Below are 115343 nucleotides of genomic sequence, written 5' to 3' on the forward strand. Positions count from 1 at the left end.
GTGACGAACTCTGGCTGGTTGTCGATGAACATCACCACGCGCTCGCCGCGCTGCAGCCCATGCGCTGCAAAACCAGCAGCCAGCCTGGTCACGTCGGCGTCGAGCTGGGCATAGGTCCAGCGCCGGTCGCCGGCCACCAGGGCCTCGGCCTGCGGTGCGCGGGCCAGGCTGGCAGCGAACATCGCCCACACGCTGGGCGGCCGGTCGATGAAGCAGCGCACCAGGCGGTCGCCGTGCAGCGCCTCGTGGCGCATGGCCGGCACCGGCGTGTCTGCCCAGGGGGCGGCGCGCAGGTCTGCGCCGTTTTCTGTGGTCGCCATCGTCAGGCCGGCTGCGCCAGCACGTTGGCGCCGCGCTCGATGACGAACTCGCTGTCGACCAGCTTGCGCGAGTGGTTCAGGTCACTTTGCGCGATCAGCACCGACACCGCCGTGCCCTTGAGCCCGGCGATCACCTCGCCCAGGCGCTTGCTGAGCGCCGGCGCCACGCCCTCGAAGGGCTCGTCGAGCAGCAGCAGCCGTGTGCCCACGGCCAGCGCGCGCGCCAGCGCCACCAGCTTCTGCTGCCCGCCCGAGAGCAGCAGCGCGCGGCGGTCCTTCATCTCCTTCAGCTCGGGCAGCACGCGCCACACCAGGGCCAGGCGCTCGTCGGCGTTCAGGCCCTGGTTCACCCACACCGGCACCAGGATGTTCTCTTCCACGGTGAGCTCGGGCACCAGGCCGCGGTCCTCGGGCATGTAGCCGATGCCGCGCGCGGCGCGGTCGTGCCGGGGCAGCGTGGCCAGGTCCTGCCCGTCGAACGTGATGCGGCCCTGGCTGGGTGTCAGGTGGCCCATCACCGCACGCAGCGTGGTGGTCTTGCCGGCGCCGTTGCGGCCGATCAGGCCCACCATCTGCCCATCGCCCACGGTGAGCGACAGCCCGCGCAACGCCACCACGCCCTGGATGGCGACGTGGATGCCTTCGATCTTCAGCATGTGTGATGCCTCCGGCTCATTCGTTGACCAGTTCGCCGGTGACGTAGCGGCGCACGTCGTCGGTGGCCAGGGCCTTGGCCGGCACGTCGTCGGCGATGATGCGGCCGGCGTAGAACGCGATCACGCGGCTGGCGTGCTGCGCCACGATGTCCATGTCGTGCTCGACGAACAGCACCGTGGTGGCCTTCTCCTGCCCCAGCGCGGCCATGATGGTGTCCATCATCGGGAACTTCTCCTCGGCCGAGACGCCGCTGGTGGGCTCATCGAGCAGCAGCAGCTGGGGCGCGGTGGTCAGTGCCATCGCGATGTCGAGCAGCTTGCGCACGCCGCCCGGCAGCTCGGCCACGCGGCGGTGGCGGTGCTCGTGCAGGCCGAAGCGTTCCAGCAGCAGCTCGGCGCGGTCGATCGCCTCGCGGCGGCGCGCGGGCTGGAAGAAGCTCAGGCGCTGGTCATGGCAGGCATTGGCCACCAGCATGTTGTCGAGCGCGGTGAGGTCGCCGAACAGCTGCGGGATCTGGAACGAGCGCGCCACGCCCAGGCGCGTGATGGCGCGCGGGTCCAGCGGCGTGATGTCGCGACCGCCCAGCGTGATGCGGCCGCTGTCGGGCTTCAGGTAGCCGGTGATCATGTTGACGAAGGTGGTCTTGCCCGCGCCATTGCTGCCGATCAGGCTGACACGCTCGCCGGCCGTGATCTGCACATTGATCGCCGACGCGGCGACCACGGCGCCGAAGCGCTTCTCGAGGCCGGCGGCCTCCAACATCACCCTGGCGCTCATTTGCCCGATCCCTTCATCCACAGCGATCCGATGCCGCGCGGCAGGAAGCGGATCACGAACAGCAGGAACAGCCCCAGCGCCAGCTGCCAGGTGTTGGGGAAGTAGGCGCTGGAGAAGCTGCGCACCACCTCCAGCACCGTGCTGGCCACGAACACCGCGGCCACGCTTTGCCAGCCGGCCAGGATGGCCACGAAGACGAACTCGCCCGAGGTCGTCCAGAAGCTGAAGGTGGGCTCCACATGGCCCAGCGACATGACCACCAGCGCGCCGCCCAGCCCGCCGCAGAAGGCCGCGAAGATGAAGTTGATGCTCATGGCCTGGCGCACCGAGCCGCCCAGGTATTCCACGCGCAACTCGTTCTCGCGCACGGCCAGCGTCACCAGGCCGCGGGTGGAGTCGAAGTACACGCGCGCCACCAGGGCCATCACGGTGGCGAAGCCGGTGGTCACCAGGTACATCACGTAGCCGGTGCTGGCATCGGGCAGCTTCATGCCCAGCAACGTGGGCCGGCCGAGGTTGAAGCCGTCGCTGCCACCCAGCGATTCCATCTTCATCAGCAGGCCGTAGGTCACCATCGACAACGCGAGGGTGAGCATGGCGAAGAAGATGCCGCGGTAGCGCGACAGCAGCGGCGCGAAGGGCGCGGCCACCGCCGCGGCCAGCACACCGCCGGTGAGCGCCAGGCCGATGGCGTCGGTGAAGCCGGCCTTGTTGAACAGCAAGGCTGCGCTGTAGCCGCCGATGGCGAACACCATGCCCTGGCCGAAGGGCACCACGCCGCCGCGCATCAGCGCCACGATGCCCAGCGACACCAGGCCGTTGCCGGCCGCCATCGTGACCAGGAAGGTCAGCCACTTGGGTGCCGCAAAGCCCGCGGCGGCCAGCAGCGCGAAGGCGCCGAAGGCCAGCGCCACCGTGCGGCCGTGGCGCACGCCGGGCAGCACGGTGCCCGAGGTGGTGATGCCCTGCGGCATCTTGGAGGAAGGGTTCATGACTGCCGACATGGGGCGTCCTCAGATCTTGCGCGCCTGGATGCGCTGGAACAGCCCCTCGGGCCGGAACATCAGCACGATGGCCATCACGATGTAGATCGAGAACAGCTCGGCCACCGGCGCGGTGTGCACGGCGATGGACCGTGCCAGGCCGACGATCAGCGCGCCCACGGCGGCGCCCTCGATGCTGCCCAGGCCACCGATGATGACCACGGCGAACGAGACGATGATCACGCCCACCGACACGCCCGGCTGCACCGAGATCATCGGCGCGGTGAAGGCGCCGCCGATGGCCGCCAGGAAGATGCCCACCGCGAACGCGCCCATGTAGACGCGCGACACGTTGATGCCCATGCTGGCCGCGATCTCCGACGAGTGGATGACCACCGTGACGATCTTGCCGATGCGGGTGCGGTTCAGGCCCCACCACACGGCAGAGCCCACCACGGCGGCCAGGCCCACCAGCGCGAAGTCGTAGCCCACGTAGCTCTGCTTGCCCACGTCCACATTGCCGAACAGGCTGTAGGGCTCGCTGACGTAGTAGGGGTTGGCGCCCCAGACCAGCTTGGTGACGTCTTCCATGATCAGGAACATGGCGTAGGTCACCAGCACCAGCAGCACCTCGTCACGGCCGTAGAAGAAGCGCAGCAGCCCGCGCTCGGTGAGCGGGGCCACCAGCGCGGCCACCGCCACCGCAGCCAGCAGCATGGCCACCAGGCTGAGGCCCGGTGCCCACTTCATGCTGGCCGCCCAACCCACGAAGCTGGCCGCCGCATAGGCCCCCAGCGCATAGAAGCTGCCATGCGCGATGTTCAGGATCTTGAGCACGCCGAACACCAGCGTGAGACCCAGCGCGACGATGAACAGCCACGAGGCGTAGGTGATCCCGTCAATGAGGATGGTGATGAGTCCGGCCATGAGGGGCACTCCAAAGAAGGGCTGAAGTCAGGCAGCAAGATGCCTGGCGTCAGGGGCAGCCCTTGGCGCCGGGGAACCCCGCCTTGATCCACTCCTCGGCCTTCATGTTGGGCGGCGGGTTCACGCAGTCGGCCGGGAAACGCATGATGTCGTCGAGCATCACCATCTTCTTGGCCGCGTCGTAGCGGGTCTTGCCGATGGCCGTCTCCTGCACGGCCTGGTGGCCGCCGCCGTTGGCCATGCGGATGCGCCCGGCCGGGGAATCCCATTCGCTGTTGCGCAGCGCGGCGGCCAGCTGCTCGGGGCTGGGCTTCTTGCCGCCGTTGGCGGCGATGGCCTTCTCGGCCGCCAGCTTCAGGCCCAGCAGGCTTTGCGCCATGCGGTACGGGGCCTGCACCGGATACACGTTGTAGGCCTTGCTGTACAGGTCCCACCACCAGTCGTTCAGTGCGCTCTTGGGCGACATCAGGCCGTAGGCGCCGCGCGCGCCCAGGATGGTGCCGTCGGGCATCTTCTCGCCCAGGCCGGGCAGCACATGGTCGGCGGCTGACAGCACCACCTGGGTCTTCTTGAACAGGCCGCGCGGGCCGGCCTGCAGGATGAAGGCCTGCAGGTCACCGCCCCACAGGCTGCTGTGGGTGATGTCGGCGGGCTTGTTCATCAGCGCCGAGATCTCGGTGCCGTACTGGCCGGCGCCGAACTTGGGCAGCTGGTCCTCGCCGGGCTTGGCAGCGGGGAACAGCTTCTCCATGCTCCAGACGAAATCCTTCTTGCTGTCGTGGCCCCAGGCGTAGTCCTGGTTGATCAGGTTGAAGGTGTCGGCCTTGATGCCCTTGGCCTTCAGGTAGCGGGCGAGCGCCACGTTGTCCATCGCGCCGTGGCTGGCGGTGCGGAACACGTAGTTGAACTTGTTCTCCTCGAAGATGCGCGGCGTGCCGCAGTCGTAGAGGATCAGGAACTTCTTCATCTCCTCGGCGGCCGGCGCCACGGCCAGGCAGTCGCCCGAGCTGACATAGCCCACCACCACGTCGACCTTCTCGCGGTCGTACAGGTTCTTCAGTTCCTGCACCTGCTTGGTGGCGCCGCCGTTTTCGTCGACATAGACGGCTTCGATCTTCATGCCGCCGAAGCCGGGCTTGTTGTAGGGCGCGGGTGCCGCGCCCTTGTTGAAGGCGTCGACCAGGATCTTGGCGCCATTGACCGCTGGGATGCCGAAGCTCTCGGCCGCCTGGCCCGACAGGAAGCTGACGATGCCGACCTTGAAGGTCTCCTGCGCCTGGGCGCCGGCAGCGACGCACAGGGCGGCCGTGGCGGCCAGCAGGCGCAGCCTGTTCGGCTTGCGGCAGGCCGGGGTGCGGTTGAGGTGTCTTGCCATCGGAAGTCTCCTGCTGGGGGTCGTGGTGATGTCGCCCGGAATGGGCCTTAGGTGGGCTGGGCGATCGGCGTGCCCATGTCGAGCCCGGCGAGCGCGAAGCCGCGTTGAAAATCCGTCATGTGCTTGCGCATCCAGCGTTCGGCGCTGGCGGGATCGTGGTTGGCGAGTGCGTCGACGATCTGCCGATGCGCTTGCAGGTTGCGCGCGGCCGCCTGCGGCAGATGCCCGAAGATCTGCTGCAGCGTGGGGTCGTAGAGCAGGCCCACGGGCTCGCGTGCCAGCATCAGCGCGTGGTTGTGGCTGGCGCGGCCCACCAGCGCATGGAAGGCCATGTCCAGCTTGACCAGTGCGGGATGTTGCGCCGTGGCCAGGCCCAGCGCCTCGGTGGCCGCCAGGTTGTCGCGCAGCAGCGCCAGATCGTGGTCGTCGGCGCGGCCGGCGGCCAGGCGGGCGGTCAGCGGCTCGATCGAGTCGGCCAGCTCCCACAGTTCGCGGAAGGTGGTCTGTTGCAGCAGCAGCAGGCGCGTGGCGCGCGACGCCAGGTCATGGGCACCGGGCAGGCAGACGAACAGCCGGCGGCCTTCACCGCGCTGCAGCAGGCCCTCGCGCTCGACCTGGCGGATGGCTTCGCGCACGGTGGAACGGTGCACGCCGAAGCGTTCGGACAGCGCCTGCTCGGTGGGCAGGGCGGCACCGGGGGGCAGCGCGCCGTCGACGATGGCGCGCTCGATGGCGGCCGAGACCGCCTTGTATGCCGGCTCGACCACCACACGCTGGAACACCGCAGCCGGCCCTTGGGCACCCATGTCGGATCCGCTCCTGGCCGGCGTTGGGAGCCGGCGCGTGCGCATCTTTGTCCGACAAGCGGATCACCGGAACGAGACAAACCCGCAAAGGACGTGTCCACTGCGCGACAAGACTGCGAACTTGCCGGCAGCCTGTGCGTGGCTGCGCCAGAAACGAAAAAGCCACCCGAAGGTGGCTCAGACCGTGTCGCCGGGGGCGAGGCGAATCAATGGCGGAAGTGGCGCGTGCCGGTGAACACCATCACGATGCCGCGCTCGTTGGCGGCGGCGATCACCTCGGCGTCGCGCATCGAGCCGCCGGGCTGGATGACGCAGCTGGCGCCGGCATCCACCACCACGTCCAGGCCGTCGCGGAACGGGAAGAAGGCGTCGCTGGCCACGGCCGTGCCGGCCAGGCTGAGGCCGGCGTGGCCGGCCTTGATGCTGGCGATGCGGGCCGAATCCAGGCGGCTCATCTGGCCGGCGCCAACGCCCATGGTCATGCCGTTGGCGCAGAACACGATGGCGTTGCTCTTGACGTACTTGGCCACCTTCCAGGCGAACAGCAGGTCGTCCATCTGCTGCGGCGTGGGCTGCTTGTCGGTCACCACCTTCAGCTCGCCGGCGGCCACGTTCTTGTCGTCGGCCGATTGCAGCAGCATGCCGCCGCCGATGCGCTTGAAGTCGAGTGCGTTGCCCAGCTGGCCACCCTGTCCATAGCCCTGTGGCAGCGGCACTTCCAGCAGGCGCAGGTTGGGCTTGGCGGCCAGCATCGCGCGGGCCTCGGGCGTCACCGACGGGGCGATGGCCACCTCGACGAACTGCTTGGCGGCGTTGATGGCCTCGACCACGGCCGCATCGAGCGGCACGTTCAGCGCCAGGATGCCGCCGAAGGCGCTGGTCGGGTCGGCCTTCAGGGCCTTGGTGTAGGCCTCCACCGCGCTGGCGCCGATGGCCACGCCGCAGGGGTTGGCGTGCTTGACGATCACGCAGGCCGGCACGTCGAAGGTCTTCACGCATTCCCACGCGGCGTCGGCGTCGGCGATGTTGTTGAAGCTCAGCTCCTTGCCCTGCAGCTGCGTCCAGTGCGCCAGCGTGCCGGCGGCGGGCTTCAGCTCGCGGTAGAACGCGGCGCTCTGGTGCGGGTTCTCGCCATAGCGCATGTCCTGCGTCTTGACCAGCTGCAGCGTGTAGGTCTCGGGGTAGGGCGCGCGGGCCGGCACGGCGGCGGGCTTGTCTTCGGCGCCGGCTTCCAGCGCGCTGAGGTAGTTGGTGATCATGCCGTCGTAGGCGGCGGTGTGGGCGTACACCTTGCGCGCCAGGCCGAACTTCGTCTTGCGGGTCAGGCCGCCGGCGTCGATCTCGCCCAGCACCTGGGCGTAGTCGGTGGGGTCGATCACCACCGCCACGTCCTGCCAGTTCTTGGCCGCGGCGCGCAGCATGGCCGGGCCGCCGATGTCGATGTTCTCGATGGCGTCTTCCAGCGTGCAGTCGGGGCGCGCGGTGGCCTGGGCGAAGGGGTACAGGTTGATCACCAGCAGGTCGATGGTGCCGATGCCATGCTCGGCCAGCGCGGCCATGTGCGCCGGCACGTCTCGGCGGGCCAGCAGGCCGCCGTGGATGCGCGGGTGCAGCGTCTTCACGCGGCCGTCCAGCATCTCGGGGAAGCCGGTCACTTCGCTCACCTCGGTGACGGGCAGGCCGGCGTCGGCCAGCAGGCGGGCGGTGCCGCCGGTGGACAGCAGCTTGACGCCGCGCTGGTGCAGGGCCTGGGCGAATTCGACGATGCCGGTCTTGTCGGACACGGACAGCAGGGCGGTGGTCATGGGATGAAGGTCCTGGAACGGGTTGAATCGAAAGGCGATGCGCGGGATCGGGCGGCGTCGCAGGTGCGGCCGGCCGCCGGCCGCGGCATCACGAAATCAGCTTGTGCTCGAGCAGCTTGCGGCGCAGCGTGTTGCGGTTGATGCCCAGCCACTCGGCGGCCTTGCTCTGGTTGCCGTCGGCGTGCTTCATCACCACCTCGAGCAGCGGTTTCTCGACGGTGTGCACGATCATGTCGTGCACGGAATGGGGCTCGGTGCCGTGCAGGTCCCGGAAATACTGTTCCAGGCTGTCGCGGATGCACTCCTCGATCTTCTTCTTGCTCATGCGGATGGGGTGGGGGACATTCAGGCGCTGGCGGCCAGGAGCGCGTCGTTGGCGGCCGGCAGCAGGTGGTGGTGTTCGGCCAGCTGGTCGAAGAAGGTGCCCACCGCCGCCACCTGGGCCGCGGTGGAGTCCAGCGTGTTCATCACGGCGCGGAAGGCCTCGCCGCCCGGCAGGGCGCGCACGGCCCAGCCGATGTGCTTGCGCGCGCTGCGCACGCCGGCGTCCTCGCCGTACAGCGCGTAGTGCTCGTGCAGGTGTTCCACCAGCCAGGTGCGCACCTCGGCCACGGCCGGGGCCGGCAGGTGCTGGCCGGTGCTCAGGTAGTGGTTCACCTCGCGGAAGATCCAGGGCCGGCCCTGCGCGGCGCGGCCGATCATCAGCGCGTCGGCGCCGGTGGCGCGCAGCACGGCAGCGGCCTTCTCGGGCGAATCGATGTCGCCGTTGGCCACCACCGGGATGCGCAGAGCCGCCTTCACCGCGGCGATGGTCTCGTATTCGGCAGCGCCCTTGTAGCCCTGCTCGCGGGTGCGGCCGTGCACGGTCAGCAGCGCGATGCCGGCCGATTCGGCCGCACGGGCCAGCGTGAGGGCGTTGCGCTCGGTGTCGCACCAGCCGGTGCGCATCTTCAATGTGACGGGCACGCCGCGCGGCGCGCAGGCGGCGACCACGGCTTCCACGATGGCGATGGCCAGGGGCTCGTTGCGCATCAGCGCCGAGCCGGCCCAGGTGTTGCACACCTTCTTGGCCGGGCAGCCCATGTTGATGTCGATGATCTGCGCGCCGCGGTCGATGTTGTAGGCCGCGGCCTCGGCCATCATGGCCGGCTCGGTGCCGGCGATCTGCACGGCGATCGGGCCCGGCTCGCCGTCGTGGTTGGCGCGGCGGCTGGTCTTCAGCGTGTGCCACAGCTCGCGGCGCGAGGTGATCATCTCGCTGACCGCATGGCCCGCCCCCAGGCGCCGGCACAGTTGGCGGAACGGGCGGTCGGTCACCCCGGCCATCGGGGCGACGAACAGCCGGTTCGGCAGCTGGTACGGGCCGATGTGCATGGGGTGGGGGGGAGGGGAGGTGCTGAAAAAGGAGGCAGGAGTATAGCCGCGCGGTCCGGCCCCGCCGGGGGCCGGCGTCCTGCGCCAGACCCTGCGCTCGCCGTGCCTATGATGGGCGCCGATGGAAGCCTGGATCGAGTCCCACCTGAGCCTGCTGCTGGCCGCGCTGGCGATGCCGAAGTTCGGCCTCAGCACGGTGTTCGTGGTGTCCTTCGTCTCGGCCACGCTGCTGCCGCTGGGCTCGGAGCCGGCGGTGTTCGGCCTGGTGCAGCTGAACCCGGCGCTGTTCTGGCCGGCCATCGCGGTGGCCACCGTGGGCAACACGCTGGGCGGTGCGGTCACCTGGTGGATGGGCTATGGCGCCGAGCGCGCCTACGAGCGCACGACGCACCGCAGTGCCCAGCTCCGGGCGCTGCAGTGGTTGCGACGATTCGGGCCGCGGGCCTGCGTGCTGGCCTGGCTGCCGGGGGTGGGCGATCCGCTGTGCGCGGTGGCCGGCTGGCTGAAGCTGCCGTTCTGGCCTTGCGTGGCCTGGATGGCGCTGGGCAAGTTCCTGCGCTACGTGACGATGACCGCCGCGCTGATGTGGGTGTTTCCGCAGCTGGCGGGGCACTGACGCTGCAGCGGCTGGCGCCGCAGGCCCCCCGTCATCCCACCGAAAGGGGGGAGGAGGGCTGCCCGGCACGCACCGACAATGGCGCATCGCCGCACTGGCCGCTCATCCTGCCTGCATCTTGCGGGCTCGCCCATGACCCTCGCCTCGACCACGCCGTCCTACGACGGCCTGACCCAGCTGTTCACCCGCCTGCACCACCTGGCCCATGTGCAGTCCATCGCCTACTGGGACCAGGCGGCCAACATGCCGCCGGGGGGCGCGGCGGCACGTGCCGGTGCGCTGGCCGAGGTGGCGGCCATCAGCCACCGGCTGCGCACCGACCCGGCGCTGCGCAGCGCGCTCGAGCAGGCGCAGGAAGAAGCGCTGGACGAGCACCAGCGTGCCAACCTGCGCGAGATGTGCCGCGAATGGCGCAGTGCCAACGCGCTGCCCGAGGCCCTGGTGCAGCGCAAGCAGCTGGCCACCGCGCGCTGCGAACATGCCTGGCGCCGCCAGCGCCCGGCCAATGACTGGGCCGGCTTCCTGGACAACTTCCGCGAGGTGGTGTCCGTGGCGCGCGAGGAGGCGCAGCTGCTGTCGCAGACCACCGGTCTGGCGCCCTACGACGCGCTGATGGACCAGTACGAGCCCGGCATGGGCTGCGCCCAGCTCGACCGCCTGTTCGGCGACCTGCGCCAGTGGCTGCCGGGCCTGATCCGCCAGGTGCGCGAGCACCAGGCACGGCAACCGGCGCTGCGGCCGGTGGGGCCGTTCCCGGTGGCGGCGCAGCGCGCGCTGTGCGAGCGCGTGATGCGCTGGCTGGGCTTCGACTTCGACGCCGGCCGGCTGGATGTCAGCACCCACCCGTTCGCCGGTGGCGTGCCCGAGGACGTGCGCCTGACCACGCGCTTTTCCGAGCAGGAGTTCCTCACCAGCCTGTACGGCGCCATCCACGAGACCGGCCATGGCCGCTACGAGCAGAACCGGCCGCGCGAGTGGCTGGGCCAGCCGGTGTCGCTGGCGCGCTCGATGGGCATCCACGAAAGCCAGAGCCTGGCCTTCGAGATGCAGCTGGGTCACCACCCCGGCTTCGTTGCCCGGCTGGCACCGATGATTGCCGAGGCCTTCGGCGACCAGCCGGCCTTCGCGCCCGACAACCTGCTGCGCCTGATCAACCAGGTGGAGCCGGGCTACATCCGCGTGGATGCCGACGAGCTGACCTACCCGGCGCACGTGATGCTGCGCTACGGCATCGAGCGGCGGCTGATCGAGCGCGAGATCGAGCCCGAGGACATCCCGGCGCTGTGGGATGCCGGCATGGCCGAACTGCTGGGCCTGGACACGCGCGGCAACTTCAAGGACGGCCCGCTGCAGGACGTGCACTGGCCCGAGGGCATGTTCGGCTACTTCCCCTGCTACACGCTGGGGGCGATGTATGCGGCGCAGTGGTTCGCCGCGATGCGCCGTGATGTGCCCGATCTGGATGCGCAGATCAGCGCCGGCCACCTGGCCCCGGTGGCCGACTGGCTGCGCCAGCACATCTGGCAGCCGGCCAGCCGCTGGAGCACCGATGAGCTGGCGCGCCGCGCCAGCGGCGAGGCGCTGAACCCGGCGCACTTCCGCGCGCACCTGGAGGCGCGCTACTTGGCCTGACCGGGCTGTGCGGCGGCGCGCGTCAGGCGGCCGCGAGCCGGTCGGCGTCGAGCAGGCGCTCCAGCGTCTGCTCGGCCACGCCGTAGAAGGCCTTCAGCTCGGCCACCTGGGCGCGCAGCGCCTGCTGCTGGGCGGCGGGCAGCGGCTGGCGGCGGCGCACGGCCAGCACCATCTTGTTCTTGGCCGTGTGCTCGGGCGAGATGAACTCGAACACCTGGGTGTCGTAGCCCACCGACTGCAGCAGCAGCGCGCGCAGCGTGTCGGTGAGCATCTCGGCCTGCTCGGTCATGTGGATGCCGTGGCGCAGCATGGGCTGCAGCAGCGCCGGCGCATGCATCTGCGGCCGCAGCTCCTTGTGGCAGCAGGGCGAGCACACGATGATGGCCGCGCCACCGGTCACGCCGCGGTGCATGGCCACGTCGGTGGCGATGTCGCAGGCATGCAGCGCGATCATGATGTCGATGGGGCCGGCGGCATGGCTGCGCACGTCGCCGGCATCGAAGCGCAGGCCGGCCAGGCCCAGGTGCCGGGCCACGCCATTGCACTGGGCCACCAGGTCCTCGCGCAGTTCCACGCCCACGATGTCGGGCGTGCGGCCGGCGGCCACCAGGCGCTGCTGCACCGCGAAGGTGAGGTAGCCACGGCCGGCGCCGAAATCGAGCACGCGCACCGGTTCGGCAGCATCGCGCCCGGCCAGCGGCGACTGCGCAATCGCGTGGTCCAGCACCTCGACGAACTTGTTGATCTGCCGCCACTTGCGCGCCATCGCCGGGATCAGGCGGTGCTGCGCATCGGTGACGCCCAGCTCGGTGAGGAAGGGCTCGGTGAGCGACAGCGCATGCTGGCGCTGGCGGTCGTGCGCGGCGGCGGGTGCGGCCGCGGCGTTCGCGGTGTTCACGCCTTCGGCCGGCGCGTTGGCGGCCACGGTCGCGCCCGGCAGCTTGCCCACGCGCAGGCCCCACTGGCCGCGCTTGCCCATGGCCAGCTGCACATCGTGCGTGCGGGTCACCAGGTGGGCGTGGTGGAACTGGCTGGCCAGCAGCGCGGCCAGCTGGTCCACGGCCTCGGCCAGCGGCAGGTTTTTGGTGATGTCCTTGCTGCGGTGGCGCCACACCATCGACAGGTGGTCTTCGCCGCGCAGGGCCACGCGGCGGGCCAGCAGCTTCTCCAGCGTGGGCTCGGTGTCGTGCGGGCGGCCCAGCGCCAGCCGCTGGAAGCTGCCGTCGCCCAGGCTGGCGCGCAGGCGGGCGATGAACTTGTCGATGTCGGTGCCGACGGGGGTGGCGGGGGCCTGGGTCATCGCGCGATTGTCGCGCGCCATGCCGGCCTCGCCCGGCTCAGGCGGGAAACTGCACCAGCTGCAGCTCGTTGCCGTCGGGGTCGACCAGGGTGGCCAGCCAGCCGCCCCAGAACTGCTTCTCGGGCGCGCCGGTGAAGGGCACGCCGGCCGCGCTCAGCGCCGCGTGGGTGGCCACCAGGTCGTCGACGCCGAAGGACAGGCCGGTGAAGCGGCCCACCGTGGCCTGGTCTTCGGGGGATTCGTCGGGCGTCACCAGCTCGATCACCAGCTGCACCTGCCCGGTGTCGAAGCGGCAGAAGCCCTCGTCGGTGCCGTCATGCCCCAGGTCGAGGCCCAGGCGCTTCTCGTAGAAATCGCGCGCGGCGGCGATGTCGCGCACGAAGACACGCGCGGCGGCAAGTTGCATGGTGTTCCTCCCGATGCAGCGATGGTGAGCGGCATCTTGCCACCACCATCGCCGCCCGGGCACGTCCCCCCGGGTTGACACCGGGTCAGTGGCGCGCCTTGGCCTTGCCCTGGCCTGCGGCGCCGGCCGCCTTCTTGGCGCCGGCCCCGGACTTGCCCGCCTTGGCGGCCGCTGGCTTGCCCCCTCGGCCGCCACCGGTCTTGGCCGATTTGCCGGCCTTGCCACCGGCCACCGCCTTGGCGGCCTTGCCCGTCTTGGCCGTCTTGGCCGTCTTGCCGTTGGCGGCGGCCACGCGCTCGGTGCCGCTGCCCTGCAGCCAGCCCTGGCAGGCCGGCTGACCGGCCGCCTGCGCCACCGGACGGAAGCTGGCCGGGGCCGCGTCGCGCTGGAAGCACGGGCCCAGCGCCGTGGGCGGGAACTCGAACGGCGCGCCGTCCTCGATGTGGTGGGCCAGTTCGCGCAGCGGCACGTCACCCAGGTCGCGGCGCAGCGCCGCGATCAGGCGGTGGGTGGCCAGCGGCGTACTCAGCGGGCCTTCGCGCCGTGCCTGGGCGGCCGGCACCATCAGGCCGCGCAGCGTGGCCTCCAGGCCCGGGCGGCCGGCCTCGCGCAGTGCGGCGTTCCAGTGCAGGGCCAGCCACTCACCGCGGGCGGCGGGCAGTTCGGCCAGCGCCTGGGCGCCGGCACCACCGGTGGCCAGGCGCAGGTTGTCGGCGGCGCGCTCGGGCTGCGCCTGGTAGCGCGCGATCTTGCGGTTCAGCGCGGCGGCATAGTCCTCGGGCGTCCACAGCCCTTCCTTGAGCAGCAGGCGGTGCGCCAGGTAGTCGGCAAAGCCTTCGGTGAACCAGGCGCGCAGCGGGCCGTCGCCGCGACCGGCATGGGCCAGCGGGCCGAAGCGCTCGGGCATCCAGCGGCGCAGCAGCTGGCCGGCGATCAGTTCGTCGGCCTGCGGGCCGGGCAGGGCCAGGTCGGGCGGGGCCTGCAGGGCCAGCGCCCGGCCCAGCGTCATGCCACCGGCCACCGGGCCGGGCAGGGCCAGCACCGGGATCGGGGTGCGCTCGTCGTCGCGCCAGTCGCGGCGCAGGGCCGTCTGCAAGCGGGCGGCCCGCTCGGCCAGGGCGGCCGCATCGAAGGCCAGCGCGGCGCCGGCGGGCACCACGGCGGTGAGGGTCTGGCCGGCGGCGTCGGCATCGCGCCACTGCAGCGCGCCGCCGGCATACAGCGCCTGCTGCACCTGGCCGGCGGTGGCGGCAGGCCAGGACCAGCGCGCGGCCGACCCTTCGGCGCGGCCGAAATTGCTGATCCAGCGCACGGTGTCGCCGGCTTCCACGCGCAGGCAGGCCGGCAGGGTCTGGGTGCCGGGTTCCTCGGGCCAGGCCAGCACCGCGGCGCCGGTGAAGGCCGACCAGTCCGGCGTGAGCCGCAGCCCGGCCGTGCCGCCGGTGTCGGTGCCGGGCACCAGGCGCCACTGCAGCAGCACGCGCGCCTGCGCCGCATGCTGCACCTGGCGCAGCTGGGCGTCGCCGGCCACCGGCAACAGCCGCGGCGCATCCGGGTTGAGCTCGCGCAGCGCGTCCCAGCCGGCCGGCAGGCGCAGCCGGGTGCTGGTGCGCGTGCCGGCATCGAAGCCCAGGGTCACGTCCAGGGCCGGCACGGCGCGGCCGGCGGGCCGCTCGGCATCGGGCAGCGTGGCGGTGGTCAGGCGCACCTGCCACTCGAGGGCGCAGGCGGCGGCGTCGGTGGCGGCACGCAACGGCGCACCCCAGGGCAGGGTCAGCACCAGCGCCAGGGCCGGGCCGGCCAGGCGGGCGGTCAGAAGAGGCATCGGTCGGGGCCAGGGCGCGCCATGGTGACGCGGGGCGGCGAGCATAGCCCAGCCGGGACGACCACCCGGCCCGGCCATGCGGCGGTGGATCAGCCGGCGGCCTGGATGGCGCCGCGCGCGATCACCGTCACCGGGGCCGTGGCCGACAGCCGCGCCCGGGCGCCTTCGAACACCTCGCGCGCGCAGTCGTGGCAGCAGCCGCAGCACGACGAAACGCCGGTGCGGTCCTGCAGCACCTCGAAATTGTCGACGCCGGACTGCACCGCGGCAGTGATGTCACGGTCGGAAACACGGCGGCACAGGCAGACGATCATGGCGGCATCCGAAGTCGATGCCGGGATTCTGCAAGTAATGCGAATGATTCGCAATACCCAGAGTGATCCCAGGGTCGATGCACCAGCATGCCGCCACATGCCGTCACATGCCGCCACATGCCGCCGCAGGCCGGGGCTCAGCTGCCGACGTCGCCCATCTGGCTTTGCAGCCAGTTCTGCTCGCCCACCTGGGCCACCAGGCCGATCTGCGTTTCGAGGTGGTCGATGTGCTCCTCGGTGTCGTCGAGGATCTCGGTCAGCAGGTCGCGCGAGACATAGTCGCGCACCGCCTCGCAGTGCGCGATGGCCTCCTTGAGCAGGCCGTGTGAGCCCTGCTCGATCTTCAGGTCGCAGTGCAGCACCTCGACCGCGCTCTCGCCGATCATCAGCTTGCCCAGGTCCTGCAGATTGGGCAGGCCGTCGAGCATCAGGATGCGGTCCATCAGCTTGTCGGCGTGCTTCATCTCCTCGATCGACTCCTGGTACTCGTGCTTGGCGAGCTTGGTGAAGCCCCAGTTCTTCAGCATGCGGTAGTGCAGGAAGTACTGGTTGATCGCGGTGAGTTCGTTCTTCAGCTGCGCGTTCAGGTAGCGCAGCACGTCGGGATCGCCTTGCATGGCTGGGTCCTCTCAGGGTCGTGGGCGAAGGGGTGGTCGGCCGGCAGCCAAACGCGTGCCAGCCTTGCGGCATCAGCCGAGCTGGCGGCCGAGGAAGGCGAAGCTGCGGTCCCAGGCCAGCTGGGCCCAGGCCGCGTCGTACTGGGTGATGGCGATGCGGTTGCGTCCTTGGGCGGTCTCGTTGGCGAAGGCGTGGTGCGCCAGGTAGCGGTGCCCGGTGTAGGCGGTGCCGGCGGCCTTGAGTTTTTCTTCCAGCGCGTCGACGCTGGCGATCGGGAAGGCGCCGTCCTGCGTGGCCCAGTGCGCGATCAGCGGCACCTTGATCTGCGTGGCATCGATGTACTCCAGCGGCGGCAGGCCGTACCAGACCACGCCGGCATCGGCCTCGGGCACGTTGGCCAGGGCCAGCAGTGTCAGCGCGCCGCCCATGCAGAAGCCGGTGACGCCCACCTTGCCGCCGCGCGCCTTGAGGTGCTGCACCGCGCCGCGCACGTCCTGCGTGGCGGCGTCGCCGAAGTTCAGGCCGGTCATCAGGTGGTGGGCCTCCTCGGCCTCCACCGTGCTCTTGCCGCGGTACAGGTCGGGCACCAGGGCGGTGAAGCCGGCGGCGGCCAGGCGGTCGGCCACGCCGCGGATCTGGTCGTTCAGGCCCCACCATTCCTGGATCACCACCACGCCGGGGGTGCCGGCGCCGGCGTCGGCCAGGTAGCCGTTCACCGATTGCCCGTCGGGGCGCTGGAACTGGATCGTCGAACCCATGGCTGCGTGCTCCTCGTGTGTCAGTGCATCACAGGGCGGGCGGCGGCCGGGCTGGCGCCGCTCGCGCCCTAGGAACACAGCGTAACGGTTCGCGGCCACCCTTGTGTGAAGCCGGGGTGGCGGCGGGGCCGCGCCGGGGTCAGGCCAGCTTCTGCAGCATCTCGCCCATCTTCTGGTGCACCAGGTGGATCGCCTTGAGCGGCCGCACCATGACCTTGAAGTCGACGATCAGGCCCTGGTCGTCCCAGCGGATCAGGTCGATGCCGTTGACCTGGATGCCGTCCAGCTCGGTGGCGAATTCCAGCATCGCGTCATGCTCGCCGACCAGCTCGCGCAGGTAGTGGAAGGCCTCGGTGTTGAGCACCTGCATGGCGCCCATCAGGTACTTCAGCGTGATGGCCTTGCCGCGCTGCGGCGTGTGCACCACCGGCGAGTGGAAGACCACATCGTCGTGCAGCAGGCGGGCCAGCGCCTGCGGATCGCGGCTGCGCACCACCGCGTGCCACTGTTGCAGGACGGGCGGTAGCGGGCTGGGATGGGCATTCATGTCAGACGGGCCGTGGCGCTGCGGGCGCGCGGGCTTCGGGGATGGCGGGGCGGCCAGTCTGCCGTGGCCGCGCGCCGCGGCGCGTCACCTGCGCGCCAGCCGAAAGGCGGGTCGGTTGCACGCTGTTGCAGGTCCGGGCTTCAGAGTCGGCACGAGCTGGCCGAAAACCCCGTCATGTCGTGGGTCCGTGCGCACATCCGCCACCGGCGTGGCTTCACGCTGGTCGAGCTCGCCATCGTCCTGGCGGTGATCGCGCTGCTCGCGGCGGTGGCCTGGCCGAGCTACAACGCCAGCGTGCGCAAGTCGCGCCGCGTCGACGCCTACGAGGCCGTGCTGCGCATCCAGCAGGCGCAGGAACGCTGGCGCGGGCTGCAGCCCAGCTACACCGCCGCGCTGTCAGACCTGTCGCAATCGGCCAACTCGCCGGCAGGCTATTACACGCTGGCGCTGTCGGCGGCCAGCGAGACCGCCTACACCATCACCGCCACCGCGGTCAGCGGGCGCAGCCAGGCGTCCGACACCGGCTGCACCGCGCTCACCGTCACGGTCACGCGGGGCCAGGCCGTGAACGGCCAGCCGGACTGCTGGAGCCGCTGATGCCCACGCGCCGCGCCCAGACCGGCCTGACCCTCGTCGAACTGATGATGGTGGTGGTGATCGCCAGCCTGCTGCTGGCCGTCACCGCGCCGTCGATGCGCGGCCTGATCCTGCGCAACCGGCTCGAGGGCTCGGTCAACGAGCTGGGCATGGACCTGTACTACGCCCGCAGCGAGGCCCTGCGCCGGCGTGCCACGGTCAGCCTGGTGACCAACAGCACCGGCACGGCCTACACGCTGGGCACCAGCACGCTGGCGCTGAAGTCGGTGAGTCTGCCCACCGGGGTCACGCTCAGCCGCAACGTCACGGTGGCCTTCGATGGCATGCGTGGCGCCACGCAGGGGGATTCGTCGCTGGATGCGTCGGTGTCCGGCCTCACCGAGCTGGCGCTGCGCGCCTCCGTCACCGCGGTGGGGCGGGTGAGCGTGTGCACCGTCACCGGCTCGCTGCCGGGGATGCCGCGATGTTGAGGCATCCGCGCCGCCGCGGCGTCACCATCGTCGAGCTGATGGTGGGCGTGGCCGTGGGCCTGCTGGTGGTGGCCGGCGCGCTGTCGCTGTTCGTCACCCACACGGTCAACTCGGGCGTGATGCTGGGCAAGGCCCGCATGGCGCAGGACCTGCGTGCCGCGGCCGACCTGGTGGCCCGCGACCTGCGCCGTGCCGCCTACTGGGGCCATGCCATCGACGGCACGCACGCCGTGGGCGCCGGCAGCGCCGCGCCGCGCAACCCCTATGCCGCGGTCAGCGGCAGCACCAGCGACGGGCTGCGCTATGCCTTCACCCGCGACGCCAGCGAGAACGACACGCTGGACGACGCCGAGCAGTTCGGCTTTCGCGTCTACGAAGGCGTGCTGCAGATGCGCACCAGCGCCAGCACCTGGCAGGACGTGACCGACCGCCGTGCCGTGCGCATCGCCGACGACGGCCTGCGCATCACTGCCACCGCCACCACGCTGCCGCTGGGCCACCTGTGCGCGCGCACCTGCAGCGCCGGCACGCCCAACTGCCCGACCACCACGGTGCGGCGCTTCGACATCACGCTCACCGGCCAGTCCATCGCCGACACCAGCGCCACGCGCAGCGTGACCGCCACGGTGCGCCTGCGCAACGACGCGCTGGCGGGCCAGTGTCCGGCCTGAGCCCGGACCGAACCCGGCACACCCCGTCCGCCATGAACCGCTGCGCTCCCATCCGCACCCGAGCCGCCCGGCCGCATCCGCCGCGCGGCGTGGCGGCGCTGACCGTGGTGCTGGTGCTGGTGATGGCCATGATGCTGGGCACGCTGTACCTGGGGCGCAGCCTGATCTTCGGCCAGCGCAGCGCCGCCAACCAGGTGCAGGGCGTGATGGCCCGCGAGGTGGCCGAGGCCGGCATCGAGTGGGCCACCGGCATGCTCAACTCGCCCTTCGACATTGGCGGCAACTGCAGCTTCCTGACCACCACCAACACCTCGTTCCGCAAGCGCTACGTGCTCACGCGCTTCGCCGACGCCAGCAACCCCAGCACCGACGTGGTGCCGGCCACCACCACCTACCCCGGCTGCAAGATCACCGCCAACGGGCTGAGCTGCAGCTGCCCCTCGGTGCCGGCCAGCGGCAGCGCGGTGGCCGATCTGGGCAGCAGCGTGGCGCCCAGCTTCACCGTGGCCTTCGCCGCCGTGGCCGGCGACCCGGAGGCGGTGCAGGTCACCGCCTGGGGCTGCAACGCCCGCGCGGCCAGCTGCGCCCCCAGCACGGCCGCCGACGCCGAAGGCCATGCGCGCATCGCCGTGATCCTGAAGCTGCGGCCGCTGATGCGCGCCGTGCCCTCGGCACCGCTGACCTGCGGCACCACCTGCACGCTCAGCGGCTCGTACAACGTGGTCAACCGCGACATCGCCACCAACGGCATCCTGGTCAACGCCGGCAGTGCCATCAGCAGCGGCAACGGCATCTCGCTGACCTCGCTGCAGGGCCAGCCCACGGCCAACGCGCTGGTGGGCAACGATTCGTCGCTGGCGGCGCTGTCTTCCAGCGACACCACCTGCAGCAACTCGGCGATGTTCAACGCGTACTTCGGCTCGACCATCGAGCAGTACCGCAATGCGCCGTCGACCAAGGTGCTGTCGTGCACCAGCGCGTCGGACTGCCGCAGCCAGATCAACACCGCCTATGCCGACGGCTGGCGCGCGTTCTACTTCGCGTCCGACCTGCACCTGAGCGGCAACAACACCTACGGCAGCGTGACCGATCCGATCACCATCGTCACGCCCAACGCCATCGACATCAACGGCAACAACGAGTTCTGGGGCCTGATCTTCTCCAACGATGCGGCGTGGAACGACCTGGGCACCGGCTCGGCCATCATCCATGGCGCGCAGGTGTCCTGCGCGGCCTACCGCAACAACGGCAACGGCACGCTCGACTATTCGCCCGACGCGCTGAAGAACGTGCGCCGGCTGTCGGGCGTGATGGTGCGGGTGCCGGGCAGCTGGCGTGACTTCCGTGTCGACACCGACACCTTGCCCTGAGGCCCGCACGATGCCCGCCACCCTGCAACACCCCTGGCGCGGCGCCGGTGCCGGCCGCGGCTTCACGCTGCTGGAAGCGCTGGTGGCGCTGGCGCTGGTGGCCATCAGCCTGATGGGGCTGATGCGGCTGTACTCCACGCTGTCGCGCGGCGAGGACGATGCGCGCCAGCGCGGCGAGGCCGTGCTGCTGGCGCAGGACCGCCTGGAGCAGTTGCGCAGCTACACCAGCATCGATGGCGCCAGCAACAGCTGGAACACGCTGGCCAGCGGCAGCGACACCGCCAGCAGCAACACCAGCTTCACCCGGCGCTGGACGCTGGGCGGCGCCAGCACCGATCCGATGCGCGCGGTGTCGGTGCAGATGAGCTGGACCGACCGCGCCGGCGGCACGCAGCAGTTCTCGCTGGACAGCGTGATCTCGCGCACCGATCCGGCCGACGTGGGCCTGCTGGGCTTTCCGCTGCCGGCCAACACCACGCTCAAGCGGCCCAAGAACCGCAACCTCAACATCCCGGTGCCGGCCTCCGACCTGGGCAACGGCGAGAGCGCGTTCCGCCTGCCCAACACCAACTACGCGGTGGTGTTCTCCAACGAGTCGGGCTATGTGGTCAAGACCTGCAGCCTGACCACCAGCAGCAGCACCATCACGCTGGCCGACCTGAGCGGCTGCGCCACGGCCTATGCCTACATCGTGGCCGGCTACATCTCGCTGGACGGCGTCTCGAGCTTTCCGTCCGGACTGGCGGTCAACACCGCCAGCCTGACCGGCACCTCCAGCGTGACCTGCTCGGTGTCGAACGCGGTCGACCAGAGCACCGGCACGGCGATCAGCGGCTACCAGTACTACCTGTGCGTGGTGGCCGTGCCCAGCGCCGGCGCGCCCTGGTCGGGCACGGTGCGGCTGGCGGCCGGGACGCTCAACGCCGGCTCGGGCGGCAGCAGCGACCGGCTGGTCTGCCGCTTCCAGTTCCCCGCGGCGGCCGGCATCACCAACAACATGCGCAACGTGCAGCCCTACAGCGCGGTGACCGAATCGCTCGACAGCCAGAACTACGTGATCACCAACGCCAACAGCTGCCCGACGGTCAGCGGCCTGGCCACCACGCTGCACCAGGACTGCCGCAACAGCAACGCGCAGCGCGGCACCGCCTGCCCGGCCAGCTGAGGCCGGCCAGCGGAGTCCGGCCCGCCCGCGCGGGGCTCAGGCCGCCAGCCCGAGCGAGGGGCAGCCGGCCAGCAGCACGCGGTTGCGGCCGGCCGATTTGGCGCGCAGCAGGGCCTGGTCGGCAGCCTGCAGCAAGGCCTCGACACCGGCGCCCTCGGCGCGCGACTCACCCGCACCGGCACAGCCCGGCGCGGCACTGTCGGCCACGCCGGCAGAGAAGCTCAGCCTCTGCAGCGGGTGGCCGTCCACCGCCAGCGTCGCCTGGCGCCAGCGGCGCAGCAAGGCCTGCGCCTTGCGCTGGGCCGATGCAGCGGTCGAGCGCGGCAGCAGCAGGCAGAACTCCTCGCCCCCGTAGCGGCAGGCCAGGTCGCTGCGCCGCAGGCTGCTGCCCAGCAGGCGGCCGAATTGCGCCAGCAGCGCATCGCCCACCTGGTGGCCATGGCGGTCGTTGACCTGCTTGAAATGGTCGAGGTCGATGATCACCACCGCCAGCGGCACGCTGGCGCGCTGCGCCGCCGCCAGCATGGCCGGCAGCACCTCGTTGAGGTGGCGTCGGTTGTACAGGCCGGTCAGCGCGTCGACGATGGCCTGCTGGCGCAGCGCCTCCTGCAGCTGCTGCACCTCGGCGATGCGCTGGGCCAGCTGCTCGTTGATCTCGGCCAGCTTGGCGCGCGAGCGCTCGGTGAGGCGGCGCTTGGCCTGGCTGTCCTGCAGCCGGTGGGTCAGGCGCAGCATCTCGGTCTGCAGCACGGCCGAGCGGTAGTGCGCGCGGTGCGCCTGCTCGTCCTGGCGCTGGTGCAGCACCTGCCAGCGGCGCAGGTCGGCCAGCGCGGCCGCGGTGTCGCCGCACTCGGCATGCAGCGACGAGGCCTTCTGGAAGTACTGGCAGCGGATGCGCAGGCTCAGGCCTTCGACCGTGTCATCGTCGGCCAGCGCGCGCAGCCCGGCCAGGTGCTCGCGTGCCTGGTTCAGCCGGCCCTGCATCCAGGCCAGCATGGCCAGCGCCACGCCGCGCTCCAGCCGCTCGTCGGGCAGGAGCGGCGCCGGCTCGGCCAGCATGCGCTGCACCAGCCGGGCGCCCAGGTCGTGGTCGCCGGCCGACAGCGCGGCGATGGCCAGCGGCTCGAAGTGCAGCGCATTGCGGCCGCGGCCGGTGGCGTCGGTGGGCATGGCCAGCACCGCGGCGATGTCGGGCAGCGCCTCGGTCGGCCGGCCCATGTCGGTGAGGATGATGATGCGGTTGATCAGCAGGGCGCAGCGCACGAAGGGGTTGCGCATGCCCTCGCAGCGCAGCAGGCCCTGGTTGGCATGGCGCAGCGCCTGGTCGCAATCGCCCAGCTGGGTCAGCTCGTTGGCCAGGTTGCAGTGCAGCACGGCATCGAAGCCGTTGCCGCTGCGCGGGCTGGCGTCGCGCAGGGCCTCGTGCATGTAGGCGATGGCCTGCTCGCTCTGGCCCAGCGAGGCATAGCAGCCGCCGATGGTGTTCAGCAGCACGGCGCGGTCATGGTGGCGCAGCAGCTGCAGGCCCTCGTCGCGCACCGGCAGCACCAGGTCGATGGCGGCGCGGAACTGGCCGGCGCGCCACAGCGTGCGCGCCAGGCCGGCGGTGGCCAGGATCACGCCCGGCCGTTCGGCCAGCGCGGCGAAGGCGTCCACGGCCTGGCGCAGCTCGTGCTCGGAGTCGGCCAGCGTGCCGTAGTAGTGCAGGTGCAGGCCGCGGGTCAGACGGGCCCAGGCCTCGGCACGGCGGTCGCCGTCCTGGCTGGCGCGGTCGAGGGCGCGGTTGGCCGCCGCGAAGGCGCGTGCCGAGTCGCCCAGCAGCATCGACCACGCGCGCCGGGCCTGGCGCAGGGTGGCAGAGGGGTGGGCCGTCGACGGCAAAGGCGGCATCCGCCCATTATCAGGTCGGTGTGCCCTGCGCCGGCAAGCCCCGGCTTCCCCCAGGCGGTTGCGGCGGCTGCGGCAGCTGCGGCTGCGGCGGCGGCCGGGTGCGGTCAGTCGGTCCAGCCTTCGCGCCAGGCCATGCGCGCCAGCTCGAAGTCGCTGCTGGTGCCGAACTTGGCCTTCACCTGGTAGTGCAGGTTGTGCACCGTCTTGACGCTCAGGTGCAGGGCCTCGGCGATCTGCTGCGCGCTGGTGCCCGCCAGCAGCAGGCGCAGCACCTCCAGCTCGCGCGGGGTCAGGCCCTGGGCGGCGCCGCCGGCCTCGTCCAGCAGGCGGGCCGCCACCTCGCCGGCCAGGTCGGGGCTGATGATGCGGCGCTGCGCCGCCACCTCGCGCACCGCGTGCACCAGCAGCGCGGGGTCGCTGCTCTTGGTGACATAGCCCAGCGCGCCGGCCTTCAGCGCCTGCGTGGCCCACAGCGGATCGCGGTGCATGCTGAAGGCCAGGCAGCGGCACTGCGGGTCGCGCTGGCGCAGCCGGGTGATCAGCTCCAGCCCGCCCATGCCGGGCAGGGCCAGGTCGATGACCATCACCTGGGGCTTGAGCTGGCGCCACAGGTTCAGCGCCTCGGTGGCGTCGGCGGCCTCGGCCACCACGCGCAGGTCGTCCTCGGTCTGCAGCATGCGGCGGTAGCCTTCGCGCACCACGGCATGGTCGTCGACCAGCATCACTTCGATCATGCGTTGCTCCTTTCGTCGGGGGTGGGGCGCGGGGGCGCGGTGGCCGGCAGCGGCAGGCGCACGGCCAGGCGCATGCCGCCGGCGGCCGGCAGATCCAGGGCTAGCGCGCCGGCCAGGGCCTGCACCCGCTCGTGCATGCCCAGCAGGCCGTGGCCGGGCGTGGGACCGGCCGGACCGGGGCCGCGGCCGTCGTCCACCACCTCGATCAGCAGCACCGGCAAGCCGTCCGGCGGCCCGGCAGGCCGCACCTGCAGACTGACCTGGGCGCGCTGGGCCTGGCCGTGGCGTGCGGCATTGGTCAGGCCTTCCTGCACGATGCGGTAGACATGCACGGCCATCGCGGCGGGCACGGCGGCCAGCGGGTCGGCGGCGGCTGCCGCCTCGGGCAGCGCCAGCGTGCAGCGCAGCGGCAGGCCATCGGTGCGGCGCCGCGGCTGGGCCACCAGCCCCTGCAGCGCGGCGGCCAGGCCGAAGCGGTCCAGCGCCGTGGGCCGCAGCGCCTGCAGCACGCCTTGCAGGCCGTCGAGCAGTTGCGCGCCCAGTTCGGCGATGCGCGCGGCGCCGTCCTTCAGGCCGTTGGCCTGGGCGCGGCCGGCCAGCATGCCCACCACCGCCGCCTCGGCGCGCAGGGCGGTGAGGCTCTGGCCCATCTCGTCATGCAGCTCGCGGGCGAGGTTGCGGCGCTCTTCCTCGCGCGTGTCGAGCAGGCGCGCGGCCAGGCGGCGCTGCTCGGCCAGCACCGATTGCCAGCGCTCGGCCAGGCGGTTGAAACGCTCGGCGATGTCGCGCAGCTCGCGCAGGCGTGGCACCGGCAGGCGCACCGCCAGATCACCCGCCTCCAGCTGCGCCAGCGCGGCCAGGATGCGGCGCGTGGGCTTGAGCGCGCGCTCGACCGGCAGCACCACGGCCGCCACCAGCGCCGCCAGCACCGCACCCAGGCCCAGCCAGGTGACGATGCGCTGCAGCCAGGCCTCGCCCACGCTGGCCCAGTACACCCCCACCTCGAGCACCCCGACGCGGATGCCGTCGGGCAGCAGCAGCGACATCTCCAGCCGCGCGCGCGCCAAGTCGTGTGGCTGCAGCAGCGCGCCCAGGCGCTGGCCCAGCGGCGACGGCGGGCTGGCGGCGCCGCAGCGCTGCGGCTGGGCACGGCGCTGCAGGTCGATCACCTGCACGCACAGCGGCACACGCTGCTCCAGCTCGGCCAGGCCGTCCAGGCTGACGGCGGGCAGCGGCTCGCGGTCGAAGGGGTTGGTGCTGCGCGACAGCGTGTGGAGCACCAGGCGCGTGGCCAGGCGGGCGGTGGCGGGCAGGGTGTCCAGCGCGTCGCGGCGCAGGCGCCAGCCTTCCCAGCCGGCCAGCAGCAGCACCAGCACGGCCACCAACAGCAGCCAGCGGCGCAGCAGCGTGCGGGGCAGGTTCAGCGCCGGGGCCACCGCAGCCGCGGTGGCGGGACTTGCGGCGGGCTCTGGCGGGGGCGGGTCGGAGGCCAGCGGATCGGTCATCGGGGCGTGGCGGGCAGGGCGCCGGCATCTTGCCCCATGCCGCGCCGATGCCGCAGTCCGCCGCGCCCCGCGCCACGCGGCCGGGCAAGCTGCCCGTGCGGCGGCATCGGGCGCGGCGCCGGTGCCCCGGCCGGGCCGTGGCTCAGGCGATCACGGCGCCGTACAGGCCGGTGACCTTCTCCATCACGGTCAGCAGGTTCTCGCTGGTGACGAACACGTCCGACGACGCACGGGCATCGGGCTTGCCAGGCTCCAGCCGGGCCAGCGCGCGGTCGAAGTACAGCCACTGCGCGTCGGCCAGCTGCAGCTCGTCGTGGATGCGGCGGGTGGATTCGGGCGCGGCGCGCAGTTCCTTCATCGCGGCGATGAATTCGGTGCGTGCCTGTTGCAGCTCGGTGGGCGCGGCGCCGGTGGCGATGCCCAGGCCGGCGGCCAGGTACAGCTTGGCCATGCGCTGGCTGAGCATGCGCTGGCGGCCCGACACGTTGATCAGCCGGCCCAGCGGCTTGCCCGACACCTGCTGCGCCTGCACGGTGCACTGGTGCGCGAGCTGCAGCACCCGGGCATCGCGCGCCACCACCTGGCCGGCACCGGCCACCGAGGGCGCGGCGGCGGTCAGGGCCTGGCGGTAGTCGGCCCAGGCGGCGTCCAGGCCGCGGAAGGTCTCGGCGAACTCGGGCGCCGGGAAGAAGCCACGCAGCTCATCGAGTTGGCGCACGAACAGTGCCTGCGAACGCTCCAGTGCGCGGCGGGCCGAATCGACCTCCACGCCCTGGGCCAGCGCCAGGTAGGCCTTGCTCATGCGCTGCGACAGCATGCGCTGGCGGCCGGCCTTGTTGATGGCCTCGTTGACATCCAGGCCCTGGGCCCGCGCCAGGGGCGTGCAGCCCAGGCCGGCCAGCAGCACGCCACGCCGATCGATGCTCACGATCACACTCCATGTGACAAATGTCGCAGGTTTAGCAAGCGACGTGCCCGCGCGGCCGATGGCGCGGCCGCGCGGGGTGGTTCACAAGGGTTGTCGGCGTCTGTCCGTGATGCTTGAGTGTTATGTCGGCGCGCCGCCGGCCATCACATGCTGCGGCGGTACTGCCCGCCCACCTCGAACAGCGCGTTGGTGATCTGGCCCAGGCTGCAGCAGCGCACGGCCTCCATCAGCACGTTGAACACGTTGCCGTTGTCGATCACCGCCTGCTGCAGGCGCTGCAGCATGGCCGGTGCCTCGGCGGCGTGGCGGGCATGGAAGTCGGCCAGACGGGTGAGCTGGCTTTGCTTTTCTTCCTCGGTGCTGCGGGCCAGCTCGATGCTCTCGGGCACCGGGTCGCCATGCGGGTTGCGGAAGGTGTTGACGCCGATGATGGGGTACTCGCCGGTGTGCTTGAGCATCTCGTAGTGCATGCTCTCTTCCTGGATCTTGCTGCGCTGGTAGCCGGTCTCCATCGCGCCCAGCACGCCGCCACGCTCGGCGATCTTCTCGAATTCGGCCAGCACGGCCTCTTCCACCAGCTCGGTGAGTTCGTCGATGACGAAGGCGCCCTGGCTGGGGTTCTCGTTCTTGGCCAGGCCCCACTCGCGGTTGATGATCAGCTGGATGGCCATGGCGCGGCGCACGCTGTCTTCGGTGGGCGTGGTGATGGCCTCGTCGAAGGCGTTGGTGTGCAGGCTGTTGCAGTTGTCGTAGATCGCGATCAGCGCCTGCAGCGTGGTGCGGATGTCGTTGAACTGGATCTCCTGGGCATGCAGGCTGCGGCCGCTGGTCTGGATGTGGTACTTCAGCTTCTGGCTGCGTTCGTTGGCGCCATAGCGGTCGCGCATGGCCACGGCCCAGATGCGGCGCGCCACGCGGCCCAGCACGGTGTACTCGGGGTCCATGCCGTTGCTGAAGAAGAAGCTGAGGTTGGGCGCGAAGTCATCGATGTGCATGCCGCGCGCCAGGTACGCCTCCACGAAGGTGAAGCCGTTGGAGAGCGTGAAGGCCAGCTGCGAGATCGGATTGGCCCCGGCCTCGGCAATGTGGTAGCCCGAGATGCTCACCGAGTAGAAGTTGCGCACGTTGTGGTGCACGAAGTACTCGGCGATGTCGCCCATCACCTTCAGGCTGAACTCGGTGCTGAAGATGCAGGTGTTCTGGCCCTGGTCTTCCTTCAGGATGTCGGCCTGCACCGTGCCGCGCACATTGGCCAGCGCCCATTCGCGGATCTTCTCGATCTCGGTGTCGGTGGGCGCGCGGCCGTTGTCGGCGCTGAACTTCTCGATCTGCTGGTCGATCGCCGCGTTCATGAACATCGCCAGGATGCTGGGCGCCGGGCCGTTGATCGTCATGCTGACGCTGGTGGCCGGGTGGCACAGGTCGAAGCCCGAGTACAGCACCTTCAAATCATCCAGCGTGGCGATGCTGACGCCCGAGTTGCCCACCTTGCCGTAGATGTCGGGCCGGCGGTCGGGGTCGTTGCCGTACAGCGTGACCGAATCGAAGGCGGTGGACAGGCGCTTGGCCGGCATGCCCTCGCTCACCAGCTTGAAGCGCCGGTTGGTGCGGAAGGCGTCGCCCTCGCCGGCGAACATGCGGGTCGGGTCCTCGTTCTCGCGCTTGAACGCGAACACGCCGGCCGTGTACGGGAAGCTGCCCGGCACGTTGTCCAGCATCAGCCACTTCAGCAGCTCGCCGTGGTCTTCGTAGGGCGGCAGGTAGACCTTGCGCACCTTGTTGCCGCTGAGCGTGGTGTGGACCAGGCCGGTGCGGATCTCCTTGTCGCGGATCTTCACCACGTACTCGTCGCCGCCGTAGGCCTTGACCATCTCGGGCCACTGCGCCAGCAGCTTGGCCGCATCGGGCGCCAAGCGGGTGGCGCGCGCGTCGGCCAGGCGCAGCACGGTGTTCTTGGCGCCGTCGCGCGTGGGATCGTCGGCGTGCAGCATGTCGGCGGTGGCGCGCAGCTGCTGGATCTCGCGGGCGAGGGTGGCCTGCTGGCGCGCGCGGGCCTTGTAGCCGCGCACGGTGTCGGCGATGTCGGCCAGGTAGCGCACCCGCGCGGCCGGCACCACGGGGGTCTGGTGCGTGCTGTGGCGCGTGGCCACGCGCGGCAGGCGGCCCTCGGGCACGGGCAGCTGCAGGCCCTTGGCCACCAGGCGGTCGCGCAGCGCCTGGTACAGCGCGGTGACACCGTCGTCGTTGAAGCGGCTGGCCATGGTGCCGTAGACCGGCATCTGCTCGGCCGGCACGGTGAAGGCCTCGCGGTTGCGCTGCACCTGCTTGGCCACGTCGCGCAGCGCATCGGCCGCACCCTTGCGGTCGAACTTGTTGATGGCCACGAACTCGGCGAAGTCCAGCATGTCGATCTTCTCGAGCTGGCTGGCGGCGCCGAACTCGGGCGTCATCACGTACATCGGCACGTCCACCAGCGGCACGATGGCGGCGTCGCCCTGGCCGATGCCCGAGGTCTCGACGATCACCAGGTCGAAGCCCGCCACCTTGGCCGCGGCGATCACGTCGGGCAGCGACTTGCTCACCTCGCTACCGGTGTCGCGCGTGGCGAGTGAGCGCATGTAGATGCGGGCGCCGTCGCGCCACGGCGAGATCGCGTTCATGCGGATGCGGTCGCCCAGCAGCGCGCCGCCGCTCTTGCGCCGGCTCGGGTCGATGCTGATCACGGCCACGCGCAGCGCATCGTTCTGGTCCAGGCGCAGCCGGCGGATCAGCTCGTCGGTCAGGCTGCTCTTGCCGGCGCCGCCGGTGCCGGTGATGCCCAGCACCGGTGCGGTGCGGGTCTTGGCCTGGGCGTGCAACTCGGCCACCAGCGCCGGATCGGCATCGCCGTTCTCCAGTGCGGTGATCAGCTGGGCCAGCGCGCGCCAGTGGGCCTCGGTGTGGCCCTGGATGGCCGCCAGCGTCGTGGGCGCGTGGCTGGACAGGCTCTTGTCGCAGCGCATCACCATCTCGCCGATCATGCCGGCCAGGCCCATGCGCTGGCCGTCCTCGGGGCTGTAGATGCGCACGCCGCGCTCGGCCAGCGCGCGGATCTCGGCCGGCACGATCACGCCGCCGCCGCCGCCGAAGACCTGGATGTGCTCACCGCCGCGCGCGCGCAGCAGGTCGACCATGTAGGCGAAGTACTCGTTGTGGCCGCCCTGGTAGCTGCTGACCGCGATGCCCTGCACGTCCTCCTGCAGCGCGGCGGTGACCACCTCGTCCACCGAGCGGTTGTGGCCCAGGTGGATGACCTCGGCGCCCATGCCCTGCAGTATGCGCCGCATGATGTTGATGGCCGCGTCGTGGCCGTCGAACAGGCTGGCGGCGGTGACGAAGCGCACCTTGTGCGCCGGGCGGTAGTTGGCCAGCGACTGGTACTCGGCGGACAGGTCGGTCATGCGGGTCTCCTGGAATCGTCGGTGTGTGAGGGCAGGGCACCGCCCGACGGCGAGTCTAGGGCGGGGCGCCCGGCGCCGCGATGGCGGCAATGATCACGGTCCTGACGCGTTTTGCCACAATGCAGCCCGTCATGGCTGCCGCCGCACCTGCCACCAACACCACCGTGTCGATCGCCTTCGTGCGGGGCGCGGTGCAGCGCCTGGCCCCGGCCGTGGCGGCCGCCGCTTTGCAGGAGGCGCAGATCGACCCCGCACTGCTGGCCCGGCCCGACGGCCGCGTGCCGGCGGCCGCCTTCGCCCGGCTGTGGATGGCCATCGCCCGGCAGATCGACGACGAGTACTTCGGCCTCGACGCCCGGCGCATGAAGGTGGGCGCTTTTGCCATGCTGTGCCACGCGCTGGCGGGCCAGGCCACGCTGGACCGTGCACTGCGCATGGCGCTGCGCGGCTTCAACCTGTTTTTCGACGACATCGCCGCCACGCTGCGCGTGTCGGGCGGCCAGGCCACGGTGCTGATCGACAACCGCATCCAGCCGCCCGAGGCGCGCCTGTTCGCCGAGGAGACGCTGCTGGTGATGCTGCACGGCCTGGTGTGCTGGCTGGCCGGCCGGCGCGTGCCGCTGTCGCGCCTGGACTGGGCCCATCCCAGGCCGGCCCACGCCGACGAGTACCGCCGCATGTTCTCGCCGCTGCTGCACTTTGACGCGCTGTCCACGGCGATGAGCTTCGATGCGCGTGCCCTGCAGGCGGTGGTGCAGGTGGATGCCACGGCGCTGAAGGCCTTCTTGCGCGATGCGCCGCAGAGCGTGTTCCTGAAGCAGGTGGCCGCCAGCGGCTGGAGCGACCGCGTACGCCGCCAGTGCCGCGAGGCCCTGGCCCGCGCCGAGCCGGCGCCCACGCTGGACACGCTGGCTGGCAGCCTGGGCCTGAGCCCGGCCACGCTGCGCCGCCGCCTGGCCGACGAAGGCGCCACCTGGCAGCAGTTGAAGGACGCCGTGCGCCGGGAGCTGGCGCTGCAGCACCTGGCCGAGGGCCGGCTGACGGTGGACGAGATCGCCGCGCGCCTGGGCTTCGAGGACGCCAGCACCTTCTACCGCGCCTTCCGCAAGTGGACTGGCCAGGCGCCGGGCGCGTGGCGGGCCGCCGCGGGCACGGGTGAGGCCGCCGTGGGTAGCATGCCGGCATGAGCAAGGCCTTCACCAAGGAGCCCGCGGGCGACGACGACGAGGACGGCGAGGGCGGTGGCCTGCCGCCGCTGCCCCCCGGCACCAAGAACTACATGACGCCGCAGGGCTACCAGCGCCTGCGCGCCGAACTGCTGCACCTGATCGACGACGAGCGGCCCAAGATGGTGGAAACCGTGTCGTGGGCGGCCAAGAACGGCGACCGCAGCGAGAACGGCGACTACCTGTACGGCAAGAAGCGCCTGCGCGAGATCGACCGCCGCATCCGCTTCCTGACCAAGCGGCTGGACATCGCCGAGGTGGCCGACCCCAGCGCCCACCACGGCAGCGACCAGGTGTTCTTCGGCGCCACCGTCACCTACGCCAACAGCCGCGGCGACGAGCGCACGATCACCATCAAGGGCATCGACGAGGCCGATGCACTGGCCGGCGAGGTGAGCTGGATCGCGCCGATTGCCCGCGCGTTGATCAAGAGCCGCGAGGGCGACGAAGTGAGGCTGCAGACGCCCGGCGGCGTGGAGACGCTGGAGGTGATCGCCGTGGTCTATCCGGCGCCTGGCGACCGCGCCTGAGCACAGCATGGGCCGTCACCCGGCCCCAGAAACCACGCGGCGCCCGACTGCGGGTGCAGTGCGGGCGCCGCTGGCGCTGTTTCCCTGAGCAGATGCCGTGTGAACGGTCTGACGTCAATGTAGGGAAAGCTGGACGTCCTGTCTTCCTCCAGATTGGCGAGTCGGCCGGGTAATAAATCACCAAACTTCGGCTGCGATCTGTGCCTCGCGGCCCCGGCCTTAACGCGCTTTCAGGATTTGAGCCGGCTGGCGCGCAGCACCGGCGGCGCGCGCTTGAGCGTGCGCAGCACATCGGCCAGGTGCTGGCGGTCGCGCACGGCCAGCAGCAGGCGCAGCTCCACCGCCTCGGACTGCGGCTCGTTGTCCATGTCGATGTGGCTGATGTCGGCCTCGGCGCTGCTGATGGCTTGCGCCACCTGGGCCAGCGCGCCCTTGCCATTGCGCAGCAGCAGCTTGACCGAGGTCTCGAAGTTCTTCACCGGCTGCTCGGCCCATTCCACGGCCATCCAGCGCTCGGGGTCGCGTTCGGCCAGGCGCTTGCCCACCGAGCACTCGGCGGTGTGCACCACCAGGCCCTCGCCGCGGCCCAGGTAGCCGCGGATCTCGTCGCCGGGGATCGGCCGGCAGCAGGCCGCCAGCTGCACCGAGGCGCCCTCGCTGCCGTCGATCACCACGCCGTGCAGTGCCGGCACGGCTTCTTCCGCGGCGCGGAAGCGGTTCATCGTCAGCGTCACGGCATCCGGGCGCCGGCCCTGCTCGGTCATCAGCTGCGCCAGACGCTTGGCCACGATGGTGGCGATCTTCTTGCCCAGGCCGATGTCCACCAGCAGGTCGGCGCGGCCGCGGTTGCCGCTCCAGCGTGCCAGCTGCGCCCACAGGGCCTGTGCCGTCATGTCGTCGAGCTCGCCCGAGGGCAGCACCATGCCCTCGCCACGCAGCGCCTGGGCCAGCAGTTTCTCGCCCAGCGCGCGCGACTCCTCCTGCTCCATGGTCTTCAGGAAGTGGCGGATCTTGGAGCGCGCCCGCCCGGTGCGCACGAAGTTCAGCCAGCTGGGGTTGGGCCGGGCGCCGGGCGCGGTGATGACCTCGACCACGTCGCCGCTCTTCAACTCGGTGCGCAGCGCCACCGGCTCGCCGTTGACCTTGGCCGCCACCGTGTGGTCGCCCACGTCGGAGTGGATGGCGTAGGCGAAGTCGACGGCCGAGGCGCCGCGCGGCAGCGCCAGGATCTTGCTCTTGGGCGTGAACACGTAGACCGCGTCGGGCACCAGGTCGATCTTCACGTGCTCGAGGAACTCGCTGGCGTCGCGCGTCTCGTCCTGGATGTCGAGCAGGCTCTTGAGCCACATGGCGCCCAGGCGCTGGGCGTCGGCCGGGCTGCCGGCGCCGCCCTTGTCCTTCTGCTTGTACAGCCAGTGCGCGGCGATGCCGCTCTCGGCCACCGCGTGCATCTGCTCGGTGCGGATCTGGAACTCCACCGCCGTACCCAGCGGGCTGACGAGCGTGGTGTGCAGGCTCTGGTAGCCGTTGGCCTTGGGGATGGCGATGTAGTCCTTGAAGCGCCCCGGCACCGGTTTGTACAGCTGGTGCAGCGTGCCGAGTGCCAGGTAGCAGTCCATCGTCTGCGGCACGACGATGCGAAAGCCGAAGATGTCGCTGACTTGGGCGAAGCCGGCATGCTTCTCGCGCATCTTGCGGTAGATGCTGTAGACCGTCTTCTCGCGGCCAGACACCTGCACCTTGAGCTTGGCCGCGCCGAAGGACTTCTCCACCTCGCCGCGCACGCGCTCGACGATGTCGCGCCGGTGGCCGCGCGCGCGCTGCAGCGCCTTGGCCAGCGCGGCGTGGCGCCAGGGGTGCAGGAACTCGAACGAGCGCTCCTGCAGCTCGCGGTAGATCATGTTCAGGCCCAGCCGGTGGGCGATGGGCGCGTAGATGTCCAGCGTCTCCTGCGCGATGCGCATGCGCTTGGCCGGCGCCATGGCCGCCATGGTGCGCATGTTGTGCAGGCGGTCGGCCAGCTTGATCAGGATGACGCGCACGTCGCGTGCCATCGCCAGCAGCATCTTGCGGAAGCTTTCGGCCTGGCTTTCCTCGCGCGTGGAGAACTGCAGCTTGTCGAGCTTGGTCAGGCCGTCCACCAGTTCGGCGGTGGGTGCGCCGAAGCGCTGGATCAGCTCGATCTTGGTGACGCCGCAGTCCTCCATGGCGTCGTGCATCAGCGCGGCCATCACCGCCTGGGCATCGAGCCGCCAGTCGGCCACCAGGCCGGCCACCGCGATCGGGTGCGTGATGTAGGGCTCGCCCGAGGCGCGGAACTGGCCCAGGTGCGCCTCGTCGGCGAACTTGTAGGCCTCGCGGATCTGCTTGACCTCGGCCTTGCCCAGGTAGTGCAGGTGATCGGACAGCGCGGCGAACGAGGCCGGATCGACCTTGGGTTCCTGGCCTGCGGCCGCCGGCGTCTTGGCGCGCGGCTGCAGCGAGGCCGGCAGCAACAGTTCGGCGGCGAAGGATCGGATGCCCATGGCCCGAATTTAGCCTGCTTTGCGCAGCGGCAAGCGCGCGAAAACCGATGGCCACGGTGGCGGCATGCGGCCACCAACGAAAAGGGCGCCCGAAGGCGCCCTGACAGTCGCGGTGCGGCGCTGGCTTACAGCGGCACGCGGCGCAGCATCTCGGTGCCCACCTCGCCGGCGGCCACTTCGCGCAGCGCGGTCACGCTGGGCTTGTTCTTGCTGTCGATCTTGGGGGCGTGGCCCTGGCTCAGCATGCGCGCACGGTAGGTGGCGGTCAGCACGAGCTGGAAGCGGTTGGGCACTTTTTGCAGGCAGTCTTCGACGGTGATGCGGGCCATGGGAAGTCTGGTTGCCTTGGAAGGGGTTGATTGGGCGCGGTGCCGGTGGTTCAGACCAGACCGAGCGCGGAAAACACGGCGGACTTGTTGCGCAACTGGGCCGCGTAGCGCAGCCGCTGCGAGTGGACAACGGTTTTCAGGTCGAAAAGCGCCGTCTCGAACAAACCGTTGATTATAACGAAGTCGAAATGCCGGGCCTGGTCCACCTCGTGGCGGGCGTTTTCCATGCGCTGGACGATGACATCGGGCTGGTCCTCGCCGCGGCGGTGCAGGCGCTGGCGCAGTTCTTCCCAGCTGGGCGGCAGGATGAAGATCAGCACCGCATGGGCGAACAGCTTCTTGATCTGCAGCGCGCCCTGGTAGTCGATCTCCAGCACCACGTCCTCGCCCTGGGCCAGGCGGGCCTCGACGGCGCGGCGCGAGGTGCCGTAGCAGTTGCCGTGCACCTCGGCCCATTCGATGAAGTCCCCGTCGTCCACCATGCGGCGGAATTCGGCCATCTCGACGAACCAGTACTCGCGGCCGTTCTGCTCCTGGCCACGCGGCTTGCGCGTGGTGTGCGAGACCGAGACCGCCAGGTGCGAATCGAGCTCGAGCAGGGCCTTGACGAGGCTGGACTTGCCGGCGCCGCTGGGCGCGGCGACGACGAACAGGTTTCCGGGGGCGTCAGCGTGCATCGGCGGATTTTCGCTCACTCGATGTTCTGCACCTGCTCGCGCATCTGCTCGATGGCCACCTTCATCTCCACCGAGATGTTCGACAGCTCCAGCGCCGCCGACTTCGAACCCAGCGTGTTGGCCTCGCGGTGCAGTTCCTGGATCAGGAAGTCCAGGCGCTTGCCGAGTTCGCCGCCGGCCTTCAGCAGGCGGCTGATCTCGTCGAGGTGGGCGTTCAGGCGCGACAGTTCCTCGGCCACGTCGATGCGGATGGCGAAGGCGGCGGCCTCGTTCAGCGCGCGCTCCTGCAGCGCCTCAGCGGTGAGGCTGCTGCCGGCGCCGGCGGTGGACAGGGCCTCGTTCCAGCGCTCCAGAAAGCGCTGCTGCTGGCGCTGCACCACGGCCGGCACCAGCGGCGCGGCCTGGTTGGCCAGTTCGCGCAGCCGGGCGATGCGCTCGGCCAGGATGGCCACCAGGCGATCGCCCTCGCGGGCCCGCGCCTCGCGCAGGCCGGCGATGGCGGTGCGGGCCGCCGCCAGCGCGGCCTCGTCCAGGCGTTCGGTGTTGCCGCCCTGGCGGCACCAGTTCAAGGCCTCGTTGACGCTGAGCGGCCGAGCCTGTGGCAGCCAGGCGGTGACGCTGGCCTCCAGCCGCGCCAGGCGGTTGAGCTGGTCGTGCTGGGGCTGGGGCCAGGCGCCTTCGGTGTCACGCCCGGTGGCCACGCGCACCTCGATCTTGCCGCGGCGGAAGGCCGCGCCGATGGCCTCGCGCAGTGCCGGCTCCAGGCCGCGCAACTCGTCCGGCATGCGGAACGCAAGGTCCAGGAAGCGGCTGTTGACCGAGCGCAGTTCCACCGTCACGTTGCCACCCGGCGCACCGGCATTCGCGCCCTCGGTGCCCGCACCCGGCGAGGCGCTGGCAAAACCGGTCATGCTGTAGACTGCCATCGCCGTCCGTTCCCTGGAAAAACCGCGATTATGTCGAAGCCGAAACCCGCCCCGTTGCCCCAAGGCACCGTGGTCGGCGGCTACACGATCGTCAAGAAGCTGGCGGCCGGTGGTTTCGGTGTGGTCTACCTGGCCGAAGACGCCGAGCGCCGCCCGGTGGCGGTGAAGGAATACCTGCCGGCCTCGCTGGCCGAGCGCGCCGCCGGCGAACTGACACCGCGGGTCAAGCCCGAGAAGCAGCCGCTGTACCGCCTTGGCCTGAAGAGCTTCTTCGAGGAAGGCCGCAGCCTCGCGCAGATCAGCCACCCGAGCGTGGTCTCGGTGCTGAACTTCTTCCGCGAGAACGAGACCGTCTACATGGTGATGAACTACCTGCAGGGCGACACGCTGCAGGATTTCATCGTCACCGCACGCGACTTGAAGCGTGACAAGGTGTTTCGCGAGAGCACCATCCGCAGCCTGTTCGACGAGATCCTGCGCGGCCTGCGCATCGTGCACCAGCACAAGATGCTGCACTTGGACATCAAGCCGGCCAACATCTTCATCACCAACGACAACAAGGCGGTGATGCTGGACTTCGGCGCCGCGCGCGAGGTGCTCAGCAAAGAGGGCAACTTCATCCGGCCGATGTACACGCCGGGCTTCGCTGCGCCCGAGATGTACCGCCGCGATGGCAGCCTGGGCCCGTGGACCGACATCTATGCGATCGGTGCCTGCATCTACGCCTGCATGCAGGGCTACCCGCCGAATGACGCGCCGCAGCGCATCGAGAAGGACCGCCTGGCGCTGAGCCTTTCGCGTTTGCGCAACGTGTACTCCGACAACCTGATCGAGGTGACCGAGTGGTGCATGTCGCTCGACCCCTTGAGCCGGCCGCAAAGCGTGTTCGCGCTGCAAAAGGAGCTGGCGCGCGAGACCGAGCGCCGCTACACCAAGCTGAGCTTCAGTGAGCGGCTGAAGCTGCAGATCGAGAGCCTCAAGACAGGAGCCAAGCCGTGAGGTTCTCGGTCTACCAGGTCAGCCGCAAGGGCGGCCGCGCCAAGAACGAAGACCGCATGGGCTACTGCTACACGCGGCATGCGGGGCTGTTCGCCCTGGCCGACGGCATGGGCGGCCACCCCGAGGGCGAGGTGGCTTCGCAACTGGCGCTGCAGACGCTGTCGGCCATGTTCCAGCGCGATGCCAAGCCCACGCTGAAGGATCCGCTACGCTTCCTGCACGACGCCATCCTGGCCGGTCACCATGCGCTGCTGCGCTACGCCACCGACCGCGGCCTGCTCGACACGCCGCGCAGCACCATCGTGGCCTGCGTGCTGCAGGGCCAGGCCGCCTACTGGGCGCATTGCGGCGATTCGCGCCTGTACCTGGTGCGCGGCGACAAGCTGGTGGCGCGCACCCGCGACCACAGCTACACCGAACTGCAGGAAGCCATGACCCAGGCCGGCGCCCAGGCCGGCGTGGTGCCCAATCCGCACCAATTCAACCGCAACGTGCTGTTCACCTGCCTGGGCAGCCCCGGCAAGCCGGTGGTCGACACCGCCGGCCCGCTGCTGCTGCAGCCGGGTGACAAGCTGATGCTGTGCAGCGACGGGCTGTGGAGCAGCGTCAGCGACCCAATGATCACCGAGGTGCTGGGCGAGCGGCCCATCTCGGATGCCGTGCCCGAACTGGCCGAGCGCGCGCTGCGCAAGGCCGGCGCCCGCAGCGACAACGTCACCGTGCTGGCGGTCGACTGGGAAGGCGCCGAGGACACCGCCACCACCGCGGCCGTGTCCACCCGCGCACTCGGCGAGGAGGTGTTCGCCTCCACCATCCAAGCCAGCCTGGCTCCCGGCGAGGTGCCGGCCGAGATGGACGAGGCCGAGATCGACCGCTCGATCCGCGAGATCAACGAGGCCATCCGGCGCTCGTCCCTGAAACGTTCCTGACCCCGAGGGGATTCCCGATGACCGATTTCCAGCGCGCCGACGGCCGCGCGGCCGATGCCTTGCGCCCGGTGCGCATCCAGCGCCAGTTCACCTGCCATGCCGAGGGTTCGGTGCTGGTCAGCTTCGGCCTCACCCAGGTGCTGTGCACCGCCTCGGTGGAAGAGAAGGTGCCGCCGCACAAGCGTGGCAGCGGCGAAGGCTGGGTGACCGCCGAGTACGGCATGCTGCCGCGCGCCACCCACACCCGCGGCGACCGCGAAGCGGCCAAGGGCAAGCAGAGCGGCCGCACGCAGGAGATCCAGCGCCTGATCGGCCGCAGCCTGCGCGCGGTGTTCGACCTGAAGACGCTGGGTGAGCGCAGCATCCTGATCGACTGCGACGTGCTGCAGGCCGATGGCGGCACGCGCACGGCGGCCATCACCGGCGCCTGGGTGGCTGCGCACGACGCGGTGAGCTGGCTGCTGGCCCAGGGCAAGATTGCGCAAAGCCCGATCAAGGACGCGGTGGCCGCCATCAGCGTGGGCATCGTGCAGGGCCTGCCGGTGCTCGATCTGCCGTACGAAGAAGACTCGGCCTGCGACACCGACATGAACGTGGTGATGACCGGCTCGGGCGGCTTCGTCGAGGTGCAGGGCACGGCCGAAGGCGCGCCGTTCACCCGCGCCGAGATGGACCGTCTGCTGGCGCTGGCGGCCGGCGGCATCGGCGAGCTGGTGCAACTGCAGCGCACGGCGCTCGGCCTCTGAGCGTCGGCAGGAGAGCGTGATGCGCCTGGTGCTGGCCTCCAACAACGCGAAGAAGCTGTCCGAGCTGCGTGCGCTGCTCGGCGGCCTGCCACTGAGCATCGTGGCCCAGGGCGAGCTGGGCATCGCCGAGGCCGAGGAGCCGCACCACACCTTCATCGAGAACGCGCTGGCCAAGGCGCGGCACGCCGCGCGCGCATCCGGCGGTGCGGCCATCGCCGACGACTCGGGCCTGTGCGTGGGCGCGCTGGGTGGCGCGCCCGGCGTGATCTCGGCGCACTACGGCGGCGAGGTGGCGGTGATCGACGGCGAGGACCGTGAGGCGCGCCGCCGCCGCCAGGATGCGGTGAACAACGCCGCGCTGCTGGCGGCGCTGGACGGTGCGGCCGACCGCCGCGGCCACTTCATCAGCACGCTGGTGGCTGTGCGCCATGCCGACGACCCCGAGCCGCTGGTGGCCGTGGGCCGCTGGCCCGGCGAGGTGCTGGTCGCGCCGCGTGGCAGCCAAGGTTTCGGCTACGACCCGCTGATGTTCATCCCGGCGCTGAATGTCACGGTGGCCGAACTGGACGCCGACACCAAGAACGCGCACAGCCACCGCGCGCGCTCCGCGGCCCTGCTGCGCGAGATGCTGGTGAACGTGTGGCACCTGAGCTGACGTGACCACCCCCGACATCGTCTCGCGCTACCTGCGTCCCGGCACGCTGCGCCTGGAGGGCTCGCCGCCGCTGTCGCTGTACGTGCATCTGCCCTGGTGCATCGCCAAGTGTCCGTACTGCGACTTCAACAGCCATGCCCGGCCCGAGATCGCCGACGGCGGCCTGCCCGAGCAGCGCTACCTGGATGCGCTGGTGGCCGACCTGGAAGCCGCGCTGCCGCAGGTCTGGGGCCGGCCGGTGATCAGCGTGTTCATCGGCGGCGGCACACCCAGCCTGTTCTCGCCCGACGGCATCGCCCGGCTGCTGGCCGACATCCGCGCGCGCCTGCCGCTGGAGCCGGGCTGCGAGATCACGCTGGAGGCCAACCCCGGCAGTTTCGAGCGTGAGCGCTTCAAGGCCTTTCGCGCCGCAGGTGTCACGCGCCTGTCGATCGGCGTGCAGAGCTTCGACGACGGCATGTTGAAGCAGCTGGGCCGCGTGCACGATGGCGCCCAGGCCCGCGCTGCGGTGGCCGAGGCGGCCGCCGCCTTCGACACCTTCAACCTCGACCTGATGTATGCGCTGCCGGGCCAGACGCTGACGCAGCTGCAGGCGGATCTCGACACCGCGCTGGCCTTCCAGCCGCCGCACCTGTCGGTCTACCACCTCACCATCGAGCCCAACACGCGCTTTGCCAACCAGCCGCCCACGGGCCTGCCCGACGACGACCTGGCCAGCGAGATGCTGGACCTGATCGTTGCGCGCACCGGTGCCGCGGGCCTGGGTCGTTATGAGGTCAGCGCCTTCGCGCGCGAGCGCCACCGCTGCCGCCACAACCTGAACTACTGGCAGTTCGGTGACTACCTCGGCATCGGCGCCGGCGCGCACGGCAAGCTGAGCTACCCGCACCGCGTGATCCGCCAGGTGCGCTGGCGCGAGCCGCGCGCCTACATGGACCACGCGCTGGCTGGCCAGGCCATGAGCAACGACGAGGAAGTGGCACGCGCCCAGCTGCCCTTCGAGTTCATGCTCAACGCGCTGCGGCTGAAGGACGGTTTCGCGATGGCCGACTTCCTGGCCCGCACCGGGCTGCCGCCCAGCGCCATTGCCAAGCCGCTGGCCGAGGCCGAGGCCAAGGGCCTGGTGGAGCGCCTGGTGGAAGAGGGCGCCGAGCGCGTGCGCCCCACGGCGCGGGGCTTCGACTTCCTGTCGGACCTGCAGGAGCTCTTCCTGGCGGCATGAGGCCCGGGCCTCGCGGTCACGCGAGGCCGGTGGCGCTCGCTAGATCAAGCCCTGGAAGGGCAGCACGTCGACGGCATCGCCTGCGGCCACGTTGCCCTGCGCGTGGTGCAGCACCACCATGCCATTGGCCTCGCTCATGCTGCGCAGGATGCCCGAGCCCTGGCTGCCGGTGATGCGCACGGTGAGGCGGCCGTCGGCGCCCACGCTGACGATGCCGCGCTGGTACTCGGTGCGGCCGGGCTTCTTGCGCAGCGGCGTCTCGCACTGGGCGCGCAGCATCGGCAGCGGGGCCGGCGTGGCGCCGCTCATCGCCAGCAGCGCATCGCGCACGAAGGCGTAGAACGTGACCATCACGGCCACCGGGTTGCCGGGCAGGCCGAACAGGATGGCTTCATGGCCGGGCTCACCGATCCGACCGATCGCCATCGGCCGCCCGGGCCGCATCGCGATCTTCCAGAACAGCACTTCGCCCAGCTGCCGCATGATCTGCTTGGTGTAGTCGGCCTCGCCGACGCTGACGCCGCCCGAGGTGATCACCGCATCGGCGCTGGCCGCGGCCTGGCGGAACGCGGCCTCCAGCGCGGCGGGCTCGTCGCGCACCACGCCCAGATCGAGCACCTCCACGCCCAGGCGCTGCAGCATGCCGTAGATCGTGTAGCGGTTGCTGTCGTAGACACAGCCTTCGTCCAGCGGCTCGCCGATCGAGCGCAGTTCGTCGCCGGTGGAGAAGAAGGCCACGCGCAGGCGGCGCAGCACGGGCACCTCGGCTTGGCCGAGTGAAGCCAGCAGGCCCAGATCGGCCGGGCTGAGGATGCGGCCGGCCGCCAGCGCCGGCGTGCCGCGCTGCAGATCCTCGCCACGCAGGCGGCGGTTGTCGCCGGTCTTCACCACGCCAGCCGGCACGCGGATGCGGCCATCGGCCTCGGTGCGGGTGAACTCCTGCGGCACGACCGTGTCGAGGCCGGCGGGCATCACCGCGCCGGTCATGATGCGCACGCAGTGGCCGGCGGGCACGGCGCCGTCGAACTGCGCGCCGGCCAGGCCGGTGCCCGCCACGGTGAACAGGCCGTCCGCATCTGCCGCCAGTTCGCTGCCGCGCAGCGCAAAGCCGTCCATCGCCGAGTTGTCGTGCGCCGGCACGTCGATCGGCGACACGATGTCGCGCGCCAGCACACGGCCCAGCGCGGCGCGGATGGCCAGGCTCTCCACGGCCTGCACGCGCGGCACCAGGCGGCGGATGAAGTCCTGCGCCTGCGCCACCGGCAGGGCATTGGGGTCGTAGCCCGAGACGCAGGAGGCGATCTCGGCCAGGGAAGGGGTGTGGGCGCTCATGGACGGCGAAGTCAGGATGGAATACGGGACGCTTAACCGCCGATGTAGCTCATCTCGACGCGGCGGCCACCGGGTGCGGCCGGCGCATCGGCCGGCAGGCCAGCGCGCAGCTCGCTGTAGCGGTCGCTGCGGCCGGCCCACACGGCGGCCAGCGCACTGGTGATGTCGGCATCGCTGGCGCCGCTGCGCAGCAGCGTGCGCAGGTCATGGCCCTGGGTGGCGAACAGGCACAGGAACAGCTTGCCCTCGGTGGACAGGCGGGCGCGGTTGCAGTCGCGGCAGAAGGCCTGCGTGACGCTGGAGATCAGGCCGATCTCGCCGCGGCCATCGGCATAACGCCAGCGCTCGGCGGTCTCGCCGGTGACGGTGGGATCCAGCGGCTCCATGGCCCAGTGCTCGCGCAGCCGTTCCAACACCTGGGCCGAGGGCAGCACCTCGTCCATGCGCCAGCCGTTGCTGGCGCCGACATCCATGTACTCGATGAAGCGCAGCACCACCTGGCCGTCGTAGCGGTCGCGGAAGTAGCGGGCCATCGGCACGATCTCGTGCTCGTTGGTGCCGCGCTTGACGACCATGTTGACCTTGATCGGCGCCAGGCCGGCGGCCACCGCGGCGTCGATGCCGCCCAGCACGTCGGCGACCGGGAAGTCCACGTCGTTCATGCGCCGGAAGATGGCGTCGTCCAGGCCGTCGAGGCTGACGGTCACGCGCTTCAGGCCGGCGGCGGCCAGGGCCCGGGCCTTCTTCGCCAGCACCGAGCCATTGGTGGTCAGCGTGATGTCCAGCGGCGCACCCTCGGGCGTGCGGATCTCGGCCAGCTGTGCGATCAGCGCCTCGAGGTGGCGGCGCAGCAGCGGCTCGCCACCGGTCAGGCGGATCTTCTGCACGCCGTGCGCCACGAAGATGCGCGCCAGCCGCGTGATCTCCTCGAAGCTGAGCAGCGAGCTCTGCGGCAGGAACACGTAGTCGCGGTCGAACACTTCCTTGGGCATGCAGTAGCTGCAGCGGAAGTTGCACCGGTCGGTCACCGAGATGCGCAGGTCGCGCAGCGGCCGGCCCAGCGCATCGGCCAGCAGGCCGGTGGCGGCGATCGGCTGTGCGGGGATGGCCGGCACCGGCGCGGCGTAGCGCAGGTCGGCCAGAGGAATGACGGTTTCGCCCATGGGCCCGATTGTGCCCAGCCCAGGCCGGGGTCAGCGCGCCAGGGGCGTTGGCGTGGCGCCGGCGGCGGCCAGGTCGGCGCGGCGGGCGCCGGTGAAGCGGCGCGCCCAGTACGACTCGCGCATGTCCTCGATGCGCACCTCGGCGCCGGCACGCGGCGCGTGGATGAACTTGTCGTCACCCACGTAGATGCCCACGTGCGAGAAGGTGCGCTTCATGGTGTTGAAGAACACCAGGTCGCCGGGCTTCAGGTCGCTGCGGCTGATCGGCAGCAGGCCGGCCGTGGTGGCCTGCTCGTCGGCACGGCGCGGCAGCACCAGGCCGATGCTGTTCTCGAAGATGTGGCGGGTGAAGCCCGAGCAGTCGAAGCCCGAATCGGCCGTGTTGCCGCCGCGGCGGTAGGGCACGCCGAGGAAGTTCATCGCCGTCATGACCAGGTCGGAGGCGGTGTCGCGCACCGATTCGCGCAGCGACTGCACCATGGCCACCGGGGCGCCCAGCGGCCCCAGCGGCTTGAGCAGGCCGCGCTCGCCCAGCAGCTTCATGATGGCGTCGTCGGCCGGCGTGTTGCCCTGGCTGGCCTGGGCGCCGGCCTCGGCACCTGCCGGCGCGGCCTGGGCCGCTGGCAGCGTCAGCGCGGCCGCCAGTGCCAGCGTGGCCGGCAGCAGGGCCAGACGGCGCGCGGCAGGCAGCGGGTGCGGGCGGACGGGACGGTGCAGCTTCAGCATCTTCAACCGCCAAGGATACCACCCCGACCCGGCGCACCCCCTCGGGGGTGCCCGGCGCCAGGGTTAACGCGGATCAACCCATGGCGATACAGGCCGACCGCGCGCAGGGCGGGGCCGTGCCAGAGTCAGTGTGCTGTCAGTGCCGGGCCGTGCAATGCGACGCCTGTCCAGGCCCTGCATCCAGCACCGGGCCATCGCTTTCGAATCCGCGTGGAGGAGACACACACCATGACGAGCTACGCCGAATTCCACCGCCGTTCGATCGACGACCGTGACGGCTTCTGGCGCGAGCAGGCCGGGCTGATCGACTGGGAAACGCCGTTCAGCCAGGTCTGCGACTACAGCAACCCGCCGTTCGCCAAGTGGTTCGCCGGTGGGCGCACCAACCTGTGCCACAACGCGGTGGACCGCCATGCCAAGACCCACCCGGACCGCAATGCGCTGATCTGGGTGTCGACCGAGGTCGACAAGGAGGTGGTCTACACCTTCGCGCAGTTGCAGGCCGAGGTGCAGCGCATGGCCGCCATCCTGCTGGCCCAGGGCGTGAAGCCGGGCGACCGCGTGCTGGTCTACATGCCGATGATTCCCGAGGCCGCCTTCGCGATGCTGGCCTGTGCGCGCATCGGCGCGCTGCACTCGGTGGTGTTCGGCGGCTTCGCCAGCGTCAGCTTGGCCAGCCGCATCGACGACGCGCAGCCCACCGTGATCGTCAGCGCCGACGCCGGCAGCCGCGGCGGCAAGGTGGTGCCGTACAAGGGCCTGCTCGATGAAGCCATCCGCCTGGCCCAGCACAAACCCACGGCGGTGCTGATGGTCGACCGGGGCCTGAGCCCCTTCGAGCGCGTGCCCGGTCGCGACCACGATTACGCCACGCTGCGTGAGCAGCACATGCACGCCGAGGTGCCCTGCACCTGGGTGGATAGCACCCACCCCAGCTACACGCTTTACACCAGCGGTACCACCGGCAAACCCAAGGGTGTGCAGCGCGACACCGGCGGCTATGCCGTGGCCCTGGCCGCGAGCATGAAGCACATCTACTGCGGCAACCCCGGCGAGACCTACTTCAGCACCTCCGACATCGGCTGGGTGGTGGGCCACAGCTACATCATCTACGGCCCGCTGATCGCCGGCATGGCCACCATCATGTACGAGGGCCTGCCGATCCGCCCCGACGCCGGCATCTGGTGGCAGCTGGTCGAGAAGTACAAGGTGACGGTGATGTTCAGCGCCCCCACCGCGGCGCGGGTGCTTAAAAAACAGGACCCGGCCTACCTGAAGAAGTACGACCTGAGCAGCCTGCGTGCGCTGTTCCTGGCCGGCGAGCCGCTGGACGAGCCCACCGCCACCTGGATCGCCGGCGAGCTGAACAAGCCCATCATCGACAACTACTGGCAGACCGAGACCGGCTGGCCCATCCTGGCCATCTGCAACGGCGTGGAGAGGGCGCCCACCAAGTTCGGCTCGCCGGGCAAGGCGGTGTACGGCTACGACGTGCGCCTGATCGACGAGACCACGGCCGAGGAGATCACCGAGCCGGGCAAGAAGGGCGTGATCGCCGTGGAAGGCCCGCTGCCCCCGGGCTGCCTGCAGACCGTGTGGCGCGACGACGAGCGCTACGTCAAGACCTACTGGTCCAGCATCCACAACCGGGTGATGTACAGCACCTTCGACTGGGGCGTGAAGGACGAGGACGGCTACTTCTTCATCCTGGGCCGCACCGACGACGTGATCAACGTGGCCGGCCACCGCCTGGGCACGCGCGAGATCGAGGAGAGCATCTCCAGCCACCCCAATGTGGCCGAGGTGGCCGTGGTGGGCGTGGCCGACCAGCTGAAGGGTCAGGTGGCGATGGCCTTCGCGGTGCTGAAGGATCCCAGCCAGGCCGACACGCCCGAGGCGGCGCTGAAGTTGGAAGGCGCGATCATGAAGGTGGTGGACGACCAGCTGGGTGCCGTGGCGCGTCCGGCGCGGGTGCGCTTCGTCACCGGCCTGCCCAAGACGCGCTCGGGCAAGCTGCTGCGCCGCGCCATCCAGGCGGTGTGCGAAGCGCGCGACCCCGGCGACCTGACGACCATCGAGGACCCGACCGCGCTGCTGCAGATCAAGGACCTGTTCACCCCGTCCTGAGCCGGGCCACACCCGCCATCCGGCCGTCCGTCGCATCGGGGCGGCGGCTGGTCGAGCATCGCGTGCAGAATCGCCGGCGCCGTTCACAAGGCGGCGTCAACCCACTTCTGCCCACGATGCAACGATCCATCACCGCCTTGCTGCTGGCCCTGGCCAGCGGCGCCACGCTGGCCGCCCCCACCACCGGGGCCGCGCGCATCGCCACGCCACGCGACATCGGCGTCGATTTCCCGCAGTACGCCAGCGCCCAGGCGCTGAAGGCGGCCTGTGACCAGGGCCTGGCCGCCACCCGGCGCGATCTGGCGCGCATCGAGAAGCGCCCGGTCGACAAGGGTTGGCTGGCCGCGTACGACGCGTTCACCGCGGCGATCGAGGACCGTGCCAACCCGATCACCTTCGTGTCGGCGGTGCACCCGGACAAGTCGGTGCGCGAGGCGTCCGAGGCCTGCGAGTTGCGCTGGAACGACTTCTTCTCCTCGCTGGGTCAGAACGAGAAGCTCTACCGCGCCGTGAAGTCGCTGACCGGCGCCGACGAGACCGACCGCCAGCTGCTCAAGAAGATGCGCGAGGACTTCGAGGATGCCGGCGTCGGCCTGCCGCCCGATCAGCGTGCCCGCGCCAAGGCGCTGAACGACAAGATCGCCGAACTGGGCCAGACCTTCGACCGCCACATCCGCGACGCCAACATCAAGGTGGCCTTCACCGAGGCCGAGCTGGCCGGCGTGCCCGAGGGCGTGTGGAAGAAGGCCCCGCGCGACGCCGAGGGCCGCGTGCTGCTGGGCCTGTCGTACCCCGAGTACCTGCCGCTGATGCAGAACGGCGACAACGCCGCCGCGCGCGAGCGCATGTGGCGCGCCAAGCAGAACGAGGGTGGCGAGGCCAACCTGAAGCTGCTGGACGAGATCGTCAAGCTGCGCAAGGAGTACGCCGGCATGTTCGGCGCCGGCAGCTGGGCCGAGTTCCAGATCCGCCGGCGCATGGCCGAGTCGCCGCAGCGCGTGCAGGCCTTCCTGGCCGACGTGAAGGGCGCCGTCGAGGCGCGCGAGCGCCGTGAGGTCGACGAGCTGCGCCGCGCCAAGGCCGAGCACCTGGGCCAGCCGGTGGAGGCCACGCGCTTCGAGCGCTGGGACCTGAGCTATTACACCGAGCGCGTGCGCAAGGCGCGCTTCGCGGTCGACCAGGAGGCCTTCCGCCCCTACTTCCCGCCGCAGGAGAGCCTGCAGTTCACGCTGCGCCTGATCGAGAAGCTGATGGGCGTGCGCTACCAGCGTGTGGAAGGCGCCAAGGCCTGGCACCCCGAGGTGCAGACCTATGCCGTGAGCGACGCGGCCAGCGGCAAGCCGCTGGGCCTGCTGCGCGTGGACCTGTACCCGCGCGAGGGCAAGTACAACCACGCCGCGGTGTGGCCGGTGCGCGGCGCCAGCACGCAATTGAAGCGCAGCACCCAGGCCCACCTGGTGGTCAACTTCGACCGCAAGGGCCTGACGCTGGACGAACTGGAAACCCTGCTGCATGAGCTGGGCCACGCGGTGCACACCAACCTGTCGGCCACCCGCTGGGTGCAGCAGGCCGGCACCAGCGTGCAGCGCGACTTCGTCGAGGCGCCGTCGCAGATGCTGGAGGACTGGGTGTTCGAGCCCGAGGTGCTCAAGCTGTTCACCGAGGTCTGCCCCAGCTGCCAGCCGCTGCCCGAGGCCATGCGCGCCAAGGCCGACACCGCACGCCACTACGGCAAGGGCGTGCAGATCTCGCGTCAGCACCTGTATGCCGGCTATGACCTGTCGCTGTACGGCCCCGAGCCGCGCGACGCCATGGCGCTGTGGTCGCAGATGGAAGGCGCCACGCCGCTGGGCCATGTGAAGGGCACGATGTTCCCGGCCGGCTTCAGCCACATCGCCACCGGCTACAGCGCCGGCTACTACGGCTACCTGTGGAGCCTGGTGGTGGCCGAGGACATGCGCACCGCCTTTGCCGGCCACCGGCTCGATCCCGCGGTGGGCCAGCGTTACCGCAGCAGCGTGCTGGCCAACGGCAGCGCGCGCCCGCCGCAGCAGCTGGTGCGCGAGTTCCTGGGCCGTGACTTCAACGCCAACGCCTTCTTCGAGGACCTGAAGAAATGAGCCGCGCGCACCCCACCCAGGCCCTGGGCCGCATCGCTGCCGCCGTGGCCCTGGCCTGTGCGCTGGCGGGCGGCGCCTCGGCCGTGCAGGCCCAGGCGACCAAGCCGCGCATCGAGAAGGCGGCCGATCTGCCGCGCTTCACCTACCCGGTGCAGGGCAAGCTCGAGGACATCGTGCGCTCGGCCGAGCGCTTCGCGCCGCTGGCCGCCGCGTTGCGCCGCGACACCGAATCGGTGCTGGCCGGCTACGACATCCCCGACCGCGCCACGCAGCGTGACCTGCTGGGCCTGCTGGCCGCACTCGACTACCTGGACGGCCGCTTCGACAGCGTGCTGGCCCGCGCCGAGCAGATCCGTGCGCTGCAGGACAAGCCGGCCGACAAGCTGCTGTCGGGCCTGCGCCTGCGCGCCATGGCCACGGCCGCCAAGACCCAGCCCTCGGGCAGCGAGGCCTGGCGCCAGGCCGTGGCGGCCGGCATCGCCCGTGAACTGGACGGCCTGCCGTATGCCGTGGTCGAGAACGACGTCAAGGGCTACAAGGCCAGCGCCGAGCTGATCGGCGAGGGCCTGATCCTGGGCGGTGTGCGCGAACGCCTGCAGCCGGTGGCCGACGCGGCCGGCAGCCTCAGCAGCGACCTGGCGCCGGGGCTGGTCAGCGCGCGTTTCGCGCTGCTGCATGTGCTGCCGCTCAAGCGCGAGCTGATGGCCACCTATGGCAGCTACCTGGCCAGGCACCAGGTCACCAAGGCCGACATATGGGCCGCGCGCGATGTGGCCCTGCCGGCGCAAGGGCCCTACACACCGGTGACGCTGGCGGTGTGGGACAGCGGCGTCGACACGGCGCTGTTCGGCACCCAGGTGCAGCGCGGTGCCGATGGCCAACCGGCCGTGATCGCCTTCGACAAGTACGCCCGCCCGGCCACCGGCGCACTGATGGCCATTCCGGCCGAGCTGCAGAGCAAGCTGCCGCAGATGGTGGCGCGCACCAAGGGCCTGTCGGACCTTCAGTCGGGCATCGACAGCGCCGAGGCCAGCCAGGTCAAGCAACTGCTGTCGGGCCTGGCGCCGGCCGAGTACAAGGCCGTGGTCGAGGAACTCGGCCTGGCCGGCAACTACGAGCACGGCACCCATGTGGCCGGCATCGCGATGGCCGGCAACCCGCATGCGCGTCTGGTGGTCTCGCGCATCGAGTTCGGCCACACGCTGCGGCCCGATCCGTGCCCGTCGCTGGAACTGGCCAAACGCGACGCGGCCAACTACCCGGCGGTGACGGCCTTCTTCAAGGCGCAGAAGGTGCGCGTGGTGAACATGAGCTGGGGCGGCAGCGTCAACGACACCGAGCGCGAGCTGGAGCAGTGCGGCACCGGCGCCACCCCCGAGGCGCGCAAGGCCCTGGCGCGCGAGATCTTCGACATCGGCAAGAAGGCGCTGACCCAGGCCATGGCCGAGGCACCGGACATCCTGTTCGTGGCCGCCGCCGGCAACAGCAACAGCGACGCCAGCTTCACCGAAAGCATGCCGGCCGACATCGTGCTGCCCAACCTGCTGACCGTCGGTGCGGTGGACCGCGCCGGCGACGAGGCGCCATTCACCAGCTACGGCCCCACGGTGAAGGTGCATGCCAACGGCTACCAGGTGGAGAGCTATCTGCCGGGCGGCACGCGGGTGGCGCTGTCGGGCACCTCGATGGCGGCGCCGCAGGTCGCCAACCTGGCGGCCAAGCTGCTGGCGGCCAGGCCCGGCCTGACGCCGGTGCAGCTGATCCAGGCCATCACCGGCACGGTGGACCGCTCGGCCGATGGCCGGCGCCTGCTGATGAACCCGAAGGCCGCGCTGGCGGCCGTGCAATCGGGGCGCTGAACGGGCCTCCCCCGCCTGGGGGTGCCGCGGGCGGCCGGTGGGCCGACTTCCGGGCGATGGTGCGCGGGCGTGGGGGCCGACAGACTGGCGGTGTCCAGCCCTCGGAGCCCGCCATGTCTGCCAGCGCCATCGCCCGTTGTCCGTCCTGCGGCCTGTCTTCCGGCTTGCCGATCGGCCGCCGCCGCTTCGCCTTGGGCCTGGCGCTGATGCCGCTGGCCGTGTCGTGCGGGGCCGAGGCGCGGGCGGCGCGTGACGGCCAACTGGCCGGCCCGCTGGCCATCGAGGCTGCGCCGGACATCGATCCCGCCGGCCACCTGGTGAGCGAGAAGTACGACGGCGTGCGCGCGATCTGGGACGGCCGCACGCTGCGCTTTCGCAGCGGCCTGCCCGTGCCGGCGCCGGCCTGGTGGCTGGCGCGCCTGCCGGCCACGCCGCTGGATGGCGAACTGTGGCTGGGCCGCGGCCGCTTCGAGGCGCTGTCAGGCGCCGTGCGGCGCCAGCATCCCGACGATGCCGAATGGCGCGCGTTGCGCTACATGGTCTTCGAGCAGCCGCAAGGCGAGGGCGGCTTCGCCCAGCGCGCCGCCCGGCTGGCGGCCATCGTCCGCCAGGCCGATTGGCCGGCGCTGGCGGCCGCACCCCAGCGCGTGGTGCCTGACCGTGCCGGCCTGCAGCGCTGGCTGGCCGAGGTGGTGGCCGGCGGTGGCGAAGGCCTGGTGCTGCACCGCGCCGATGCGCCGTGGCAGGCCGGGCGCACCGCAGCATTGCAGAAGCTCAAGCCCGTGCACGACGCCGAGGCCGTGGTGCTGGCGCACGAGCCCGGCCGCGGCCGCCTGGCCGGCACTTTGGGTGCGCTGCGCGTGCGTGACGAGGCCGGCGCCGAGTTCCTGATCGGATCAGGTTTCAGCGATGCGCAGCGCGCCGCGCCGCCTGCGGTGGGCAGCGTGGTGACGTTCGCCTACCGCGGCCGCACGGCCGGCGGCGTGCCGCGCTTCGCGACCTTTGTGCGCGAGCGGCCGGCGGGCACCTGAGCGCCCGGCCGGCGCCACCGTCGCTTACAGCACCTCGCTGGCGAAATCAGCCAAGCGCGAGCGCTCGCCGCGGGCCAGCGTGACATGGCCGCTGTGCGGCCAGCCCTTGAAGCGGTCGACCGCATAGGTCAGGCCGCTCGAGCCTTCGGTGAGGTAGGGCGTGTCGATCTGCGCCAGGTTGCCCAGGCAGACGATCTTGGTGCCCGGGCCGGCGCGGGTGATCAGCGTCTTCATCTGCTTGGGCGTCAGGTTCTGCGCCTCGTCGATGATGACGAACTTGTTCAGGAAGGTGCGCCCGCGCATGAAGTTCAGGCTCTTGATCTTGATCTTGCTGCGCACCAGGTCGTTGGTGGCGGCGCGGCCCCATTCGCCGGCCGAGCCGTCGCCACGCGCCAGCACTTCCAGGTTGTCGTCCAGTGCGCCCATCCACGGGCCCATCTTCTCTTCCTCGGTGCCGGGCAGGAAGCCGATGTCCTCGCCCACCGGCACCGTCACGCGGGTGACGATGATCTCGGTGTAGCGGCGGTCGTCCAGCACCTGGGCCAGGCCCGAGGCCAGGGTCATCAGCGTCTTGCCGGTGCCGGCGGTGCCGGTGAGGCTGACGAAGTCGCAGTCGGGGTCGTTCAGCAGGTTCAGTGCGAAGTTCTGCTCGCGGTTGCGCGAGGTCACGCCCCACACCGCGTTCTTGGCGTGGCTGTAGTCCTTCAGCGTCTTGAGCACCGCGGTCTTGCCGGTGATCTCGGCCACACGGGCGTACAGCGGCGCGGCGCCGGGCTGCTCCAGGTAGACGAACTGGTTGACCAGCAGCGCCGGCACCAGCGGACCGCTGATGCGGTAGAAGGTGTGGCCGCCCTGGGTCCAGCTTTCCATGGTCTTGCCATGGCGCTCCCAGAAGTCGGCCGGCAGCGGCAGCACGCCGGTGTAGAGCAGGTCGGCGTCTTCCAGCGTCTTGTCGTTGAGGTAGTCCTCGGCGGCCAGGCCCAGCGCACGGGCCTTGACGCGCATGTTGATGTCCTTCGACACCAGCACCACCTCGCGGCCCGGATGCTGCTCGCGCAGCGCGCGCACCACGCCCAGGATCTGGTTGTCGGCCTTGCCCTGCGGCAGGCCCTCGGGCAGCTTGATCTCGACCAGCGTGGTCTGGAAGAACAGCTTGCCCAGCGCATCCTTGTGGCCGGTCTTGGCCAGCGGGATGCCTTCCTTCGGGTCGAGGCTGCCTTCGGTGGCCAGGGCGTCCAACTCGCGGCTGACCTGGCGGGCGTTGCGCGCCACCTCGCTCATGCCCTTTTTGTGGCCGTCGAGTTCTTCCAGCGTGATCATCGGCAGGAAGACGTCGTGTTCCTCGAAGCGGAACAGGCTCATCGGGTCGTGCATCAGCACGTTGGTGTCGAGCACGAACAGCTTGGCCGGGCCGGCGTCGCGGGCCTTGCGGCGTGTGCGTGGTGTGCTTTGGGCGACCGGTGCGACCGGTGCAGCGGCTGGCGGCGTCACCGCTGCCGCCGGCGCCTTGGCGCTGACCGGGGCCTCGACCTGCACGGGAGCCGGCGTGGCCGGTGCGCGGGCCGGCGCCGGCGCGGGATCGGCCTTGGCCCTGGCCTTGGGCGCCAGCTTGGGCGCAGGCACGGCGGTGGCGCCGTCGAACAGGTCCAGCGAGGCGGCCTCCGGCTGCTCGGCGCGCGTCTTCACGCGCTGTTTGCGGTCGGTGCGGGGGGCGGCCTGTGCCTCGAAATCGACGGGGGAAAGAACGGCGGCTTTGGTGGCAGGCGGCTTGGGCAGGGGCATCGGTGGGTCCGGTCTCGTGCAAACAAAAAAGCCGCACAGACAGGGGCTGTGCGGCTTTCGGCCATCAGGGGGAGAGGTCTCGGCGACGGGTGTCGCAACTCAGGGGCATGAACCCATTATGCACAGGCCGTGCCTGCCATCCGCGACAGCCGCGTGACGCCAGGCACGCGCCGCCGTGGCGGCCCGGCGCGGGTGTCAGGCGGCCTTCTTCAGGTCTTGCACGGCCTTGAGCACCTCGTCGACATGGCCGGCCACCTTGATGCCGCGCCACTCGGCACGCAGCACGCCGCCGCCGTCGATCAGGAAGGTGCTGCGCTCGATGCCCTTGACCTTCTTGCCGTACATGATCTTGTTCTTGACCACGCCGAACATGTGGCAGAGCTTCTCTTCGGTGTCGGCGATCAGCTCGAAGGGCAGTTCGAGGTTCTGGCGGAACTTCTCATGGCTGGCCATGTTGTCGCGCGAAACCCCGAACACCACGGCGCCGGCCTTCAGGAATTCCTTGTGCTTGTCGCGGAATTGCAGTGCCTCGGTGGTGCAACCGGGTGTATGGTCCTTGGGGTAGAAATACAGCACGATCGCCTGCCCCGCGAATGCCTGGGGCGTGAACTTCACGCCGCTGGTGGCTTGGGCTTCGAAATCGGGCAGGTGCTTGTTGAGGACAGGCGTCATGAGCTGGCGGGGTGTTCAGACGGTAGGGGCCTGGGTGCCGCTCAGGCGCTGCAGAGGCGCTGAGCGACAGGGGACGACATGAGGCGCAATCGCCGATTATAAAGTTACGCCCCCGCGATCGCCGGCCTGCCGCGCTAGCGGTATCCCGCAAGCGGCGCCAGCAGCAAGGCCGCCACGGCCGAGCGGCCTTCGGACACCAGCACGTTGTAGGTGCGGCAGGCAGCGGCGGTGTCCATCGTCTCCACGCCGATGCGGCGGTCGATCAGCGCGCGCATCAGTGCCGGCTTGATGAACTGCAGCCGTGGCCCGCTGCCGAAGATCACCACCTCCGGGGCCAGCGCCAGCACGGCCTCGAAGTGCGCCTCGGTCAGGTCGGCCGGCGCCTGGGGTGGCCAGGCCAGCACCTCGCCGCGCCAGGGCACCAGCAGGCTGTGGGTGAAGCGGGTGTTGCCCACCCACAGCGCATCGGCATCGTGGCGGGTGACGACATTGGTGCCGGGAAGGGTGTCGGGCTGGAATTTCACGGGGGGCTCGCGGTGCCTGGCGGTGCGGATGCACCAGGGTGGGGCGCCCGGGGCGCAGGCAGGTGCCGGCGCTGGGGCGGAAGCTGGGTGCCCAGGCCCTAAAATTATAGGTTTTGCGGTGCAGCAGCCTGCGCTGTCACCGCATCCGCCCGGCCGACCGGGCCGCCCAGGAGTGCCGTCTTGAAACCGATCGCCAAGTCCAGCAAGCTCGACAACGTCTGCTACGACATCCGCGGGCCCGTGCTCGACAAGGCCAAGCAGATGGAGGACGAGGGCCACAAGATCATCCGCCTGAACATCGGCAACGTGGCGGCCTTCGGCCTGGAGCCGCCCGACGAGATCGTGCAGGACATGATCCGCAACCTGCCCACCCAGGTGGCCGCGGGCTACACCGACAGCAAGGGCCTGTTCGCGCCGCGCAAGGCGGTGGTGCACTACACGCAGGAAAAGCGCATCCAGGGCGTGACCGTGGACGACGTGTACCTGGGCAACGGCGCCTCCGAGCTCATCACGATGAGCATGAACGCGCTGCTGAATGCCGGCGACGAGATCCTGGTGCCGGCGCCCGACTACCCGCTGTGGACGGCCAGCGTGGCGCTCTCGGGCGGCACGCCGGTGCACTACCTGTGCGACGAGGGCGCCGAGTGGTACCCCGACCTGGACGACATCCGCCGCAAGATCACGCCCAACACGCGCGGCATCGTGATCATCAACCCCAACAACCCGACCGGCGCGCTGTACTCCGACGCGCTGCTGAAGGACCTGGTGGAGATCGCGCGCCAGCACGGCCTGATCATCTTCGCCGACGAGATCTACGACAAGACGCTGTACGACGGCAACACGCACACCAGCATCGCGTCGCTGGCCGGTGACGTGCTGTGCCTGACCTTCAACGGCCTGAGCAAGAACTACCGCTCCTGCGGCTACCGCGCTGGCTGGATGGTGGTGTCGGGCGACAAGCGCCAGGCCCGGAGCTACATCGAGGGCCTGAACATGCTGGCTTCGATGCGCCTGTGCGCCAACACGCCGGGCCAGTTGGCAATCCAGACCGCGCTGGGTGGCTACCAGAGCATCAAGGACCTGGTGGCGCCGGGCGGACGACTGGCGCGCCAGCGCGACCTGGCCTACAACCTGCTGACCCAGATTCCCGGCGTCAGCGTGGTCAAGCCCAAGGGCGCGCTGTACATGTTCCCGCGGCTGGACCCGAAGATGTACCCGATCACCGACGACCAGCAGTTCGCCTACGAACTGCTGGCCGAGGAGAAGCTGCTGATCGTGCAGGGCACCGGCTTCAACTGGCCCAACCCCGACCACTTCCGCCTGGTCTTCCTGCCCAACAGCGACGACCTCACCGAGGCCGTCGGCCGCATCGATCGCTTCCTGGCGCACTACCGCAAACGCCACGCCGTCTGATCGGCGCCGGCATCGCTTTTTCCGTTTTTTCCCGTCGCCTGCTGGCGCATTCCTCGAGAGTCAATGTCATGAAACCCATCCAGGTCGGCCTGCTCGGCATCGGCACCGTCGGCTCCGGCACCTTCAAGGTGCTGCAGCGCAACCAGCAGGAGATCCGGCGCCGCGCCGGCCGCGGCATCGAGATCGCGATGGTGGCGGACCTGGACGTGGAACGCGCCAAGGGCATCGTCGGTGAGGGTGTGCAAGTCGTCAACGACGGCCGCCAGGTCATCGCCAACCCGGCCATCGACATCGTGGTCGAGCTGATCGGCGGCTACGGCATCGCCAAGACCCTGGTGCTGGAGGCCATTGCCGCCGGCAAGCATGTGGTCACCGCCAACAAGGCGCTGCTGGCCGTGCATGGCACCGAGATCTTCGCCGCCGCGCGCGCCAAGGGCGTGGTGGTGGCCTTCGAGGCCGCGGTGGCCGGTGGCATCCCGATCATCAAGGCGCTGCGCGAAGGCCTGACCGCCAACCGCATCGAGTGGATCGCCGGCATCATCAACGGCACCACCAACTTCATCCTGTCGGAGATGCGTGACAAGGGCCTGGACTTCGGCACCGTGCTGAAGGAGGCCCAGCGCCTGGGTTACGCGGAAGCCGATCCCACCTTCGACATCGAAGGCGTGGACGCCGCGCACAAGGCCACGATCATGAGCGCCATCGCCTTCGGCACGCCGGTGCGCTTCGACAAGGCGCATGTGGAAGGCATCACCAAGCTGGCCGCGGCCGACATCCGCTATGCCGAGCAGTTGGGCTACCGCATCAAGCTGCTGGGCATCACCAAGCGCCGCGACGACGTGGCCGGCGGTGGCATCGAGCTGCGCGTGCACCCGACGCTGGTGCCGGCCAAGCGACTGATCGCCAATGTGGAAGGCGCGATGAACGCCGTGGTGGTGCAGGGCGATGCCGTGGGCACCACGCTGTACTACGGCAAGGGCGCGGGCAGCGAGCCCACCGCCAGCGCTGTGGTGGCCGACCTGGTCGACATCACCCGCCTGGCCACCGCCGACCCCGACCACCGCGTGCCGCACCTGGCCTTCCAGCACGACGCGCTGGCCGACACGCCCATCCTGCCGATCGAGCAGGTGGTCACCTCGTTCTACCTGCGCCTGCAGGTGGCCGACCAGACCGGTGTGCTGAGCAAGATCACCACCATCCTGGCCGAGCACGACATCTCGATCGACGCCGTGCTGCAGCGCGAAAGCGCCGAGGGCGAGACCAAGACCGACCTGATCATCCTGACCCACGACACCGTGGAAGGCCGCATGCGCGAAGCGCTGGCCCGGATGCAGGCCCTGCCCACCGTGCTGCAGCCCATCGTGGCGCTGCGCAAGGAAGAGCTGAGCTGAGGACGCCATGAAGTACATCAGCACCCGCGGCGACCAGACCGAACGCGGCTTCTCCGAGATCCTGCTGGAAGGCCTGGCGCCCGATGGCGGCCTGTACCTGCCCACGCACTACCCGCAGGTGGACGCGGCCACGCTGGCGCGCTGGCGCGACCTGTACGGCAACGGCCAGGCGGGCGGCTATGCGGCGCTGGCCTACGAGATCCTGTCGCTGTACATCACCGACATTCCGGCGGCCGACCTGAAGCGCCTGGTCGACAAGACCTACACCAAGGCCGTGTACGGCACCGATGCCATCGTGCCGGTGCGCCGCCTGAAGGACGGCCTGCTGATCGAAGCCCTGTCCAACGGCCCCACGCTGGCCTTCAAGGACATGGCCATGCAACTGCTGGGCAACCTGTTCGAGTACGAACTGGCCCGGCGTGGCGAGCAACTCAACATCCTGGGTGCCACCTCGGGCGACACCGGCAGCGCGGCCGAGTACGCGATGCGCGGCAAGCAGGGCGTCAACGTGTTCATGCTCTCGCCCTACGGCCGCATGAGCCCGTTCCAGCAGGCGCAGATGTTCAGCCTGCAGGACGCCAACATCCACAACCTCAGCGTCGAGGGCGTGTTCGACGACTGCCAGGACATCGTCAAGGCGGTGTCCAACGACCTGGCCTTCAAGCGCCAGTGGAAGATCGGCACGGTCAACTCGATCAACTGGGCGCGCCTGCTGGCCCAGGTGGTGTACTACTTCGCCGGCTACTTCCAGGTCACGAAGGCCGATTCCGAGAAGGTCAGCTTCAGCGTGCCCTCGGGCAACTTCGGCAATGTGTGCGCCGGCCATGTGGCGCGCATGATGGGCCTGCCGATCGCCCAGCTGGTGGTGGCCACCAACGAGAACGACGTGCTCGACGAGTTCTTCCGCACCGGCCGCTACCGCGTGCGCGGCAGTGCCGAGACCTTCGAGACCTCCAGCCCCAGCATGGACATCAGCAAGGCCAGCAACTTCGAGCGCTTCGTGTTCGACCTGCTGGGCCGCGATGCCGCGCGCACGGCCCAGCTGTTCGGCCCGGCCATCGCGAAGGAGGGCGGCTTCCAGCTCACCGCCGACGAGACCGCGCGCATCGCGCAGTACGGCTTCGTGTCGGGCAAGAGCACGCATGCCGACCGCCTGGCCACCATCAAGGCCACCTGGGATGCGCACCAGGACATGATCGACACCCACACGGCCGACGGCCTGAAGGTGGCCGCCGAGCACCTGCAGCCCGGCGTGCCGATGATCGTGCTGGAGACGGCCCTGCCGGCCAAGTTCGCCGCCACGATCCAGGAAGCCCTGGGCCGTGACCCGATCCGCCCGGCCGCACTCGAAGGCATCGAGGCCCTGCCCAAGCGCTTCACCGTGATGAAGGTGGACGCGGGCGCGGTGAAGGCCTACATCGAGCAGCACGCCAAGTGAGCGACAGCGCCGGCATGCCGCCGCGGCGGGTGGTGGGCTTCTGCGGCCCGTCGGGCGTGGGCAAGACCACGCTGGTGGAGCAGCTGGTGGCCCTGCTGAAGGCGCGCGGCCTGCGCGTCAGCGTGATCAAGCATGCGCACAAGCGCTTCGACATCGACCACCCGGGCAAGGACAGCCACCGCCACCGCGAGGCCGGCGCGACCGAGGTGCTGATCGCCTCGGCCCACCGCCTGGCGCTGCTGCGCGAGTTCGACCAGGAAGGCATGCCCACGGTGCACGAACTGCTGGCCGAACTGTCGCCCTGCGACTGGGTGCTGGTGGAAGGCTACAAGCACGCCGCGCTGCCCAAGGTGGAGGTGTGGCGTGGCGCGCTGAACCAGGCACCGCTGTACCCCGACGATCCGCATGTGGTGGCCGTGGCCACCGACGCGCCGGCCGGCTTGCCGCAGGCCACCGCGCGCCCGGTGTTCGACCTGGCCACACCCGAGGCACTGGCTTCGTGGCTGATGGACACTGCCGATCGCTTCACCTACCACCCCGAGATCCATGGCTGAACCTGCTGCCCCGGCGCCCGCCAACCCGCCGCGCCCGACGATGCTGACGCTGGACGAGGCGCTGCAGCGCCTGCTGGCCGTGGCGCAGGACCGCGTCATCGCCGAGACCGAGAAGGTCGGCACCTTCGATGCGCTGGGCCGGGTGCTGGCGCGGCCGGTGGTCTCGGCGCTGGACGTGCCGCCGGCCGACAACACCTCGATGGACGGCTATGTGATGCGCGCGGCCGATGTGCCGGCCGCCGGCACGGTGCTGCCGGTCAGCCAGCGCATCCCGGCCGGCCATGTGGGCCAGCCGCTGCAGCCCGGCACCGCGGCGCGCATCTTCACCGGCGGGCAGATCCCGGCCGGCGGCGATGCGGTGGTGATGCAGGAGCAGTGCGAGGCCATTCCGGATGACAGCGGTGCCAAGGGTTCAGAACTGGGCAGCGTGCGCGTGGACGTGCCGCCGCGCGCCGGCCAGTGGGTCCGGCGCCGTGGCGAGGACGTGATGCTGGGTGCCGAGGTGCTGCACGCCGGCCAGCGGCTCACGCCGCAGGCACTGGGCTTGGCTGCATCGGTGGGTGCGTCCAACCTGCATGTGCGGCGCCGCCCGCGCGTGGCGCTGTTCTCCACCGGTGATGAGCTGGTGATGCCCGGTGAGCCGCTGAAGCCCGGCGCCATCTACAACAGCAACCGCTTCACGCTGCGTGGCCTGCTGCAGGCGGCCGGCTGCGAGGTCGATGACCTGGGCATCGTGCCCGACAACCTGGCCGCCACGCGCGAGGCGTTGCGCCGCGCCGCCCAGGGCAATGACCTGATCCTCACCAGCGGCGGCGTGTCGGTGGGCGAGGAAGACCACATCAAGCCCGCCGTCAAGGCCGAGGGCTGGCTGGAGGCCTGGCAGGTGGCGATGAAGCCGGGCAAGCCGCTGGTCTTCGGCGGTGTGCGCCGCGGTGATGACGCGGGCAGCGAGGCCTTGTTCATGGGCCTGCCCGGCAACCCGGTCAGCAGCTTCGTCACCTGCCTGCTGGCGGTGGCGCCGGTGCTGCGCGCCATCCAGGGCTGTCCGGCGGCCCTGCCGACGGCCGTGCAGGCGCGCGCCGACTTCGACTGGCCCCAGCCTGACAAGCGCCGCGAGTTCCTGCGCGCGCGCTTCAACGCCGACGGCGGGCTGGAACTGTTTCCCAACCAGAGCTCGGGCGTGCTCACCTCGGCCGTGTGGGCCGATGGCCTGGTGGACCTGCCGGCCAACCAGGTGGTGCAGCGTGGCGACCGCGTGCGCGTGCTGCTGCTCGCCAGCCTGATCGGCGCTTGAACATGCCTTCCCTCACCGTGCACATCACCGTCCGCTACTTCGCCTCGCTGCGCGAGGCCCTGGGCCCCAGCGAGTCCGTCGAGATCGCCGAGGGCAGCACGCTGGGCGCGCTGCGCGATGCGCTGATCGCCCGCGGCGGCGCCCATGCCGAGGTGCTGGCCCGCGGCCGCGCGCTGCGCTGTGCCCTGAACCAGCTGATGGCCGACGAGGCCACCGCCGTGCCGGCGGGCGCCGAGGTGGCGTTCTTCCCGCCCGTCACCGGCGGTTGACGGCGGCTCACGGCGGCTGACGGCGCCTGGCCGAGCCCGGCCGGTCCGCACCGGACCGGGCCGGGCTGAGCCGTATGTCCGGCGTTTGCGGCGTACACCGGCAGCGGCGCCGCAGCGGGGCCGCGCTGCCGCGCCCCTTGGCCGTCCGGGCCGTGGCAGTCCAGCCAGGACGGCCGAGCGGCGCCCGCCGGGGCGTCCGGGGAGCGTTGTTCATGGTTCCGAACCGTCGGCGGGTGTGTGCCCTGCTGTCCGCCATCGCCTGTGTCATCAGCGGCGCCAGCGCCTGGGCGCAGCCCGCGCCGGCCACCTACACGCTCGAGCCCGCGATGGTGGCGCTGGACAACCCGCGCCTGCTGGGCGAGGTCAAGCGCGTGGCCATCACCCAGCTGGTGGTGCAGTTCATCGACCGGCAGGACGGATCGGCCGTGTCGGGCGGCTTCTACGGTGGGGCCTCGGCCAAGTCGTCGGTGCGGCTGGCTGGGCCGGGCGTGGCGCAGTTCCAGCGCATCACCGATGCGCTGTACGACGAGGTGCTGGCTGTGGTGCAGGCGGCCGGCCTGGAGGTGGTGCCGCATGCCGAACTGGCTGCCCAGCCCGACTGGGCCAAGCTGAAGGAGGCCGGCAAGCCCTCGCCGGTGGAGGACGAGAAGTTCACCGGCTATGGCGGCTGGGCCTTCAGCCCGCGCGACCTGCCGGTGCTGTTCGACAGCGATGACGAGGAAAGCTTCATGCAGTCCAACCGCGACCCCGACCCGCGCGGCGAGCAATACCGCTCGATGGGCAGCCTGCTGGGCGGCAACAGCACCGGCGCGCGCTGGGCCGAGTGGAACCTGGCCAAGGCGCTGGACGCCCACTTGCTGAAGGTGCGGGTCACGGTGCCGCTGGCCATCGTCAAGACCTCGGGCGGCCTGCTGTCGGGCGGCGCCTCGGTGAAGGTGGAGCCTCTGCCGCGGATCGCGCGCGACGTCACCCGCTTCACCTTCCGCCGCGAGCGTGCCGCCGCCCGCGTGCGGCTGGACCGCCACCTGCTGCTGCCGGCCGACCTGCTGACGGTGGAGACGGTGAGCAAGCAGGCCGACAACACCGGCGGCCTGAACCGTGCGCTGGGCCTGCTGAGCAGCAACTCCGCCGTCGGCGAGTACCGCCTGAACGCCGACCCGCAGCGCTACGAGGCCGAGGTGCTGGCGGCCACGCGCGCCACTTTCGCGCGCTTCGGCGCCCAGTTGCAGGCGGCGCGCAAGCCGTCCTGAGCCGCAGCGCCGGCCAGGGGCAGGGGCCGGATGAGACAATCCGGGCCCATGAGTTCCCCGGCCCGCGTGCGCATCCAGACCGACGATTTCGACCTGTCCACCGAGGTGGCCGCCCTGCGTGCCGGCGACGGGGGCGTGGGCGCCGTGACCAGCTTCGTGGGCACCGTGCGCGACCGCAACAGCGGCACGCCGGGCGAGGTGAGCGCGATGGAGCTCGAGCACTACCCCGGCATGACCGAGCGCGCCATCGAGGCCATGATCGACGAGGCGCTCCGGCGCTTCGACATCCGTGACGCCCGCGTCATCCACCGCGTCGGGCCGCTGCAGCCCGGCGACCAGATCGTGTTGGTGGTGGTGAGCTCGGCGCACCGCGGCAGCAGCTTCCAGGCCTGCGAGTTCCTGATGGACTACCTGAAGACCCAGGCGCCGTTCTGGAAGAAGGAAACCACGCCCGAAGGCGCCCGCTGGGTGGACGCCCGCGTGACCGACGACGAGGCACTGGCCCGCTGGGGCATCGCGGCCGGCAACAGCCAGGCCGCCGTGCCGGGCGCGCCGGTGTGAGCCCGGTCGTCGCTGCGCCCACGGCGCAGGCGCTGCGCCAGGCCCTGGGCCGCTACGCCACCGGCGTGGCCATCCTCACCTGCCGCGACGCCGCCGGTGCACCGCTGGGCCTGACGGTGAATTCGTTCGCCGCGCTGTCGCTCGACCCGCCGCTGGTGCTGTGGAGCCTGCGCCGCGCCAGCGCGCTGCTGCCGGCCTTCGAGGCCGCGTCGCACTGGGCGGTCAACGTGCTGGGCCAGGCGCAGCTGCCGCTGTCGCGGCGCTTCGCGTCGCCCGAGCCCGACAAGTTCGCGCAGGGCGACTGGGCCGACGGCCTGGGCCTGGCGCCGGTGCTGGCCGATGCCGCGGCGGTGTTCGAATGCGCCACCGAGGTGGTGCACGATGGCGGCGACCACCGGCTGTTCATCGGCCGCGTGCTGCGGCTGGATTCACGCGCCGAGGCCGAGCCGCTGGTCTACCACGGCAGCCACTACCACGGCCTGAGCGGCACGCTGTAGGTGCCAGGTCAGCCCGGCGGCGCTCAGTTCAGGCTGGACGGTGCCGGCCCGGCCACGGGGGGCGGCTCCACGGCCACCGGTGCGGTGACCAGGCCCCATTCCGAGGCCTGCACGGCCTTGTCCAGCAGGCGCATCAGCGCGGTGGACAGGTCGTCGTTCAGGCGCAGTTCAAGGCTGCGGCCGGCGGCCTCGCGCAGGCGGATGGCCAGGCCCTTGCCGTGGTCGCCCGAGCCCAGGTCGATGGAGGTCGGCAGCAGCGGCTCGGCGCCCAGCGGCTCGGCCGCCGGTTCGGCGCTGAACGGGGTCTTGAAGTCGGCCATGGGCAGCGGGCGCTCGCGCGCGGCCTGGGCCAGCATCTCGCGTGCCTCGGGGTGCACCACGGTGGTGGGCGCCACCTGGGTGGCCAGCTCCATGCGCGTCACCAGCTGCTGGAACGGTGGCCACAGCCGCTGCACCATGCGGCGGGTGAGCCACACCGAGAACAACTCGCCGCCACGGGTGCGCACCTGCCAGCTGATGCGATCGGCGTTCGGGTCGTACCGAACCTGCATTTGATGGATGTCCACCGGCGCATTGTGTCGGAAAGCGCTGCCGCCGGCTTTGCTTTGGCCCGGTGTGCAGCGCTTGACCCTGACGCCGCGTGAGGGTGCAAGATGGCCACCGGGACGGCGTGGGCCGTCCGCCAACGGATCAGGGAGCCGGCGCAACATGACCTTGAAGGTGGGCGAACTGGCGCAGCGCAGCGGCCTGACGGTGCGCGCGCTGCACCACTACGACCAGATCGGCCTGCTGGCGCCATCGGCGCGCTCGGAGGCCGGCTACCGGCTCTACACCGCTGCCGATGTGGCGCGGCTGCACGCCATCCAGGCGCTGCGCGGCCTGGGCGTGCCGCTGGGCGAGATCGGCACGCTGCTGGCCAGCGATGGGTCGGATCTTCCGGCCATCGTGGCACGCCAGACCCGCGCGCTGGACCAGCAGATCGCCCAGGCCACGGCGCTGCGTGAGCGGCTCGCGCTGCTGGGCGAGGTGCTGGCCGAAGGCAAGCAACCCGATGTGGACGACTGGCTGGGCACGCTGGGGCTGATGAGCACCTATGCGCGCTATTTCAGCCCCGACGAGATCCGCCGCATCGTGAACGGCTGGCCGCGCGTGGCCGATGAATGGCAGACGGTGGTGCCGGCCATGCAGCGCGCGATGGACGAAGGCCGCCCGCCCGAGGATCCCGAGGTGCAGGTGCTGGTGCAGCGCTGGATGGGCCTGATGCACCGCTGGATGGGCGGTGATTTCGACCTGATGAGCCGCTGGGGCGAGGTGTACGCCAAGGAGCCGCAGACGCACCGGCGCGACGGACCCGGCTTGCCGCTGGTGCGCTTTGTGGAACAGGCCAGCGCACAGCGCATGGCGCTGTGGGAGCAGCACTTCACCCGGGCGGAGCTGTCGCACTTCCGCATGCCCGCGCTGGCGCAGGTGCAGCCGCTGCAGCAGGCGGTGGATGGCGCGCTGGCGGCCGGCGTGCCGGCCCATGGCCCGGCGGCGGCGGCGCTGGTCTCGCAATGGCTGGAGGTGCTGCGCCAGGCCGCTGGCGGCGACGGCGACCGCGCCAGACGCCTGCTGCGCGCCTATGTGCAGGTGCCCGCCATGCGCGCGGGCGTGCGGCTGTCGCACGAGGCGATGGACTTCCTGGTGGCCGCCGCCGAGGCCGCCGGCGTGTGCGCCGAAGAAGCCCCACCCGGCGCCGGCCAAGGGGCTTGACCCTCACGCCACGTCAGGCCCGAGAGTGCGACCCCATGGCCCCGGCACCGTGCCGCGGGGCCCATGCACAGGGAGCGCACACATGTCCACCACCTCGTCCCCAGCCGTGCCCGAGGGCGCGGCGCCGTCAGCGAAGCTTGGATCTCCACCGGCTTCGCCTGGCCGCGTGTTGCTGGCCGATCCGAACTTCCGCTGGCTGATGGCCGGCTCATGGATCACGCTGCTGGGTGACCAGTTCACGCTGGTGGCGCTGCCGTGGGCGGTGATGCGCCTGACCGGCGACACCGCCGTGCTGGGCGCGGTGATGGCCGCCATCGGCCTGCCGCGCGCGCTGCTGATCCTGCTGGGTGGCGCGGTGGTGGATCGCCACTCGCCGCAGCGCGTGCTGATGTGGAGCAAGCACGCCAGCACCGTGCTGCTGGCGGCCCTGGCCGTGCTGGCCTGGCAGGGCGCGCTCACTGCGCCGCTGATCGGCGTGCTGGCGCTGGGCATCGGCGTGGCCACCGCGTTTGGCATTCCGTCGGCCACGGCCATGCTGCCGCAGGTGCTGGCGCCGGCGCTGCTGCAGCCGGCCAACGGGCTGATGATGGCGCTGCGGCAGCTGAGCTTCTTTGTCGGCCCGCTGCTGGCGGGCGGGCTGATCGCCTGGTTGGGTGACACGCCCGCCCACACCGGGCCGGCACCCGGCCTGGCGCTGGCCTTTGCGCTGGATGCGGCCAGCTTTGCGTTGTCGGCCTTCACGCTGTCGCGCGTGGTGTGCCGGCCGCGGCCTGCCGCCGTGCTGCCGCACCCGCCGGTGTGGGCCGCCGTGGGTGAAGGCCTGCGCGCCTTCTGGGCCGATGCGGCGCTGCGCTGCTGCCTGCTTTACTGGGCCGCCGTGGCGGTGCTGATCATGGGGCCGGCGCATGTGGCCATGCCGGTGCTGGCGGCCAGCCGGCCGCACTGGGGCGCGGCGGCCTTTGGTGCGCTGCTGGGTGCACATGGCCTGGGCGCCTTGCTGGGCATGCTGCTGTCTGGCGCGCGGCCGCGCCTGCGCTGGGGCACGCTGGGCCGCACCATCCTGCTGATCGACCTGGTCGTGGGCGCGCTGTTCATGCCGCTGGGCCATGTGGCGGCGCTGTGGCAGGCCCAGGCGCTGATGCTGGCCATCGGCGTGCTGGGCGGCTACATGCAGGTGGCGGTGTTCAGCTGGATCCAGCAGCGCGTGCCGCGCGCACTGCTGGGCCGGGCGATGAGCGTGTTCATGTTCATCTTCATGGGCCTGGTGCCGCTGGCGGGTGCCGTCACCGGCGCGCTGATGCGCCTGGCCACACCGGCCCAGGTGTTCACCGTGGGGGGCGGCGCGCTGGTGGTGCTGGCGCTGGGGGCCTGGGTGGCCACGCCGATGCGCGAGGTGCGCGACGGTGCACCGCCGCCCGCGGCGCCCGCCGCCTCCTGAAGATTTGATCCGGCGCAAGGCGTCACGCCGCGCGCCGGCCTCCGATCGGGGTGCAGGCTTGAAAGGCCCGCTGCGGGCCCCATGTCCCACCGCAATCGGAGGATTCATCCCATGCGTGTCGACAAACTCACCACCGCGTTCCAGCAAGCGCTGCAGGAGGCCCAGAGCCTGGCCGTGGCGCGCGACAACCCCTACATCGAGCCCAGCCACCTGCTGGCCGCCATGCTGGCTCAGCCCGACGGCCCCAAGGCCCTGCTGGACCGCAGCGGCGCCAACACCGCCGCGCTGAAGACGGCCATGGACACCGCGCTCAACGCCCTGCCCAGCGTGCAGGGCGGCTCGGGCGTGCAGGTGGGCCGTGACCTGGTGCAACTGCTGCAGGCCGCCGAGAAAGAGGCCGGCCAGCGCGGCGACCAGTTCATCGCCAGCGAGATGTTCCTGCTGGCCCTGGCCGACAGCAAGACCGACCTGGGCGGCATCGTGCGTGGCCACGGCCTGACGCGCAAGGCGCTGGAGGCCGCCATCACCGCGGTGCGCGGTGGCCAGACCGTGGATTCGGCCGAGGCCGAGGGCCAGCGCGAGGCACTGAAGAAGTACACGCTGGACCTGACCGAGCGCGCCCGCTCGGGCAAGCTGGATCCGGTGATCGGCCGCGACGACGAGATCCGCCGCGCCATCCAGGTGCTGCAGCGCCGCAGCAAGAACAACCCGGTGCTGATCGGCGAGCCGGGCGTGGGCAAGACCGCCATCGTCGAGGGCCTGGCCCAGCGCATCGTGGCCGGCGAGGTGCCCGACACGCTGCGCGACAAGAAGGTGTTGTCACTCGACATGGCGGGCCTCTTGGCCGGCGCCAAGTACCGCGGCGAGTTCGAGGAACGGCTGAAGGCCGTGCTGAAGGAGGTGTCGGCCGACGAGGGCCGCATCATCCTGTTCATCGACGAGCTGCACACCATGGTGGGCGCCGGCAAGGCCGAGGGCGCGATGGATGCCGGCAACATGCTCAAGCCCGCGCTGGCGCGTGGCGAGTTGCACTGCATCGGCGCCACCACGCTGGACGAATACCGCAAGTACATCGAGAAGGACGCCGCGCTGGAGCGCCGCTTCCAGAAGGTGCTGGTCGATGAGCCCAGCGTCGAGGCCACCATCGCCATCCTGCGCGGCCTGCAGGAGAAGTACGAGGTGCACCACGGCGTGGAGATCACCGACCCGGCCATCGTGGCCGCGGCCGAGCTGAGCCACCGCTACATCACCGACCGCTTCCTGCCCGACAAGGCCATCGACCTGATCGACGAGGCCGCGGCCAAGATCAAGATCGAGATCGACTCCAAGCCCGAGGTGATGGACAAGCTGGATCGCCGCATGATCCAGCTGAAGATCGAGCGCGAGGCGATGAAGAAGGAGCACGACGAGGGCTCGCAGAAGCGCCTGGCGCTGATCGAGGAAGAGATCGCCAAGCTGCAGCGCGAGTACGCCGACCTCGAAGAGATCTGGAAGGCCGAGAAGGCCACGGCCCAGGGCTCGGCCCAGATCAAGGAAGAGATCGACCGCCTGCGCTTCCAGATGGAAGAGTTGAAGCGCAAGGGCGACTTCAACAAGGTGGCCGAGCTGCAGTACGGCCGGCTGCCCGAGCTGGAAAAGCGCCTGAAGGAAGCGCAAGCCAAGGAAGCCGGCAAGAAGGCCGGCGGCCAGGGCCCGCAGCTGCTGCGCACGATGGTGGGCGCCGAGGAGATCGCCGAGGTGGTGTCACGCGCCACCGGCATCCCTGTCAGTAAGCTGATGCAGGGCGAGCGCGACAAGCTGCTGCAGATGGAAGACAAGCTGCACCAGCGCGTGGTGGGGCAGGACGAGGCCATCGTGGCCGTGTCGGACGCCATCCGCCGCAGCCGCGCCGGCCTGAGCGACCCGAACCGGCCGCTCGGCTCGTTCCTGTTCCTCGGCCCCACCGGCGTGGGCAAGACCGAGCTGTGCAAGGCGCTGGCCGGCTTCCTGTTCGACAGCGACGACCACATGGTGCGCATCGACATGAGCGAGTTCATGGAGAAGCATTCGGTGAGCCGCCTGATCGGCGCGCCCCCCGGCTATGTGGGCTATGAGGAAGGCGGCACGCTGACCGAGGCCGTGCGCCGCAAGCCCTACAGCGTGATCCTGCTCGACGAGGTGGAGAAGGCCCACCCGGATGTGTTCAACGTGCTGCTGCAGGTGCTGGACGATGGCCGCCTGACCGACGGGCAGGGCCGCACCGTGGACTTCAAGAACGCGGTGATCGTGATGACCAGCAACCTGGGCTCGCACCTGATCATGTCGATGGCCGGCGAGCCGTCACCGGTGATCAAGGACGCGGTGTGGGCCGAGGTCAAGCAGCACTTCCGCCCCGAGTTCCTGAACCGCATCGACGAGACCGTGGTGTTCCACGCGCTCGATCAGCAGCACATTCAGAGCATCGCCAAGATCCAGTTGCAGGCGCTGGAAGCGCGGCTGGCGCGCATGGAGATCAAGCTCGATGTCTCGCCCGAGGCGCTGAGCGAGATCGCCAAGGTCGGCTTCGACCCGGTGTTCGGTGCCCGGCCGCTCAAGCGCGCCATCCAGGCGCGCATCGAGAACCCGCTGGCCAAGCTGATCCTGCAGGGCCGCTTCGGTCCGAAGGACACCGTGCCGGTGACGGTGGAAGGCGGCGAGTTCAGCTTCGGCCGGACGGTGCACTGAGCGTCAGAGGGGCGCGCGGCTCAGCGCCGCGCGGCCATCGCGTGGCGGGCCTGCACGTAGCCGAAGGCGAAATCCACCGACTCGTGGATGTCGCGCGCCGTGGCCTCGCGCTCCTTCACGGTGGTGAAGAAGGCCAGGTCAGCGGCGTGGCGGATGTAGCGCGGCTGCATGCGGTTGAGCGCCACGCAGGCCACGTCGGCCAGCAGGTCGGCGTTGTCGGCCAGCGCCGGGTACTGCGGCGCCATCCGGGCCACGGCCTCGAACACCGCCTCTTCGTGCACGTTGTGCACCGAGCTGAAATCCATGGGAGCAGTCCTCTCGCGCTTCGGGGGATCGACACTGTATCGGCCTTCCCGCCGGCATCTTGAGGTGACACGGCTGACAGGCGGGTGACACGCGAACTCAGGCTGCCGGGGGCACGGCGTCGAGCAGGCGAAAGCGCAGCAGCGCCAGGTTGGCATGGGCCCGCTCGAGCACCGCGACGAAGCCCAGCCCCGGCTGGCCCGGCAGGCCGCGCAGCAGGCTCTGCCACGGGCCGGCGGTGACCAGCACCTCGTCGGGCGCCTGCGCCAGCCCGGCCAGCGCGGCATGGGCGCGGCGTGCGGCGCACAGGCCCTGGGTCACGGCGGCCAGGTCGGGGCGGTCCTGCGGCGCGGGTACAGCGCCGGCGTTCTGGCAGTCGGTGGCCAGCAGGTCGCCGTCGCGCAGGTCGACGATGGCGCAGGCGCGCACGCCGTCGGTGCGGGCCAGCGGGGCCAGCAGGCGCGCCAGCGCGGCCGGTGACACGGATGGCAACACGGCGGCTGCCTGGGACAGCGCGATGTCGTCGTGCCGGTCCAGGGGGTCGGCGGCGTGGCCGTCGTGCGGCGCCTCGGGCCCGCGCGCGGGGGGCGGGGTGTAGGCGCGCGTGGCCTCCCAGGCACCCAGCACGCTGTTCCACACGCCGGCCGGGCTGCCCTCGGCTTCGGTGACGGCCAGCACGCGCACATGGGCCGGCCAGGCCTGGGCCTCGATGCGCGCACCCAGCGCCGCGGCCGCCGGCGGCAGCACGAACACCAGCCACGGGCAGGCCCAACCGGGCGCCCGCGTGGCGGCCAGCAGCGCGCGCAGGTGCGACAGCAGCGCATGCGGCTGCAGCGTGCCCACGATCACCGCGGTGAGTGCGCTGCCTTCGGCCAGCGCGTGGGCGATCTCCTCGGCCGGCGCGCCGGGCACGCGGATGTCGGGGTGCAGCACCTTCAGCGGCGGCAGGCCCCGGCGCGGCACGCTCAGGCGCTCGATCAGTGCCAGCGTGCGCAGCGTGGCCCGCTCGCGCAGGTTCAGCCGCTCGATCGGGCAGGCCGCCGCGTCCGACAGCGCATGCAGCACCTGCGGCGCCCACAGGCGCGAGGGGTCGAGCAGCGTGATCATCGGTCGTGCGGCGCCGGGCTGCAGCTCGCGCCGGGCCGCGAAATGGCTGCGCATGGCCTCGGCCGGCGAGGTGTCGACCACCACGTCCACCATCGGCGACAGCGTGTCGGCCAGCGCCTCGGCGGCGCGCGCCAGCGTGGCCTGTGCCGGCCGGCCGACGGTGCCGGCGGAGGGGGTGGCGGCCTCGTCCAGTCGTCGCGGGGCCAGGTCCCCGAACAGGCTCTCGATCATCGCGTGCTCCCATGGGCTGTTGTTGCGGCCCACTCTAGGCAGCCTGCTTTGCCCATTGGTTTCGCGATGTAGCGCCCGTGCGTGTCCGCCTACGGCTGCTTACAAGCCTTGCAGGCCGGCGCCGCGGCTCGTGGCGAAGAAGCGACTGGGCGGCTGCCCCACGGTGCGCCGCACCATGGCGGTGAAGGCGCTGGCGCTGGCATAGCCCAGTTCGCCAGCGATCAGCGCCACCGGGCGGCCGCGCGCGGCCAGCGCCAGCGCCTGGGCCAGCAGCACCTGCTCGCGCCAGCGGCCGAAGCTGGTGGACAGCTCGTCGCGGAACAGCCGCGCCAGCGTGCGCGGGCTGGCGCCCACGCCGTGCACGCCCTGGGCCCAGTCGGCCAGCGTGGCGTGGCGCGCCGGCTCGTCGATCACCGCCTGGCACAGCGCGCGCAGCCGCTTGTCGCGCGGCAGTGCGATACCCAGGCGCACCGGCCGTGCGCGGCCCAGCTCGTCGGCCACCAGCGCGCTAAGCAGGGCCTCGCGCCGCAGGTCGGCGGCGGTGGGGGCTGGCGCGTCGTCGGGGCGGGCGTCCAGCTGCAGCGCCAGCGCGCGCAGCAGGTCGCTGACCTCCAGCACGCGGCAGTGGCGCCAGGGGGCGTCGGCGCTGGCGGTGTCGGCCTCGGACCGGTCGGCCGCCGCCGCGTCGTCGTCCAGCGCCCGGCCCGGCCCGCAGCGGCCGGGGGGCTGGTGCAGGTAGAGCGTGACCATCAGCGTGTCTTCCAGCACCGTGACGGCATGTTCCACGCCGGGCGGAATCCACAGCGCGCGCGAGGGCGGCACCAGGTAGGTGCCGTTCTCGGCGGTCAGGCGCGTCACGCCCTCGATCGAGAACGCCACCTGCGCCCAGGCATGGCGGTGCGGCACCACCTGCTGCTGTGGCGTGAGCCGGCGCTGCTTGGCACGCACCGGGCGCCCGGCGCTGGGCGCATACAGCTGCGGCGTCAGCGGTGCGATGGCAGTGCGCGGCGGGGCTGTGGCGGGGCCCTTGACGGCCGGCTTGGCAGGGGCCTGGGATGCATCGGCTGGCATTGGCGCGATCTCGACAGTTCTTGTCCGTTCATCGTAAACCTGCCGCGGCCATGCCACCTAGGATGCCTCCGATGCGCTCTTCTCCCACCCCCACCGCACCCGCCGCCCTGGCCAGCGCCAGCGCGCTGCGCCAGGACGCCCGCACCATCGGCCTGATCGGCCTGGCGCATGGCAGCTCGCACTTCTTCCACATGCTGCTGCCGCCGATGTTCCCGTGGCTGATCGAGGCCTTCCACCTCAGCTATGCCGAGCTGGGCTTCCTGGTCAGCCTGTTCTTCGTGATCTCGGGCGTGGGCCAGGCGCTGTCGGGCTTTCTGGTCGACCGCGTGGGCGCCCGGCCGGTGCTGTTCACGGCGCTGGGTTGCTTCGTCGCGTCGTCGCTGGCGGCGGCCTCGGCCCAGGGTTACGGCGGGCTGATGCTGGCGGCGGCCCTGGCCGGCCTGGGCAATGCGCCGTTCCATCCGGTGGACTTCACCATCCTGAACAAGCGCGTCTCGGCGCCGCGCCTGGGCCATGCCTTCTCGGTGCACGGCATCTCGGGCAACCTGGGCTGGGCGCTGGCGCCGGTGTTCCTGGGCGGCATCACGGTGGCCAGCGGCTCGTGGCGCATGGCCTATGCGGCGGCGGCGGTCTATGCGCTGCTGGTGCTGGCGGTGCTGCTGCTGAACCGCGACGCCATCGACGACCGCCTGGGCGCCTGGGCGCATGACAAGCCGGCCGCGCCGGGCAAGCCCGCGGCGGCGGCGCCGGCCGGCGAGCATGCGCTGGCCTTTCTGAGGCTGCCGTCGGTGTGGCTGTGCTTCTCGTTCTTCTTCTGGACCACGGTGGCGCTGTCGGCCATCCAGAGCTTCGCCTCGCCCGCGCTGCGCGCCATGTACGGGCTGCCGCTGTCGCTCACGGCGCTGGTGGTCACAGGCTACATGCTGGCCGGCGCGGCCGGCATGGTGATCGGCGGCTTCATCGTCGCGCGGGCCGAGCGGCTGGAGCGCGTGATCGCCCTGTGCCTGGGCTTTTGCGGCCTGATGCTGGTGCTGGTGGGCACCGGCTGGCTGCCGGGCCCGGCAGCGCTGGCGGTGGCGGCGCTGGCCGGCCTGGGCACCGGCCTGGCCGGCCCCTCGCGCGACATGCTGATCAAGCGCGCCGCGCCCCCGGGCGCCACCGGCCGCGTCTACGGCACGGTGTACTCGGGTCTGGACCTGGGCTTCGCGCTGGCCGCGCCGCTGCTGGGGCGGCTGATGGACGCGGGCCAGGCCCATGCGATCTTCTTCGTCTCGGCCGGGGCGCTGATCGCCGGGGTGGCCTCGGCGGCCCTGGTGGGCCGTGGCATCGCGGCGTTGCGCTTGCAGGCTGCACGGATGCCCGCCGCGGCCGGCTAAAGTGGCTGCATGACCGCACCCACTGCTCCTGCCCACGCTGCCCCCGTCACCCCACGCCTGGCCGGCCATGCGCTGGTGGAGGCGCTCATCGCGCAGGGCGTCGCCACCGTGTTCGGCGTGCCGGGAGAAAGCTACCTGGCCGTGCTGGACGGCTTCCACGCCCACCGCGAGGCCATCCGCTTCATCGCCTGCCGCCAGGAGGGCGGCGCCGCCTTCATGGCCGAGGCCCAGGGCAAGCTGAGCGGCCGGCCGGGCGTGTGCTTCGTCACCCGCGCGCCGGGCGCCACCAATGCCAGCATCGGCCTGCACACGGCCTTCCAGGACTCGACGCCGATGGTGCTGTTCATCGGCCAGGTGGCCAGCGACCAGCGCGACCGCGAGGCCTTCCAGGAACTCGACTACCGCCAGTTCTTTGGCCCCGGCACGCTGGGCATGGCCAAGTGGGTGGGCGAGGTGCAGGACCCGCACCGCCTGCCCGAGTACGTGGCGCGCGCCTTCCACACCGCCTTGCAGGGCCGCCCTGGCCCGGTGGTGCTGGTGCTGCCCGAAGACATGCTCACGCAGCCCACCGCCGCACCGGTGCTGCCGCGCGCCGAGGCCGCCCATGCCTGGCCGGCGCCGGGCCCGCTGCGCGACCTGCGTGCGCTGCTGATGCAGGCCCAGCGCCCCTTCGTCATTGCCGGCGGCGGCGGCTGGGACGCCGAGGCCGCGCGCGCGCTGGAGCGCTTTGCCGAGAACTGGCAGCTGCCGGTGGGCTGCGGCTTCCGCTTCCAGGACACCTTCGACAACCGCCACGCGCTGTATGCGGGCGATGTGGGCATCGGCATCAACCCGAAGCTGGCGCAGCGCATCCAGGAGGCCGATCTGGTGATCGCGCTCGGCGTGCGCCTGGGCGAGATGACCACCGGCGGCTACACGCTGCTGAAGGCGCCGCGCCCGGTGCAGAAGCTGGTGCACATCCACGCCGGGCCCGAGGAACTGGGCCGCGTGTATGCCGCCGACCTGATGCTGCAAGCCAGCATGGCCTGCGCCGCCAAGGCGCTGGAATCGCTGGCCGCACCGGTGGACGTGCCCTGGCGCGACTGGGCCGCCGCCGCCCATGCCGACTACGAGGCCAACCACACCGCTCCGGCCGTCGAGCCGCTGGACATGGCCGTGGTGATGAAGACCGTGCAGCGCCTGGCGCCGGCCGACACCGTCTACACCAACGGCGCCGGCAACTTCAGCGGCTGGCTGCACCGCTACGTGCGCTACCACGGTCTGCAGCACCATGGCCGCACCCAGCTGGCCTGCACCAATGGCGCCATGGGCTACGGCTTCCCGGCGGCGGTGGGCGCGGCGCTGCTGCACCCAGAGCGCACCGTGGTCAACGTGGCCGGTGACGGCGACTTCCTGATGAACGGCCAGGAGCTGGCCACCGCCACCGGCTACCTGCCGAGCGAGCGCCGCGGACAGCTGATCAGCATCGTGGTCGACAACGGCACCTACGGCACGATCCGCATGCACCAGGAGCGCGAGTACCCCGGCCGCGTGAGCGGCAGCGACCTTTACAACCCCGACTTCGCAGCGATGGCACGTGCCTTCGGCTGGCGCGCCGCACGGGTGGAGCGCACGGCCGACTTCGAGGCCGCCTTCGCCGAGGCGCTGCGCCCCGGCGCACCGATGCTGATCCACCTGAAGCTCGATGCCGAGGTGAGCACCTCGCGCACCACGCTGAGCGCCATCCGCGCAGCGGCGGTCAAGGCCGGGCGCTGAGCCGCGCGCGGGCCGCGCGGCCCGCTGAACTGGCCAGCGCGCGTGCGGCACCCCGCGGTGGCCGTGCGCCGGCTCAAGTCGGGGCGCAGGCGGCCGATATCCCGGGTCGAACCACGGGAATCCCGCCTTGCTCCGACCTGATCGCCCAGCCCCTTCTGCCTCGGCCGTGCTGGCCGCCTCGGTGTGCGCCGCCTGCCTGGCCTGGACCGCCGGCCCGGCGGCCGCACAGACCGGCGGCAGCCGGCCACCGGCCGGTACCAGCACCGCAGCCGCCCCGGCCACCGATGCCCAGCGCAACCTGAAGGTGCAGCCCGCGGCGCCCGTGGCCCAGGCCGCGCGCCGCGTGGCCCTGGTGATCGGCAACGAGGCCTACCGCGACGCGCCGCTGTCGAACCCGGTGAACGACGCCACCGAGATGGCCCGCGCGCTGCAGGCGGCCGGCTTCGACGTGCTGCTGCGCACCAATGCCGACCAGCGCGAGATGCTGGCCGTGCTGCGCGAGTTCGGCAACCGGCTGCGTGGCAGCCAGGCGGGGGTGTTCTATTTCGCCGGCCACGGCATGCAGATCAAGGGCCGCAACCACCTGATCCCCGTGGGCGCCGACATCCAGCGCGAGGACGAGGTGGCCTACCAGTCTTTGGATGCCCAGGCCGTGCTCGACAAGATGGAAAGCGCGGGCAACGGCGCCAACCTGATGATCCTGGACGCCTGCCGCAACAACCCGTTCGCGCGCAGCTTCCGCTCGTCGGTGCAGGGCCTGGCGCAGATGGACGCGCCGGTGGGCACGCTGGTGGCCTTCGCCACCTCGCCCGGCGCCGTGGCCAGCGATGGCAGCGGCCGCCACGGCCTGTACACCCAGCACCTGCTGGAGGCCATGCGCAAGCCCGGGCTGAAGGTGGAGGACGTGTTCAAGCAGGTGCGTGCCGCCGTGCGCCGCGCCTCGCAAGGCAAGCAGGTGCCGTGGGAAAGCACCTCGCTGGAAGGCGACTTCTACCTGGCCGGCGAGCCGCCGCCGGTGGCGCCGCCCGCACCGGTGCCGCCGCCGGTCCCCATCCCCGCACCACCGCCGGTGGACGTGACCGCCGCGCTCGACGACGCGCTGTGGCAGACCGTGCAGGGCAGCCGCGTGCTGGCCGAGGTGCAGGCCTATCTGACGCGCTTTCCGGCCGGCCGCCATGCCGCCGATGCCCGCCGCCGGGTGGCGGAGCTGACGCCGCCGCCCGTTGCGCCACCGCGCCCACCGGCACCGGTACCCGCACCCGCACCCGCACCCGCACCGGCAGTCGTGTTGCCGGTGCCGGCGCCGGCGCCACAGGCCGTGCCCATCCTCGCCGCGCCGGGGCCGGGCGCCACCGCGCCCGACAGCGACCGTGACCGCCGCACCCAGCAGGTGCTGGCCGAACTGGGCCGCCCACCTGCCGCCGCGCCGCGGCCGGCTGCGCCGACCGTGCTGGCCGCAGCGCCTGCCACCGCACCGCCCCCTGCGCCGATCCCGGCACCTGCCCCTGCACCTGCCGCTGCATCTGTCGCTGCCGTTCCGCCACGTCTGCCCCCCGGCGCCGATGCCGACGTCGAGGCCCTGAAGGCCGCCCAGCGCCAGCGCACCGCCGAACTGCTGGCCCAGCTGGCGCCGCCGGTGGCCGCCCCGGTGCCGCCGTCGCAGCGCAATGCCTTCGGCTTTGCCGCGGGCGACCAGTGGCGCTACCGCGTGATCGACCGGCTTAAAGGCGGCGACATCACGCAGACCTACCGCCGCCGCATCGAGCGCGTGCTGCCCGATGGGCAGCTGCAGGACGGCAAGCTGCTGATGACGGCCGCCGGCAGCGTGGTGGCGTCCGAGCATGGCAATGGCGACCGCGAGACCTGGCCCGAGCCGCTGGAGCTGTTTGGCGCCTTGCCCCGCGCGGGCCAGAGCCGCGAGCTGCGCGCCGTGCGCGAGCTGCGCGAGGCCGGCGGCACGGTGCACCGCTCGGTGTTCAGCGGCAGCCTGCAGGTGGCCGGCCGCGAGACCGTGCGCACGCCGGCCGGCGACTTCGAGGCGCTGCGCGTCGACGTGTCCTTGCGTGGCGACACCTCGCGCAGCGACGGCGGCCGCTCGTACCTGCTGTTCTGGAAGCGCACCTACTGGTTCGCGCCCGAGTTGGGCTTGCCGGTTGCCATCGACTACGAGCACCGCTCGGACAGCACTCTGACCAGCCGCACCCGCCATGAACTGGTGAGCGTGGACACCGCACGCCAGCGCGACACGCTGGCCAAGGCCACGCCATGAGCGGCCGGCGGCTCGCGCGCGGTGCGCGCATCCTGGCCGCGGGCCTGGCCATGCTGACCGTGGGGGCGCTGGCGCCGGTGGCCGTGGCCGGCCCAGCTTCCGGGGGAGCCGAGGATGCCGGCCCGGCCGTAGCCGCGACGCCGTCGCCCCGTGCCGGCCGCCATGCCCTGATCATCGGCGTGGGCCGCTACCAGGCCGATCCGGCGCGGCCGGTCACGCCGCTGGCCGGTGTGGCGCATGACATGCACAGCGCCCGCAGCATCGCCGCGATGCTGCAGGTGCCAGCCGCCAACACCGTGGTGCTGCAGGACGCCCAGGCCACGCGCGCCGGCATCGAGCAGGCGCTGGCGGCGCTGCGTGCACGCGTGCAGCCGGGCGACCGGGTGTTCATCTACTGGTCGGGCCACGGCTCGCGCTACTACGACGAACACGCCCAGGCCTGCGTGGAGACGCTGATCCCGCACGACCTGAAGGATTTCAGCCACCGCGAGTTCGCGCAGCGCGTGCGGCCCATCGGCGAGGTGGCCGACAAGCTGTTCGTCGTCTACGACGCCTGCCACTCGGGTGGGGCCACCACGCCGGGCACGGCGCCGGCGCGCAGCTGGGGCGGCTTCCAGCCCAAGACCTCGGGCGTCAGCGCGCAGTGCAGCGTGGCCAGCAATGTGCGCCACCGCGGCTTCGAGGCCGCCGCCGGCGCGGCCGGCATGGGCCTGGGCGACGTGGTGCACATCGCCTCGTCTCGGCCCGACGAGGTCAGCTTCGACAATCCTGCCGCCGGCGGCCTGGCCACCGTGGCGCTGCGGCGCTGCCTGCAGGGCGAGGCGCGCGACCTGGACGGCAGCGGCGCCGTCTCGGCCGGCGAGGTGGTGGCCTGCGCCCAGGCCCTGGTGGAACGCACGCTGGCCGACCAGCCGCAGCTGCTGCCGCATCACCTCACGCTGGCCGGCAACCGCGAGTTCGTGCCGGCCTGGTTCTCGCGGCCGGCATCGGTGGCACCCGCTGTCGCGGCACCGGCTGCACCGGTGGTACCGGCGGCGCCCGCCGCTGCGGCCAACCGGCCGCCCCTGCGCGATCCCACGCCGGCCGAGCTGCTGCTGCAGCTGCATGCCCAGCGCGACACCAAGCGCCGCGTCGACCTGACGCTGGACGCGCCGCGCCTGCGCATCGGCAGCGACGCGCTGGGCCTGGCCGTGCGCTCCAGCCATGCCGGCCATGTGCATGTGCTGATGGCCGGCACCGATGGCCGCTCGCTGACGCTGCTGTTCCCCAATGCCCTGGACCGCGACAACCGCATCGCCGCTGGCCAGACGCTGATGCTGCCGCGCCCGGCCTGGCGCCTGGTGGCCGGCGGGCCGGCCGGGCGCGACCGCCTGCTGGTGCTGGTGACCGATGCGCCGCCCGACCTGTCGGCCCTGCCGGCATCGGCGGCGGGCCCGTTCGTGCAGCCGGTGCTGGACCTGTCGGGGCGCGGCGCACTGCAGCGTCTGTTCGCGCTGGCCGGTGCCGGCGGGTCCGGGGCCGGCCGGTCCGATGCGTTCGGTGCGGCCTGGCTCGATGTCGACGAATTCTGAGTCGCCAAGCCATCAGTTCTGATGCGGCGAGACCTGCACGCGCCGCTGACCGCCCAGATGTGCGGACAGCGGTTACGCCGTTCTCGGGATGACCCTGCGCGCCGCGCGGTCCTATGATGCGGCGTTGCCTGGATGGCGTCCGCCGCTGTCGCTCCGAGCCCACCGGTCGGGCGTGCCATCGGGCCCGCGCAACCGATGGAGGTCGAGATGATGGCTGCACGCCCAACCCCCCAAGCGACGATCCGCCGCACCCTCGGACGGGGTGCGGTGCTGGTGGCCCTGCTGCTGCCGCCCTGGCTGGCCCATGCCGACGATGCGGTCGATCTCGGCCAGCAGGTGCCCGATGCCCAGACGATCAGCGAAGGCCTGTTCCCCGAGGACGCCTGCGAGGAGCTGAAGAAGTCCGGCTTCAAGTGCATGGGCTTCAAGCCGGCGGTACGCTTCTCGCTGCCCACGGCCACGTTCAAGATCGGCTCGGCCGAACTGCCCGACCTGCTGCGCCAGCAGCTCGACCGCTTTGCCGAGGTGCTGCGCGGCAAGAAGGGCAGCGGCCGCGTGGTGCGCATCGAAGGCCACGCCGATGCCAGCGGCTCGGACGAGGGCAATTTGCTGCTCTCGCAAAAGCGCGCCGAGGCCGTGCGCGACTACCTGGTGAAGCTGGGTGCCGACCCGGCCATGCTGCAGGCCATGGGCCTGGGCTCGAAGGCGCCCAAGGTGGGCAACGACCCCTTCGCGGCCGAGAACCGGCGCGTCGAGATCGCGCGGCAGAACACGCCCTGAGCGCGGCCTGAGCACGGCCGACCGCGGCTGACAACCCCCACGCTCATCGGCCGGCCGCCACCGCTGCGGCGCACCGGTTTCGCTAGCATGGGCTGCGCCCGGCGGCGGCCTTCCAGTCGCGTCGCCGACGGGTCCGACCCACCGTTCTTCGCGCTGGAGCACCCCGGATGTCCGTTGCCGTTGCGGCAGCCCCTCGACCTGGCCGAGGCAGCGAGCGGGCTGGCCTTGCGCGCCGGCCGGTACCGTCACCGGCGCGGGCGCGCGCGACCTGTGCCGCTGCGCTGTGCTGCATGGCGGGCGTGCTGCAGGCGCAGACGCCCGGCGTCGTGCCCACGCCCGAGCAGCTGACGCCGCGGCCCGCGTTGCGCACCGAGGGCGAACGCCTGCCCGACCGGCCGCAGCCGCCGCGCGAGCTCGAGAAGCCGCAGCAGGACATCGCCATCGACGTGCGCGGCTACACGCTGCCGCCCGACGCGCCGGCCGCACTGCAGGCCGCGCTGGCCGCACTGACCGCCCCCTATGTCGGCCCGCGCCGCAGCTACGACGATCTGGTCAATGCGGCGGCGGACATCACGCGCTTCCTGCAGCGCGATCTGGGCTACTACCTGGGCTATGCCTACCTGCCCGAGCAGACGCCCCGCGACGGGTTGATCCGCATCGAGGTGCTCGAGGGCCGGCTCGACCGGGTCGAGCTCGACTGGCCGGCCAGCCTGCCGGTGCGCCGCGAGGTGGTGAACGCCTACCTGGCGCGGCTGAAGCCGGGCGAGATCCTGCGTGTCGACGAGGTCGAGCGCGTGGTCTTCCTTCTCAATGACCTGCGCGGCATCACCGTGCGCTTCGATGTGCTGGCCGGCCGCACGCCGGGCACGGCCATGCTCAAGGTCAGCGGCCAGGGCGAGAAGCCCTGGTCGGGCAAGGTGGACATCGACGCCAACGGCTCGCGCTTCCTGGGCCTGTACCGCGTGGGTGCGCTGCTGGCCGGCAACAGCCTGGCCGGACGCGGCGACTCGCTGACGCTGAACGCGCTGAGCTCCGACACGGGCGGCCTGCAGTTCGCGCTGGTGGGCTACAGCCTGCCGGTGGGCAGCGATGGCTGGAAGCTCGGCGGCTCGCTGTCGATGGTGAAGTATCGGCTCGATCCGGTGCAGTTTCCGCTGGGTGTCAACGGTGACGCGCTGAGCGCCTCGCTGACCGCGTTGTACCCCTGGCGGCGCTCGCGCAACCTGAACGTGTTCCTGGTCGGCACGCTCGACGGCAAGCAGCATGCCGACCGGCAGGACGTGGCGCGCTCCGAGCAGCAGCGCCATATCGACAGCCTGACGCTGGGCCTGACCGGCGACGTGCGCGACAACCTGGGCGGCGGCGGGGTCAGCACTTTCGAGGCCAATGTGTCGCACGGCGAGGTGCGCTACCGCGGCGGCGCCGTGGCCGGGCTGGACGACGCGCCGCGCTACAGCAAGCTGGTGGCCGCCGGCAACCGGCTGCAGAACCTGATCGACGGCCGGCTGCTGCTGTTTGCCGCGGCGCGCGGCCAGTGGGCCTGGCAGAACCTGGACAGCAGCGAGCAGTTCCGCATGGCCGGTCCCGACGGCGTGCGCGCCTTCGCGCCGGGCGAGGGCACGGGCGACACCGGCGCGGTGGCCAGCATCGAGCTGCGCCTGCTGCCGCCCGAGGCCTGGCTGGGCCGCTGGGCGCGCGAACTGGTGGGCAGCGTGTTCTACGACCACGGCACGCTGCGCCTGCGCCACAACCCCACCACCCAGGCCGCGCGCGACGCCAACCGCCAGACGCTGGCCGGCGCCGGCGTGGCGCTGTCGTGGGAGCGTCCGCGCAGTTTCGCGGCACGGCTGAGCGTGGCCGTGCCCACCACCGGCCAGCCCCGGTCCGACACCGCCTCACGCAATCCGAGGGTGTATGCGCAGCTGTCGTGGTTCCCCTGAGCTGCGTGCGCGGCCTGGCCGTGGCCACCCCCGCCACGGCCGCTGGGCGCTGCACCGGCTGAGCCTGGCCGCCTGGCTGGCGGGGGCCATGGCCGCGTCGCCATCGGGTTGGGCCCTGCCGCAGGGCGCGGTGCCCACGGCAGGCAGCGTGAGCGTGCGTGCCGATGGCAGCAAGCAGCTGGCGATCACGCAGACCAGCGCACGTGCGGCGATCGACTGGACCAGCTTCTCGATCGCCGCCGGCGAGCGCGTGCGCATCGTGCAGCCCGATGCGGCGGCGGTGCTGTTCAACCGCGTCACCGGGGCCGATCCGTCGCTCATCCTGGGGCAGCTGCAGGCCGACGGGCGGGTGTTCCTGTCCAACCCGCGCGGCGTGATCTTCGGCGTCGGCTCGCGCGTCGATGTCGGCAGCCTGGTGGCCACCACGCTGAACATCGACCCGGTGCCACTGACCAACGGCCGCTGGCAGCTCTCGGGCGGTCAGGCCGGCACCGGCGAGCTGCGCGCCGACGGCGAGATCACCGCGCCCGGCGGCACGGTGGCGCTGGTGGGCCCGCGCGTCAGCATCGGCGGCAACGTGCTCGCCGGCCGCCTGGGCGCGGCCGCGGTGGGTGCGGTGCAGGTCGACGTGGAAGGCGATGGCCTGATCTTCTTCAACGCCCGCAGCGAAGACCTGGCCACCCGGCTCGACCTGTCGGGCTCGGCGCGGGCGCTGGCGGGCCCGGCCGACCTGCGCGCCGAGGCGCGTGCGGGCTGGGCCGACACGGTGCTGAACCTGTCCGGTACGGTGCGGGCCAGCGGCCTGGCACTGCGTGACGGCCAGGTGGTGATCGACGGCGGACGGTCCGGCATCACGCGGGTGAGCGGCGAGGTGCGCGCCAGCGCCGATGCTGCCGGCACGCAGGGGGGGAACATCACCGTGCTGGGCGATCAACTGCAGCTGACCGCCAGCGCGCGGCTGGACGCCAGCGGCCAGGCCGGTGGCGGCAGCGTGCGCGTGGGCGGGGATGCGCAGGGCGCCCATGCCGCGGCCCTGCCGCATGCGCGCAGCGTGGTGGTGGAGGCCGGTGCCCAGCTGTCGGCCGATGCCGTGGCGCGTGGCGATGGGGGCCGTGTGGTCCTGTGGTCGGGCGAGCGCACGCAGTTTGCCGGCGCCATCAGCACACGCGGCGGTGCCGAAGGGGGCAACGGCGGGCTGGTGGAGGTGTCGTCGCGCGGCGTGCTGCGCTTCGAGGGCAGTGCCGACCGTCGCGCGCCGCAGGGCCAGGCTGGCGTGCTGCTGCTCGATCCCACCGAGTTGACCGTGCAGGTCGGCGGCAGCGGTGACAACGTGCTGAGCGTGACCACGCTGCTGAGCCAGCTGGCCGCCGGCCCGGTGACGCTGGAGGCGCTGGATCGCATCACCGTGGCCGCCGCGGTCAGCAGCCCCACCGGCACCACGGCGGGCGGCCTGACGCTGAGCGTGCTGGGCAACGACGCCACCGACACCATCACCATCAACCAGGGCATCAGCCTGCAGGGCGCGGGCCGTGCGCTGACGCTGGCCGCGCGCAACATCACCATCGCCGATGTCGACATGGCTGCCAGCGGCCTGGTGCTGGGCGGGGCCACCACCTGGACGAACGCCGCGGCGCGCAGCGTCAGCCTGCCGATCAGCGGCACCGGCAGCCTCACCAAGGCCGGCGCCGGCACGCTGACGCTCAGCGGCGCCAACACCTACAGCGGCGGTACGACGGTGAGCGCGGGCACGCTGGTGGCTGGCGCCGCGTCGGTGGCGGCCACGCAGGACACGCCGGCCAGCGGCGCGTTCGGCACCGGCGCGGTCACGGTGTCGAGTGGCGCCAGCGTCGACCTCGCCGGCCTCGCAGTCCACAACGCCTGGTCGCTGAACGGCACCGGCGTGGACGGCCTGGGCGCGTTGCGCAGCAGCAGCGGTACCACCGGCCGCAGCAGCGGGGCCATCACGCTGGCCGGCAACGCCACACTGGGCGTGGCCGACGGCGCGGCGCTGAGCCTGAGTGGCGTGATCGCCAACGCTGACACCACGGCGCGGGCGCTCACCAAGGCCGGCGCCGGCACGCTGACGCTCAGCGGCGCCAACACCTACAGCGGCGGCACGACGGTGAGCGCGGGCACGCTGGTGGCTGGCGCCGCGTCGGTGGCGGCCACGCAGGACACGCCGGCCAGCGGCGCGTTCGGCACCGGCGCGGTCACGGTGTCGAGTGGCGCCAGCGTCGACCTCGCCGGCCTCGCAGTCCACAACGCCTGGTCGCTGAGCGGCACCGGCGTGGACAGCCTGGGCGCGCTGCGCAGCAGCAGCGGTACCACCGGACGCAGCAGCGGGGCCATCACGCTGGCCGGCAACGCCACACTGGGCGTGGCCGACGGCGCGGCGCTGAGCCTGAGTGGCGTGATCGCCAACGCCGACACCACGGCGCAGGCGCTCACCAAGGCCGGCGCCGGCACGCTGACGCTCAGCGGCGCCAACACCTACAGCGGCGGCACGACGGTGAGCGCGGGCACGCTGGTGGCTGGCGCCGCGTCGGTGGCGGCCACGCAGGACACGCCGGGCAGCGGCGCGTTCGGCACCGGCGCGGTCACGGTGACGAGTGGGGCCAGTGTCGATCTGGCCGGCCTCGCAGTCCACAACGCCTGGTCGCTGAACGGCACCGGCGTGGACAGCCTGGGCGCGTTGCGCAGCAGCAGCGGAACCACCGGCCGCAGCAACGGGGCCATCACGCTGGCCGGCAACGCCACACTGGGCGTGGCCGACGGCGCGGCGCTGAGCCTGAGTGGCGTGATCGCCAACGCCGACACCACGGCGCGGGCGCTGACCAAGGCCGGCGCCGGCACGCTGACGCTCAGCGGCGCCAACACCTACAGCGGCGGCACGACGGTGAGCGCGGGCACGCTGGTGGCCGGCGCGGCGTCGGTGGCGGCCACGCAGGACACGTCGGCCAGCGGCGCGTTCGGCACCGGCGCGGTCACGGTGTCGAGTGGCGCCAGTGTCGATCTGGCCGGCCTCGCAGTCCACAACGCCTGGTCGCTGAACGGCACCGGCGTGGACAGCCTGGGCGCACTGCGCAGCAGCAGCGGTACCACCGGCCGCAGCAGCGGGGCCATCACGCTGGCCGGCAACGCCACGCTGGGCGTGGCCGACGGGGCGGCGCTGAGCCTGAGCGGCGTGATCGCCGACGCCGACGCCACGGCGCGGGCGCTCACCAAAGCCGGCACCGGCACGCTGACGCTCAGCGGCGCCAACACCTACAGCGGCGGCACGACGGTGAGCGCGGGCACGCTGGTGGCCGGCAGCGCTTCGGTGGCGGCCACGCAGGACACGCCGGCCAGCGGCGCGTTCGGCACCGGCGCGGTCACGGTGACGAGTGGGGCCAGCGTTGATATCGCCGGCCTTGCGGTCCACAACGCCTGGTTGCTGAGCGGCACCGGCGTGGACAGCCTGGGCGCGCTGCGCAGCAGCAGCGGCACGGCCGGCCGCAGCAGCGGGGCCATCACGCTGGCTGGCAACGCCACGCTGGGCGTGGCCGACGGCGCGGCGCTGGTGCTGTCAGGGGCCATCGGCGAGGCCGATGGCACGCCGCGCAGCCTGGACAAGGTGGGCAGCGGCACGCTGACGCTCGGCGGCGCCAGCAGCTACCGCGGCGGCACCACGGTGAGTGCCGGCATGCTGGTGGTCGGCACTTCCGACGCCGCGGGCCAGGGCGCGCTGGGCCGTGGCACCGTCACGGTGGCCGAGGGCGCCAGCGTCGATCTCGCCGGCTTCACCGTCGACAACGACTGGACGCTCACCGGCCGGGGCGTGGGTGGCCTGGGTGCGCTGCGCAGCAGCAGCGGCACGGCCGGGCGCAGCAGCGGCGCAATGACCCTGGCTGGCGATGCCACCGTGGGCGTGGACGCGGGCGCGGCGCTGACCCTCGGCGGGGCGATCACCGAGGCCGATGCCACGCCGCGTGCGCTGGCCAAGGCCGGCGCCGGCACGCTGACGCTGGGGGGGCTCAGCCGCTTTGGCGGCGGCACCACCGTGAGCGCCGGCACGCTGGTGGCGGGGCGGTCGAGTGCCGCGAGCCAGGGCGCCTTCGGCAGCGGCGCGGTCAGCGTGGCCGATGGCGCCAGCGTCGACCTGGCGGGCTTCAGCGTCCACAACGGCTGGTCGCTGGCCGGTCTGGGCGTGGGCGGTGCGGGTGCGCTGTTCAACAGCAGCGCGGCCGCGGCCAGCAGCCAGGGTGCGGTGGTGCTGACGGCCGCGGCCGGCATCGGCGTGGGCAACGCCGCGTCGGTGCTGACGCTCAGCGGCGGCGTCAGCGGCGCTGGCTCGTTGAGCAAGCTGGGCGCCGGCACCTTGCGGCTGGCCAGTGCCGCGGCGCCTGGCGCCGGCACGGCGGTCGTGCAGGGCCTGTTGGAGATCGCCGATGGCGGCGGCCTGGCCGGCGCGATCGACATCGCCAGCGGCAGTCTGCTGAAGGTGAGCCGTAGCCAGGACCTGACCTTGTCCGGCCCCATCACCGGCGGCGGTGTGCTGGCCCAGGCCGGCGCAGGCGTGTTGACACTGGCCGGCGATGCCACGCACACCGGCGGCACCACGGTCGAGGCGGGTCGCCAGCTGCAGGTGGGCGATGGCGGGCAGGCTGGCTCGCTGGCGGGCGCGGTCATCAACCAGGGCCTGCTGCGCTTCAAGCGATCGGACACGCTGGTGTATGGCGGTGTGGTCAGCGGTGGCGGCCAGCTCGAGCAGGCCGGCAGCGGCACCCTGGTGCTCACGGCCAACCAGGGCCACAGCGGCGGCACGCGGGTGAGTGCCGGCACGCTGCAGCTGGGCGACGGCGGCGCGCAGGGCCTGGTCGGCGATGTCGACGTGGCCACGGGGGCGCAGCTGGTGTTCCGCCGCGCCGGCAACCTGATCTTCGACGGCCTGATCAGCGGCGGTGGCGGTGTCACGCAGGCAGGCCGTACCGACGCAGGAACCAGCGACACGCTGAGCTTCAGCCGCGACCACCTCTACACCGGCACCACCACCATCGCCGCCGGCAAGACCCTGCGGCTGGGCGTGGGCCTGGCTGCCGGCAGCGTGAGGGGCGACATCGACAACCAGGGCACGCTCACCGTGCTGCACAGCGACACGCTGACTCTGCGCGGCGACCTCGGGGGCGCCGGGCTGTTGCAGCTGCAGGCCGGTGATCTGCAGCTCACCGGCGCGCGCACCGCCACCGGGGCCACCACGGTGGCCTCGGGCAGCCGGCTGATCGTGGACCTCGGCGCGGCCTCGCGCTGGACCGGCGACCTGGGCGGCGCCGGCCAGGTGGAGAAGGCCGGCAACGGCACGCTCACCGTGCTGGGCCGCTGGACGCCGGGCGGCGGCACCACGGTGAGCCAGGGCACGCTGCAGGTGGGCGAGGGCGGTGATGCCGGCAGCCTGGGCGGCGGCGCCATCGATCTGGCCCACAACACGCAGCTGGTGTTCCAGCGCAGCGGCACGGTCAGCCTGGACAGCGTCGTGAGCGGCCGTGGCAGCCTGGTGCAGTCGGGCAGCGGCAGCCTGACGCTCGGCGGTGCCAGCAGCTACAGCGGCGGCACCACGGTGCGCGCGGGCACCCTGGTGGCCGGCGCGGCCAGCACCGGCGCCGGCGGCGCCGTCACCAGCGGGCCCTTCGGCACCGGCCAAGTCAGCGTCGAGGGCGGTGCCCTGGTCGACCTGGCCGGCCGGCAGGTCGACAACGACTGGCGCCTGGACGGCGCGTCGCGCCTGGGCAGCAGCAGCCCTGGCAGCGTGGCGGCCAGCGCCGGTGCGCTGCAACTCGCCGGCAACGGCACGCTGGCGGTCAGCGGCACGCAGCTGAACCTGAGCGGCGCCATCGGCGGCACCGGCGCCCTGACCGTGCAAGGACCGGGCACGCTGGTGCTGTCGGGGGCCAACACGGCCAGCGGGGGCACCACGGTGACCAGCGGCACGCTGCAGCTCGAGGGCGGCAGCAACCGGGCGGGCACCGGGGCCTTGCAGGTCGACGCCGGCGCCGTGCTCGACCTGCGCGGCGGCGCGCAGCTGAGCGTGCCGCTGACCCTGGGCGGCACCTTGCGCGTGGCAGCGGGCGAGTTGGCGGCTGCCGCCAGTGGCACGGTGACGCTCAGCGCCGACGCCACGCTGCAGGTCGACGGCGAGGCGCTGTCGCTGTCGGGCCGCCTCGATGACGCTGGCGGCGCCGCCCATCGCCTGACCAAGCGCGGCACGGGGGTGCTCAGCCTGTCGGGGGTGAACGGCAGCGCAGGCGATCTGGTGGTGCAGGCCGGCACGCTAAAGGCCGAGCTGGGCCGCGCCCTCAGCGACACCGGCACGCTGCAGCTGGCGGCCGGCAGCACGCTGCAGCTGCTGGCCAGCGAGACCGTGGGCGGGCTGGCCGGCGCGGGCTCGGTGCAGCTGGGCGGCTTCACGCTCAGTGCCGGGGCCGGCGGTGGCGACCAGCTCTTCGCCGGTGTGCTGCAGGGCGCTGGTGGGTTGCGCAAGCAGGGCGGCGGCACGCTGACGCTCAGCGGTGCCAACACCCACGAGGCCGGCACCCAGGTGCTGGCCGGCACGCTGCGTCTGCAGGGCGGTACCAACCGCGCCGGCAGCGGCGCGCTGCAGGTGGCCAGCGGCGCCACGCTGGACCTGCGCGACGGCGCCAGCCTGAGCGTGCCGCTGCGCCTGGCCGGCACGCTGGCCAGCAGCAATGCCGGCAATGCGCTGGCGGCCACGCTGTCGGGGGCGGTCACGCTGACGGGTGATGCCACGCTGCAGGTGGGCGGCGCCGGGCTGGCGATCGGCGGTGCCATCGCCGATGCGGGCGGCGCACGCGCGCTGACCAAGACCGGCAGCGGCACGTTGACGCTGTCGGGCGTGAACAGCAGTGCCGGCACGTTGACGGTGAACGCCGGCACCGTGGTGGCGCGCAACGGCCAGGCGCTCAGCGACAGCGGCCTGCTGCAGCTGGCCGCCGGCGCCACGCTGCAACTGCAGGCCGACGAGACCGTGGGCGGACTGGCCGGGGCTGGCGCCGTGGTGCTGGACGGCGCCACGCTGGCGGCCGGTGGCAACGGCGCCAGCGGCCTGTTCGACGGCGTGCTCAGCGGCCGCGGCGGGCTGACCAAGCAGGGCGGCGGCACGCTGACGCTCAACGGCGCCAACACCTACGCCGGCGCCACGCAGGTGCAGGCCGGCACGCTGGTGCTGGGCGCCAGCGGCACCGCGGGCACGCTGAGCGCCGTGACGGTGGCGGCTGGCGCGCAGCTGCACCTGCAGTCCAGCCAGCGCATCGGTGCCCTGGCCGGTGCCGGTGCCGTGCGGCTCGACGGCGCGGTGCTCAGCACCGGCGGCGATGGCAGCAGCGGCCAGTTCGACGGGGTCATCAGCGGCAGCGGCGGTGTCACCCAGGCCGGCAGCGGCACGTTGACGCTCAACGGCGCCAATAGCTACACCGGCGGCACCACGGTCAGCGGTGGCCTGCTGCAGGCCGGCAGGGCCAGCCAGGGCAGTGCCGGCGCGCTGACCCAAGGCCCGTTCGGCACCGGCACGGTCAGCGTGGGCAGCGCCGCCCAGGTCGATCTGGCGGGCTGGCGGGTCGACAATGCCTGGTCGTTGAGCGGCGCGGGCGTGCTGGCCAGCAGCACGGGCAGCGCGGCCAGCGCCGGCGCACTGCAGCTGGCGGGTGCCGGCACGCTGGCGGTGGCCGGCGCGCAGTTGAGCCTGGGCGGCGCCATCACCGGCCCGGGCGCGCTCACCGTGCAAGGCCCCGGCACGCTGGTGCTGTCGGGCGCCAACACGGCCCGTGGGGACACCACGGTGGCCAGCGGCACGCTGCAGCTGCTGGGCGGTGCCGACCGCGCCGGCAGTGGCGCGCTGCAGGTGGCCAGCGGCGCCACGCTGGACCTGCGCGACGGCGCCAGCCTGAGCGTGCCGCTGCGCCTGGCCGGCACGCTGGCCAGCAGCAATGCCGGCAATGCGCTGGCGGCCACGCTGTCGGGGGCGGTCACGCTGGCGGGTGATGCCACGCTGCAGGTGGGCGGCGCCGGGCTGGCGATCAGCGGTGCCATTGCCGATGCGGGCGGTGCACGCGCGCTGACCAAGACCGGCAGTGGCACGTTGACGCTGTCGGGCGTGAACAGCAGCGCCGGCACGTTGACGGTGAACGCCGGCACCGTGGTGGCCCGCAACGGCCAGGCGCTCAGCGACAGCGGTCTGCTGCAGCTGGCCGCCGGCGCCACGCTGCAGCTGCAGGCCGACGAGACCGTGGGCGCACTGGCCGGGGCTGGTGCCGTGGTGCTGGACGGCGCCACGCTGGCGGCCGGAGGCAATGGCGCGAGCAGCCTGTTCGACGGCGTGCTCAGCGGCCGTGGCGGGCTGACCAAGCAGGGCGCCGGCACGCTGACGCTCAACGGCGCCAACACCTACGCCGGCGCCACGCAGGTGCAGGCCGGCACGCTGGTGCTGGGCGCCAGCGGCACCGCGGGCACGCTGAGTGCCGTGACGGTGGCGGCCGGCGCGCAGCTCGCGCTGCAGTCGGCCCAGGTGCTGGGCTCGCTGGCCGGTGCGGGCGATGTGGCGCTGGGCGCGCAGGCCCTGAGCACCGGCGCCGACGGCCTCAGCACGCGCTTCGACGGCACGCTGTCGGGCAGCGGCAGCCTCACCAAGCAGGGCGCCGGCAGCTTCACCCTCGCGGGCCGCAACACCCACAGCGGTGGGACCACGGTGCTGGCCGGGCAGGTGGTGGCGGGCCGCGGCAGCGAGGGCCCCGCCAGTGCATTGCTGGCCGGGCCGCTGGGCACCGGGGCGGTCACGGTGGCGGCTGGCGCGGCGGTCGACCTGGCCGGATGGCAGGTGGACAACGCCTTCACACTGAACGGCGGCACGGCCCTGGTCAACAGCCTGGGCCGTGCGGCCATGGCCGGTGCGCTGACGCTGGCGGCCGACACCACGCTGGGCGTGAGCGGCGCGCAACTGAGCCTGGGCGGCGCCATCACCGGCCCGGGCGCGCTCACCGTGCAAGGCCCTGGCACGCTGGTGCTGTCGGGCGCCAACACGGCCCGTGGGGGCACCACGGTGGCCAGCGGCACGCTGCAGCTGCTGGGTGGTGCCGACCGCGCCGGCAGCGGCGCGCTGCAGGTGGCCAGCGGCGGCACACTGGACCTGCGCGACGGCGCCAGCCTGAGCGTGCCGCTGCGCCTGGCCGGCACGCTGGCCAGCAGCAATGCCGGCAATGCGCTGGCGGCCACGCTGTCGGGGGCGGTCACGCTGACGGGTGATGCCACGCTGCAGGTGGGCGGCGCCGGGCTGGCGATCAGCGGTGCCATCGCCGATGCGGGCGGTGCACGCGCGCTGACCAAGACCGGCAGCGGCACGCTGACGCTGTCGGGCGTGAACAGCAGCGCCGGCACGCTGACGGTGAACGCCGGCACCGTGGTGGCGCGCAACGGCCAGGCGCTCAGTGACAGCGGCCTGCTGCAGCTGGCCGCCGGCGCCACGCTGCAGCTGCAGGCCGACGAGACCGTGGGCGCGCTGGCCGGGGGCGGCGCCGTGGTGCTGGACGGCGCCACGCTGGCGGCCGGAGGCAATGGCGCGAGCAGCCTGTTCGACGGCGTGCTCAGCGGCCGTGGCGGGCTGACCAAGCAGGGCGCGGGCACGCTGACGCTCAACGGCGCCAACACCTACACCGGCGCCACGCAGGTGCAGGCCGGCACGCTGGTGCTGGGCGCCAGCGGCACCGCGGGCACGCTGAGTGCCGTGACGGTGGCGGCCGGCGCGCAGCTCACGCTGCAGTCGGCCCAGGTGCTGGGCTCGCTGGCCGGTGCGGGCGATGTGGCGCTGGGCGCGCAGGCCCTGAGCACCGGCGCCGACGGCCTCAGCACGCGTTTCGACGGCACGCTGTCGGGCAGCGGCAGCCTCACCAAGCACGGCGCCGGCAGCTTCACGCTGGGCGGCCGCGATGCCCGCACCGGGGCCACGCAGGTGGCCGGCGGCACGTTGGTGCTGGCCGCCAGCGACGCCGCCTCGGCGTTGAGCACCTACCGCGTCGATGACGTGGCCACGCTGCAGCTGCAGGCCGATGCCACGCTCGGCGCGCTGGCCGGTGCGGGCACGGTCGATCTGGCGCCCGGTCAGCTGCGGCTGGCGCCGGCGGCCGGCACCAGCACGCTGTTCAGCGGCACGCTGCAGGGCAGCGGAGGCCTGGTGCTGCAGGGCGCCGGCACGCTGACGCTGTCCGGCGCCAACCGCCACACCGGCCGCACGCAGCTGCTGGGCGGCACGCTGGCGATCGCGGGCGATGCCCAGCTGGGCGCCGCACCCGCGGTGCTGGTGGCCGACCAGCTGCTGCTGGATGGCGGCACGCTGCGCATCACCGGCAGCGGCACGCTGGCGGCCACGCGTGGCGTCACGCTGCAGGGCGCCGGGGGCACGCTGCAGCTGCCGGCCGGCGTGACGGTGGCGCTGGACGCCCCGCTGGCCGATGGCCGCAGCGCCGGCGCCCTGACGCTGGCCGGCGGCGGCACGCTGGCGTTCACCAGCGCCCTGGACCACACGCACAGCGGCGGCACCCTGGTGCAGGGCAGCCAGCTGAGCCTGGCACGCGATGGCCAGCTGGGCGCCGCCGGCGCCGCGCTGACGCTGGATGGCGGCACGCTGCAGCTGCGCGACAGCCTGCGCCTGGACAGCATCCGCCCGTTGCGCCTGGGCGCCGGCGGCGGCACGCTGGACCTGGCCGCAGGCCTGTCACTGCAGTTCGGTGGCCAGATCAGCGACGCTGCGGGGGCGCAGGACGGCCGCCTCACGCTGCAGGGCGGCGGCAGCTTCCGCTTCGACGGTGTGGCGGCCAGCACCTACACCGGTGCCACCGCGCTGCTGGGCAGCACGCTGGCGCTGCAGCGCGACGACCAGCTGGGCCTGGCGCCCGCCACCGCGCGCGATGCGCACCTGCGGCTCGACGGCGGCCGCCTGGTGCTCGAGGCCGGCACGCTGGTGCTCGATGCCCGGCGCGGCCTGGCGCTGGGCGCGGCGGGCGGCACGTTGCAGGTGGCCGACGGCGCCACGCTGTCGCTGGCCGCCACGGTGGCCGACGCCACCACCGGCGTGGCCGGCACGCTCACCAAGGCCGGCGCGGGCACGCTGCAGCTGGGCGGTGAGGCCCCCAACCGCCACAGCGGCGGCACCGTGGTACTGGCCGGTGTGCTGGCCATCGACCGGGACGAGGCCCTGGGCGCCAGCGCTGGCGCGCTGCAGCTCGACGGCGGCACGCTGCGGGCGCTGGGCAGCTTCCGGCTGGACGCGGCGCGCGCGCTGCAGCTGGGCGTGGGCGGCGGCCGCATCGACGTGGCCGACGGCGCCACGCTGGCCCTGCCCGGCGCGGTCAGCGAGCAGGCCGGGGCCGCCACGCTCACCAAGCTGGGCGGCGGCACGCTGGCCTTCGACGGCGCCGCCGACGCCGCGCGGCTGGGCGCCACCCAGGTGCTGGCCGGCACGCTGGCGATCACGCGCGACGGCCAGCTGGGCCGCGCGCCCGCCGCACCGGTGGCCGACCAGCTGCTGCTGGACGGCGGCACGCTGCGGCTGGACGCCGATCTCACGCTCGCCGCCAGCCGGGGCGTGGCCCTGGGCGCCGGCGGCGGCACCGTGGCGGTGGCGGCCGGGGTTGCGGCGCGCGTCGACGGCGCTGTCAGCGATGCCGGTGCCGCACCCGCCGCGCTGCGCAAGACCGGTACGGGCCGCCTGACGCTGGCCGGCGACAACCGCCAGAGTGGCGGCACCGAGCTGCGCGAAGGCACGCTGGCCACCGCCGGTGCCGAGCGCCTGCCCGATGCCGGCGCACTGCAGCTGGCCGTGGGCACCCGCTTCGAACTGGGCGGCGCCGAGACCATCGGCGCGCTGGCCGATCTGAGCGGCGTGGGCGCCGGTTTCCCGGCACGCCTGGTGCTCGACCGCCATGTGCTCACGGTGCGCCAGGCCAGCGACACGCGCTTCAGCGGCCAGGTCGACACCGGCAGCGGCCAGCTGGTCAAGGAAGGCAGCGGCACGCTGTCGCTGGCCGGCCAGGGCAGCGGCAACGGGCTGTTCCAGGTGAACTCGGGCCTGCTGGTCAGCGCCTCGGCCGACCTGCTGACGCCCGACACCCTGGTGCAGGTGGCCGAGCGTGCCACGCTGCGCCTGGACACCGCGGCCACGGTGCAGTCGCTCACGCTGGCTGGCGAACTGAGCGGCAGCGGCCTGCTCACCGTGACCCAGGGCACGCTGCTCGACGGCGGTACGCTGCGCGCGCCGGTGAGCACGGCCACGCTGACCAGCCGCCAGGCGGTTCAGGTGCAGGCCGCGCTGCAGGTGTCGGGCACGGCCACGCTGGAAGGCGGCACGCTGACGCTGGGCGAGGGCGGGCTGCTGCAGGCGGCGCGGGTGCAGCTGGTCCGCGGCGCGGCGCTGCTGACCACCGCCGCCGGCCAGCTGGGCGCGGGTGCGGCGCTGTCGCTGAGCGGCGGCAGCATGCTGCAGCTGGCCGGGGCCGAGACGGCCGCCTCGCTGTCGCTGGCCGAGGGCAGCCGGGCCGCCGGCAGCGGTCGCCTGGGGCTGGCTGGCGCGGTGAGCCTGGCCGACAGCGGCTTGGCCCTGCCGGTGCAGGCGGCTCAGTTCAGCAGCAGCGGCAGCAGCACGGTCAGCGCCGCGCTGAGCCTGTCGCAGAGCGCCGCACTGCGCGACGGCAGCCTGACGCTGGCCGAGGGTGGCCGCATCGACAGCCCGGTGATGCAGCTGCAGTCGGGCGTGCTGCGCAGCACCGATGCGCAGGCCCTGGGCAGCGGCGCCAGCGCGCTGCGCGTCGATGCGCCGGCCACGCTGCAGCTGGGCGCGCCGGCCACGGTGGCCACGCTCAGCCTGGCCGGCACGGTGCAGCCGGCCGCGCCGGCCAGCGCCGCGACGGCGCTGCTGTCGGCCACCCAGTCGGTCACGCTGGACGGCGGCCAGCTGGCCGCACCGCTGCTGACGCGCAGCCTGGAGGTCACGGGCGCCAGCAGCGTGGCCGCCACCGTGCAGGCCACCGAATCGGCCAGCGTGGCCGGCACGCTGACGCTGGACGCCGGTGGCGCGCTGGTCACGCCACGCCTGGCCTTGCGCAGCGGCGGCCTGCTCACCCGCGCCGAGGCGCAGCTGGGCGGCGCCCCGGTGCTGAGCATGGACGCCGGCACCGTGCTGCAGCTGGCCGGCAGCGAGACGCTGGGCGCACTGATCGACGGCGGCGGCGCGGCCGGCTTGCCGGCGGCGCGCGTGCTGCTGGGCGCCGGCACGCTGGGCGTGGGCGGCGCGGTGGCCGATGCGGCCACGGTGCAGCGCTTCTCGGGCGTGTTCAGCGGTGCCGGCTCGCTGGCCAAGCAGGGGGCCGGCACCTGGGTGCTCAACGCCGACCAGGCCCATGGCGACACGCGCATCGAGGCCGGCACGCTGCAGCTGGGCACCGGCGGTGCCAGCGGCACTGCGGGGCGCGGCGGCATCGTCAACGACGGCCTGCTGCGCGTGCAGCGCAGCGACACGCTGGCACTCGACAACGCCATCACCGGCCGCGGCTCGCTCGAGCAGGCCGGCAGCGGCACGCTGGTGCTGGGGGCCGCGGGCAATGCCTACACCGGCGCCACCCGGGTGCTGGCCGGCACGCTGGCCACCGCCGGCGCCGAGCGCCTGCCCGATGCCAGTGCGGTGCAGGTGGCCGCCGAGGCGCGCCTGCAGCTGCGCGGCAGCGAGACGCTGGCTGCACTGTCGGCCGATGGCGCGGTGTCGCTCGGCGGCGCGCTGAGCGCCAGCAGCGGTGGCCTGCGCTTCGGCGGCCCGGTCAGCGTGGACACCACGGTGCCGGTCACGCTGTCGGCGCCTGACCAGGCCATCGAGGCGCTGAACGATGGCAACCGCTGGGGGGCGCAGCCGCTGAGCGTGCGGGCCGGCCAGCTGCGCCTGTCGGCCGGGCGCGAGGCCGATGGCCGCTGGCGCGATCTGGTGCTCGGCGAGGTGGTGCTCAGTGGCCGCGTGGCCGGTGCGGCGGGCACGCTGCCGGTCGACCGCCAGGCCAGTGCCGGTGTCACTGCGCAGGCCGACGGCAGCGACGGCAGCCTGCTGGTGGCCAACCGCATCCAGCTGGGCACCAGCGCGGCGGCCACCGGCGATGCGCGGCTGGACGGCCTGCTGCAGGTGGACGGCGGGGCGCTGACGCTGCGTGCGATGGCGACGCCGGACTACAGCGCGCTGCCGCTGCTCGATTCAGGCCGCCAGGCGGTCGACCCGCAGCAGGGCCGGCTGCTGCAGGTGGCCGATGACGTGATCACCCAGGGCGCGGCCAGCCGCATCGACACCGTGGCCGGTGCCGGCCTGGTGCTGCAGGCGGCGGCCGGCGGATCGATCGCGCTGGGCAATGCCGACAACCGCTTTGCCGGCACGCTGCAGGCACTCAGCGGCAGCAGCTGGAACAGCGCCTGGCAGCCCGTGGCGTTGGCCGGCGAGCGCGCCGTGGGGCAAAGCCGCATCACGCTGGCCGGGCGCGAGCTGGTGGTGGGCGGCCAGGGCCTGGAGGCCGATCTGGTGCGCGTGTCGGCCGGCCGCCTGGCCACGGTGGACGACAGCCGCATCGCGGCGCGGCTCTGGTACAACGACAGTGGCTTCGGCATCCAGAACTCGGCCCCCGGCCTGGTGCTGGAGCTGCTGCCCCAGGCGTTCTCGTCGGCCACGGCCTTCGGCTCGGCCGATGCGCCGATCGCGGCCAACGTGGGCGGCAAGAGCCTGGGCGAGCGCGGCGATGGGCTGGCCGCCGGCTATGTGCAGCTGCTGCCGCGCAAGGCGGCCTCGGGCGGCACGGTGGTGTTCCTGGCCGGTCCGTCGGCCACGCAGGCCGGCGAGGCCGGCTACCGCTTCTTCAACGATGCGGCGGGCGACCAGGCCCAGGTGCCGCTGTTCTACAACGGCGTGCTGCCGGCCACGCCCCAGTTGAGCGGCTCGCTCTCGGCCGTGGCCTCGGTGTCCGAGAACGCGCGGCGCGAGCGGTTCGAGGAAACGGTGCGCACCGAGAACGTGGCCATCCGCCTGCGCGCCGGCGTGATCGCCGAGGTGGGGCCGGGCCGACCGGCCACCGGTGGTGCCGAGGGCCTGCGCGCTCCGCAGGCCTGCGCGGCCGAGGCGGGCCGGCTGGACTGCGCCGCGCCGGGAGCCGCGGCCACGCCAGCCCGCACCGCCGCGCCGGGAGCCGCACGGTGAGCGCACCGCAGCCCGGCGATCCGGCGGACCGGCCGCCGCACCCGCGCCGCCGCAGCCTGTTCGGCTGGCTGGGCCTGGGGGCGCGTGCGGTGCTGGGCGGCGCGCTGGCGGGCCGGTGGTCGGCGCTGCCGGCCCAGACCCGCGACGACCCCGCCGGCAACCCGTCGGCCGCAGCGGCGGCGGAGGCCGCGTCCGGCGCCGTGCCGATGCCGCCGGTCGATCCCGGCCGGCTGGCCCTGGTGATCGGCAACCGCCGCTACCCGGGCGACTTCGAGCTGCCGTCGATCCACAAGAACGCCCGTGACGTGGAGCAGGCGCTGCGCTGGCGCGGCTTCGGCGTGAGCCTGGTGCTCGATGCCGAACCCGGCGCGGCGCGCAGCGCGGTGGATGCCTTCGTGGCCCGCGCGGCGGCCGCGCCGGAGGACGCCACGGTGCTGTTCTACTTCAGCGGCCACGGCCTGCAGCTCAATGCCGAGAACCTGCTGCTGGCCGCCGGCGTGCCGCCCAAGGCGCCGCCGGCCAGCCTGCAGTCGGGCAGCCTGGTGCTCAACCGCGACGTGGTGGCGCGCCTGCCGCGCCGCCGCCAGGGCCTGACCATCGCTATCGTGGACGCTTGCCGCAGCGAGGTGGGCACCGGCCGCAACAGCGACGCGATGAACCAGGAAGAGCCGCCGCTCGGCTGCCTGATCGCCTTTTCCACCGGCGCCGGGCAGTACGCGCTGGCGCCCACCGACGAGAACATCAACACCTTCTACACCCGCGAACTGGTGCGCCTGCTGCGCAGCGAGCCCGACGAGCTGCCGCTGCCGCTGCTGTTCGAGGCGGTCAAGCGCGAGACCGAGCGCGCCATGCGCGCCAGGCTGACCGCACCGCACCTTGCCCGCTTCGTGCAGCGGCCCTTCGTGGCCAAGAACGTGCCCGACGAGAACGCCTTCCCGCTGGCGCCGCGCAGCGCTCGCAGCGGGCCGCCGAAGCCGCCGCCACCCACCCGCGCCGAGGAAGACGCCGACTGGGCGGCGCTGCAGGCCGCGCTGTGGCCGCCCGACGTGCTGCGCCTGGCCGGGCAGTTCCTGCAGCGCCATCCCGAGGCCGAGCGCAGCCGCCGCCTGGGCGCCGAGGTGGCGCAGGACGGCGCGCGCCAGGCCGCCGAACTGCTGCGCCGGCCCGATCTGCTGCTCAACCGTGGCGCGTTCGCGGCCGACGCATCGCGTGGCGAGGCCTATGCCACCGATGTGCGCAAGGCCGGTCGCGGCGACAAGGATGCCGCCGCCCGCGTGGGCCGGCAATGGGCCACGGCCGAGCGCCTGGGCCCGGCCCGCTCGCGCTACGAGGGCTGGATGCAGCTGGCCGCCGAACTGGGCAACGGCATCGCCAGCTACGAGCTGGCACGCCACTTCCGCCGGCAAGACCAGCCGCAGGCTGCTGCGCGCTGGGAGGCGCGTGCCATCGAGCTGGGCTACACGCCGCCGCCCACGCTGGACCACTACCGCAAGTAGGCGCTGGCGCTGAAACTGCGCTGGCAGTGGCCGGCCCCGGCGTCGCCTGCGCTACAGGCCGCGGTGCGGCGCACGGCTATGGTGGCCACCCGGCCGGCGCATCCCGCGCAGGCCTTTGCCACCCGCCCCCACCGATGCACGCCGCACTGCGCCATGCCCTGAGCGCCGATCCCCAGGCCCGGCCCCAGCCCACCGTCACCGACTGGTGGCCTCATCGGCCCTGGGCCGGCGCGGTTGGCACCGATCCGCTGGCCATGGCCCTCCTTGGCGGCTTCGCGGCCGACCGCGTGGCCTGGGCCTTTGCCAGCGGCTACCAGGCCGCGCTGCGCGCACTGTGCCCTGATCTGCCGGGCGACGCGCTGGCCGCCTTCTGCGTCACCGAGGACACGGGCAACCGGCCGCGCGACATCCGCAGCACGCTCACCGCGCAAGCCGGCGGCGGCTGGCAGCTGGACGGCGCCAAGCGCTGGACCACGCTGGGCCCCAGCGGCACGCTGCTGCTGGTCGCTGCGGCGCTGCCGCCGCAAGCCGGCGACGAGCGGCCGCAGCTGCGCCTGCTGCGCGTGCCGGTGCCCACGCCGGGGCTGGCGATCACGCCGATGCCGGCCACCCGCTTCGTGCCCGAGGTGCCGCACGCCACGCTGCGCATGGACAGCGTCCACCTGCCGGCCGAGGCGCTGCTGCCGGGCGATGGCTATGCGCGCTACGTCAAGCCCTTCCGCACGCTGGAAGACCTGCATGTCACGCTGGCCGTGCTGGCCTACCTGCTGCGCGAGGCCCGGGCGCGCGCCTGGCCCGAGGCTTTCAGAGAGCAACTGGCGGCGGTGATGGCCTTGCTGGCCACGCTGGCTGGCGAGGACGTGCAGGCCCCGGCCACGCATGTGGCGCTGGCCGGTGCGTTGCATCTGGCCCATGCCAGTTACGTCCAGGCGCAGCCGCTGTGGGCCGCAGCCGGTGAGGGCGACGAGGCCGCGCAGCGCTGGCAGCGCGATGCCGCGCTGTTTGCGGTGGCGGGCGCAGCACGCCAGCAACGCGCCGCCACGGCGTGGCAGCGGTTGGCGGCGGGCTGAATCGCGCAGCCTTGGGGGATCAGGCCCGCGCTGGCGGCCCCCAGGGCGTGAACCAGACGGCCACCACCGTGGCCAGGCCGTACACCGTCATCGCGCCACCCACCAGCGCGAACAGCGCCGTGGTGCCGCTGCCAGCGTGCATCAGTGCCGTGCCCACGCCGAACACCACGGCCAGGCGCAGCGTGCCGGCCAGCACCGGCCCCAGCATGCGTCCGGCGCCCTGGGCCGCGAAGTACAGCGTGAGCCCCAGGCCGAAGAACGCAAAGGCCGGCCCGGCGGTGCGCAGGAACTCGCGCGCATGGGCCAGCACCGCGGCGTCCTGCGTGAACAGCGTGGCCCACAGGTCGGGCCACAGCGCCACGGTGGCGCCGATCAGGCCCAGGTTGACGGCCGAGGTGGCGCCGGCCGTCCAGGCCACGCGGCGGGCGCGGGCCACGTCGCGCGCGCCGATGGCCATGCCCACCATCGGCAGGGCGGCCACGCCGATGCCGAATGAGATCGGGATCAGCAGGAACTCCAGCCGCTGGCCGATGGCATAGCCGGCCAGTGGCAGCGCACCCAGCCGCGCCACGAAACCGGTGAGCAGCAGCACCGACAGCACGCTCTGGAACGGCGACACCATCGACAGCGCACCCACACGCAGGATGTCGGCGAACATCTCGCGCCGCCACACCATGCCGTGCCAGGTGAGCGTCAGCCGCGCCTGGCCGCTGCGCAGCGCCCACACGAAGAAGGCCACGCTCACCGCACCGGCCACGATGTTGGCCAGCGCCACGCCGGCCATGCCCATCGGCGCCAGGCCCAGCGCCGGCCAGCCGCCCAGCGTGAGCCAGCCGCCGAGCGCGATCTGCAGCACCGACGCGCCCAGGATGCCCACCGACGGGATGCGCATGTTGCCAGTGCCGCGCAGCACCGAGGCCAGCGTGTTGCTCAGCCAGATCAGCGGCGCGCCCAGGAACAGCACCGCCGCATAGTCCACCGCCGCGACCAGCACCGCATCGCGCCCGCCCAGCCAGCGGTAGAACGTGGGCCCGCCCAGCAGCAGCACGGCGGTGAACACCAGGCCCAGCACGCCGCCGATGGCCACCGCGTGCAGCGCCAGCGCCTGCGCGCGCGGTGCATCGCCGGCTCCCAGCGCACGGCTCACCGCCGACGACACACCACCACCCATGGCCCCGGCCGACAGCTGCTGCGCCAGCATCAGGAACGGGAACACCAGGGCCATCGCCGCCAGCGGCGTGGCGCCCAGCCGGCCCACGTACACCGTCTCGGCAATGCCCACCAGCACCTGCATGGCCATGGCCAGCACGCTGGGCGCGGCCAGGCGCAGCAGCGTGGGCAGGATGGCGCCCTGCAGCAGCGGATGGGCGGCCGTGGACGATGCGGCGGGCGAGACGGCGGTGGCGCTCACCGCGTCATTCCTTGAAGTAGCAGATCTGGTGGCTGGTGGCCAGCAGCGCACCGTCGGCGCCCCAGACCTCGGCCGACTGGTCGTGGAAACCGCGGCCGAAGTGCTGCGCCCGCGCCGTGCCCAGGACATGGGCCGTGCCCTGGGCCTGCAGCAGCGCGGTGTCGGCATGGAAGTGCGTGGTGATCGACACGGTGCCGAAGGGCACGCGCTTGGGCCGGCGGATCAGGATGCGCGGGAAGAAGGCGTCGCAGATCGAGGCCAGCGCCACGAAGTCCAGCGGGCGCGGCGGGTCGTCGCGCAGCCACAGCGTGCTCACCGAATCGGGCTCGCTGCCGTCGGCCGGCGCGCCGAACAGCGCACCGCGCACGAAGCGCAGGTCGTAGCGGTCGATCCAGCGCGCCACCTGGCTGTATTGGGCTCGGGGCAGCGTGTCGGGCGCCGGGGCGGCGGGCCGCGCCACCTCGGTGGCGGTCCAGGTCTCGCGGCGTTGCGCGAACACCGCGGTGGCGGTGGTCACGGTTTCGTCGCCCTGCTGCAGCGCCAGCCACCAGTGCTGGGTGCTGCGGTTGGTGCGCAGCGGCGTGGCCACGACGGTGAACGCGCCATCGGCCACCGGGCCGGCGTAGTTGACCGTCAGCGCGATCGGGTCGCCCAGGCGCTGCGGATGGTCCAGCGCCGCCTTCAGCAGCGTGGCCGCGGTGACGCCGCCGAACGGCCCCACCTGGTTGGCGTAGTCCGCATCGGTGTGGCCGTGCAGCGTGCCGTCGGGCTGCGGCACGAGGCGGGTGGCGCGGTCCAGCGGGTGCAGATCGGGCTGCAGGTCGGGCTGCAGGTCGGGCTGCAGGTCGGTGCCGGTCGTGTGCGGAGCGGTGGCGTTCATGGATTTCTGGATGATGATCGTCATTCAGGTGGATGATAAATACAATCCAGAAATCCCTGTTGTCGCGCAGGTGCCTGGGCTGCCGCAGGCGCCGCGCGACGCCACCGTTGCCGGAGTGCATCCCCATGGGCCATTCACAGGCCGACAAGGCCCAAAGCCGCGAGCGCATCCTCCGCGAGGCCGCCGCGCAGATCCGCGATGCCGGGCTGGAGTCGGTGAGCGTGGCGCGCCTGATGCGCAGCGCCGGCCTGACGCATGGCGGCTTCTACGGCCACTTCGCCTCGCGCGACGAACTGCTGGCCGAGGCGCTGCAGCGCGCGCTCGTGGAGGGCGCGGCGGCTTCGCGTGCTGCCACCGCTGCGGCCGCCACCTCCGCCGCTCCCACGAAGGCCGCTGCGCCGGCGCCGACCTTCGATGCATTTGCGCGCAGCTACCTCAGCCGCGGCCACCGCGACGCCCGTGCCTCAGGCTGCGCCGTGGCCGCGCTGGCCGCCGACGCGGCGCGCGCCGAGGCGCCGGTGCGCGCGGTGATGTCCGAGCATGTCGAACGCTTCATCGCCCGCGCGGCGGAACTGGCCGGAAGCAGCGACGAGGAAGCGATGTTCGCGGTGAGCGCGATGGTCGGGGGGCTGTTGCTGTCGCGCGTGCTGGTCGATGCCGATCGCTCGGATGCCATGCTCAAGGCGGTGCGTGCGGGGCTCGCCGAGAGGGCCGCATCGGCACCTCGCTGAAGCCGGCAAGCAACTGGCACCAGACTGGTACCGGGCCGGCGGCTCGGGGCGGCCTGAAAGGCTGGTGCGCGAGACGGGACTCGAACCCGTACGCCTTGCGGCTGCGGAGTTTAAGTCCGCTACGTCTACCGTTCCGTCACTCGCGCCGAGTGGGGCGGCGCCGATGATAGGCGCCAAACGTGGCCGGCCCGCGCTCAGCCGGGCAGGTCTGGCAGGGCCAGCGCCTCGGCCTGCGCATCGGGCTGCACCCAGCGCCGTGCGGCCTGTTGCAGCAGCGCCGGATCGCCGGTGGCCAGCAGGCGCAGCGCGCCGGGTGTGCCGTCCGCGCCAGGGGCTCGGGCGGCTACCGGCAGCAGGCTGGCCACGCGGCGCGACACCGCTTCGGCGGTGTCGATCAGTTGTACGCCGGCCGGCAGGCGCGCGGCCAGGCCGTCGGCCACCAGCGGGTAGTGGGTGCAGCCCAGCGCCACGGTGTCGGAGCCGGTGGCCTGCAACTCGGCGGCAAAGCGGTCGAGCAGGGCGGCCAGGCGGGGCGATTCGGGTGGTTCGGTCTCGATGGCATCGGCCAGGCCGGGGCAGGGCACGCGGTGCACCTGGGCGCCGCCGGCATGCTGCTCGATCAGGTTGGCCACGCGCGGGCTGGCCAGCGTGCCGGGCGTGGCCATCACCGCCACCTGGCCGCAGCGCGTGGCGGCCACGGCGGGCTTGATGCCGGGCTCCACGCCCACGAACGGGCGTTCGGGCCAGCGTGCACGCAGTGCGGCGATGGCCTGCGTGGTGGCGGTGTTGCAGGCCATCAGCACCAGATCGACCTGCTTCCGCTCGATCAGCCAGGCGGCCAGTTGCAGGCTGCGCGCCACCACCCAGTCGGCCGGGCGCTCGCCCCAGGGGTTGAAGCGCGAGTCGGCCAGGTAGGTGCAACGCGCCGCGGGCAGTTGGCGGCGCAGCGCGCGCAGCACCGACAGGCCGCCGATGCCGGTGTCGAACACGCCGATGTGTGGCGTGCCCAGCGCTGCATCGCCGTGCGCCGTGTTGCCGGAAGATGTGCCGTGGCCTGCCATGGGGCGCGCAGTCTAAATGCCCCTGGGCGTCGCCGGGGCGACGGCGCGCTTTGGCACAATGGCAAAAAATAGCACGACCGTTCGATTTCTTGCCATGGTGGCGCCCGAGGTGCCCCCTTAGAATCTTTCCAGGTTTACGTAAACGTCAATTCAACTCCCGAGGAGCCGCGTCTCATGAAGGTACTGGTGCCCGTGAAGCGTGTCGTCGACTACAACGTGAAGGTTCGCGTGAAGTCCGATGGCACGGGTGTCGACATCGCCAACGTCAAGATGAGCATGAACCCGTTCGACGAGATCGCCGTCGAAGAGGCCGTGCGTCTGAAGGAAAAGGGCGTGGCCACCGAGGTCATCGCCGTGTCCTGCGGTGTCACGCAGTGCCAGGAAACCCTGCGCACGGCCATGGCCATCGGGGCCGACCGCGCCATCCTGGTCGAGTGCGCCGATGAGCTGCAGCCGCTGGCCGTGGCCAAGCTGCTCAAGGCTCTGGTCGACAAGGAACAGCCCGGCCTGGTGATCCTGGGCAAGCAGGCGATTGACGACGACTGCAACCAGACCGGCCAGATGCTGGCCGCGCTGGCCAAGCTGCCGCAAGCCACGTTCGCCAGCAAGGTGGAAGTGGTGGACGGCAAGGCCAAGGTCACGCGCGAGATCGACGGTGGTCTGGAGACCCTGTCGCTGAGCCTGCCGGCCGTGGTGACCACCGACCTGCGCCTGAACGAGCCGCGCTACGTCACGCTGCCCAACATCATGAAGGCCAAGAAGAAGCCGCTCGACGTGGTCAAGCCCGCCGATCTGGGCGTGGATGTGGCGCCGCGCCTGAAGACGCTGAAGGTGGCCGAGCCCGCGGGCCGCAAGGCCGGCATCAAGGTGGCCGACGTGGCCACGCTGGTTGACAAGCTGAAGAACGAAGCGAAGGTGATCTGAACATGGCCGTCCTCGTCATTGCCGAACACGACAACGCCAGCCTCAAGGGCGCCACGCTGAACACCGTGACGGCCGCCGCCGCCTGCGGTGGCGATGTGCACGTGCTGGTGGCCGGCCACAACGCCGGCGCCGCTGCCGCGGCCGCCGCGCAGATCGCCGGTGTGGCCAAGGTGCTGCACGCCGACGGCGACAGCCTGGCCCATGGCCTGGCCGAGAACGTGGCCGCCCAGGTGCTGGCCATCGCGTCGGGCTACAGCCACATCCTGTTCGCCGCCACCGCCGGTGGCAAGAACGCCGCGCCCCGCGTGGCTGCGTTGCTGGACGTGGCGCAGATCAGCGAGATCAGCAAGGTGGTGTCTTCGGACACCTTCGAGCGCCCAATCTACGCCGGCAACGCCATCGCCACGGTGCAGAGCGCTGACGCCACCAAGGTGATCACCGTGCGCGCCACCGGCTTCGACGCCGCGGCCGCCAGCGGTGGCAGCGCCGCCGTGGAGACCATCGCCGCCGTGGCCGACAGCGGCAGCAGCGCCTGGCAGGGCAGCGAAATCGCCAAGAACGACCGCCCCGAGCTGACCGCCGCCAAGATCATCGTGTCGGGTGGCCGTGCGATGGGCTCGAGCGAGAAGTTCAACGAGGTGCTCACGCCGCTGGCCGACAAGCTGGGCGCCGCGCTCGGCGCCAGCCGCGCTGCGGTGGATGCCGGCTATGCCCCCAACGACTGGCAGGTGGGCCAGACCGGCAAGATCGTGGCGCCGCAGCTGTACGTGGCCTGCGGCATCTCGGGTGCCATCCAGCACCTGGCCGGCATGAAGGACTCCAAGGTGATCGTCGCGATCAACAAGGACCCCGAGGCACCGATCTTCAGCGTGGCCGACTACAGCCTGGAGGCCGACCTGTTCGCGGCCGTGCCCGAGCTGATCAACGCGCTGTAAACCGCGCCTGCCGTGCCCGGCGCCAGCGCCGGGCAGGCTTCATTCCCTGAGGGCGCCCACCATGGCGCCTTTTTTTCGACCCGGAGACCTGCTGTGACCTACCGTGCCCCCGTCAAGGACATGCTCTTCGCGATGAAGGCCCTGGCCAACATCGATGCCGTGGCCCAGTTGCCTGGCTTCGAGGAAGCCGGCCACGACACCGCCGCCGCGGTGCTGGAAGAGTGCGCCAAGCTCAACGAGGGCGTGGTCGCGCCGCTGAACTGGGAGGGCGACAAGTACCCCTCGTCCTTCCATGACGGCAAGGTCAGCACCACGCCGGGTTTCAAGGACGCCTTCCGCCAGTACGCCGAGGGTGGCTGGCAAGGGCTGCAGCACCCGGCCGAACTGGGCGGCCAGGCCCTGCCCAAGCTGATCCACGCGGCCTGCACCGAGATGGTCAACGCCGCCAACGTCAGCTTCGCGCTGTGCCCGCTGCTGACCGACGGCGCCATCGAGGCGCTGCTCACGGCCGCCAGCGATGAGCAGAAGGCCACCTACATCCCGCCGATGATCGAGGGCCGCTGGACCGGCACGATGAACCTCACCGAGCCGCAGGCTGGCTCCGATCTGAGCCAGGTGCGCACCCGTGCCGAGCCGCAGCCCGATGGCAGCTACAAGATCTTCGGCACCAAGATCTTCATCACCTACGGTGAGCACGACATGGCCGAGAACATCGTCCATCTGGTGCTGGCCCGTGTGGCCGGTGCGCCGGAGGGCGTGAAGGGCATCTCGCTGTTCGTGTGCCCGAAGTTCATGGTCAATGCCGATGGCAGCCTGGGCGCGCGCAACGATGTGCACTGCGTCAGCATCGAGCACAAGCTGGGCATCAAGGCCAGCCCGACCGCCGTGCTGCAGTACGGCGACCATGGCGGCGCCATCGGGTATCTCGTGGGCCAGGAGAACCGCGGCCTGGAGTACATGTTCGTGATGATGAACGCCGCGCGCTTCGGCGTGGGCGTGCAGGGCATCGCGGTGGCCGACCGGGCCTATCAAAAGGCCGTGCAGTACGCACGCGACCGCGTGCAGAGCCGTCCGGTGGATGGCTCGATGACCAGCGCCGCGCCCATCATCCACCACCCCGATGTGCGCCGCATGCTGATGACCATGCGCGCCCAGGTGGAAGGCTGCCGCGCCATGGCACTGGTGGGTGCCGCCGCGTACGACGCGGCCCATGCCCACCCCGATGCCGAGACCCGCGCGCAGAACCAGGCCTTCTACGAGTTCCTGGTGCCGTTGATCAAGGGCTACAGCACCGAGATGAGTCTGGAGGTGGCCAGCCTGGGCGTGCAGGTGCACGGCGGCATGGGCTTCATCGAGGAGACCGGCGCGGCGCAGTACCTGCGCGACGCCAAGATCCTGGCCATCTACGAGGGCACCACGGCCATCCAGGCCAATGACCTGGTGGGCCGAAAGACCAGCCGCGACGGTGGCGCCGGCGCCCGCGCCATCGCCGCGCAGATCGAGGCCACCGAGGGCGAACTCGCCGCCCGCGGCAGCGCCGCGAGCAAGACCTTCGCGCAGCGCCTGGGCACGGCCCGTCGCGCCTGGCTGGATGCCATCGACTTCATCGCCGCACAGGGCAAGGGCAACCCCAACGCCGCCTACGCGGGCAGCGTGCCCTACCTGATGCTCAGCGGCATGGTGGTGGCCGGCTGGCAGATGGGCCGCGCGCTGATGGCCGCCGAGGACGCGCTGGCCGCCGGTGACGAGGCCGAGTTCATGCAGGCCAAGATCGCCACCGCGCGCTTCCACGGCGACCATGTGCTCAGCCGCTGCACCAGCCTGCGCGACGCCATCGTCGATGGCGCCGACAGCGTCACCGCGCTGGCGCTCGACGCGTTCTGACCGCCTTGCCGGCACCGTGGCAGCCAGCCGGCGCAAGACCGGCGGCTGGCGCTGCGGTGCAATCTCCGCCCAGCGGTGCCGACCGCTGCGGCTTGTCCCCCGCGTGATAGTGAACCGGCCGGTGCGCTGCGCACACTGCGCCGTCGATTCGAAGCCTTTCCACCAGGAGTGATCCGTGCCCCTGCCTCCCGTGCTTGCCAAGCTGCCGCTGCCCATCATCGGCTCGCCGCTGTTCATCATCAGCAACCCCAAGCTCGTGATCGAGCAGTGCAAGGCCGGCGTGGTCGGCTCGATGCCGGCGCTGAACGCCCGCCCGGCCGCCCAGCTCGACGAGTGGCTGGCCGAGATCACCGAGACGCTGGCGGCCTACAACAAGGCCAACCCGGACAAGCCGGCCGCGCCCTTCGCCATCAACCAGATCGTGCACAAGAGCAATGACCGGCTCGAGCACGACATGGAAATGTGCGCCAAGTACAAGGTGCCCATCATCATCACCAGCCTGGGTGCGCGCACCGACGTCAACGAGGCCGTGCACGCCTGGGGCGGCGTGGTGCTGCACGACATCATCAACAACTTCTTTGCCAAGAAGGCGATCGAGAAGGGCGCCGACGGCCTGATCGCCGTGGCCGCCGGCGCCGGTGGCCATGCCGGCACCAAGAGCCCGTTCGCACTGATCCAGGAGATCCGCCAGTGGTTCGACGGCCCGCTGGCCCTCAGCGGCTCGATCGCCAGTGGCGACGCCGTGCTGGCGGCCCAGGCCATGGGCGCCGACTTCGCCTACATCGGCTCGGCCTTCATCGCCACCGAAGAGGCCCGCGCCCAAGAGGCCTACAAGCAGGCGATCGTCGACTGCAACTCGGACGACATCGTCTACAGCAACCTGTTCACCGGCGTGCACGGCAACTACCTGAAGCCCAGCATCAAGGCGGCCGGCCTGGACCCCGACAACCTGCCCGAGAGCGACCCCAGCAAGATGAACTTCGGCGGCGACGCCAAGAAGGCCTGGAAGGACATCTGGGGCTGCGGCCAGGGCATCGGCGCCATCGACAAGGTGGTGCCCACCGCCGAACTGGTGGCGCGCCTGAAGCGCGAGTACGCCGCCGCCCGTCAGCGCCTGGGCCTGACGCCGATGGAATCCGGGGTCGCGGCCGCTTGATCCAAGGGCGGGGCCGATCACAATCGGCGCATGAGCACCCGCCAAGTCATCTCGAACGTCCGGCCCTTCGACAGCGTGCGCGGCACGCTGGGGCCGCTGTCCACCCTGGTCATCGACGGTGACCGCATCGCCGCCGTGCTGCCGCATGCGCCCTCGGGGCCGCCGGCGGTCGACGATGCGGCCCAGCGCATCGACGGTGGCGGCCGCGTGGCCCTGCCGGGGCTGATCGACGCGCATGTGCACGTCACGGCCGCCCACCACGACCTCACGCTGCTGGGCCTGCAGCCGCCCTCGCTGGTGGCGGCCGAGTCAGGCGCCATCATGCGCGGCATGCTGCACCGCGGCTTCACCACAGTGCGCGACGCGGCCGGTGCCGATGCCGGCCTGCAGACGGCGCAGGCCAAGGGCCTGTTCGAAGGCCCGCGCCTGCTGATCGCCGGCTTTCCGATCTGCCAGACCGGTGGCCATGCCGACATGCGCCCGCGTGCCGTGCGCCAGCGCGACTGGTTCTGCACCTGCGCCGGCCTGGGGCTGCTGGGCGCCATTGCCGATGGCGTGGGCGAGGTGCGCCGCGCCGTGCGCGAGCAGGTGCGCACCGGCGCCAACCAGATCAAGATCATGGCCGGCGGCGGCATCTCGAGCCCGGCCGATCCGTTGGAAGGCACGCAGTTCTCGCTGGACGAACTGCGCGCCGCCTGCGAGGAGGCCGAGGCCGCCAACCTGTATGCGATGGCCCATGCCTACTCGCCGCGCGCCATCACCCGCGCCGTGGACAGCGGCGTGCGCTCCATCGAGCACGGCAACCTGCTGGACGAGGCCAGCGCCCGCGTGATGAAGCAGCGCGGCGCCTACCTGGTGCCCACGCTGGCCACCTATGCCGCGCTGGCCGATGAAGGCGTGCGCCTGGGCTGGACGGGCGAGATGCTGGACAAGCTGGCGCGCGTGAAGGGCCGCGGCCTGGAGGCCGTGCGCATCGCCATGGCCGAGGGCGTGCCGGTGGTCTTCGGCACCGACCTGCTGGGCCACATGCAGGTGCGCCAGAGCGAGGAGTTCACGATCCGCAGCGCGGTGCAGACACCGGTGCAGATCCTGCAAAGTGCCACCATCGAGGCCGCGCGCCTGATGCGCCTGGAAGGCCAGATCGGCGAACTGGTGCCGGGTGCCTGGGCCGATGTGCTGCTGGTCGACGGCGACCCGACCCAGGAGGTGGCCATGCTGGCTGCGCCCGACACCGGCATCCGCCTGCTGATGCAGGCGGGCCGGGTGGTGCGCGACGGCCTTACTTCATCGACGTGAAGCGCGCCTGCGGGCGGTCGTCGGAACGGTGGATGGTGTCCACGTTCTTGACCATCGCCCACGGACGGATCTGGTGGTGCAGAGGCAGCACCAGGTGCTCGTCGCGGGTGCGCACCAGGGCGTCCTTGATCAGCGCGTTGCGCTTGGCCACGTCGGTCTCCACCTTCATGCCGTCGACCAGCTTGTCGAGTGCCGGGTCACTGACGCGGCCGAAGTTGAAGTTGCCGTCGGCGCCCGAGGTGCGGGTGCGCACCAGCGACTGCAGCGAATACTGCGCGTCGTACGTGGCCACGCCCCAGCCCAGCATGTAGGCCGAGGTGTCGAAGTTCTGCACCTTCTGGATGAAGGTGCTCATCGACTCGGCGGCCACCTTGGTGTTGACGCCGATCTTGGCCCACATCGAGGCCAGCGCCAGGCAGATCTTCTCGTCGTTGACGTAGCGGTTGTTCGGGCAGTTCAGCTGGAACTCGAAGCCGTTGGGGTAGCCGGCTTCGGTCAGCAACTGCTTGGCCTTGGCCAGGTCGACCTTCAGCGGCTTGTCGATCTCGGGCGTGTTGCCATTGACGCCCGGCGCCACCAGGATGCCGGCGGGCAGCGACATGCCGCGCATCACGTTGCGCTTGATGGCCTCGCGGTCGATGGCGATGTCCAGCGCCTCGCGCACCTTGCGGTCCTTGAACGGGTTCTTGCCCTTCACGCTGCTGTACTTCAACTCGGCGTTGTGCTGGTCGAGTGCGATGAAGATGGTGCGCACCTCGGGGCCGTCGATGACCTTCAGCTTGGCATCGGCGCGCAGGCGCGGCACGTCCTGCGGCGGCACGTCGGTCACCATGTCCAGGTCGCCCGAGAGCAGGGCCGCCACGCGGGTGCTGTCGGCCTTGATCGGGGTGTAGATCACCTGGTCGACGTTGCTGGTGTGCTTGTCCCACCAGCCGTCGTGGCGGGCCATGGCCACGCGCTGTTCGGGCTGCCAGCTCAGGATGCGGAACGGGCCCGTGCCGTTGACGTTGCGCGAGGCGTAGTTCTCCTCCTTGGCCTTGTAGTCCTGCGTGTTGGTGGTGCGGTTCTTCTCCGCCCACGACTTGCTCATGATGAAGAAGTCGACGATGTTGCGCAGCAGGATCGGGTTGGGGCCCGACAGGATGAAGTCGACGGTGTGGTCGTCGACCTTCTTCACCTCGCTGATGCCGGTGACGTAGATCGACATCGTGCCCTGCGGCTGCTTGATGCGGCCGAAGCTGAACACCACGTCATCGGCCACCAGGGGCGAGCCGTCGTGGAATTTCACGCCCTTGCGCAGTTCGAAGCGCACCTGGGTGGGCGTGATGTAGGTCCACTTGGTGGCCAGTGCCGGCTCCACCTCGTACTTGGCGTTGTAGCGCACCAGGCCCTCGTACGCGTGCATCAGGATCGCGTTGGTCGTGGCGTGGTTCTGGCTGTGGGGATCCAGCGTCAGGATGTCGTTCTGCGCGCCCCAGCGCAGCGGCGCGGCCTGGGCGGGCAGGGTGGCGAGGCTGGCGGCCACGGTCAGGGCCGCCAGGGCCCAGCGGGATGCATTCTTCAGCGTCATGGAGGCAACTCCGGGGAGAAACAAAACCCGGATGCTAGTGCCCCTTGTGGCCTTGGCAGCCGGGATTCACCCGCACGCTGTCGGGCCATCGGTTGGCGAGGCCGCCGGACGCTGTACCTCCGCCTCGCAATCGCAGCCGATGCCGGCGGCGATCCAGCGCCGCGCCAGGCGCTTCAGCAGGGCTTCGGCGGCGCGCGGCAGGCCGGGCCAGCGCCGTCGCGCACCCCACACCAGCGCGCAGCGGTACTGGCGCGCCTCGTCGTGCCACAGCAGCGCGGTGCAGGCGCCGTGGCGGCGGCGGCTCACCAGCACGCCCAGCGGGCAGGGCTGCCAGGCGCAGCACACGCCGCAGCCATTGCAGGCCGCGCCCACGGCCGGCTTGGGCGGCGCGTCGGCGTGCAGCAGGATCACCGGGTGCTCACCGCGGCGGGGCGTCATGGGCGCGCAGTGTGGCCCGGCCCGGCCGCGCCGGGCGCCGCGAAACGCGGGGCATGCACCGGCCTTTTGTCAGGCTGTAAACAGGTTGGCTGTTGTGTAATGTCGCCGCGGTCAGGGATTCCAACAGTGTTACAGTGCCGCCGCATGAAGTAATTCGGTCCTTTCGTGCCCCTTGCTGATCGAGAAATCGATCGAGACAACAGCAAGGCGGGTCGCAATCCGCCAACCGGTCGAGCCGGGCCGCGGAAGGTTGTCCAACCCATCGGAGCCCTGGAAACCGGGGCGAAAGGTGAGCGAGCGATGATGCAGCAATACAGGTCCAACTCGTACCTGTTCGGGGGCAATGCCCCGTATGTCGAGGAGCTTTATGAGGCCTACCTCGACAACCCCGGCAGCGTGCCTGACAACTGGCGTGCCTATTTCGACAACCTGCAGCACGTGCCGGCCGTCGACGGCACCGACAGCCGCGATGTCGCCCACGCCCCCGTCGTCGAAAGCTTCGCCCAGCGCGCCAAAGCCAATGCCTTCGCCCTGAAGGCCAGCTCGGCCGACCTGGAAGTCGCGCGCAAGCAGGTGCATGTCCAGTCGCTGGTGGCGGCCTACCGCAACATCGGCGCCCGCTGGGCCGACCTGGATCCGCTCAAGCGCACCGAGCGTCCCCGCATCCCCGAGCTGGAGCCGGCGTTCTACGACCTGACCGAGTCCGACATGGACATCACGTTCAGTGCCGCGAACACCTATTTCGGCAAGGAGAACATGACGCTGCGCGACCTGCTGCAGGCCTTGCGCGAGACCTACTGCGGCACCGTCGGCGCCGAGTTCATGCACATCACCGACCAGACGCAGAAGCGCTGGTGGCAGCAGAAGCTCGAGGCGATCCGCTCCAAGCCCAGCTTCAACGCCGAGCAGAAGAAGCACATCCTCGACCGCCTGACCGCGGCCGAAGGCCTGGAGCGCTATCTGCACACCAAGTACGTCGGCCAGAAGCGCTTCTCGCTGGAAGGCGGCGAGTCGTTCATCGCCGCGATGGACGAACTGATCCAGCAGGCCGGCAACAAGGGCGTGCAGGAGATCGTCATCGGCATGGCCCACCGTGGCCGCCTGAACGTGCTGGTCAACACCCTGGGCAAGATGCCCAAGGACCTGTTCGCCGAGTTCGACCACACCGCGCCGGAAGACCTGCCCGCGGGTGACGTGAAGTACCACCAGGGCTTCAGCTCCGACATCTCCACCGCCGGTGGCCCGGTGCACCTGAGCCTGGCCTTCAACCCCTCGCACCTGGAAATCGTGAACCCGGTGGTCGAGGGCTCGGTGCGCGCGCGCATGGACCGCCGCGGTGACAAGCTGGGCGCCCAGGTGCTGCCGGTGCTGGTGCACGGCGACTCGGCCTTCGGTGGCCAGGGCGTGAACCAGGAAACGCTGATGCTGTCCGAGACCCGTGGCTACTCCACGGGCGGCACGGTGCACCTGATCATCAACAACCAGATCGGCTTCACCACCAGCGACCCGCGCGACCTGCGCTCGACGCTGTACTGCACCGACATCGTCAAGATGGTCGAGTCGCCGGTGCTGCACGTCAACGGCGACGATCCCGAGGCCGTGGTGTTGGCCACCCAGCTGGCGCTGGACTTCCGCATGGCGTTCCGCAAGGACGTCGTGGTCGACATCATCTGCTTCCGCAAGCTGGGCCACAACGAGCAGGACACCCCCGCGCTGACCCAGCCGCTGATGTACAAGAAGATCAGCGCCCACCCCGGCACCCGCAAGCTCTACGCCGACAAGCTGTCGGCGCAAGGCCTGGGTGAGTCGCTGGGCGACGAGATGGTCAAGGCCTACCGCGCCGCGATGGACGAGGGCCGCCACACGGTCGACCCGGTCATCAGCAACTTCAAGAGCAAGTACGCGGTCGACTGGACGCCGTTCATCGGCAAGAAGTGGACCGACGCGGCCGACACCGCGCTGCCGCTGACCGAGTGGAAGCGCCTGTCCGAGCGCCTGACCACCATCCCCGCCAGCGTGAACATGCACCCGCTGGTCAAGAAGGTGTACGACGACCGCGCCGCCATGGGCCGCGGCGACATGAACGTCGACTGGGGCATGGGCGAGCACATGGCCTTCGCCTCGCTGGTGGCCAGCGGCTATGCCGTGCGCCTGTCGGGCGAGGACTGCGGCCGCGGCACCTTCACCCACCGCCACGCCGTCATCCATGACCAGAAGCGCGAGAAGTGGGACGAGGGCACCTACGTGCCGCTGGAGCACGTGGCCGACAACCAGGCGCCGTTCGTCGTCATCGACTCGATCCTGTCGGAAGAGGCGGTGCTGGGCTTCGAGTACGGCTACGCCGGTTCCGAGCCGAATGCGCTGGTGGTCTGGGAAGCCCAGTTCGGCGACTTCGCCAACGGCGCGCAGGTGGTGATCGACCAGTTCATCGCCTCGGGCGAGGTGAAGTGGGGCCGTGCCAACGGCCTGGTGCTGATGCTGCCGCACGGCTACGAAGGCCAGGGCCCAGAGCACAGCTCGGCCCGCCTGGAGCGCTTCATGCAGCTGGCCGCCGACAACAACATGCAGATCGTGCAGCCCACCACGGCCAGCCAGATCTTCCATCTGTTGCGCCGCCAGATCGTGCGCCAGTTCCGCAAGCCGCTGGTCATCATGACCCCCAAGAGCCTGCTGCGGAACAAGGAAGCCACCAGCCCGCTGGCCGACTTCACCCGCGGCGGCTTCCAGACGGTCATCCCGGAGCAGAACGAGTCCATCGTCGCCGACAAGGTCAAGCGCGTCATCGCCTGCTCGGGCAAGGTGTACTACGACCTGGTCAAGAAGCGCGAGGACAAGAAGGCCTCCGATGTGGCGATCATCCGTGTGGAACAGCTCTACCCGTTCCCGCACAAGGCCTTCTCGGCCGAGATGAAGAAGTACCCCAACGCCACCGAGGTGGTGTGGTGCCAGGACGAGCCGCAGAACCAGGGCGCCTGGTTCTTCGTGCAGCACTACATCCACGAGAACCTGCTCGACGGCCAGAAGCTCGGCTACGCCGGCCGCCCGGCCTCGGCCAGCCCGGCGGTGGGCTATGCCCACCTGCACCAGGAGCAGCAGAAGGCGCTGCTGGACCAGGCCTTCGCCAAGCTCAAGGGCTTCATCCTGACCAAGTGATCCGCTGGTGCGGCGGTCCGCGGGCGCTGCGCGCCGCGGCTGCCGGCACCCGTGCCGCCGGCCGCTGAACGCTCTCAGGCCGGCGGCGCCTTGCGCGGCGACAGCAACGAATTCAGAGAAACAACATGGCAATCGTAGAAGTCAAGGTTCCGCAGCTTTCCGAATCGGTGGCCGAAGCCACCCTGCTGCAGTGGAAGAAGAAGCCCGGCGAGGCCGTGGCCATCGACGAGATCCTGATCGAGATCGAGACCGACAAGGTGGTGCTGGAAGTGCCGGCGCCCTCGGCCGGCGTGCTGGCTGAGCTGGTGGTGGGCGATGGTGGCACCGTGGTCAGCGACCAGGTCATCGCCCGCATCGACACCGAGGCCAAGGCCGGCGCTGCCGCCCCGGCCGCCGCTGCGCCGGCCCCCGCCGCCGCAGCACCGGCGCCGGCCGCCGCAGCTGCCACCGGTGGCAGCAAGAGCGACGTGGCCATGCCCGCTGCCGCCAAGCTGATGGCCGACAACGGCCTGGCCGCCGGCAGCGTGGCTGGCACCGGCAAGGACGGCCGCGTCACCAAGGGTGACGTGCTGGCCGCCGTGGCCGCGCCCAAGGCCGCGCCGGCCCCTGCCGCCGCGCCGCTGGCCGCCCCGGCCGCCAAGCCCGCGCTGCAGCAAGTGGCCGCCCCGGTGGCCATGAACCTGGGCGAGCGCCCCGAGCAGCGCGTGCCGATGTCGCGCCTGCGCGCCCGCATCGCCGAGCGCCTGGTGCAGTCGCAATCCACCAACGCCATCCTGACCACCTTCAACGAGGTCAACATGGCCCCGGTGATGGAGATGCGCAAGAAGTTCCAGGACAAGTTCGAGAAGGAACACGGCGTCAAGCTGGGCTTCATGAGCTTCTTCGTGAAGGCCGCGGTGGCTGCGCTGAAGAAGTACCCGGTGCTCAACGCCTCGGTCGATGGCAACGACATCGTCTACCACGGCTACTTCGACATCGGCATCGCGGTGGGTTCGCCGCGCGGCCTGGTGGTGCCGGTGATCCGCAACGCCGACCAGATGAGCTTTGCCGACATCGAGAAGAAGATCGCCGAGTTCGGCGCCAAGGCGCGTGATGGCAAGCTGGGCATCGAAGAGCTGACCGGCGGCACGTTCTCGATCTCGAACGGCGGCACCTTCGGCTCGATGCTGTCCACGCCCATCATCAACCCGCCGCAGTCGGCCATCCTGG

88 protein-coding genes and 1 tRNA gene (2 of these 89 running past the window's edge) are annotated in these 115343 nt (G+C 71.7%); 47 read left to right on the forward strand and 42 right to left on the reverse strand.

Annotated features, from left to right (window positions below; all coding sequences use genetic code 11):
* From AACH10_RS09370 to dusB, 10 genes are all read right to left on the reverse strand, one after another.
* Positions 1-320, reverse strand: the start of a protein-coding gene (locus tag AACH10_RS09370; RefSeq protein WP_341410121.1) for a class I adenylate-forming enzyme family protein. 1321 nt of this gene lie to the left of the window's left edge; 320 of the gene's 1641 nt are visible here — the first part of the coding sequence; it begins with the start codon at positions 318-320; its stop codon lies off the left edge, out of view.
* A gap of 2 nt (positions 321-322) precedes the next feature.
* Positions 323-976: an ABC transporter ATP-binding protein gene (locus AACH10_RS09375; protein WP_341410122.1), complete on the reverse strand. Its 654-nt coding sequence runs from the start codon at positions 974-976 to the stop codon at positions 323-325.
* A gap of 16 nt (positions 977-992) precedes the next feature.
* Complete coding sequence (locus tag AACH10_RS09380) at positions 993-1754, reverse strand: ABC transporter ATP-binding protein (protein ID WP_341410123.1); 762 nt, start codon at positions 1752-1754, stop codon at positions 993-995.
* Positions 1751-2746 carry a branched-chain amino acid ABC transporter permease gene (locus tag AACH10_RS09385; RefSeq protein WP_341410124.1) on the reverse strand — a complete coding sequence of 332 codons (996 nt, stop codon included), beginning with the start codon at positions 2744-2746 and terminating at the stop codon, positions 1751-1753. The genes AACH10_RS09380 and AACH10_RS09385 overlap by 4 nt, the downstream gene beginning before the upstream one ends.
* Before the next feature lie 21 nt (positions 2747-2767).
* A complete protein-coding gene (locus AACH10_RS09390) occupies positions 2768-3664 on the reverse strand; it encodes a branched-chain amino acid ABC transporter permease (protein WP_341410125.1) in 897 nt (298 codons plus the stop codon).
* A gap of 49 nt (positions 3665-3713) precedes the next feature.
* Complete coding sequence (locus AACH10_RS09395; protein ID WP_341410126.1) at positions 3714-5039, reverse strand: ABC transporter substrate-binding protein; 1326 nt, start codon at positions 5037-5039, stop codon at positions 3714-3716.
* Between the two features lie 47 nt (positions 5040-5086).
* Positions 5087-5845, reverse strand: coding sequence for a FadR/GntR family transcriptional regulator (locus AACH10_RS09400; RefSeq protein ID WP_341410127.1), 759 nt, complete (start codon positions 5843-5845; stop codon positions 5087-5089).
* Between the two features lie 206 nt (positions 5846-6051).
* Entirely contained in the window at positions 6052-7650 is a 1599-nt protein-coding gene (gene purH, locus AACH10_RS09405) for a bifunctional phosphoribosylaminoimidazolecarboxamide formyltransferase/IMP cyclohydrolase (protein ID WP_341410128.1), read from the reverse strand.
* A gap of 88 nt (positions 7651-7738) precedes the next feature.
* A complete protein-coding gene (locus tag AACH10_RS09410; protein WP_341410129.1) occupies positions 7739-7975 on the reverse strand; it encodes a Fis family transcriptional regulator in 237 nt (78 codons plus the stop codon).
* Between the two features lie 20 nt (positions 7976-7995).
* Positions 7996-9024 carry a tRNA dihydrouridine synthase DusB gene (gene dusB, locus AACH10_RS09415; RefSeq protein ID WP_341410130.1) on the reverse strand — a complete coding sequence of 343 codons (1029 nt, stop codon included), beginning with the start codon at positions 9022-9024 and terminating at the stop codon, positions 7996-7998.
* 121 nt (positions 9025-9145) lie between these two features.
* Here dusB and AACH10_RS09420 point away from each other — a divergent pair, with 121 nt between their 5' ends.
* Entirely contained in the window at positions 9146-9640 is a 495-nt protein-coding gene (locus AACH10_RS09420) for a YqaA family protein (protein ID WP_341410131.1), read from the forward strand.
* A 132-nt stretch (positions 9641-9772) separates the two neighbouring features.
* The gene (locus AACH10_RS09425) at positions 9773-11272 is read left to right on the forward strand and encodes a carboxypeptidase M32 (RefSeq protein ID WP_341410132.1); all 1500 of its coding nucleotides are present in this window, start codon (positions 9773-9775) and stop codon (positions 11270-11272) included.
* Between the two features lie 22 nt (positions 11273-11294).
* Here the strand turns inward: AACH10_RS09425 and AACH10_RS09430 are convergent, their stop codons facing one another.
* The 7 genes from AACH10_RS09430 to AACH10_RS09460 all read right to left on the reverse strand — a co-directional run bounded on the left by AACH10_RS09430 (position 11295) and on the right by AACH10_RS09460 (position 17040).
* Entirely contained in the window at positions 11295-12572 is a 1278-nt protein-coding gene (locus tag AACH10_RS09430; RefSeq protein WP_341410133.1) for a class I SAM-dependent methyltransferase, read from the reverse strand.
* A 37-nt stretch (positions 12573-12609) separates the two neighbouring features.
* Complete coding sequence (locus tag AACH10_RS09435) at positions 12610-12978, reverse strand: VOC family protein (protein WP_341410134.1); 369 nt, start codon at positions 12976-12978, stop codon at positions 12610-12612.
* A gap of 85 nt (positions 12979-13063) precedes the next feature.
* Positions 13064-14803, reverse strand: a complete 1740-nt coding sequence (locus tag AACH10_RS09440) for a M61 family metallopeptidase (RefSeq protein ID WP_341410135.1) — start codon at positions 14801-14803, stop codon at positions 13064-13066.
* An 89-nt stretch (positions 14804-14892) separates the two neighbouring features.
* Positions 14893-15117 (reverse strand): (2Fe-2S)-binding protein, encoded by a 225-nt coding sequence (locus AACH10_RS09445; protein ID WP_341410136.1) that lies wholly within the window; start codon positions 15115-15117, stop codon positions 14893-14895.
* 137 nt (positions 15118-15254) lie between these two features.
* The gene (gene bfr / locus AACH10_RS09450) at positions 15255-15734 is read right to left on the reverse strand and encodes a bacterioferritin (protein ID WP_341410137.1); all 480 of its coding nucleotides are present in this window, start codon (positions 15732-15734) and stop codon (positions 15255-15257) included.
* Between the two features lie 72 nt (positions 15735-15806).
* A complete protein-coding gene (locus tag AACH10_RS09455) occupies positions 15807-16493 on the reverse strand; it encodes a dienelactone hydrolase family protein (protein ID WP_341410138.1) in 687 nt (228 codons plus the stop codon).
* Positions 16494-16632: 139 nt separating this feature from the next.
* Positions 16633-17040 (reverse strand): nuclear transport factor 2 family protein, encoded by a 408-nt coding sequence (locus tag AACH10_RS09460; RefSeq protein ID WP_341410139.1) that lies wholly within the window; start codon positions 17038-17040, stop codon positions 16633-16635.
* Positions 17041-17214: 174 nt separating this feature from the next.
* Here AACH10_RS09460 and AACH10_RS09465 point away from each other — a divergent pair, with 174 nt between their 5' ends.
* From AACH10_RS09465 to AACH10_RS09485, 5 genes are read left to right on the forward strand one after another with little or no spacing between them, the layout of a single operon-like run.
* Positions 17215-17637: a type IV pilin protein gene (locus AACH10_RS09465; RefSeq protein ID WP_341410140.1), complete on the forward strand. Its 423-nt coding sequence runs from the start codon at positions 17215-17217 to the stop codon at positions 17635-17637.
* Positions 17637-18107 carry a pilus assembly FimT family protein gene (locus AACH10_RS09470; RefSeq protein WP_341410141.1) on the forward strand — a complete coding sequence of 157 codons (471 nt, stop codon included), beginning with the start codon at positions 17637-17639 and terminating at the stop codon, positions 18105-18107. Before AACH10_RS09465 ends, AACH10_RS09470 begins: the two co-directional genes overlap by 1 nt.
* Complete coding sequence (locus AACH10_RS09475; protein ID WP_341410142.1) at positions 18101-18778, forward strand: PilW family protein; 678 nt, start codon at positions 18101-18103, stop codon at positions 18776-18778. Before AACH10_RS09470 ends, AACH10_RS09475 begins: the two co-directional genes overlap by 7 nt.
* Positions 18779-18810: 32 nt before the next feature.
* Positions 18811-20148: a pilus assembly PilX family protein gene (locus tag AACH10_RS09480; protein WP_341410143.1), complete on the forward strand. Its 1338-nt coding sequence runs from the start codon at positions 18811-18813 to the stop codon at positions 20146-20148.
* 10 nt (positions 20149-20158) lie between these two features.
* Positions 20159-21313 carry a type IV pilus modification PilV family protein gene (locus AACH10_RS09485; protein ID WP_341410144.1) on the forward strand — a complete coding sequence of 385 codons (1155 nt, stop codon included), beginning with the start codon at positions 20159-20161 and terminating at the stop codon, positions 21311-21313.
* 36 nt (positions 21314-21349) lie between these two features.
* On the opposite strand, the gene AACH10_RS09490 is transcribed toward AACH10_RS09485, so the two are convergent.
* From AACH10_RS09490 to icmF, 5 genes are all read right to left on the reverse strand, one after another.
* The gene (locus AACH10_RS09490) at positions 21350-23203 is read right to left on the reverse strand and encodes a tetratricopeptide repeat-containing diguanylate cyclase (protein ID WP_341410145.1); all 1854 of its coding nucleotides are present in this window, start codon (positions 23201-23203) and stop codon (positions 21350-21352) included.
* Positions 23204-23307: 104 nt separating this feature from the next.
* Positions 23308-23937 carry a response regulator transcription factor gene (locus tag AACH10_RS09495; RefSeq protein WP_341410146.1) on the reverse strand — a complete coding sequence of 210 codons (630 nt, stop codon included), beginning with the start codon at positions 23935-23937 and terminating at the stop codon, positions 23308-23310.
* Positions 23934-25442, reverse strand: a complete 1509-nt coding sequence (locus AACH10_RS09500) for a histidine kinase (protein WP_341410147.1) — start codon at positions 25440-25442, stop codon at positions 23934-23936. Before AACH10_RS09500 ends, AACH10_RS09495 begins: the two co-directional genes overlap by 4 nt.
* A gap of 142 nt (positions 25443-25584) precedes the next feature.
* A complete protein-coding gene (locus AACH10_RS09505) occupies positions 25585-26370 on the reverse strand; it encodes a type IV pili methyl-accepting chemotaxis transducer N-terminal domain-containing protein (RefSeq protein ID WP_341410148.1) in 786 nt (261 codons plus the stop codon).
* A gap of 143 nt (positions 26371-26513) precedes the next feature.
* Positions 26514-29810, reverse strand: coding sequence for a fused isobutyryl-CoA mutase/GTPase IcmF (gene icmF, locus AACH10_RS09510; RefSeq protein WP_341410149.1), 3297 nt, complete (start codon positions 29808-29810; stop codon positions 26514-26516).
* 131 nt (positions 29811-29941) lie between these two features.
* Here icmF and AACH10_RS09515 point away from each other — a divergent pair, with 131 nt between their 5' ends.
* Together AACH10_RS09515 and greB are read left to right on the forward strand one after the other, a co-directional pair.
* Entirely contained in the window at positions 29942-30997 is a 1056-nt protein-coding gene (locus tag AACH10_RS09515) for an AraC family transcriptional regulator (protein WP_341410150.1), read from the forward strand.
* Positions 30994-31566 carry a transcription elongation factor GreB gene (greB, locus tag AACH10_RS09520; RefSeq protein WP_341410151.1) on the forward strand — a complete coding sequence of 191 codons (573 nt, stop codon included), beginning with the start codon at positions 30994-30996 and terminating at the stop codon, positions 31564-31566. Before AACH10_RS09515 ends, greB begins: the two co-directional genes overlap by 4 nt.
* A 230-nt stretch (positions 31567-31796) precedes the next feature.
* On the opposite strand, the gene AACH10_RS09525 is transcribed toward greB, so the two are convergent.
* The 4 genes from AACH10_RS09525 to AACH10_RS09540 form a co-directional block, all read right to left on the reverse strand.
* Positions 31797-34091: a RelA/SpoT family protein gene (locus tag AACH10_RS09525; RefSeq protein ID WP_341410152.1), complete on the reverse strand. Its 2295-nt coding sequence runs from the start codon at positions 34089-34091 to the stop codon at positions 31797-31799.
* 125 nt (positions 34092-34216) lie between these two features.
* Positions 34217-34420 carry a DNA-directed RNA polymerase subunit omega gene (rpoZ, locus tag AACH10_RS09530; protein ID WP_341410153.1) on the reverse strand — a complete coding sequence of 68 codons (204 nt, stop codon included), beginning with the start codon at positions 34418-34420 and terminating at the stop codon, positions 34217-34219.
* Between the two features lie 50 nt (positions 34421-34470).
* Positions 34471-35097, reverse strand: a complete 627-nt coding sequence (gene gmk, locus AACH10_RS09535) for a guanylate kinase (protein ID WP_341410154.1) — start codon at positions 35095-35097, stop codon at positions 34471-34473.
* Between the two features lie 14 nt (positions 35098-35111).
* On the reverse strand, positions 35112-36023 hold the full coding sequence (locus AACH10_RS09540; RefSeq protein WP_341410155.1) for a YicC/YloC family endoribonuclease: 912 nt from the start codon (positions 36021-36023) through the stop codon (positions 35112-35114).
* A gap of 30 nt (positions 36024-36053) precedes the next feature.
* Here AACH10_RS09540 and AACH10_RS09545 point away from each other — a divergent pair, with 30 nt between their 5' ends.
* Genes AACH10_RS09545 through hemW form a run of 5 tightly spaced genes read left to right on the forward strand, consistent with a single transcriptional unit; the run spans position 36054 to position 40574 of the window.
* Positions 36054-37022, forward strand: a complete 969-nt coding sequence (locus AACH10_RS09545; RefSeq protein ID WP_341410156.1) for a serine/threonine protein kinase — start codon at positions 36054-36056, stop codon at positions 37020-37022.
* A complete protein-coding gene (locus AACH10_RS09550) occupies positions 37019-37951 on the forward strand; it encodes a PP2C family protein-serine/threonine phosphatase (RefSeq protein ID WP_341410157.1) in 933 nt (310 codons plus the stop codon). Before AACH10_RS09545 ends, AACH10_RS09550 begins: the two co-directional genes overlap by 4 nt.
* A gap of 17 nt (positions 37952-37968) precedes the next feature.
* Positions 37969-38697: a ribonuclease PH gene (gene rph, locus AACH10_RS09555; protein WP_341410158.1), complete on the forward strand. Its 729-nt coding sequence runs from the start codon at positions 37969-37971 to the stop codon at positions 38695-38697.
* Positions 38698-38716: 19 nt separating this feature from the next.
* Entirely contained in the window at positions 38717-39352 is a 636-nt protein-coding gene (locus tag AACH10_RS09560; protein ID WP_341410159.1) for a non-canonical purine NTP pyrophosphatase, read from the forward strand.
* A gap of 1 nt (position 39353) precedes the next feature.
* Positions 39354-40574, forward strand: coding sequence for a radical SAM family heme chaperone HemW (gene hemW, locus AACH10_RS09565; protein WP_341410160.1), 1221 nt, complete (start codon positions 39354-39356; stop codon positions 40572-40574).
* A 39-nt stretch (positions 40575-40613) separates the two neighbouring features.
* On the opposite strand, the gene moeA is transcribed toward hemW, so the two are convergent.
* The 3 genes from moeA to AACH10_RS09580 are packed head-to-tail and all read right to left on the reverse strand — an operon-like array spanning position 40614 to position 43795.
* On the reverse strand, positions 40614-41906 hold the full coding sequence (gene moeA / locus AACH10_RS09570) for a molybdopterin molybdotransferase MoeA (RefSeq protein ID WP_341410161.1): 1293 nt from the start codon (positions 41904-41906) through the stop codon (positions 40614-40616).
* 32 nt (positions 41907-41938) lie between these two features.
* Entirely contained in the window at positions 41939-43069 is a 1131-nt protein-coding gene (gene moaA, locus AACH10_RS09575) for a GTP 3',8-cyclase MoaA (RefSeq protein WP_341410162.1), read from the reverse strand.
* Between the two features lie 30 nt (positions 43070-43099).
* Positions 43100-43795: a C40 family peptidase gene (locus AACH10_RS09580; RefSeq protein ID WP_341410163.1), complete on the reverse strand. Its 696-nt coding sequence runs from the start codon at positions 43793-43795 to the stop codon at positions 43100-43102.
* Positions 43796-44023: 228 nt separating this feature from the next.
* Here AACH10_RS09580 and AACH10_RS09585 point away from each other — a divergent pair, with 228 nt between their 5' ends.
* The 4 genes from AACH10_RS09585 (at position 44024) to AACH10_RS09600 (ending at position 50932) form a co-directional block, all read left to right on the forward strand.
* On the forward strand, positions 44024-45922 hold the full coding sequence (locus tag AACH10_RS09585; RefSeq protein WP_341410164.1) for a propionate--CoA ligase: 1899 nt from the start codon (positions 44024-44026) through the stop codon (positions 45920-45922).
* 116 nt (positions 45923-46038) lie between these two features.
* The gene (locus tag AACH10_RS09590) at positions 46039-48042 is read left to right on the forward strand and encodes a M3 family metallopeptidase (RefSeq protein WP_341410165.1); all 2004 of its coding nucleotides are present in this window, start codon (positions 46039-46041) and stop codon (positions 48040-48042) included.
* Positions 48039-49901, forward strand: coding sequence for a S8 family serine peptidase (locus AACH10_RS09595; RefSeq protein WP_341410166.1), 1863 nt, complete (start codon positions 48039-48041; stop codon positions 49899-49901). The genes AACH10_RS09590 and AACH10_RS09595 overlap by 4 nt, the downstream gene beginning before the upstream one ends.
* 113 nt (positions 49902-50014) lie before the next feature.
* Positions 50015-50932, forward strand: a complete 918-nt coding sequence (locus AACH10_RS09600; RefSeq protein WP_341410167.1) for a DNA ligase — start codon at positions 50015-50017, stop codon at positions 50930-50932.
* Between the two features lie 24 nt (positions 50933-50956).
* Here the strand turns inward: AACH10_RS09600 and AACH10_RS09605 are convergent, their stop codons facing one another.
* From AACH10_RS09605 to AACH10_RS09615, 3 genes are all read right to left on the reverse strand, one after another.
* Positions 50957-52714 carry a PhoH family protein gene (locus AACH10_RS09605; protein WP_341410168.1) on the reverse strand — a complete coding sequence of 586 codons (1758 nt, stop codon included), beginning with the start codon at positions 52712-52714 and terminating at the stop codon, positions 50957-50959.
* Positions 52715-52909: 195 nt separating this feature from the next.
* Positions 52910-53386 carry a peroxiredoxin gene (locus tag AACH10_RS09610; RefSeq protein WP_341410169.1) on the reverse strand — a complete coding sequence of 159 codons (477 nt, stop codon included), beginning with the start codon at positions 53384-53386 and terminating at the stop codon, positions 52910-52912.
* A 134-nt stretch (positions 53387-53520) separates the two neighbouring features.
* Positions 53521-53910, reverse strand: a complete 390-nt coding sequence (locus AACH10_RS09615) for an Mth938-like domain-containing protein (protein ID WP_341410170.1) — start codon at positions 53908-53910, stop codon at positions 53521-53523.
* A gap of 180 nt (positions 53911-54090) precedes the next feature.
* Here AACH10_RS09615 and AACH10_RS09620 point away from each other — a divergent pair, with 180 nt between their 5' ends.
* The 9 genes from AACH10_RS09620 to AACH10_RS09660 all read left to right on the forward strand — a co-directional run bounded on the left by AACH10_RS09620 (position 54091) and on the right by AACH10_RS09660 (position 62577).
* A complete protein-coding gene (locus AACH10_RS09620; protein ID WP_341410171.1) occupies positions 54091-55323 on the forward strand; it encodes a pyridoxal phosphate-dependent aminotransferase in 1233 nt (410 codons plus the stop codon).
* A 68-nt stretch (positions 55324-55391) separates the two neighbouring features.
* Entirely contained in the window at positions 55392-56714 is a 1323-nt protein-coding gene (locus tag AACH10_RS09625; RefSeq protein ID WP_341410172.1) for a homoserine dehydrogenase, read from the forward strand.
* Positions 56715-56721: 7 nt separating this feature from the next.
* Positions 56722-58152 carry a threonine synthase gene (gene thrC / locus AACH10_RS09630; protein ID WP_341410173.1) on the forward strand — a complete coding sequence of 477 codons (1431 nt, stop codon included), beginning with the start codon at positions 56722-56724 and terminating at the stop codon, positions 58150-58152.
* Positions 58149-58706 carry a molybdopterin-guanine dinucleotide biosynthesis protein B gene (gene mobB / locus AACH10_RS09635; protein WP_341410174.1) on the forward strand — a complete coding sequence of 186 codons (558 nt, stop codon included), beginning with the start codon at positions 58149-58151 and terminating at the stop codon, positions 58704-58706. Before thrC ends, mobB begins: the two co-directional genes overlap by 4 nt.
* 40 nt (positions 58707-58746) lie before the next feature.
* Positions 58747-60000 (forward strand): molybdopterin molybdotransferase MoeA, encoded by a 1254-nt coding sequence (locus AACH10_RS09640; RefSeq protein ID WP_341410445.1) that lies wholly within the window; start codon positions 58747-58749, stop codon positions 59998-60000.
* 17 nt (positions 60001-60017) lie between these two features.
* On the forward strand, positions 60018-60269 hold the full coding sequence (locus AACH10_RS09645) for a MoaD/ThiS family protein (RefSeq protein WP_341410446.1): 252 nt from the start codon (positions 60018-60020) through the stop codon (positions 60267-60269).
* Between the two features lie 212 nt (positions 60270-60481).
* Complete coding sequence (locus AACH10_RS09650; RefSeq protein ID WP_341410175.1) at positions 60482-61519, forward strand: hypothetical protein; 1038 nt, start codon at positions 60482-60484, stop codon at positions 61517-61519.
* 48 nt (positions 61520-61567) lie between these two features.
* Complete coding sequence (locus tag AACH10_RS09655; RefSeq protein WP_341410176.1) at positions 61568-62080, forward strand: molybdenum cofactor biosynthesis protein MoaE; 513 nt, start codon at positions 61568-61570, stop codon at positions 62078-62080.
* Positions 62077-62577, forward strand: a complete 501-nt coding sequence (locus AACH10_RS09660) for a flavin reductase family protein (protein ID WP_341410177.1) — start codon at positions 62077-62079, stop codon at positions 62575-62577. Before AACH10_RS09655 ends, AACH10_RS09660 begins: the two co-directional genes overlap by 4 nt.
* Positions 62578-62600: 23 nt before the next feature.
* On the opposite strand, the gene AACH10_RS09665 is transcribed toward AACH10_RS09660, so the two are convergent.
* A complete protein-coding gene (locus tag AACH10_RS09665) occupies positions 62601-63143 on the reverse strand; it encodes a hypothetical protein (protein WP_341410178.1) in 543 nt (180 codons plus the stop codon).
* A gap of 142 nt (positions 63144-63285) precedes the next feature.
* Between AACH10_RS09665 and AACH10_RS09670 the strand changes: the two genes are divergently transcribed.
* The 3 genes from AACH10_RS09670 to clpB all read left to right on the forward strand — a co-directional run bounded on the left by AACH10_RS09670 (position 63286) and on the right by clpB (position 68470).
* Positions 63286-64329 carry a MerR family transcriptional regulator gene (locus tag AACH10_RS09670; RefSeq protein ID WP_341410179.1) on the forward strand — a complete coding sequence of 348 codons (1044 nt, stop codon included), beginning with the start codon at positions 63286-63288 and terminating at the stop codon, positions 64327-64329.
* Positions 64330-64411: 82 nt separating this feature from the next.
* Positions 64412-65767, forward strand: coding sequence for an MFS transporter (locus tag AACH10_RS09675; RefSeq protein ID WP_341410180.1), 1356 nt, complete (start codon positions 64412-64414; stop codon positions 65765-65767).
* Positions 65768-65878: 111 nt separating this feature from the next.
* Positions 65879-68470, forward strand: a complete 2592-nt coding sequence (gene clpB / locus AACH10_RS09680) for an ATP-dependent chaperone ClpB (RefSeq protein WP_341410182.1) — start codon at positions 65879-65881, stop codon at positions 68468-68470.
* Positions 68471-68490: 20 nt separating this feature from the next.
* On the opposite strand, the gene AACH10_RS09685 is transcribed toward clpB, so the two are convergent.
* The 3 genes from AACH10_RS09685 to AACH10_RS09695 all read right to left on the reverse strand — a co-directional run bounded on the left by AACH10_RS09685 (position 68491) and on the right by AACH10_RS09695 (position 71182).
* On the reverse strand, positions 68491-68775 hold the full coding sequence (locus AACH10_RS09685; RefSeq protein WP_341410183.1) for a late competence development ComFB family protein: 285 nt from the start codon (positions 68773-68775) through the stop codon (positions 68491-68493).
* 97 nt (positions 68776-68872) lie between these two features.
* Complete coding sequence (locus AACH10_RS09690) at positions 68873-70111, reverse strand: hypothetical protein (RefSeq protein WP_341410184.1); 1239 nt, start codon at positions 70109-70111, stop codon at positions 68873-68875.
* A 99-nt stretch (positions 70112-70210) separates the two neighbouring features.
* Entirely contained in the window at positions 70211-71182 is a 972-nt protein-coding gene (locus AACH10_RS09695) for an AraC family transcriptional regulator (protein WP_341410185.1), read from the reverse strand.
* Between the two features lie 71 nt (positions 71183-71253).
* Between AACH10_RS09695 and AACH10_RS09700 the strand changes: the two genes are divergently transcribed.
* From AACH10_RS09700 to AACH10_RS09740, 9 genes are all read left to right on the forward strand, one after another.
* Complete coding sequence (locus AACH10_RS09700; RefSeq protein ID WP_341410186.1) at positions 71254-72558, forward strand: MFS transporter; 1305 nt, start codon at positions 71254-71256, stop codon at positions 72556-72558.
* Between the two features lie 9 nt (positions 72559-72567).
* Complete coding sequence (locus tag AACH10_RS09705; RefSeq protein WP_341410187.1) at positions 72568-74313, forward strand: thiamine pyrophosphate-binding protein; 1746 nt, start codon at positions 72568-72570, stop codon at positions 74311-74313.
* 127 nt (positions 74314-74440) lie between these two features.
* On the forward strand, positions 74441-76582 hold the full coding sequence (locus tag AACH10_RS09710) for a caspase family protein (RefSeq protein WP_341410188.1): 2142 nt from the start codon (positions 74441-74443) through the stop codon (positions 76580-76582).
* Positions 76579-78153: a caspase family protein gene (locus AACH10_RS09715; protein WP_341410189.1), complete on the forward strand. Its 1575-nt coding sequence runs from the start codon at positions 76579-76581 to the stop codon at positions 78151-78153. The genes AACH10_RS09710 and AACH10_RS09715 overlap by 4 nt, the downstream gene beginning before the upstream one ends.
* 210 nt (positions 78154-78363) lie before the next feature.
* Positions 78364-78933: an OmpA family protein gene (locus tag AACH10_RS09720; RefSeq protein ID WP_341410190.1), complete on the forward strand. Its 570-nt coding sequence runs from the start codon at positions 78364-78366 to the stop codon at positions 78931-78933.
* Positions 78934-79223: 290 nt separating this feature from the next.
* On the forward strand, positions 79224-80873 hold the full coding sequence (locus AACH10_RS09725) for a ShlB/FhaC/HecB family hemolysin secretion/activation protein (protein WP_341410191.1): 1650 nt from the start codon (positions 79224-79226) through the stop codon (positions 80871-80873).
* A complete protein-coding gene (locus tag AACH10_RS09730; protein ID WP_341410192.1) occupies positions 80848-96129 on the forward strand; it encodes an autotransporter-associated beta strand repeat-containing protein in 15282 nt (5093 codons plus the stop codon). Before AACH10_RS09725 ends, AACH10_RS09730 begins: the two co-directional genes overlap by 26 nt.
* A complete protein-coding gene (locus AACH10_RS09735) occupies positions 96126-97625 on the forward strand; it encodes a caspase family protein (RefSeq protein ID WP_341410193.1) in 1500 nt (499 codons plus the stop codon). Before AACH10_RS09730 ends, AACH10_RS09735 begins: the two co-directional genes overlap by 4 nt.
* 134 nt (positions 97626-97759) lie before the next feature.
* Positions 97760-98695, forward strand: coding sequence for an acyl-CoA dehydrogenase family protein (locus tag AACH10_RS09740; RefSeq protein ID WP_341410194.1), 936 nt, complete (start codon positions 97760-97762; stop codon positions 98693-98695).
* A 19-nt stretch (positions 98696-98714) separates the two neighbouring features.
* Here AACH10_RS09740 and AACH10_RS09745 read toward each other — a convergent pair whose 3' ends face one another.
* Both AACH10_RS09745 and AACH10_RS09750 read right to left on the reverse strand, forming a co-directional pair.
* Entirely contained in the window at positions 98715-100106 is a 1392-nt protein-coding gene (locus AACH10_RS09745) for an MATE family efflux transporter (RefSeq protein ID WP_341410195.1), read from the reverse strand.
* Positions 100107-100110: 4 nt separating this feature from the next.
* On the reverse strand, positions 100111-100986 hold the full coding sequence (locus AACH10_RS09750; protein WP_341410196.1) for an acyl-CoA thioesterase: 876 nt from the start codon (positions 100984-100986) through the stop codon (positions 100111-100113).
* Between the two features lie 125 nt (positions 100987-101111).
* Between AACH10_RS09750 and AACH10_RS09755 the strand changes: the two genes are divergently transcribed.
* Positions 101112-101717, forward strand: coding sequence for a TetR/AcrR family transcriptional regulator (locus tag AACH10_RS09755; RefSeq protein WP_341410197.1), 606 nt, complete (start codon positions 101112-101114; stop codon positions 101715-101717).
* 62 nt (positions 101718-101779) lie between these two features.
* Here the strand turns inward: AACH10_RS09755 and AACH10_RS09760 are convergent.
* Together AACH10_RS09760 and murI are read right to left on the reverse strand one after the other, a co-directional pair.
* Positions 101780-101863 (reverse strand) — tRNA-Leu (locus AACH10_RS09760).
* A 48-nt stretch (positions 101864-101911) separates the two neighbouring features.
* Complete coding sequence (gene murI / locus AACH10_RS09765; RefSeq protein WP_341410198.1) at positions 101912-102778, reverse strand: glutamate racemase; 867 nt, start codon at positions 102776-102778, stop codon at positions 101912-101914.
* A gap of 174 nt (positions 102779-102952) precedes the next feature.
* Between murI and AACH10_RS09770 the strand changes: the two genes are divergently transcribed.
* The 5 genes from AACH10_RS09770 to AACH10_RS09790 all read left to right on the forward strand — a co-directional run bounded on the left by AACH10_RS09770 (position 102953) and on the right by AACH10_RS09790 (position 108973).
* Positions 102953-103702, forward strand: a complete 750-nt coding sequence (locus AACH10_RS09770; RefSeq protein ID WP_341410199.1) for an electron transfer flavoprotein subunit beta/FixA family protein — start codon at positions 102953-102955, stop codon at positions 103700-103702.
* A gap of 2 nt (positions 103703-103704) precedes the next feature.
* Complete coding sequence (locus AACH10_RS09775; RefSeq protein ID WP_341410200.1) at positions 103705-104637, forward strand: electron transfer flavoprotein subunit alpha/FixB family protein; 933 nt, start codon at positions 103705-103707, stop codon at positions 104635-104637.
* Between the two features lie 93 nt (positions 104638-104730).
* A complete protein-coding gene (locus tag AACH10_RS09780) occupies positions 104731-106521 on the forward strand; it encodes an acyl-CoA dehydrogenase (RefSeq protein ID WP_341410201.1) in 1791 nt (596 codons plus the stop codon).
* A 175-nt stretch (positions 106522-106696) separates the two neighbouring features.
* On the forward strand, positions 106697-107677 hold the full coding sequence (locus AACH10_RS09785; RefSeq protein WP_341410202.1) for an NAD(P)H-dependent flavin oxidoreductase: 981 nt from the start codon (positions 106697-106699) through the stop codon (positions 107675-107677).
* A 30-nt stretch (positions 107678-107707) separates the two neighbouring features.
* A complete protein-coding gene (locus AACH10_RS09790; protein WP_341410203.1) occupies positions 107708-108973 on the forward strand; it encodes a metal-dependent hydrolase family protein in 1266 nt (421 codons plus the stop codon).
* Here AACH10_RS09790 and AACH10_RS09795 read toward each other — a convergent pair.
* Positions 108957-110543, reverse strand: a complete 1587-nt coding sequence (locus AACH10_RS09795; RefSeq protein WP_341410204.1) for an ABC transporter substrate-binding protein — start codon at positions 110541-110543, stop codon at positions 108957-108959. The genes AACH10_RS09790 and AACH10_RS09795 overlap by 17 nt on opposite strands.
* A gap of 66 nt (positions 110544-110609) precedes the next feature.
* Positions 110610-110981, reverse strand: coding sequence for a hypothetical protein (locus tag AACH10_RS09800; protein ID WP_341410205.1), 372 nt, complete (start codon positions 110979-110981; stop codon positions 110610-110612).
* 300 nt (positions 110982-111281) lie between these two features.
* On the opposite strand from AACH10_RS09800, the gene AACH10_RS09805 reads away from it, so the two are divergent.
* Together AACH10_RS09805 and odhB are read left to right on the forward strand one after the other, a co-directional pair.
* Entirely contained in the window at positions 111282-114134 is a 2853-nt protein-coding gene (locus AACH10_RS09805) for a 2-oxoglutarate dehydrogenase E1 component (RefSeq protein WP_341410206.1), read from the forward strand.
* A 125-nt stretch (positions 114135-114259) separates the two neighbouring features.
* A protein-coding gene (odhB, locus tag AACH10_RS09810; protein WP_341410207.1) for a 2-oxoglutarate dehydrogenase complex dihydrolipoyllysine-residue succinyltransferase crosses the window boundary here: on the forward strand, positions 114260-115343 show its 5' portion. Its footprint extends 179 nt past the window's final position; only the first 1084 of its 1263 coding nucleotides appear in the window; the start codon lies at positions 114260-114262; its stop codon lies beyond the right edge, outside the window.

Source organism: Pseudaquabacterium inlustre (assembly GCF_038066595.1).
GTDB classification, from domain to species: Bacteria; Pseudomonadota; Gammaproteobacteria; order Burkholderiales; family Burkholderiaceae_C; genus Pseudaquabacterium; species Pseudaquabacterium inlustre.

Bases quoted from the DNA above. Each gene is read 5' to 3' on its own strand.
- AACH10_RS09540 (WP_341410155.1), bottom strand. From the start codon at position 36,023: ATGGCAGTCTACAGCATGACCGGTTTTGCCAGCGCCTCGCCGGGTGCG.
- AACH10_RS09390 (WP_341410125.1), bottom strand. From the start codon at position 3,664: ATGGCCGGACTCATCACCATCCTCATTGACGGGATCACCTACGCCTCG.
- AACH10_RS09790 (WP_341410203.1), top strand. From the start codon at position 107,708: ATGAGCACCCGCCAAGTCATCTCGAACGTCCGGCCCTTCGACAGCGTG.
- AACH10_RS09775 (WP_341410200.1), top strand. From the start codon at position 103,705: ATGGCCGTCCTCGTCATTGCCGAACACGACAACGCCAGCCTCAAGGGC.
- AACH10_RS09490 (WP_341410145.1), bottom strand. From the start codon at position 23,203: ATGCCGCCTTTGCCGTCGACGGCCCACCCCTCTGCCACCCTGCGCCAG.
- AACH10_RS09495 (WP_341410146.1), bottom strand. From the start codon at position 23,937: ATGATCGAAGTGATGCTGGTCGACGACCATGCCGTGGTGCGCGAAGGC.
- bfr (WP_341410137.1), bottom strand. From the start codon at position 15,734: ATGCAAGGCGATCCCGACGTGCTGCGCTACCTGAACGCGCAGCTGAAG.
- AACH10_RS09380 (WP_341410123.1), bottom strand. From the start codon at position 1,754: ATGAGCGCCAGGGTGATGTTGGAGGCCGCCGGCCTCGAGAAGCGCTTC.
- AACH10_RS09650 (WP_341410175.1), top strand. From the start codon at position 60,482: ATGGTTCCGAACCGTCGGCGGGTGTGTGCCCTGCTGTCCGCCATCGCC.
- AACH10_RS09715 (WP_341410189.1), top strand. From the start codon at position 76,579: ATGAGCGGCCGGCGGCTCGCGCGCGGTGCGCGCATCCTGGCCGCGGGC.
- moaA (WP_341410162.1), bottom strand. From the start codon at position 43,069: ATGGGCGAAACCGTCATTCCTCTGGCCGACCTGCGCTACGCCGCGCCG.
- AACH10_RS09375 (WP_341410122.1), bottom strand. From the start codon at position 976: ATGCTGAAGATCGAAGGCATCCACGTCGCCATCCAGGGCGTGGTGGCG.
- AACH10_RS09410 (WP_341410129.1), bottom strand. From the start codon at position 7,975: ATGAGCAAGAAGAAGATCGAGGAGTGCATCCGCGACAGCCTGGAACAG.
- AACH10_RS09545 (WP_341410156.1), top strand. From the start codon at position 36,054: ATGTCGAAGCCGAAACCCGCCCCGTTGCCCCAAGGCACCGTGGTCGGC.
- AACH10_RS09770 (WP_341410199.1), top strand. From the start codon at position 102,953: ATGAAGGTACTGGTGCCCGTGAAGCGTGTCGTCGACTACAACGTGAAG.
- AACH10_RS09670 (WP_341410179.1), top strand. From the start codon at position 63,286: ATGACCTTGAAGGTGGGCGAACTGGCGCAGCGCAGCGGCCTGACGGTG.
- AACH10_RS09500 (WP_341410147.1), bottom strand. From the start codon at position 25,442: ATGACCGATCCGCTGGCCTCCGACCCGCCCCCGCCAGAGCCCGCCGCA.
- AACH10_RS09485 (WP_341410144.1), top strand. From the start codon at position 20,159: ATGCCCGCCACCCTGCAACACCCCTGGCGCGGCGCCGGTGCCGGCCGC.
- AACH10_RS09690 (WP_341410184.1), bottom strand. From the start codon at position 70,111: ATGATCGAGAGCCTGTTCGGGGACCTGGCCCCGCGACGACTGGACGAG.
- AACH10_RS09420 (WP_341410131.1), top strand. From the start codon at position 9,146: ATGGAAGCCTGGATCGAGTCCCACCTGAGCCTGCTGCTGGCCGCGCTG.
- AACH10_RS09675 (WP_341410180.1), top strand. From the start codon at position 64,412: ATGTCCACCACCTCGTCCCCAGCCGTGCCCGAGGGCGCGGCGCCGTCA.
- dusB (WP_341410130.1), bottom strand. From the start codon at position 9,024: ATGCACATCGGCCCGTACCAGCTGCCGAACCGGCTGTTCGTCGCCCCG.
- AACH10_RS09395 (WP_341410126.1), bottom strand. From the start codon at position 5,039: ATGGCAAGACACCTCAACCGCACCCCGGCCTGCCGCAAGCCGAACAGG.
- AACH10_RS09455 (WP_341410138.1), bottom strand. From the start codon at position 16,493: ATGGGTTCGACGATCCAGTTCCAGCGCCCCGACGGGCAATCGGTGAAC.
- rph (WP_341410158.1), top strand. From the start codon at position 37,969: ATGACCGATTTCCAGCGCGCCGACGGCCGCGCGGCCGATGCCTTGCGC.
- AACH10_RS09465 (WP_341410140.1), top strand. From the start codon at position 17,215: ATGTCGTGGGTCCGTGCGCACATCCGCCACCGGCGTGGCTTCACGCTG.
- AACH10_RS09435 (WP_341410134.1), bottom strand. From the start codon at position 12,978: ATGCAACTTGCCGCCGCGCGTGTCTTCGTGCGCGACATCGCCGCCGCG.
- AACH10_RS09700 (WP_341410186.1), top strand. From the start codon at position 71,254: ATGCGCTCTTCTCCCACCCCCACCGCACCCGCCGCCCTGGCCAGCGCC.
- AACH10_RS09430 (WP_341410133.1), bottom strand. From the start codon at position 12,572: ATGACCCAGGCCCCCGCCACCCCCGTCGGCACCGACATCGACAAGTTC.
- murI (WP_341410198.1), bottom strand. From the start codon at position 102,778: ATGGCAGGCCACGGCACATCTTCCGGCAACACGGCGCACGGCGATGCA.
- gmk (WP_341410154.1), bottom strand. From the start codon at position 35,097: ATGCACGCTGACGCCCCCGGAAACCTGTTCGTCGTCGCCGCGCCCAGC.
- clpB (WP_341410182.1), top strand. From the start codon at position 65,879: ATGCGTGTCGACAAACTCACCACCGCGTTCCAGCAAGCGCTGCAGGAG.
- AACH10_RS09755 (WP_341410197.1), top strand. From the start codon at position 101,112: ATGGGCCATTCACAGGCCGACAAGGCCCAAAGCCGCGAGCGCATCCTC.
- AACH10_RS09515 (WP_341410150.1), top strand. From the start codon at position 29,942: ATGGCTGCCGCCGCACCTGCCACCAACACCACCGTGTCGATCGCCTTC.
- AACH10_RS09705 (WP_341410187.1), top strand. From the start codon at position 72,568: ATGACCGCACCCACTGCTCCTGCCCACGCTGCCCCCGTCACCCCACGC.
- AACH10_RS09720 (WP_341410190.1), top strand. From the start codon at position 78,364: ATGGCTGCACGCCCAACCCCCCAAGCGACGATCCGCCGCACCCTCGGA.
- AACH10_RS09595 (WP_341410166.1), top strand. From the start codon at position 48,039: ATGAGCCGCGCGCACCCCACCCAGGCCCTGGGCCGCATCGCTGCCGCC.
- AACH10_RS09695 (WP_341410185.1), bottom strand. From the start codon at position 71,182: ATGCCAGCCGATGCATCCCAGGCCCCTGCCAAGCCGGCCGTCAAGGGC.
- AACH10_RS09525 (WP_341410152.1), bottom strand. From the start codon at position 34,091: ATGGGCATCCGATCCTTCGCCGCCGAACTGTTGCTGCCGGCCTCGCTG.
- AACH10_RS09800 (WP_341410205.1), bottom strand. From the start codon at position 110,981: ATGACGCCCCGCCGCGGTGAGCACCCGGTGATCCTGCTGCACGCCGAC.
- AACH10_RS09725 (WP_341410191.1), top strand. From the start codon at position 79,224: ATGGCGGGCGTGCTGCAGGCGCAGACGCCCGGCGTCGTGCCCACGCCC.
- AACH10_RS09605 (WP_341410168.1), bottom strand. From the start codon at position 52,714: ATGCCCCTGCCCAAGCCGCCTGCCACCAAAGCCGCCGTTCTTTCCCCC.
- AACH10_RS09475 (WP_341410142.1), top strand. From the start codon at position 18,101: ATGTTGAGGCATCCGCGCCGCCGCGGCGTCACCATCGTCGAGCTGATG.
- AACH10_RS09580 (WP_341410163.1), bottom strand. From the start codon at position 43,795: ATGCTGAAGCTGCACCGTCCCGTCCGCCCGCACCCGCTGCCTGCCGCG.
- AACH10_RS09610 (WP_341410169.1), bottom strand. From the start codon at position 53,386: ATGACGCCTGTCCTCAACAAGCACCTGCCCGATTTCGAAGCCCAAGCC.
- AACH10_RS09590 (WP_341410165.1), top strand. From the start codon at position 46,039: ATGCAACGATCCATCACCGCCTTGCTGCTGGCCCTGGCCAGCGGCGCC.
- AACH10_RS09600 (WP_341410167.1), top strand. From the start codon at position 50,015: ATGTCTGCCAGCGCCATCGCCCGTTGTCCGTCCTGCGGCCTGTCTTCC.
- AACH10_RS09740 (WP_341410194.1), top strand. From the start codon at position 97,760: ATGCACGCCGCACTGCGCCATGCCCTGAGCGCCGATCCCCAGGCCCGG.
- AACH10_RS09805 (WP_341410206.1), top strand. From the start codon at position 111,282: ATGATGCAGCAATACAGGTCCAACTCGTACCTGTTCGGGGGCAATGCC.
- AACH10_RS09730 (WP_341410192.1), top strand. From the start codon at position 80,848: ATGCGCAGCTGTCGTGGTTCCCCTGAGCTGCGTGCGCGGCCTGGCCGT.
- AACH10_RS09400 (WP_341410127.1), bottom strand. From the start codon at position 5,845: ATGGGTGCCCAAGGGCCGGCTGCGGTGTTCCAGCGTGTGGTGGTCGAG.
- rpoZ (WP_341410153.1), bottom strand. From the start codon at position 34,420: ATGGCCCGCATCACCGTCGAAGACTGCCTGCAAAAAGTGCCCAACCGC.
- AACH10_RS09460 (WP_341410139.1), bottom strand. From the start codon at position 17,040: ATGAATGCCCATCCCAGCCCGCTACCGCCCGTCCTGCAACAGTGGCAC.
- AACH10_RS09480 (WP_341410143.1), top strand. From the start codon at position 18,811: ATGAACCGCTGCGCTCCCATCCGCACCCGAGCCGCCCGGCCGCATCCG.
- AACH10_RS09750 (WP_341410196.1), bottom strand. From the start codon at position 100,986: ATGAACGCCACCGCTCCGCACACGACCGGCACCGACCTGCAGCCCGAC.
- thrC (WP_341410173.1), top strand. From the start codon at position 56,722: ATGAAGTACATCAGCACCCGCGGCGACCAGACCGAACGCGGCTTCTCC.
- AACH10_RS09585 (WP_341410164.1), top strand. From the start codon at position 44,024: ATGACGAGCTACGCCGAATTCCACCGCCGTTCGATCGACGACCGTGAC.
- AACH10_RS09470 (WP_341410141.1), top strand. From the start codon at position 17,637: ATGCCCACGCGCCGCGCCCAGACCGGCCTGACCCTCGTCGAACTGATG.
- AACH10_RS09560 (WP_341410159.1), top strand. From the start codon at position 38,717: ATGCGCCTGGTGCTGGCCTCCAACAACGCGAAGAAGCTGTCCGAGCTG.
- AACH10_RS09440 (WP_341410135.1), bottom strand. From the start codon at position 14,803: ATGCCTCTTCTGACCGCCCGCCTGGCCGGCCCGGCCCTGGCGCTGGTG.
- AACH10_RS09625 (WP_341410172.1), top strand. From the start codon at position 55,392: ATGAAACCCATCCAGGTCGGCCTGCTCGGCATCGGCACCGTCGGCTCC.
- icmF (WP_341410149.1), bottom strand. From the start codon at position 29,810: ATGACCGACCTGTCCGCCGAGTACCAGTCGCTGGCCAACTACCGCCCG.
- AACH10_RS09640 (WP_341410445.1), top strand. From the start codon at position 58,747: ATGCTGACGCTGGACGAGGCGCTGCAGCGCCTGCTGGCCGTGGCGCAG.
- AACH10_RS09385 (WP_341410124.1), bottom strand. From the start codon at position 2,746: ATGAACCCTTCCTCCAAGATGCCGCAGGGCATCACCACCTCGGGCACC.
- AACH10_RS09445 (WP_341410136.1), bottom strand. From the start codon at position 15,117: ATGATCGTCTGCCTGTGCCGCCGTGTTTCCGACCGTGACATCACTGCC.
- AACH10_RS09425 (WP_341410132.1), top strand. From the start codon at position 9,773: ATGACCCTCGCCTCGACCACGCCGTCCTACGACGGCCTGACCCAGCTG.
- greB (WP_341410151.1), top strand. From the start codon at position 30,994: ATGAGCAAGGCCTTCACCAAGGAGCCCGCGGGCGACGACGACGAGGAC.
- purH (WP_341410128.1), bottom strand. From the start codon at position 7,650: ATGACCACCGCCCTGCTGTCCGTGTCCGACAAGACCGGCATCGTCGAA.
- AACH10_RS09655 (WP_341410176.1), top strand. From the start codon at position 61,568: ATGAGTTCCCCGGCCCGCGTGCGCATCCAGACCGACGATTTCGACCTG.
- AACH10_RS09685 (WP_341410183.1), bottom strand. From the start codon at position 68,775: ATGGATTTCAGCTCGGTGCACAACGTGCACGAAGAGGCGGTGTTCGAG.
- moeA (WP_341410161.1), bottom strand. From the start codon at position 41,906: ATGAGCGCCCACACCCCTTCCCTGGCCGAGATCGCCTCCTGCGTCTCG.
- AACH10_RS09795 (WP_341410204.1), bottom strand. From the start codon at position 110,543: ATGACGCTGAAGAATGCATCCCGCTGGGCCCTGGCGGCCCTGACCGTG.